Here is a 115,343-nt window from a genome sequence, read left to right as displayed (position 1 = left end):
AATGATGATTTGTACAATGACGAGTATTTCTGCACAGAAATCGAATGCTAAAGTTCAACCACCGCTGATTGATCGCGAATTGTTTTTTGGAGATCCTGAAATTTCAGGCTCACAACTTTCTCCTGATGGTAAGTACATGAGTTTTATTAAACCATTAAATGGAACGCGTAATATTTGGGTGAAAAAAACTGACGCAGCATTTGAAACAGCTAAACCACTAACGGCTGATGAGAAGCGACCGATCTCTTCGTATTTCTGGTCTAGAAATAGTAAGTATATTTTGTATGTACAAGATAAAGGGGGCGATGAAAATTTTCATGTGTATGCAGTAAGTCCTACCGAAAAACCGGAAGAGGGGAAGGAAGTTCCTACTTCACGTAACTTGACCAATAAAGAGCATACCCGAGCCTATATTTATTCAGTTCCTAAAACAAATCCGGATGTATTGTATGTAGGTTTGAATGATAGAGATCAGTCCTGGCATGATTTATACGAGCTAAAAATTTCAACGGGTGATTTAAAATTATTGCGCACGAATACAGACCGCATTACCGGATGGGTGTTTGATCGCAGAGACAAATTGCGTCTTGCTGAACGGACCAATCCGGATGGTTCAACAGATATCTTGCGGGTGGATCCAAAAGGATTTAACCTGATCTATTCCTGCGGACCATTGGAATCTGCTTATTGTGTAAATTTTCATGAAGACGGACAACGCGTTTACATGGTTACCAATAAAGGACCAAAACAAGATCTTACAAAACTGATTACGTTAAACGTTACTACAAAAGTTGAAGAAGTCATTGAATCAGATCCTAAGAAGCGTGTAGATTTTGGAAGTGTTTCTTTTTCTGATATTGACAATCGGATGATTGCAACGTATTATGAAGATGAGAAAACCAGAATTTATTGGAAGGATAAAAAGTTTGAAGCAGATTATAAAGAATTAAAAAAGGCATTTAACGGATTGGAGATTAGTTTCAATTCTGCAACAAAGGATGAAAAATTATATTTGATTGCGGTTTATAGTGATACGGATAATGGTTCGGTATATTCATTTGATCGGACTACTAAGAAAACAAAGTTTCAATACAGACCAAGACCCAAATTGACCAATACGGATTTGTCTCCAATGAAACCAATCAGTTACAAGTCGTCTGATGGTTTGGAAATTCCAGCATATTTGACACTGCCAAAAGGGCTCACACCAAAATTGCTCCCATTGATCGTAAATCCACATGGAGGTCCATGGGCACGTGACGGATGGGGCTATGATGCATACGCACAATTTTTAGCAAATCGCGGTTATGCTGTGTTGCAAATGAATTTCAGAGGCTCTACCGGTTACGGAAAGAAATTTTTAGATGCGGGTAATCGTCAGTGGGGTGATAAAATGCAGGACGACATTACCTGGGGTGTTAAGTATTTAATTTCAAAAGGAATCGTGGATCCACATCGGGTCGGAATTATGGGTGGATCATACGGAGGATATGCTACCCTTGCAGGGGTTACTTTTACTCCCGATTTATATGCATGTGCCATTTCAATTGTTGGACCATCCAGTTTATTAACCTTATTAAATTCAATTCCTCCTTATTGGGAAGCCGGTCGCAAGATTTTTCATTTGAGAATGGGCGATCCAACCAATCCAGAAGGGGAAGCTCAATTAAAAAGACAGTCCCCTTTATATTCAGTAGATAAAATTAAAACACCCTTGATGGTTGTTCAAGGAGCCAATGATCCACGTGTAAAAAAAGCGGAATCGGATCAGATTGTGTATGCAATGAATCAGGCTAAGATTCCTGTCCAGTATATCTGTGCACCAGACGAAGGGCATGGTTTTGCCAGGCCTGTAAACAATATGGCCTTCTTGGCTGCAGCCGAAAAGTTTTTGCAGATTACCTAAGCGGTCGCTATCAGGAGTCCATGGGCGAAGACATTGAAAAAAGATTGAAAGAAATCACAGTAGATCCAACGACTGTTTCACTACCTAAAAAGATAGAAATTAAAGAGGACGAACCTGTTATGGATTCAGCAGCTACCATCAGTTTGCATCCTGGCAAATACGTATTTGACGTAAAAATGGATATGATGGGACAAGAAATGGAATTTGATCAGGTAACCACAATCATTGATTCCGGTTCAGTTTGGAGAATAATAGAAGAAACCAAAATGCCAATGGGAGAAATGGTGGACAAAGTCAATTTAAATAAGGAAAACTTAAGTCCGATTACACGTCAAATTGATAATGGTCCAATCAATATCGAATTAAATTACAGCGATAAACGCATTGAGGGTCGGATGAACATGAGTGGAACCAAAACACCATTGCAAGTTACTACCACCGGTTTATGTAAAGCAGATGGCCCGGGCGCATTTTTTATCATTGCCACCATGCCGTTGGCAGATGGTTTTACAGCCCAGATTCGCAATCTGGATTTACAAACAATGGCAGAGAAATTTTATTTAGTCGAAGTTATAGGATCAGAAATAATCCAGGGCAAAGATTGCTATAAAGTAAAAATGAGTCCTGCTAATGGCGATGCCGGTGAAATAAATGTTTGGATATCAAAAGGAGCCCATGCCATGCCCATGCAATACGATGTATCCTTGCCTGAAATGAATGGCGCCACCATGAAAGCAACGCTGAAGAAAAGTTAATTACGGATTACAAATTACGAATTACGAATTATGGGAGCGTTGCGAACATCCCATATACTTTTGATACGAATTATAAATTGCCACATTTAAAATTCGTAATTCGTAATTTGTAATTCGTAATTGATTTAATCGTATTTTTGCGATAAATCATTTATATGCCTTTGAAGGTTTTATTTCTTTGCGTTCATAATTCAGCTCGCAGTCAAATGGCTGCAGCGTATTTAAAAAAATTTGGTGGAACAGATTACGAAGTATTTAGTGCTGGCCTCGAGCCTGGCCATCTCAACCCTTTGGCAATTGAAGCCATGATCAAAGATGGTATTGATATTTCGAAGAATTCTACCAAGGCCGTTTCAGATTATTTTGAGCAAGGGTTTCATTTTGATTATGTCATAACGGTCTGCGATGCTGCCAGTGCAGACAAATGCCCTTTATTTCCGGGAGTGCATCAAAAGATTGCCTGGGATTTTCCGGATCCTTCCCGGTTTGTTGGAACCCATTCCGAAAATGTAGCTCAAACCGTCCAAGTACGGGATCAAATTAAGCAAGCGGTGTTAGGATTTATTGATCACATCGAGTCTTTACGCCATGAAGGAGCTAAATAAAAATATGCTCATGTATCGCTGCTATTTGGCGGAGTGTTTAGGAACCTTCGCTTTGGTGTTTTGTGGAACAGGTGCCATCGTTATAAATGAACAAACCCATGGGCAAGTTACGCATGTTGGGATAGCAATGACCTTTGGTTTAATTGTATTGGCAATGATTTATACTTTTGGAAGCATTTCGGGCGCACATCTTAATCCTGCTGTCAGTATAGGCTTTCTGATATCCGGTCGGTTTAAACTGCAATTGCTTTTACCATACATTGTATTTCAGATTTTGGGTGCTTTGTTAGCAAGTTTACTACTTCAGTTTTTATTTCCTGAAAGTAGGAATCTAGGTGGAACGATACCCGCCGGTTCCCTGATGCAAAGTTTTGTTTTGGAAATGATTCTCAGCTTTCTATTAATGTTGGTCATAATAAAAGTCTCTCATGGATCTAAAGAAACAGGAATGCTTGCCGGCATCGCGATCGGCGCAACCGTAGGATTGGAAGCGCTTTTCGCAGGACCAATCAGTGGTGCTTCTATGAATCCTGCAAGAAGTCTGGCGCCTGCTATCATTTCTGGAAATTTAAACACCCTATGGATTTATCTGCTGGCACCACTAGTAGGAACGATAGGGGCAGCTTATATGTGTAAACTGTTTAAAGAATAAAGTTATAGGCGCAGAGAATGCCAGCATGCATAAAACGTTAATCATTTCTCAGAAAAACTCCCTCTAAATTTACCAGACCACTCATGCAATTTTAGAGGAGTAAGCTGGCAAAAATATCCATAAAAAGTAAATTATTATTTACCTTTGATTTTAAGAAACAGTGTGAAATGTTCGGAGCTTTATAGGATTCTATTAAAAGAGGGGTGGTATCCAATCTCTCAAAATGGATCTCATGTTAAGCTTAAACATGCTCATAAAGACAAAATAATTATTTTCCCAAATCATGGGAGTCAAGAAATTGGAAAGGGCTTATTGATAAAAATATTAAAAGATGCCGGAATTTCTAATTCAAAGTAAAGGGATGAAAAAGTCAACTAGAGAAATTAAATTTATTATAGAAAAAACAAATACGGGATTCTCTGCATTTGCCAAAAAATACCCAATATTTACTACAGGTTCTAGTATTCCGGAACTTATGAATAATATTCTGGATGCTTCGAATTTGTACTTTGAAGAACATGAAATTATAATTGTAGCTGAAAATTTGAAGTATGAAATTGATTTTAAGCAATTCTTTTTATTCTATAGAGTCTTAAATTCAAAATTTCTTGCTGAAAAGATCGGAATGAATCCTACCTTATTATCACAATATGTAAAAGGAAGAAAGAAGCCATCGCCTTCCCAAACAGAAAGAATCTTATCGGCCATACATGAAATAGGAAAAGAACTTTCGGAGATTAACCTAATTCATAGATAATATTAATATGGTATTTTAATTCTCAACCTAAAAAACGCAGTCTGAATTTCAAAAACTAAATTTATACATTGTACCATAGAAGTATTGCCGTATTGTGTAACATTGTACCATTATCCCATTGTAGCATTGCAAAATTGTAGCATTGCAACATTGAACTTGCGTTCAACTAAAATCAGTGACTTTACCAAGCAGTTCCATCCATTCAGATTGAAATAAATTCCAGGGTTCTATGAGATCAGGCAAACATTGGTATTCTTTCCGGATTCCTGTCTTGGTATCGTCAAATCCTAAAAAATAACTATAGAGTCCAATGTAGTTGTTTGGATCGATGCGCTTTGCTCCATACCATTCATCATTCCAAATAGGATGCCCTAAGCATGAAAGTTGAAATCGAATCTGATGAAACTTCCCGGTAAAAATTTGAATTTTTAATAAACTGTAATTGTCTTGTGTACTTATCAATTCGTAACGCAAGCGGGCCAGTTTAACACCGGGTGTATCCGGGGATGCGGTAACGGCCCTGAATTCTGAAGAGGACTTGACCAAATAATTTTCTAAAACTGCTTTGGGTTTTTTAGGAACACCTTCAACAACGGCCAGATAGTATTTACTGATTTTGCGTTTGAAGAATTTTTCATGCAGATCTTTTAGTATGCTTTGTTTTTTAGCACAAAACAGGAGTCCGCCGACTGGTTTATCCAGACGATTGGCCAGTTGACAAATTAATTGTTTCTTTTTAGGATAACTTTCATGAAGATAATCTTCCAATAATTTTCTGAGATTGACAGAACCTGCTGGATCTTCTTCCGACAATAATCCAAACGGCTTTTTTGCAATGATGTAATCTTCATTTTCAAAGAAAATAAGATCTTCTGGTTTTGGTTTGACGGGTGGGCTTGTCAACGGATTACATTCAAATCACCATAGAACTTTTGGATTTCTCCATTTTTCCATTCCAATTCTAAGAGATACACATACACTCCGGGAATTACCACAACGCCATCCACACGGGCCTTCCAACCATAACTGGGATCATTGGGTGGAAAATGAACTGCTTCATACAATCTGTTTCCCCAGCGGTCAAATATTTGCATGGATTTTATTTCATTATAAGAATCTTCTGTAACAACTGGATAAAAGCTGTCATTGATGTTGTCACCATTTGGACTAATCGCATTTGGAAACCAAATATTCCGTTTAACGACTTCCAATCGGATGCGGGCAGTTGCTGTGCAGCCATTCGTATTTGTTATCGTAAGAAGGTATTCAATTTCTTTGTCCAAATGAATTACTTTGGGGGATTCACAATTGGTACAACTTAAATAATCAGCAGGGCTCCATTCAAAACTTGCGATGGAATCCTTAGGAATTGAATACGTTGGTTGAATGGTATAATCTTCACCGGATTGTAATTTGACTAATGGAATCAGCTGCACATTTAATCCTGCTGGTTGAATGATGTTAAAGTTTGAAAGCAGTTCGCAACCATTTTTATCTAACACGCGGAGCTGATGATTACCGGAAACCGTACCGCTGTATCGACTGTTAAAAAATTCCTGGTTATCAAGAAAATAACGCAAAGGTTTTTCTCCGCCAGTAATTAAATTGAGATTTAAATTCCATCCATCACCAGGACATTTTGGTTGATCTACATTGAAATCAATTGCAGTAGGGACATTGGTGTTTTCAGTAACTACGACGGAGTCTAAACCCATACATCCATTTGTAGCATGTTGTGCCCGGAAATAATACACACCCGGTCGATCTACTTTGGCAGTCAATAGGGTATTGCTTCCAACAATGTTACCCTGATTGGTTGTCCAGTTAAAATTTTCTGTACCACTGCCATTTTGTACAGCGCCAATTAAAATTCCATCTTTAACTGTGCAGGTCAATTCAAACTGACCGGATGCACGCACTTGCAAATTATTTATCTGACTAACAATTAATGAATCGGTATTGACACAACCATTTGCTGGGTTGGTAACTTGCATGTAATACGTTCCCGGTTTGTTGATTTTAACTTGAAGTACATTCGTTGGACTAATAAAATTTCCTTGCGGACTATTCCATACGATCAATTCAGTTCCTTTTGGATTGACAATTTGTCCATTCAATGTCAAATCAAGTGTAGAACAATTCAATTGAGCATTTGCTCCCGCATCTATAAGGGGCTTTTGGATGTCTTCGAAAATCGTTCCTTGTGTTGAATCTTCGCAATGATTGAGGGTATCAATTACACGAAGTATATAAAGCCCTGCTTTATCCAGTTGGATGCTCAGTCCATTCGGAGGACCTACAATATTTCCATTGGCATGGGTCCATTGATAGTTGAATCGGTTCCCGGTGCTCGAGCCTTGTCCGTTAAGATTCACCAATCGCTTAATACATGTTAAAGTATCCCTGGTTGAAATCCTTGCAATGGGTTTCACAGTATCCGCACTGATGGTTAGTTGATCTACCGACTGACACCCATTTACAAGATCTGTGTTGCTGACAAAATAAGTGCCGGGCCTTCCTGCAACCGTAGCAGCACTGTTTGCCGGACCAATGAGCATGCCATCCACTGTAGACCAGTTGTATTGTAAAGAATGATTTGTAGTTGGGCTACTTGCTTGTAAATTGAATTGGGTGGTGCTGCAATTCCAAATTAGATCTTGTCCTGCATTTATCTGTGGAGGGATGGTATCAATGAGTACCGTTATTTTTACCAGGGTACTGCAACCATTGACCAAATCTTTTACTGATAAACTGTAATCTCCGGCTTGTGTAATGCCCGGATTTAAACTAGATGCATTTTGTATTGGTTGGCCCTGTTCTGGAATCCAATTGAATTGAATTTGATTCCCAACCGGTGAGTTTGCTGTTCCAATTAAATTAATGCTGTTTTTCTTGCAACTTAAGGTATCAGGAAATGCAATGCTTGCAATGGGAGCATTTAAATCTGGTTTTATATTTATTGTAGCGGTATCTGCGCAACCATTTACCGTGTCACGTACAATCAGTGAATAGTCACCTGCAGAACGTACAAAGAGTTTGTTGCTTCCTTGTCCGCTGCCTATGGTTCCATTAAATGTAAACCATTGATAGGTTAGTTGATTGCCAGCAGAAGAAAGTCCACCGTCGATTGCTATTAAAGTATCAGAGCAGGTAAAATTTAAACCGGGACCGAGTTGTGCATTGGGCACCACGTTATTCTCATCAATAAAAATAGAATCAAGATTACTGCAATGATTGGTTGTATCAATCACTTGAATGATATACCATCCGGGTGCATTTACAATGGGAGTTAGTGTATTGCTTCCCGATACAATATTTCCATTGGGTGTTGTCCAAAAATAATTGGTAGAATCTGTTTTTGTTCCATTGCCATTGAGTTGTAATTGCAGGGTAGTGCACGTTAAAGTGCCTCCTAATCCAGCTTCGACTGCAGGAAGCTTTCGGCTATCAATTATTAATATACTGTCAGCTGTAGAACATCCATTTATTTTATTGCTTGCGGTAAGAAGCACTTTACCGGCTTTAGTTTCTGTTTTAGTATTCAGCATAGATTCCGCTGGTAAAATGCCTGAAGGCAAATTCCAAAAATAATCAATAGACTGGTTTGGATTATTCCCATTTGCTTGAATCGTAACATTTGACTGAATGCAATCAAGGATTAAATCGGGTCCTAATTCTAAATCAGGAACAAGCGTATCTTTTTTTACTGCAATGGATTTATCGGTAAAACATTTATTCGTTTTGTCAGTAATCCGAAGTTGATAGTTGCCTTCAATGGAAGTAAACAAACTGTCTTCATTTCGAAGTTTGGAATTATCAGGCAGTAACCATTCATACGTATATTTTGAAGTATCAAAGGGCGTTCCTGTAAGCAGGGCATTGTTTCGAATGCAATTCAATAGGGTATCTCCAGAAAGCTTGAGATTTGGATGTAAGGTATCGGAAACAACCACATCTTGGATTTCTAATTCACAACCCGAATTGGCATCTATGATAACGACTTTGTAGATACCTGCTTCGGTAACATAAGCAATGGAATCATTTCTTCCCCGGTGAATTTTATTTGCGGGGATCCAATTAAAAGTAAATTGTCCACTGCCATTGAGCGGATTCGCTTTTAGAATGATGGTATCTGAATTGCAATTGGCAATGCCTTCCACTTCTAAAGTCCCTTCCAAATCATCAGAAGCAGTTACATCAATTTCAGCTTCCTTTTCACAAATGACATTGCCATTTTTATAAGTAACTTTAATGATATAGGTTCCGCTTCCTTGTCCGCGGGCGGTCAATCCATTTTGTGAAACGATTTTACCACCAACGGTACTCCATTCATAGGTAATGTTTGGACCTGCAGTTGACCCAATTGCATTCAAGTCAAAAATATCAGAGGCACATTTTGGGAGCTTAGGAACTTCGATACGTGCTTTAAGATCGACCACTTCAACCATTACTTCATCGTCATCCATGCATTTTTCATACATTTCAATATCATCAATGGCAAAGTCATTTCCAAAACCGACACCGGTTGTTTCACGGATACACATTTCGACCGTACCTGAAGTTGCTTTAAAACAAGCTTCTAATTCAATCCAGTCGCAGAGGGCTCCAGCAGTTACGGTTCCAATGGAAACGCCGTTGGCTTCTACGTTGAGAACAGGTGGGGATACCGGATACACACTGGTTACATAAAGCTTAAACAGGTATGTACTGCCATTGGTGACGCTTACATTCTGGCACCAGACTTTTGCATTTGTAGAAGTATGTCCATCAACAATCAACATATTTCCCGAACCGGAGGTATGATCCGGACAATGACTAAAACCACCATTGTAAGGAAAAGGATCGGGTCCAACACTGAGCCATCCGGGACCAAAGGTGCCGCCGGGACTTCCATAACTGTATTCGTGGGTAAAACCGGAATTGCCAGCTTCAAAATCACCGTTGCGAATTAAATTGGTCGTTCCGACTTGTTCGACCGTAAAGGTGTATTTGTATTTACCTACCGGAGCATTTACAATGGGATCAGTAGCATTGGGATCACTCAAATAGGTAGTAGGTGTCCATGAATATTTCATTGGGTTCCCGGAATAATTACCCATCAATTGAACCGGCATGGAAGGGTCACAAGTAAAAAGATCCGGGCCAGCATCAGCTGACAGTCCGGTGCACTGAGAATATCCTGCAATTGAATTAAATACTAAAAAAACAGCTATATATAAATAGTTCAAACGTAAGTTCATCTCCTTGGTGGTTTGTAAATACAAACACTAAGATACGGTTCTTAAGAAAATGAGACTGAATTACTATAATGACTCTTGTTAGCTAATTTAATCGGCTGTAAAGCCAATATTTACACAAGGTGCGATGAGGGCAGTGACTGAAGTAGCAGGGAAGAACGGGCAGCCATTTGTTCCACAGGGATCTTCATTAAATGATAAGATCTTGATATTTCCTTTGGTGATCGGAAAATTAAACACGTCTCCATTTGCATTGCGCACATTGAAAAATACATCAGCTACCAGGCTGACACCAAAATTGGTACCTGTAGCAATTTCAATAGGGCTTATACTGACAAAGGATTCAGTATTGACTTTTTTTGAAGCAATGTTTTGTTCGAGTAATAATGTATTCGAACTAAGATTATACAGACGGACTTTATAGGTACCTGTATCGGGAACCAAAATGCCAAGTTTTGATAACTTTCCATTGACAAGACTGGTAAATTTGAAACCATATTCCCAGGTGTTTGCTGCTTGAGTAACGGTATCAATTTTAATACCGGGACTTTGTAATAGACTAAAAATAGGAGATTCTAAAGGATTTGAATTTTCATCTGAGCATTGTGAGAAAAGGATTCCAAGCATCAAAATGAAATAATATTTAGGGATCATGGCATTAATATTATTGTAGTTTTAAATGGAGTTTTTAAGCAGCGTCTTCAGACAACGTATTTGAATTAAACCAATTATTAAAGTAGACCTAACGCATAATACATGAAACACTCACCACTGGAATAATATTTTCCAATTTACCGGCATCGTCAAACGATGCGCGCATGGCATAATTTAAAATGACATTTCGGCTAAATCGCCAGTCGCCGCCAAAGGATACAAATTTGCTTCCATCAAATACACCTTGATTGAAGTTAACCGGACTAAATATTTCTGTAAAGAAATTGTATCGGTAGTTTCCATAACGAAAATTGATGCCACAATCCAATTGATAATATTTTTCGTTGATCAAAATATTTTTGTCTCCGGTTAATCGGGCAACACCACTAAGTAAGATGTTTTTTCCAAAGCCTCGGCTGCCATTAATCCATAAGCCCCACAAGTTTCTTACCTTGTGTAAGTTTTTAAATTTTAGCAGACTGCTATCCCTACTGTCAAAATCATAGGCTTGTCCGAAAGCCAAATCGATGTAACTGGCATTCCATTTTTCTGCCTTATACAAATCAACGATCTTTTTCATGCGAATGATGTAAGCATCATCCAATCCGTTGAGTTCCATTTCGTAACTCTTAAGTTCTTCTTTGAGTTGCGATTTTTCTTCCATGTCCGAAGTTTGGGCAATGGCTTTTTTCTGCTGTATGATTTGATCCTTTAATGCTGCTTTTTTATCACTGTATTCTCGGATGACATTTTTAAAAATAAGTTTATCATCCAATGGTTCGTATTGCTTATACAAATTAATTTTCGCGGCATAGGAAAAGCTGCGAATTCTCCAATTGTTTTCTATGTTTACAATAGAATCATTGCCCTCAATATCTTTAAATGTAAGTGTTTTTGTTTCCAGTTCTGTATTCCCATCAACGGTCCCTGCGGAAAGATCCAAACTGGACATTCGTTTGAGAAAATTTGATTTTTTGTAATAATTCTTTAGTTTACTTGGTGTATTAAAATAAATCTCATTGATGGGTTGCGTTTGGATGGCCAGATTGGGTGTCAATCCGTAACTTTTGAAAGACCAGTCCACTTTAAAATTTCGAAGATTGGAAGGCTTTGGCACCAAACAAGGATTAACACCTAGTAAATCAAAAGCAGGGGAGACCGGTATAGAAAACTCAGGTGCGTAACTCAGGTAATTGGCAGTTTGCTCTTCAAGTTGGTTTTCAGCTTGTGCCATTGCTGAATGAGTATAAAGCAATAGGGTCATCAAGCTCAGTAAACTGTGCATCTTAGACCTTGATATAAAGCTTGGTGGCATGCGATTGGCTTTTTGTATCAATAAGTTATCAAAAATGAATTATCCTTTCTTTTGGGTTCCACCCGGCAAGGTCGTTTTAATATTTTTTGATTTATTCTTTGGAGGCAAAGCCGGCATCGGAATGCAATGATTTTTAAAATCACACACAAACTTTTTACATCCTAAGTTTAAACCTGGATTCGTACATTTGATACAAATCATGCTATCTGTGCTAACGGTATCGCAGGATTTGGTGAAGAGGTTTTGTTTGATTTGAGTTTGGCTGATTCCATTTAAATTACATAAAATTAAAAGTATACTACTGATGATTAATTTTATCATGGCTTAGCAATATTATTAAATGAATTTAATTAATTGGCTTTAGTATTGATGACAATTCCTTCAAATGGTGCAATATTGGTCATGCGGATTTTTCCTTTGCATTTAAGTATACAACGAACAGTTTTATCCCAAGCTCTAAGCCAGCATTCCTTTGAAACGTCATTTGGACATCCCGGTGGAAGATTAATTGGACATGCTTTATTGCATTTATTATCTAATGCTTCTTCAGGGCTTATGCCTGCTTTTCGTCCTATTGCTATTGGGTCCGCATTTGTGCTGACTGGAAAAATTACTAAATTTGAAGCTTCGTCAAATGCTAAGTATGTGTTGTATCTTGTATTTTGAAAATAGTAAATTGAATTACCAGAGAAAGCAATTTTTTTAATATCTTTTATAGCACTAAATTTATTTGTTTTGACAGCGTTAATCAATTGAGATTTTGTTATTGGTAATTTCGAGTAACTACCATCTGGTTTTAGGTAAAATTCTGCGCAGTTTTTTGATCCCTTTTGTTCTTCACAAAGGTTGAATATTTTAAAACCAGGAGTAATATTTTCATTGCTTTTTATAAACATTTTTTTGCCATCTACTGTTTGAATATTTTGCGAGCATATTGGATAGAGGCATATTAGAGAAAGCGTCATTATTAATATTGATTTCATAAAATTAATTTTGAAGTGAAATAGGTTTAACCAGAATGTTATTCAAAGCAATTTGAACCTTCTTAATATATTTATCTTTATCGCATATCCCATTGCAACCAAGATAACTTATGTAACATCCATCCAGGCAAGCATAGTCCTGAGCAATAAAGCAAGTTGTCCAACATGCATTTTGTGCATCTTTACAACTTTGAAGGCATTTTAATTTTTCAGGGGAGGATGCAGGTCTTTTAGAAATAGTTCCTTGATGGGTTGTGAATTCAACAATATTTAAATTTTTACCGTGCCCAAAGAAGTAAACCCTTGCATTGCTTTTGTCAATATAAGATAAACTAACTTTTTTGTTAACTTTCTCTGTGTTTACATTTTTCAAACCTGACAAGTTCTTGAATTTAGCTATACTATTTACTTCTGTGCTTGTAAGCGTTGTTTCTTGATAGTCACCGGCTCCAGATGCAAAGTAAGATTTGCAGTTTTTAATTAATTTGGCATCACTGCATGCGGTAATGTATGCTACATCTGATGTTAATTTAATTTTTACTTTTGTAAATAATTTGGTTTCATTAATCATTATTGGCATTTGACCTAAGGTATAATTTTCAATGATTGCAATAAAGAATAAAATGAGATTGAAATGATATAATGTATTCATAAGTTTAAACATATAATTAGTCAAATAATTTAACACCACTTGATCCTTTTGCTCCCTTAATAGAAATGCTTATTGTGGATTTTGGTACAAATTTGTTGCAAATCCTTGCACAAGCCAATCTGCTTTTTTTGCACTCTGACACGCAAAGGGTACTGTTCCCACAATTTCTGTCGCAAAGATTGCCGATGTTTATACAATCATTTATACAGCTTTTGTTTTCTGGAGAAGGTTGCGAAGGCCGAGCTGCAATCTTGGTTCCTTTTGGAACTGTGTACGCATCTAAACTTAAAGTAGTTTCGTTTCTGAATATATAGGTTCGGGTATCTCCCTCCTGAATGTAATAGTCTGTAAGTCCAACACCTGTAGCCTCCTTTTGGATACCTTTAATATTTTGGACCTTTGCTGATTGTATAAGTGATTTTAAAGTTAGGTTTCCTATTTTAAACTGGGCGCATTGTCCTGCATCATCACAGGTGTATGTTTTGCAATTCTTTTTTAATTCTTTGTCTTCACACAAAGTACATGATTGCATACCGGCAGAAACGCGTTCGCAAGATTTAATAAATAGACCGTTTTTTGCGACGGCTACCTGTGTTTTTTTCTGACCAAAAGCACTTATTGCAATAGCCAATAGCATTAAAATATTTAGAGAATGTTTCATGTTTTATTTTTTAGTTGTTGTGATCGGAGTAGTTGCTTTAATATCTTTTATTTTATTTTTTGGCGCTTTTTTAGTTACGTTTTTAATGCATACGCAATTATGAAATTCATCGCACAGCGCACAATCCAAACAAGATTTGCAGGGGCCATCAGGACCTAACATTTTAGTACATTCTTCGATGCCTTGGCATTTACAAGTATTGCCTTCACAGAACCCATTAATAGTCGATGAGCCTACTGTCTTGTAGGTAACACCATCAATAACTACTCCTGTTAAAGTGCCATTTGATGCCAGCGCAGTGACTTTTTTTCCATTGGATAGTTTAATGTCATTGCTGCTTTTTGTAAGCATACTTGCTGGAACAACGTTTACATTTACATTTCCGATCGTTTTTGTTGTGATAATGGTTGAGGGAGCTTTTTTTGCAGGAGCTTGACCAAAAGTGCTATTTTGGTTTCCAAGAAATGTGAATAATAGAATTACTAAAATAATTTGTTTTTTCATATTATATTTTTTGTTAGGGCAAAAGTGGTGGAATCTAAATTATCCTGCAATCCCACATTCGTATGAAATTCACATTGAAGTATACTTTTAGAAAGAATGGTTCCTTAAATGGAATCAGAAATATTTATCTATTATGAAACTTATTCAAAGCATCCGTCCTCGTATGTACATGAAGTTTTTCATAAATACTTCTGACTTGAGAGCGTACGGTGTGTTCGGATACAAATCGTTCGGCAGCGATTTCTTTATAGGCTAGGCCGCGTTCCAGTCGTGTAAGCACTTCCCATTCCTGAGGTGTTAGTTTTTCAAAATCTGGATGTTTCTTTTCGTTGGTTTTAAACGAACTGGCAACCATTCTTGAAATCTGACGGGACATCGGGGAGCCACCTTGGTGCATTTCACGAATGGCTTCTGCGAGTTTTTCTGGCGTGGTTCCTTTTAATACATAGCCATTGGCACCGGCAGCTAGCGCATCATACACTTCTCTGGAGTCCTGATGATCTGAGTAAACTAAATATTGTATAGATTCTTTTATTTGTGCGCTATCGCGAATGCAATCTATGCCTGATTTTCCAGGCAAACCGATGTCCATCAATACGATATCGGGATTGACGGTACTTAGGTTGTTTTCAAATTCTTCGGCACTGCCAAACGAACCAATGCATTCCAAATCAGGATAGATATTGATCAGGCTGGCTGTCAATTTACGGATTTCTGCATCGTCTTCAACGAGCGCTACCTTAATTATATCCTTCAATTGTTTCAAGCTGCAAGATTCAATAAAAAAATCAAAAATTAAAATACCACATTCGTATGAAAGGAATTGTTAGGCTGAATGGCCATTGCCAAATTGCAGTGGTCCAATGACCCGAATGGTAGTACCAGTTCCTAACTTGCTTGTTATTTTTAGAGTGGCTGAAATGGATTCAGTTCGTTGAATTAAGCTTCGCATTCCATTGCTACTTTTACCTGCAAGCTTAGGGTCAAATCCTTTTCCATCATCTTTTATTTCAAGTAAATAGCTTTTAGTGTCTAATTCTTCGAGTTGTATCCATACTTGGTGCGCATTGGCATGTTTTAATATGTTATTAAGAACTTCTTTAAATAGTAACAGCAATTGCCTTTTAATGTCAGGATGTATCAAGGTATGTGAATTACTTTTTGGCAAGTTAAAAAAGAGTTGGATTCCGGAATCTTCAAGATACAAGCGGGAATATTCTTGAAAATAGGCCTGCATATCATCAAAATGATCGAAATCGGGGTTAATGGAAAACACCAATTCACGTAACTGGGACGATGCAATTTTAGCATCTTTAGCAACATGTGTCAGCCTGTTTTTTAAATCCTCCTGTGATAAATTGGCAATTCGTGAAGCAACTTGTGCTGTTAAAGCAATTTTAGTAAGGCTGGATCCAACTTCATCATGAATGTCCTGGGCAATTTTATTCCGAAGTATTTCTTTGTCCCGTTCTTTTTCAATTTTTGAAATTTTCAATCTGTAATCATAAACTATAATAAACAGGAAGAAACCTGCAACCAAAATGGCCATTAACCCATAATATAGTGGCGACTTCCAAAAAGGCCTGTTTACTTTAAAATGTAAAATGGATGTGTCAAAGCATACATTTCCATTTTGACAGGTTCGAATGCTGAGATGATAAGATCCATACCCTATACCGACAAGACGAAGTGTAGATTTATCTCCAAAGAAGTTCCAATCTTTATTTTTATCAGAAATCTGGTAATAGTACTTTTCCATGTTTCCATCTAATAAATTAGCATGTGCAAATTCGATTTCCAGATTGTTTTGATCATAATCTAATTCCAGTTTTTTATTGTACTCAATTTCATTTCCATTTACTTTCAAGGTCCTTATAAAAAGGGAGGGTATTGGTTTCGGAATTTGAAAAGACTCTGGTTCTAAATAATAATTCCATCGAGGTCCTTTTAAATGTAGTTTGCAATTTTGTCCATTGACTCTGGAGACCGTAATTTCAGTACTGGGTATGCCATGGTTCTTGGTAAAAAAATATGTAGAAGAATTCATAGGGTCATATCTAAATAAATACGACAAATTACTTCCCCAAATCTTACCCAAACAATCAGTGGTTAATGAAGTGATAAAATTATCTTGCAATCCAATCTTTTGGGTGAAATTTTCAAAGTACATGCTGTCAGGATGAAAGCGATAGATTCCACCTCCTTCCGTGCCAATCCAGAGATATCCACTTTGATCCAAAATCATTTTTGAAATGGAAGGATAAAAATAAGTGCCTGGTTTATTGTCAGGAAGTATTAGTGAATAATGATCCGTTTTCCGCGTCCATTTTATCAGACCGTTCCCCAAGGCAGATGCAAACCAAATATTTCCAGAGCTATCCTCTTGAATCGTATTAAAGGTTAGAAAATGCGCCATGGAATCTATGGATTTAAGATCCTTATGAATTACATTTTTAGTTCTTGGGTTGTAGCGGAAGATTCCATTTCCATAGACGGTGCCAAACCAAAATTCATTCCTGGAATCGAGGAAAACGCTGGAAGTATGTTTTTCAAATGGGTAAACTTCATTTGTTGTTTTACTAATCAAGCTGGCTTTGTTTTTAAAAGGATCAAACTGAAAGCATTGATTTCCGCATACCAGCCAATTGTTGGAATCGAGGAGAAAAATTTTATGAATTTCAGTTTGACTATCGATTGGGGAGATGGGTTGATAAAAACTACAACTTTGACTGACTTTATTATACATGGATACTCCTGTATATAAATAACACTGAAAAAGTGCGCTATCATTTTCAAAAGTACTGGTCGGATAGATTGTCCAATTTTTAAAGATGCCGCTGCATTCATTAAAATTTAGCAAGGTATTGACAGGGGTTGTTATCATTAACCCACTGTCTGTGGCAGCGAAATAATAGTTTTCATGCTGTATCAATTGTCTAATAAATAGAGAAGGATTTAGGACGATTGATTCCAGTTTGCCACTGGTTGAATTATAAATTAAGTATTCGTCCCAATTATTAGTGGTGATGCCAATTTCATCATTCGAAACATTGCTGAGAAAAGGAACATGATCTCCATATTGAAAAGCTTTATGAAGAATTGCTGTTTGGTTATGATGAATTAAATCAAATTCTATAACTTCGGCTTGACCGCAATAAGAATCATATACAACCAATGCACTAAACTCATTGATTTGTTTAATCGATAAATAACGATTGTAGTCCTTAAATGGAATTGAATCAATTTCAATTATAGTATGTTGTTTTGGGTCAATTTCAAAAATAACGCATTGTTCATTTGCATTTTTTACTTGGGTTACAGGACCTATTACCCAAATTTTGTGATTTGGAAATTCTATGATTCGATTGGGTTGAAATGGGATTGCTTTTTGTTGCATCCAGAATGGGAAGGCGTAAGATTGGAGTATTTTTAATTCAGGAGAAAGTAAAAAAACATGAGTTGTAGTGACTACCCAAAAAGAGTAATCCTTTCTAATTTTAATATCCTGTATGCGATTGGTTGCTTTTGCCAGTGCTTTGTTAGCATTAAATTGAATATTATCAATTTCAAAGGTTTCCGTATTTATTTTACTGATTCCTTTATCGGTTCCAGCCAATATAAATTTACCATTGAGCTTAACTAAGAGTTGAACTTTGTTTCCTAGTATATTTTTTTACCAAGGCCATATGGTATTTTATAAAAAGTATTCCCATCATAAACCTGAAGTCCATTAGCGGAAGCAATCCATAGAAAATTATTAGTATCTACGCAAACAGAAGTTAAATTGATCGATGAAAGTCCATTGTCCATGTCTAGTAAACTATAATTTGCCAATGGAGACTGTGCATTGAGCATTTGGAGGAATATAGAAATTAATAAACTGAATAGGTATTTATTGTTCAAGATCAATAGGTATTAAATTTATACCCGCTAAGATAATTTATAGATCTTAAACAATTTACTTAAGACAAAGAATAGAATTCATACGTTCTTGTGAATTTCAAAATTATTTTAGGAGAGCCAATATTATTCTTCTATCAAATACAACAAATTATCCTCCACCAAATACATCAAAGGGGCTATGATGACATTGGGGTAACGTAAACGAAGTCGTTTGGTTTCGCTGATGATAAAATGTTTTTCATTGCCGATTTCATGGATGGGTTCGTAGTGATAAAAATGATCTTCTGCTTCCTCTCGGGTCCAACCGGCATTGGTGATTAGGCCTTGGATAAATAAATCCTTACGAGCCATGAGATTTACCATGCCGCAATTGTTGTGGCCTATTAAAACTAAATGCCTCACATTACCCACTGCAATGGCATAAGAAACTCTAAATTCACTGTACCTCAAATTGGCGCCTCCGGATCGGATGATGTATGCAAAATTATCCGGAATGGATAAATGCTTGCGGTTGTCCATGCACATCCCGATCAATAATTGCGCTTGTTGATATTGTTGATAGGTCTTTCCTAAATTGTGGTAAGCCAATAATTCTGCTATCGGAGTATCCTTATATTCATCAGGAATATGCTCAATACGGTCTATTTTTATTAAATCTGCGGACATAGCTTATTGACTACATAAAACGGGTTTGCAACACTAGTTTTTCAGCCCATTCTGGATAATATTTATGTTCCAGTTCCTGCACTTTCTTTGCAAGCTTTTCAGCATTGTCCCGACGATCCACCTTGCATTTGGCCTGAAAAATTATTTTACCACGGTCATACATTTCATTGACATAATGAATGGTAATTCCGCTTTCTAAATCGCCTTCATTTATTACAGATTGGTGTACGTGCAATCCATACATTCCTTTTCCACCATGCTTGGGCAATAAAGCAGGATGGATGTTGATCAATTTCCCATCAAATTGTTTTACCAAAAAGGGTGGGATCAATAATAAAAAGCCTGCCAAAACAATGAAATCAATATCGTATAAATTCAGCAGAGCCGTTGTATATCCATTGTTGGATAAAAGAGATTTGTTTACTACGGAAGAGGGAACATTGTGTTCTTTTGCAACTTTAAGAACACCTGCTTTACTTGAACTGGACAGAATCAAACCAACTTGAATGTCCGGATGGTTTTTAAAATGTTTAATTAGTTCGGCTGCATTGGTTCCATTGCCTGAAGCAAATATGGCTATTTTTCGTTTCTTCATGTATTATTAAATTAGCATCAAGATTTTATCATGGGTTCGTAACTACTTGTATTGGCTGGATCCATTTGGATCATGGCATCATACACTTTTTTCTTTTCTTGTGGATTTCCTTGTTTGAAGATTTCCAGGATTTCCTGATTCTTCATATAAGTAAACATTTTTATTAAATACGTATCCGGATAGGAGGAATTGCTCCGTCCGATGTCTTCTAATATGTTGGCTAAACTCGCACGGCTACCGCTTGGATCTTTGGCAAACTGATCCATGCATTGGCGATGGTATTCATAATACGCTCTGCGAAATCCTTTCATCCTTGGATTTAATAAATTCTCCACTAGAAAATACCTTGTATTTTTTTTGTCTTTGGTAGGCGACCAGGATGGATCCGCCCCTTTGATGGAAGCAGGCAATACATTCAACATATTATTTAGTAACTGTAAATGTGCTTCACCGCCTTCCAAGCTGAAACTGTCGTAATCCAATGCCAAAATAAGATAGGCATAATACGTCAATACCGCAGATAAATTATCGTAATAGGTTTCTTTAGAATTTTCCAGGTTTTTATAAGGATCAAATATTACAGGTATTTGTTTGTCAATAATGCTTAATAAAGCGGTTTCATAACTCGCATTAAACACCGGACGGGTGGCTTGAACCGCAATATCTAATAAAAGGTTGTTATCTCCTTTATCTGCACTGATCGTAATTTGAAAATTGCATTTTATTTTTTCATGGGGTTCAAAAACATCTTGAGTCCATTTCTGATTATTTAGAAAATCCTTTACATTTCGTTCAATTTGATTGACGATGGATTTATCACTTAATCCAAGATTAGGAGCATTTACCCGAACCGATGCATTGAGTTCCTGTGCGCTAAGTGAGGAACCAAACAGAATACAAATCAGGCAGGTCGTTAAGAATACTTTCATGTTATTTAATTTCAAGAATGGCATTTAATATATCGATCGCGACCTCTTTTTTGGACTTCAAATCAAAGGAACTTATTTTTCCTGACTTATCCAAAATGCTGACCTTGTTTGAATCCGAATAAAAAGCGGCACCGGGATCGTTTGGCGAATTCATAACGATCATATCCATATTTTTGTTTTTTAATTTAATGGCTGCATTTTTTTCAAGTTCGTCTGTTTCAAGGGCGAATCCACATAAAAACTGTTTGTCTGTCTTATGGCTTCCAATAAAATCAGCAATATCTGGAGTTGGAATTAATCGAATTGTTAAATCAGGATGCTTCGATTTTTTAATTTTATTGTCAGCTATGTGGTCGGGTTGGAAATCAGCAACTGCTGCAGCTAATATGAAGATATCCGTTTCATGGATCCGCTTTTCAACTTCCAATAAAAGATTCTGAGCACTTACAATTCGTGTAATTCGCAGATTTGGACTTTCAAAAATGGCTTCTTTGCTTGGCCCTATTATAAGTTCTACCTGTGCGCCCATACGAACCGCTTCCTCAGCCAATCGAATCCCCATTTTTCCAGAAGAATAATTTCCAATAAACCGCACTGGGTCAATCGCCTCATGCGTTGGTCCGGCTGTTACGAGTATTTTTTTACCAAGCAAGGCTTGATTCGGATTAAAAAAGTGTACAATTTCCCGAAAAATGGATTCTGGCTCGGCCAATCGTCCGGGACCAATCAATCCACTTGCTAATGGACCTTCCCCAACAGGAATCAAATGATTTCCATAGGATTTAAGTTGGGCAATATTTTTTTGAGTCGCGGGATGCTTCCACATATCCAAATCCATGGCAGGCGCCAGCATTACCGGACATTTAGCAGATAAATAAACGGCAGTCAGTAAATTGTCGGTAATGCCATTGGCTAATTTGGCAAGCGTGTTGGCACTGGCTGGAGCAATCACAAACAGTTCTGCCCATAGCCCTAAATCTACATGTTTGGCCCATTCTTGATCATTGCTTAATCCAGAAAGTACCGGTTTGTTTGATAAGGTTGAAAAACTAAGCGGGCCTACAAATTCTTTGGCTGCTTCAGTAAAAATAATTTGAACCTCTGCACCGGTTTTAACCAATAAACGAAGGAGTATAGCAGATTTGTAGGCTGAGATACTGCCTGTTATGCCGAGGATTATTTTACGCCCTTCCAATAAATTTTGCTGGACTGACACCTAAGATCGTTCTGAATTATTCGGAATCGGGTGTGGTATTTTTATAGTGAAATTCTATTTTTCCTTCGAGGTATTCTTCTGTTGCAATAATTGCAGGATTGGGTAATTTCTCATAAAATTTTGAAATTTCAATTTGCTCTTTGTTCTCATGTACTTCCTCAATCGTATCTGAATGAGATGCAAATTCTTCTAATTTGTCAACCAACTCTTCTTTAATATCATTAGTTAATTGATTCGCGCGTTTAGCCAGAACATTGATGGTTTCATAAATATTACCTGTAGCACTGGTAAAGTCTTTAATGTTACGAGCCTTAACATTAGGATTAATTCCTTGCACTTGTGTTTTGATATCTATCATAATCCGTTGATTTTAATTTAGCGTTTATTTTTTTATTGTAGTCCTTAATTTCACTGGTAGTCTTCCCGCTTGGATACCTTTGAATAAAATCTTCAATATATTGCCGGGCTTCCAAATAGCGTTCCTTTTGTTTTTCAAAAATACTGTGTTCAGCAAGCAAATAAGCTGATTTACAAATGAGAAATCGAATTTCCCGGGCATTTTTAGTTTCAGGAAAATCATTCAAAACATTTTTAAGACTCGTGACACAGGACTGATAATTATTCATATCATAATACAGCTTCCCGGCTTCAAAAGATTTAAACTCAATTTTAGCACGACACTCATCAATCAATTTATTGCATTCTTCAACACGCTTTGAATTTGGATAGGTATTTACAAACAATTGAAAACCATCAATGGCTTTCTCAGTATTGCTCTGATCCAATCGATAGCCTGGTGATGTTTTGTACAAAGAGTATACTGACATAAAATCGGCCTCTTCTTTTTTATCGCTATTGATAAAGGTATTTGCAAAAGTTTTAAAAAGATGGGATGATAAATCAAATTGATTTAAATAATAATGGGTGTAAGAATATTTAAAATAAATGATTTCAGCTTCTTTTTGCCCACGAAAGGAAGTCAAAATTTGCTCATACAAGGTTTGGGCTTTTATATAGGCTTTGTCATCGTAATACTTGTCAGCAGCTTTAAGAATCAAAGTCGGATCCGAACTGGTCCGAATTTTTTCAAAACTTGACCTGCAACTTATAAAAGCTACTAAAAACAGACAACCGGCGTAAAGTAATGATCTTCTCATGGAGGCGCAAATTTAATACAATAAACGGAATTTCAGGGGGATAAGTATTAAGAAAGCAATCAAAAGAGTGCGTTTATAGTCTGTAGTCTATAGTCTTTTTCTCCTACCTTAAAATGTCCTTTACCAGCACATCGGCCATTTTTCGGTCGTTGCTGAGCCTGTTAACCTTAAATTGTTCGCCTAATTTGCCGGCCTGTCGCATGTAATCGAGAAAACCATTTTTACGGATGGGACGGATCTTTAAAGTGTCCAGAAGATTCCCATCAATTAAGTCCTTATAATAACTGTTTAATTCACATAAATGCCCGTTAATGGTTTGAGCTATTTCATGGATATTTTTAGGGATTTCTGAAAATTCTATAAACCATTCATGATAAGCTGATCGGTTATCAGCCGGGCTTATCTGAGGTGCAACGGTAAATTCTACGACATCAAAACGGTGTTTCTTTTGTGCGTAACTGATCGCCTGGTCAATTTCACTAGAAATGACATGCTCGCCAAAAGCAGAAATAAATTGACTGATCCGACCACTGAATTTAATCCGGTGTGGATCTTTTGAAACAAAACGAACTAAATCACCGATCAAATAGGACCATAATCCTGCATTTGTACTTAAAATTATCGCATAGTCTTGATTGAGTTGAATTTCTGCAAGACTCAATCGTTCTGCATCCGGATCCTGGATCTTTTCTTTCTCTATAAATTCATAAAATATCCCATCGTGGACAACCAATTGCATGTTGTCTTCTTCACAATCCGTTTGATAGGCGATGAATCCCTCACTTGCCGGATAGGTTTCAATTAAATCGATGAATCCACCAATTAACTGTTGAATCTTTTGCTTGTATGGTGTATAATTTACGCCACCATGTATATAGAGACTTAAATTTGGAAACACATCCAATACACAGGATTTGCCGGTAAAATTGAGCAAGTGTTCACAAAACATTTGAATCCAAGGCGGTATACCACTAAAAACACGGATATCCCGAGTATGCATAGTGGAAACCAAGCGTTCTATTTTTTGCTCCCAAGGTTGAATTCGATTCGTTTTATCATCCGGTTGCTTATTGAATTTAAACCAATAAGGAACTTCGTGATTTACGATTCCAGACAATCTTCCAATCGCAATATTATTCGTATAACTTAATTCAGGTGAACCTGAAAGGAAAAACATGTCTCCATTGAAAATTTGCGTTTTAGGACGTTTTTCGGCGTAATGCAATAACAGATTTCTTGCCGAATTCAAATGATTTTTAATACTGTCTTTAGTTAATGGGATGTATTTAGTACCTGAAGTGGTCCCGGAAGTTTTGGCAAAATATTTTGGAAGTCCTTTCCATAATATATTTTGTTTGCCATCGCGAATCTGATCTATATAGGGAACAAAATCTTCATAATCCCTGACGGGGATATGCATTTTAAAATCATTGTAATTTTGAATGGATTTAAAATCATGATCAAGACCAAATTGTGTATTTCTTGCAGTGTGAATTAAGGTTTTAAATTGTCGGTCCTGATTGTCAGCTCCATTTAAGTACTTGCGATTCAATTTTTTACAACTTGTTGTAGCAATTAAATGGATGAGGCTGTCTTTTAAAAACATAGGCTCAAAGATATAATCCTTGTATGAATGTAGCGAATATTTGAGGTTTTCTGAGCTATTGAAGCAGGATTTTTCAGGGATGAATGTTGTTTGATTAAAAAGCCATTATAATCTTAATCTCGACTACTCGTCTCTAAGGTCTTCGATGTGAACGCCTTTCAGGGCATCTGTTTTAAGCTCAAATGCTGCATCATCTATCAATCTGGAAGCAACGGTCTTTGTAAACACTACGATGGTTTTAGCACCGTTTAGTTCCTGCCATTCAGCTTTTTCGATAAGATTTGTTTTTTCAGATATGTATAATGTTATTTTTGATATGGCTTCCGTTTTTGATTCTGGGATCAATTCAATGATGTGACTATTCTTGCCCTTGCTTTTATAAAGTTTAATGTATTTGGCTTGATGGGTACCCGCTTTGTGAATCGCTGCCAATTGTGCAGGTTGGTATTTGTTTTCAGATTCTTCCGGATTGGTGATTTGAACTTCTTTGTTTCGTTTTAAGTAGGTGTATTGTATTTTTGAATTATTATAAATTTCAAAATCTTTTAGAATCAGTCGATACTTATGATCCTTTGATAAAAGCTGCCCTTTATTCTGTCCAGTAGATTTTCCTTTTTCAACTTGTTCGTAATCAAAAAAGATTTCCATGCCGCCCATTTTCTTGTATTGATTTTGTGTTTTATCCAAAATCACAGTCGCTTTGGTATCTGGAATGAATAGAATTAGTAAATTACTGAAAAGACTGATTAAATTGAGCAACATGATGTGTTAGAATTTCAATTAAAACAGTTGAAAAGCTAAAATCATTATAATCGCTTTGTTAAGCATTCGTTAAGCTTAACTTGTCAATAGATATAACGGGCAAATAAGGGGTCTTGGATTTGGAAATTTAACTGTATTTTTAAAATTGAGAGCGAACGTAATTGATGTCTTCAAACTATTTTAATATGAAATGGATCTTTGGAATTTTAACATTGCTTCTTATAAATCTAACTTTCCTAATGGCCCAATCGGGTCAATTGGATCCTTCCTTTGGAAATGGGGGATGGGTGAATACCGATTTTGGGGGTAAAGATCAAAGTGGTTGTGTTGCGATTCAACCCGATGGAAAAATATTGGTTGGAGGTCGTTCCAATGGGTTTTCTGGCTCATTTGATTTTATAATTGCACGGTACCTTGAAAACGGTCAATTGGATGGAAGTTTTGGCGATCAAGGGAAAGTGGTTCTAGATTTTGGATCTACCCAGGAAAATGTGGAATTCATTCATTATTTACCTGAAAATAAAATTTTAATTGGTGGGTATTCCAATTTAAGTCCCAATACAACTTCTTTTGTTGTCAGGCTTGAGTTAGACGGAAGTGTCGATAAAACATTTGCAAATCAAGGCGTCCTAAGTTTTAAATATGGTCGTTCAACGGGCATTCTCAATATGGATTTGCAAGAGGATGGAAAATATGTCTTTGGATGCATCGGTGTGATAGACACTTTGGATGTTGATTTTTTAGTTACAAGATTTCTGCCGGATGGAACGCTGGATACCAGTTTCAATCATTCGGGTTGGACATATTATGATTTCAAGACCCGTGAAAATATTCCATTTGATATGCTTATTCAGAAAGACCATAAAATATTCTTAAGCGGTTGTTCCGGAGTATATCCAAAGGCAAATTTTGCCTTTGTTCGATACAATGAAGATGGAAGTTTAGATTCATCTTTTGGAAACATGGGCAGCATGCAAACTGATTTTGCCGGTAATCAAGATGTGGCTTATTCTTCAATTATTCAGGAGGATGGTTCCTTTTATGTGTCGGGTACTGTACGCGACAGTATTACAAATTATGATTTTGCATTGGCAAAATACAATTCAGATGGAAGTTTGGATCAGTCTTTTGGGAATGGTGGAAAATTAACTTATGATTTCAAAGGACCGGTTGATTTTGGTTTGTACATGAAACAACAAAAGGATGGTAAACTTTTAGTGTGTGGTGAAAATAATATTCTTACAAAAAACAGTTTCGTTGTGGCGCGTTTTAATAAAGATGGCAGCATTGATCCAAAATTTGGCAACAATGGAATGGCATCTCTGGATGTTGTAAATATATTGACAGATGATACACCCAGTTTTACCTTGCAACAGGATGAGAAAATTGTGATGGTTGGAAATTATAAGGATGGTACGAATATCAATTTCTTAATCATGCGATTTTTGAATGATGAAATTTCTTCTACCAATGAAGAAAATCATACACCCTTCCTGATAGCTCCAAATCCTGTTGAAGATCATTTAATTCTACATAATTCTAATATTGAATCTAAGTATACGATTTCAATTCTGCATCCCAATGGAAACATTTTACAACAAGAGGCTATTCAATTTGACAAATCAAGTAAAGAGATCGGATTGTCAAAGTCTGTTCTTTGGCTTCCGGGTGTTTATTTTTTAAAATGGAACCATGGAACAAAACATGGAGTAATCCCTTTTATAAAAAGCTAATCGATTCCTTTAAAATCCGGAAAATAAAATAGGATTACTTTGCTTTAACAGTCATTAATTTTTTAACGACATCTTTATCGATTTCCATACCCTTATTAATCGCAATTTGTGCATTTGCTTTATCACCCAATCTCGTGTAAGTAATGTATAGATTTGCCCATACAGAAGCAGATTTTGGATTTATTTGGGATGATTTTGAAAGGTATTCAAGTGATTTTAAAAGATATCCAAGTTCAGCTTCTGCACTTCCCAATAGCTCCAATGCCTGGTCATCGTTTGGATTTAATTTTAATGATTTGATCAAGACTTGTTTGGCATCTTGATTGTTATGTTCTTCATGAAATAAAAACCGGCCATATTCGCGCAATGCTTTTTGATAATTTTTCATGATAGACATATCCCCGGGAGCCATTGTTATATATTGTTCATACGTGGCTACCGCATCTTTGTGGTCTTTAATTATGTAATACGCATTCCCTAATAAAAACACACAATCCGTATATTTTGGATAAATTTCCAGTGCTTTTTTCAAATGAAATATAGCTTGATTTATCAAATACTTGTTTGCTTCTTTGTCATCTGATTTTCGATAGTTTTCCAACAAGGTAAATCCTAGGGAAGAATTTAGTTTAGCACTGTTAGAAGAATGCTGGTAGTCTGAATTAAATAAAGTGAAATTATTTTTCCAGGCAGTATTTCGCGCAATGGTTCGGGCTGAAAAAGCAAGTACGATAATCGGTAATAAATAAATACTCCAGGAATATCGGACTTGTAAAAAACGAAGCAGGAACGCAGCCGCCATCATGCAAATACCCAACGAGGAAACAAACACAAATCGTTCACCCATATAAGCTCCTATTGAAAAGAATAGGTTGGACGTTGGGATCAATGCAATGATAAATAAGAAGATAGACCACGAATAAAGGGGTTTGCTTTTGCTCCATTTAAATGCAAAGAAGATAGCAGCACCAGCCAAACCAAGCGCCAGGATCGGTAAAGGCGAAAATAAATTTACAGCTGCAATGCTTTTAGGTGCATAATCATGTGTCAAGGGGTAGGGTATGAAATTTAAATAAACGTACCGCAACAAACTGTAAAAAATGGTTCCATATTTCTCAGCAGGATTCATTTCGACAAGTCGTTCGCCGCGAAACTGAAGCCAGGGGTTTTCTAAAAAATTTCTGGAACTATTTATAAAACTAGCTCCCAATACCCATATACGAATTCCAATAAAAAGTGCTGAAGAAATAACCAATGGGGTATATACCACCCAGCTGCGTTTAATTTCTTTTGGAATAAATAAATAAATTGCAAGCGGAATCAATGCCAAAAATACAATTGCATTTTCTTTTGAAAATAAAGCCAGCATAAAAAAGATTCCGGATAAAATTCCATGAAGTATTTTTTTACTTTCAAGGGTCTTTAATAAAAAATATAAACTGGAAAATGAAAATAACAAAGACCAAATTTCATCCAGTCCTTTAATATTTGCAACAACTTCTGTATGAAGTGGATGGATGGCAAATAATACAGTCGCAATCCCTGCAAGTATTTTAGCTTGATCTGGATATCGATACGCTAGTAACTTAGCCAGCGTAATAAAGATCATGCAATTTAATAATCCATAAAAGAGTACATTAAAAAGATGGGCAATGAATGGATTGTTTCCGGAAACTTGATGTTGAACTGCAAAGAATGCCAGGGTCAAAGGTCTGTAGCGACCCCCTCCAACCGTACTTTTTCTGCCTGAATCTTTAAAATATCCGGCAAAGGTTTCGTTAGAGAAAATATTGCTTATCCCACTGAACCCATTTTGGACAAATTGGTTTTCTGTAAATACAACCCGATCGTCTAGTACAAAATCATGGAATAGGGTATTGGCATAAAGGGCAAAAGATATAATAAAAATCAAGTATATGCTCCAGGTGCTTTGAAACAGTTTATTTATGGAATCAATCATGTATGCAGTTAGCTAAGATGAAGGGCCAAAGATAAAGCTTTCAGGCTAATCTGGTTTCATTTAAAGGGACGCTGAGAGGGTAGCGGGATTCTATTTTATCCAAATACAAGAACGCCAGGCCGATAAGTGTTGACAAACCACCTACCAACCACCACAAGGTTTCAAAGCCAAAATGATCGGCTATAGCACTTCCTGAAAAGCTGCCACATATATGCGCTACACTGTATGCGATTGTATACAAGGATGCATATTGACCAATATTTGACGGATTGCTTCGCTTCATAAAAAAGACCAACATAAAGGGCATGGCCAATATTTCGCCAACGGATATGATTGCGGAGGATAAAATACCCAGGCGAAATGCATCCATAGTTACCACATTAAATATAACAAAGGATAGTCCCGTTATAAACGTCCCCAAAGCAATCAAGCGCAATCTCCTGACATTTTCAAGTGAATACACTGCAACCATCTCAAATGCTGCAATGAATAAACCATTTATACCCAATACCCATCCAATTTGACTTTCTGATAAGAATAATTCCGTTTTTAAATAAATTGGGAGTGTTGTAAATATTTGAAAAAAACAAAGTCCAAACAAACAGGTCAAAAGAATAAAATATAAATAAAACCGATCTTTAAATGCAGATTGATTAACAGGTTTATTCAACGCACTGTGTTCTCTTTTTGGTTTAATTTCCAATCGGGGTAGTTTATAAAATATCAAAATACCTGCTAAAATATTGGTGATTCCATCTACATAAAATAATAATTGATAATTATGCGATGCAATCCAGCCACCAATAGCTGCACCAAATGCCCATCCTAAATTAACTGACAATCTTACAAGTGATCCACTTCTGGTGAGTGTATCCGGATTGCTGTAGGCAGAAATTGCTGCCATACTTGCAGGTCGGAAACTTTCATTAATTACAGAAGCAATAAACGTTGCAAGACAGATCAAATAATAATTTTCAAAAAAGGAAATAAAAATATACGAACAACCACCGGCAATTAAAGAAAACAGCATTAAATTATAAAATCCAATACGATCCGTGAGCTTGCCTCCAAAATAGGCACCAACGATAGAGCCTAATCCAAAACAAGTCATTACCATACCTGCCTTTGTAATGCTCACTCCAATGTGTTGTGTCATATACATAGACATAAAAGGAACGACCATCGTGCCTGCACGGTTGACTAATTGTACCAATGCAAGCAACCAGGAATTGATATTCAATCCAGCAAATGAATCCCGATACAGATTGATGATTCGCATGGTCATTTGCAAATTAAGTAATTTTAATTCCGACGTTTTAATTTGAAAACAGGATTAACAACAAATTATCAACTTTGAATTTATTTAAGTTTCTTTGTTGATCAATTCATTTTATGCATTTTAGTTATTGGTTAAGTAGCATCTTGCTTTTGTATTTTGGAGTCTTGCTTTGGATTGCACGCGCAACCTCGAAAGACCAATCCAATGAAAGTTTTTTTATTGGCAAGCGCAATTCAAATTGGTTTGTTGTTGCATTTGGAATGATTGGTACTTCTTTATCTGGAGTGACATTTATTTCTGTGCCAGGGACCGTAGGTTCTCAGGGTTTTTATTATTTGCAAGTTGTTATGGGTTATTTTTTAGGTTATCTGGTGGTAGCCTTTGTATTGCTTCCTGTTTATTATCGGATGCAGGTGAGTTCGATTTACCATTTTCTGGATGAGCAGTTGGGTCGAATCGCTTATAAAACGGGTGCTTCCTTTTTTATTTTGTCCCGTACGGTTGGAGCAACCGCTAGGTTGTTTTTAGTTATCAATGTTTTGCAACTCTTTTTACTCAATGATTTGGGAATTTCATTTTACTGGACTGCATTTTTTATTCTTTTTATGATTTTGATTTATACCATGCAGGGTGGCGTTAAAACAATTGTATGGACCGATACCCTTCAAACCTTTTTATGTTGCTCGCCTTGGTTAGTTGCATTTTTATTATTCTCAATCAATTAGATATTAGCTTTCTACAGCAGTAATCCAAATGAATGAAGCCAATTACTTACGATGGTACAACGGAGATTTTATGGCTGGTTCAAATTTTTGGAAACACCTGATTGGAGGTGCTTTCATTACCATTAGCATGACAGGAATGGATCAGGAAATGATGCAAAAAAACATCAGTGTGCGAACTTTGAAAGACTCTCAGAAAAACATGTTGAGTTTTAGTGTGGTGTTGGTAATTGTTAACATCCTTTTTTTAATTTTAGGAGGACTGCTTTCATTGTATGCAAATCAAAATGTACCAGGTGTGGCTGGAGATGATTTATTTCCTTCAATTGCTTTTGGTAAAATGCCGGTTTTATTTTCACTTTTATTTGTCGTTGGTTTGATCTCTGCGTTGTTTCCAAGTGCGGATGGAGCAATAACTGCCTTGACTTCATCTTTTTGTGTAGACATTCTGGGCTTCAATCGAAATGCTAAACTCACTGAGCATCAAAAAATCCGGAAACGCAAGATGGTCCATTTTTTATTTGCACTTATTTTTCTACTCTTGGTATTTATTTTTAAATGGATTGATAATAAATCTATTATCGATTTAATTCTTAAAGTTGCAGGATATACGTATGGACCGCTGCTAGGCTTGTATGCATTTGCCCTGTTTTCCAAACGAGGCTTGCCAAATTCGATCATGGTATTCGTTCTTTGTTGTTTGGCACCCGTGATTGTTTTTGTAATCGATCGAAATTCAGCAAACTGGTTTCATGGATTTTCGTTGGGTTATTTAAACCTTCCATTAAACGGACTGGTTACCTACCTGAGTTTATTAGCCATTTCAAAACAGAAAACATGAATTTTATCCGTTTGACTGAAGAAGATTCCTTATACCATGACCTTGAACACAAAAGCAGCATCGAATTGTTGGAATGCATGAATGTTGAAGACCAGAAACCGGCTCAAGCTGTTAAACTCGTATTGCCTTTAGTTGCGACATTCATTGATCAAACCTTGCCTAAACTTTTGGAAGGAGGTCGGATATTTTATATCGGAGCCGGAACGAGCGGCCGTTTGGGAATACTGGATGCATCAGAATGTCCACCTACCTTTGGAGTAGCTCCGGATCTCTTTAATGGAATCATTGCTGGAGGCGATGGAGCGATCCGAAAAGCCGTAGAATTTGCAGAAGATAGTACGCAACAAGCCTGGCTTGATCTAAAATCCTTTTTTGTAAGTGAACTCGATACGGTCATTGGAATCACAGCAAGCGGGACCACGCCTTATGTAGTAAATGGCCTAAAATCTTGTCGGGAGCACCGGATTACTACTGCTGGAATTACCTCCAACCCCGGCAGTCCGGTAAGTAAAGAATCCGATTTTCCTTTTGAATTGCTATTGGGACCGGAATTTATTACCGGAAGCACCCGATTAAAAAGTGGAACCGCTCAAAAAATGCTCTTAAACATGATTTCAACCTGCCTCATGATTCAATTTGGGAGGGTAATCGACAATAAAATGGTGGACATGCAATTGGCCAATACGAAACTCATCGAACGAGCGGTCCGCATGATCCTCCAATTTAAATCGATCCGCGAAGAAAAAGCCAGAGAACTCCTCAAAGAATTTGGAAGCGTTCGTGGAGTCATTGAGTATTTACGGGTAAATCCTAGTTAATATTTTTGATAAGTCAGCCGAAATCCGCACATTAATTTTCTGAAATTTAGGCATCAAAAATTGTAAATTCCAAAAAATCATCAAAAAATCAGGGTAAACCCTGATAAAAAATCAGGGTTTACCCTGATGACATTCAGGCTTTTTTTGTAATATCTTGCAGTATGAAAAATGAGTTTCTTCAGGCAGCGAATCTCACTCTTGGAGTATCCCATTAATTAGATGATTTATTAACCCTAAATTCTTGTTTTATGAGATCGATTAAACCACAGGCACACACCGATTCTTGGGTGGATCAATTTGAATCCGATTTGAATCTAAAACCAGGCTGGCTTGAAAATTACAGAAAGCACCTGTCCTGGATTAAAACATCTAAATCGGATCAGGAAGATGAAATCTTAAAGGATTTGGCCACTGAACTGTAAACAATTTAAAATTGTTTGTCGTATGATTTACAGAGTTGATTTCTAACAGGGAGAATCAACTCTGTAGGTCTTCGAATAAACGATCTTGTGATTCAGATTCTGCTTTTCGTTCTGACAGCGTTTTCTTAAAGACATCCCGCTCAAAAAAAGTAATCCTTAGGATTTCGGTCTTGTCCCTGCCATTCATAAACTACTGCAACCTCATCGTGTTCTCTGAAATTTCTGAAAATAAAAGCGGTCCACAGGCCTGCAATTGCTCCAAACAAATGACTTTCCCAGGATATCCGTTCTTCAGTAGGGAAAAAACCCGCCAGGTATCCGCTATACATAATAACCATAATGGTCATTAATACAATCGATTTTACATTCCGTCTAAAGATACCTGAAAAAAAGATGAAGGAAATCAATCCATAGACCAGGCCACTGGCTCCGATGTGTGAATAATTTCGACCAAATAAAAAAACCATGAACCCGGTCAACAGCAAAATCAAAATAAATCCTGCCCAACCAATGCTCCGGTAAAAATAAAATAAGACCAAACTGCTTACAAAAAGGGGAGGAAGGTTAGAAAATAAATGGCCCCAGCTCGCATGTATAAACTGCCCGGTTAAAATACCATACCATTGATGAATATCTCTGGGATATACACTCCAATCATATTTTTGAATCGGGAACACTAAAAACAGCACATGTATTAAAACACAGGCCACCGAAAATAACAAAGCAACAAAAAGGGCGTAAATGAATTTTTCTTTTTCTTTGGCTAATTCAATCATTAAGAATATTTCCGTTTAATCAATTTTATAAACCACTGCGCCTTTTTAATTCGCTTCTCATCCATCCAGTCGTATTGAGGTATTAACTCTTCACTCAAATAATTCCGGGCATCTTCAAATCGATCCAGCGAATTTAATCGTTGCAAGGCATTATCAAATGAATTCTTATCCCCTCCAAAAAGTTCATTTTGTGTCAGAATTCTTTCATTGAGTCCCATGGCTTTTTGAATGCTGCTAATCGGTGTTGAATCCAATTGCTCGGATAAATCTTCCACTTTCTTAAACGTAAACAACTCCTTGTAGCGTTCAGTTTGAATGGGCTCTGATTTTATTTCTACGACTTCGCTAACAGGTTCGGGCTCTTGCTTTTCCATTTTAATTTTAGGAGCTGGACTTTCCTGAATATGCGATTCTTCATTGTCAGAAATGGCTTCATCTTCTACTTTGATCGAAAGTATGGATTCCCGGATTTTCTGATTGTAATCCAACAGCAGGTTTTTTTCCGATTGGGTAAAACTTTCTTCTTTAGAATAAATTTCCAGGATGGTATTCATTTTTTGCATCCATTTTCTGACATTGTTAAATTCCATAGCAAAATTTTGTTGGCTTAAAACGGTTTTTATGTTGTTATTATTTGCACAAAGGTATTCGATTTTAGCAGGAGGACATATTGAAATTTCATATATATATGGAATTATTAGATATTTGCAGCAAGAATGTTTCTAGAACCAGCCTATAAATCACAACGCTCCGGATGGATTGAAGTTATCTGTGGCTCCATGTTCAGTGGAAAAACTGAAGAATTGATTCGCCGTCTTAAAAGAGCCCGGATTGCAAACCAAAAAGTTGAAATATTCAAACCGAGTAAGGATACCCGATATGATGAACGAAAAGTAGTTTCTCACGATGAAAATGCACTGCTTTCCAAACCCATCTTAACATCCAAAGAATTATTGGCCATATTGGAAGATACCGAAGTCGTAGGCATTGATGAAGCACAATTTTTTGATGCCCAATTGCCTGATATTTGCCAGGAACTCGCCGTTAAAGGTAAACGGATAATCATAGCTGGATTGGATATGGACTTCAGAGGACAACCTTTTGGTCCGATGCCGGCTTTAATGGCTGTTGCAGAATACATTACCAAAGTCCATGCAATTTGTCCCCATTGCGGCAATCTGGCAACCCATTCATATCGATTAAGTGGAGAAAACGAAACCATTGTATTGGGCGAAAAGGACAAATACGAACCCCGTTGCAGACTTTGTTTTACTATGGGGGCCATCTTACAATTTAAATAAGCACATGAACGCTAAACGAATCCACTCGGCTTTAATTTCTGTTTATAATAAAGAGGGTCTTGATGAAATTGCTACCAGATTGCACGATTTGGGAATCGTAATTTATTCCACAGGTGGGACTCAAGCATATCTCGAAACTTTAGGAATTCCAGTTGTAGCCGTTGAAAACATTACAGAATACCCTTCTATTTTAGGAGGACGCGTAAAAACATTGCACCCAAAAGTTTTTGGGGGTATTTTGGCCATTCGAAATCCAGATCATTTATCTCAATTGGCACATTTTCAAATCCCTTTAATAGATTTGGTAATCGTTGATCTATACCCGTTTCAGGAAACCAGAAGGACCCGTACCGATCACCAGGAAATCATTGAAAAAATTGACATTGGTGGCATTTCACTCATTCGGGCAGGAGCAAAAAATTATGAAGACGTGGTCATCATTTCTTCTGCCATGCAATACCCAACAATAATTGAGATTTTAAAGAATAATGCGATATCGCAAATTGAAGAACGCAAGCAATTGGCCGGACAAGCATTTCAGCTGAGCAGTGCGTACGATGCAGCGATTGCAGATTATTTTGGAGCTTCTACCAATATTAAAATTTCACTTCGATATGGTGAAAATCCGCACCAACAAGCACATTTTTTAGGTGATCTGAATGCGTGTTTTGATATTCTGTCAGGAAAAGAATTGTCGTATAATAATATTCTGGATCTGGATGCGGCTTGCAATTTAATTGCAGATTTTTATAAGGGTCCGGCCTGTTTTGCAGTGATCAAACATACCAATGTATGTGGGATTGCCATTCGGGATACGTTATTACAAGCCTGGGAAGATGCTTTGGCAGGAGATCCTGTTTCAGCCTTTGGTGGGATTCTAATTTGTAACAAGCCACTAGATCTCCATACTGCAGAAAAAATCAATTCCTTGTTTTATGAAATACTCATAGCGCCTGCTTTTGAATCTGGGGTCATTGAACTGTTAAGTGCAAAGAAAAATCGCATACTCATTTTATTGAAACAGCTGCCTCTAAGCTCTTGGAGCAGTCGAACGGCTTTAAATGGAGTTTTAAATCAGGAAATGGATCTTCACCAACAAGAAGCCAATGGATTAAATCTCGTTACAAAAAGACAAGCAACGGAATTGGAAATTGTGGATCTTTTATTTGCTTCGCATTGCGCAAAGCATTTAAAATCAAATGCAATTACTCTTGTGAGAAACCAGCAATTAATCGGAATGGGATGTGGACAAACTTCAAGGGTTGATGCTTGCAAACAAGCCATTGAAAAGGCCAGAGCCATGGGCTTTGATCCTGCTGGAAGCGTGATGGCCTCTGAAGCATTTTTTCCATTTCCGGATTGTGTTGAACTGGCAGCACAGGCAGGAATTAAAGCAATCATACAACCCGGAGGATCCGTCAATGATATAAAGAGCATTCATAAAGCGGATGAATTGGGTCTGTCTATGGTGTTTACAGGTATCAGACATTTTAAGCATTGATTATGGACAAATTGTGCATTGACATTGGCAATAGCCGGATAAAACTGGCTTTAATGGAGGAAGGCAAAGTCAAGCGCTATGCCGTTCATTGGATCAAAGAAGAAACGGCCATTATCAAATGGTTGGAAGAAGTAGAATTTGAAAAAGGAATTTATTCCAGTGTATTGGCTCAGGATCCGGATTGGCTGCTGGCGTTTAAAGATAAAAGAAAATTAATACGCCTGAGTTCTAATACCAACCTGCCATTGAAAATACACTATAAAACGCCTGAGACGCTGGGTACTGACCGGATCGCTGCAATGGCAGGGGCTTTAGCGCTCTATAAAAAAGGAGCCTTGCTGGTCGTAAATGCAGGTACCTGCATCACCTACGATTTAGTAAACAATCACGGTGAATTTATTGGGGGAAATATTGCCCCCGGCCTGGAAATGCGCTGTAAAGCAATGCACGATTATACGGCCAGTTTGCCGCTCATTAAAGTTCATGATCCCGGAAATTCCTTTATAGGTTACGATACCGTAAGTGCCATGGAAAATGGTGCCCTTCAAGGCATTGTGCTTGAAATTGAGGGTTATTTTGTCAGACTTCGTAAAAACTATCCGGAGCTTCACGTCGTTTTAAGTGGTGGGAATGCTCCTTTTTTGGTAAATCACTTGAAAATAAGCATTTTTGCGGAACCTTACCTGGTTCTTAAAGGCCTCAATACCATTTTAGATTATCAATGATGTACATTAAATCGTTTTTTATATCCTCCGTTTTTCTCTTCTGTGTCATACAATTGCATGCTCAGAACAATGAAAATTCTCCTTTGTCCCGCTATGCATTAGGCGATTTGCGGATTGCAAGTACAGGTTGGATGGCTGGAATGGCCAATGCCGGAACTGGATTTATTTCCGAGCAACTTTACAATCCCTTAAATCCTGCAACGACCGCTTTTCTGAAACAAACCGATATGGAAATTGGAGTGTACGCCCGACGAAATAAATTGGAGGAGGCATCCGGCAACACCATTACGGACTGGTCTGGAAATATTAATAACATTCAATTGGCTGTGCCCTTGCGCAATGCAATCAATGAAATCCTGGATCGTAAAAAATACATACATTCTTATGCCATTCAAATTGGTTTATGCCCATATTCATCCGTTGGCTATCGTTCTGAGACCATCGATTCAACAGATAAAAACAATCAGCTGAGTCGATTTGTGCAAGGTGATGGACTCATTCAAAATTTTCAATTGGGCTTCTCGTACCGATACAAAGATCTTGCAGTCGGTTTGCGAATGAACTATCTTTTTGGGAATTTGAATTTCAACCAGAATTTATATTTTAATAGTTTACCAGCATCCTATGATTCTTATTTAAATGATAAAGTACACATCAGTGGATGGCAACCCGTGCTTGGATTTAGTTATCGTAAAATTTTAAATCAAGAGCAACTTACTAAAGACAATAGTTTACGACGCCAAATTTTTTCTGCAGGTTTGGTATTCGACATTCCAGTGAAATTTAATTCAAGTTATTCTGCTTTACATCAAACGCGTTTTGAAGATGCGTTGGGAGTAGTAGATACCGTTTTATATATTAACGAGTTGAATGAAAAAGGAACATTGCCATTTGGAGTACAAGCAGGATTGGCCTACTCACATAAAGATAAATATGGGTTTATGGGTTCATTTCAATGGGCGGATTGGAAAAATGCAGAACTTACAACCGGCTTGATCAATGGCACCAAATCTTCCAATCGAATTGCAATTGCAACATGGTATAAACCGGGCTTAAATAGTTTCGACAATGTCATTAAGAAGTCAACCTATCGATTTGGAGCTTATCTAGAAAATGACTATCGAACCATAGACAATACTGAAATCAAAGGAATGGGACTCAGCGTAGGATGGTCATACCCAATAATTTTCTTGAGACAAGATGCGATGTTTCATTTAAACGTTGATTTTGGTAAACGAAAATTGGAAGAACGATTAAAAGAAAATTACATCAACATTCATTTTGGAATCAGCATCAATGACAATGAATGGTTCTTAAAAAGAAAATACAATTAAGGGTGATTGAAAACTAATTAGCGGATAGGTGTAGGTGATAGTTGTTAAATGGAAGAAGCTATTAAGCTGATAAGCTTATACATTTCCCGGCTAGGTTCTTTTCCTCTTTTACTCATCACAACTTTGCTCATACAAGCTCACAATTTGTGTTACGAGTTCTTCAGCAATTCGTTGCTGAGCATCGAGGGTAGAAGCTCCAATATGTGGACTCACTGAAATTTTTGGGTGATTTAACAAAAGCGGATTTACTTCCGGTTCATTTTGAAAAACATCCAATCCTGCACCGGCTAATTGGTCTGAATCCAATGCATTTAGCAAAGCAACTTCATCCAGATTTTCACCACGGGAAGTATTAATGACACAAGCGTTTTTTTTCATGATTGCAAAGCGCGCTGGTGTGAGGATTTGATTTCCATCAAACGGAGAATGCATGCTGATGTAATCTGCTTCAGGAAGTCCTTCTTCTAAGCTTACCAAACTAACAGGAATTAAAATGGATTGTCCTTGCAATTCAAAATTCAAGGATAGCTGATTAATAAAAGGATCGTGTGCGAGGATTTGCATACCCGATCCTAGAGCCAATAAACCCAATTCCCTTCCAATTCTGCCCATGCCAATGATGAGCAGCGTTTTGCCTTTTAATTCAGTAGCTTTTGACAGACTCTTTTTAAGTTCGACAAAACTGCTTTTGTCCTTTAAATTGCGATTGCTGAGCTGGAGGTTTCGGCTTAAATTATAAATATGGGCCATGCTTAACTCGGCCACGGAACGGGAAGAAGATGCAGGTGTATTAATTACTTTAATGCCTTGTGCTCTGGCTGCATCAACATCGATGTTATCCATGCCTACGCCTGCACGGGCAATAAATTTCAGATTCGGACAACTTTTAATCAGATCCTGACGAATTTTCGTTGCACTTCTGACAATAATCCCTTGATAATGGATTAAATTATTTGGAAGCTCCGCTGCTTCTAGTTTTTTAAGGTCCACAGTAAACCCGTGAGATTTTAAGGCTGATATGCCTGATTCTTCGAGGCCATCTGTAACTAATATTTTCCAGCTCATTGGTCAAAAATAAAAAAGGAATCCAATGTGATTGGATTCCTTTTATAAAAGGGTTTAAATTTTTATTATTTCAGTCTTTTTGCTCTCTGAGCAGTAACTCGTTTCTCTGTTTCGATACTCAATAATTGGTGAGCAGCACTGTGACCGGCATCTTTGGCCAAATCTCGTGCACATTTCCCCATTTTATTTTCATTCATTGGATTGGCACCAGCGGTTAATAAGGTTTCAATGATTTCTGTATTGCCACCCATAGCAGCAAACATCAATGCATCTTGAAATTCTGTTTTTTGATTAACCTGAGCACCCCGGTTCAATAATAAATTGACCATTTCCGGATTTGCCTTTAGTGCTGCATAGGCTAAAGGAGTTAATTTTTGATCGTTGACAATGAGGATATTATTTACATCATGTCCCGATGCGATCCATTCTTTCACAAATCGGGAATCCGATTGTTCAATTGCGGATTGAAGGGTCTGCTGACTGTATACATTCAGGACCACGCTTGCTACAGCTAATAAACTAAGAAATGCTTTTTTCATGTTATTGCAAAAGATTTAATTCTACACCACTAAGATACCACAAGTCTGATAAATGCTGCTTTTTTAACGGTTTTTTCAAAATATTTAACTCAGAGCCCTAATTGATCCACATCCTATTGATTCTGAGATTAGGATATTATTGCAAGATTCTGGCCTGAAATTTCAGGATCCAACTGCTGTCTTAAGCGTGCGTTGACGGGATGTTTTAATTCCGGATCTCTCAGGAGGATCGCTTCTGCAAGTTTGCGAGCAGTAAGTAGAATCTGCTGATCTTCAACAATATCGGCTACTTTTAACGCGATCAAACCACTTTGTTGGGTTCCATCCAAATTGCCGGGGCCTCTGATTTTAAGATCTTCTTCTGCGATCTCAAAGCCATCATTGGTGCGGCACATAATCTGAATCCGGTTTTTCGCATCTGGACTGAGTCGATCGGCACTCATCAAAACGCAATACGATTGATCGGCCCCTCTGCCAACCCGCCCACGAAGTTGATGTAATTGTGCCAACCCAAATCGTTCGGCATTTTCAATAATCATGATGGAAGCATTTGGAACGTTTACGCCTACTTCAATAACCGTTGTGGCCACCATGATTTGGGCTCGTTGTTGAATAAATCGCTGCATTTCCAATTCTTTGTCTTTGGGCCGCAGGCGACCGTGCACCACAGCAATTTGGTATTTGGGCATTGGAAAGGATTCTAACAACTTTTCATAACCCAATTCAAGGTTCTCTATATCCAATTTTTCAGATTCTTCAATCAGTGGAAATACGATATAAATTTGACGGCCCAGTCGAATTTGATCTTTCATAAATTCAAACAGTTTGCCGCGAAGGATTTCTGTAAAATGCAAGGTTTTGATCGGCTTGCGATCTGGTGGGAGTTCGTCGATGATAGAAACATCTAAATCGCCATACAAACTCATGGCCAGGGTTCTGGGTATTGGAGTTGCCGTCATCACCAGAATGTGGGGTGGAAGTGATTTGGATTTTGACCAAAGTTTAGCGCGTTGTTCAACTCCAAACCGGTGTTGTTCATCTATAACGACCAAACCAAGATTCTGAAATTTAACCGGATCTTCTAAGACAGCATGAGTGCCAATTAAAATAGCAATGGTTCCTTCCTTTAGTTGACTTAGCAGTTTTTCCCGTTCTTTTCCTTTAACATTAGAACTTAATAAAGCACATGCAAATCCAGTGTCCTTTAATAATTGACCGATGCTTTGATAGTGCTGGTTTGCTAAAACTTCAGTGGGCGCCATGATGCAGGCTTGAAATCCATTTGAATTTGCAAGTACCATGACCAATAAGGCAACGATGGTTTTGCCACTTCCGACATCACCTTGAAGCAATCGGTTCATTTGTTTGCCTGTACTTAGATCAGCGGTTATTTCTTCTAAAACTTTTTGTTGCGCTTTTGTCAAATGAAAGGGGAGTTTCGTTTCAAAGAAATTCAGATAGCCATCCTTATTTAAGTCAAACTGAAAGCTAACGCTTTTGCTTTTTCGCAACATCATGGCACGAATCATGCGCAATTGCATAAAAAACAATTCTTCAAACTTGAGGCGTTGCCGCGCCTGATGCAATGCGTGGGCATTTGGAGGAAAGTGAATGTTTAATAAGCATTCATATCTTTCTGGTAATTGATATTTCTGTAGGATGTAATCTGGTAAATTTTCATGAATGGATAGGGGTTCAAGGTTTTGAAAAACATGAAATAAAATTCTTCGAAGTCCTTTGGTGTCAAGACCTTTGGAGATTAGTTTTTCATTGCTTGAATAGACCGGATCGAAACGCAGTTTGTTTTGAGGAATCGCTGGATTCAATTCTTCTAATTCAGGATGTGCCATTGATTTTTGCAATCCGGATAGATTTAATTTTCCATAAATAATAAACTCTTTTCCAGATTCAAGTTTTTGTCTAATCCATTGATAATTTTGAAACCAAATCAATTCAAGAAATCCACTCCCGTCTTGAAAAATTGCTGTTAATCGTTTTGTTTTGCCAAAGCCTTTTTCTTCCAGACTTTGAATTTTACCGAGTAATTGATAATAAGATCCTTCCTGATTGATTTCATCAATGCGATGCATGATGGTTTTGTCGACATAACGAAATGGAAAATATTCAATCAGGTCTCCAAGGGTTCGGATGTTTAACTGTTCCTTTAATGCAATTGCTTTTTGAGGGCCTACGCCTTTCAAAAATTCAATTGGACTGTCTGGAAATAGTTTAACTGAACTCATAAAGAAATGCTCCCGCAAAATAAGCGGGATTCTGATAAACATTCGATCCTTTTGATTCGTTTAGTTTTATTATGGATTCTATAAGGCAAAAACAGGTATCTGAGCTTCTTAGACGTCAATTTAGCTACGTGCTTGCTGCCGAGGGAGCCTACATCTATGGAAATAGCGTTTTGGTGACAATAACCAGTGTTTCAGTTAGTCCTGATTTTAGCTTGGCTAAAGTGTATTTGAGTATATTTAATACGGAAGATAAACAATCGGTCATCCTGCAAATGGAAGAACACTATGCGCGTTTAAAGCAAGCTTTACACCAACGGATTAAAAAACAAATCCGAACCATGCCTGAATTAAAGTTTTATATAGACGACATGATGGATGAAGTGTATAAAGTTGATGCACTGTTCAAGAAGTTTGAAAAGTAATTAGATTTTTTAGAAATCATTCCAATTATTTAGGAATCGGAGATCCATGTGGATCAGTTTCTGGATATCCCAATTGTTCGTCCAGTCGGTTTAAATCATCTTCAGATAAATGGTGCTCAATAAATTCTGCATCTTCATGGATCTGATCCGCATTCAGGCCTACTTCTTCTACTAAAAAGGTTTCCCACAATCGATGCGCACGCACAATTTGATTGGCACGGATTCTTCCTTGGTCCGTAAGTTGAAATCCATTTTCAAAAGAACGCATCAGTCCAAGTCGCTCCAACTTTTTCATCCATTTAATTAATTGAGATTCTGTTTGTCCGGTAATGCTTGAAAATTGATCAATGCTTACCGATTCATGGATTGGATTCTTGGATGCTCTTTTTAAGATATCCTCAATTAATATCCTTTGTTGAAGATTTTTGCGAGCTTGTAAACGGGGTATAAATCCGCGTTTAGGAGCGAATAAAGCGATGAGTGCATATATGAATGTAGTCATTACGGCCATGGAAGGCCCTACTGGAAAATCAAATGCAATGGACAGGATTAAACCCAATATTGCTGAAAGGGAGCCTAATAGACTGGCCCAAATCAATACCCTGTGAAGTCGATCTGCTATCAAAAGGGCTGCTGAAGCAGGGGTAATTAACATAGAAACCACCAAGATGACTCCGACGCTGCGAAGAGAAGCCACTACCACCAATGACAGCAATAACATCAACAGGTAATGCATGGCTCCCGAATTGATACCCATGGTCCCCGCAATAACCGGTTGGAATGTGGTTACAAACAGAGGTCTATAGAATACAATAATTATTAAGGTCACCAGCATCAGCATAATGATGCTCATATAGAGGTCTTCCTGTGAAACGGACAATAAATTTCCAAAAAGAAAATCCTTTAAATCCAAATGAACGCCTTGTTTGCCACTGATCCAGGAGATTCCAATGATGCCAATGGAAAACATAAACGTAAAGATGATTCCGATGGCCGCATCATTTTTAATCCGTACCTTTTGTTGCAACCAGGTGATTAAAAAGGCGGAGAGTAATCCCGCAAGAACAGATCCAACAAAAAAGCCGAGGGTAGAGTAGCCAGCTACAATAAATGCAAGGACAATGCCAGGTAAAATGGCATGGGATAGGGCGTCTCCAATTAAAGCCATGTTTCTTAACACAATGAAACAGCCTAGCATACCACACATGGCACCTACCAAAATGGAGATTATTAAAGTTCGCAACCCGAGATCCGAGCTAAAGAAGTCGTATAAATAACTAAGTATTTCTTGCATATTTAAAATAAAGTTCAAATATACCAAAAAATTAATTTAGACAAGGCTAAAATATTTAATCTATGCAATTAGTTCCTAGCAAATTTAGCATGAATTAGGACGCTAATTTCGTAGAAACAGGCTTGTTGCCAAAGGAAAACAATAGCTATGACGAATTAGGTAGCTCTGATAAAATAGGTATGAGCTCCATAATTAAGAAGCTCATTTGAAAGATTTTATTGGGAGTTGTTTTGGAGTTAGGAACTTATTTTTTACCCATGGTATCTTGGGTAGATTTGGCTTTCAGGAAATTGTTAAAAAAATCAACCCCTTCATTGCTGATTTGATTAGCAGAAACTGGTTTGTTGTCTTTATCCATAAAAACCAATGCATTGCAGCCATTTTGATAATAAAGATCCATTTCCTGAAAAACATCTCCATTTCTCTGGCAAACCAGATGCGCTTCAGGCAAACACATATTGGTAAGATTGGCTTTTTCCTCAGTAATAAATGATAAAATGATTGCTACAGCTTGCTGATTGTCAAAGCTCATGGATACGTTTACCTCCTTTTTTAAGGAAATAATATCAATGCTGGTGCATTCCTGTCGAAGTTTGGTCAGCAGATCAGCACTGATTCCATTATACTCAATCTTTTTACCTGAGCTAGCAGCTTTTGAATTGCTGTTTTTACCATCGTTTTTACAGGCTATAATAAGCTGTAGGAATATTATAATTAGGAGCGTTGTTCTCAAAATCCGCATAGAAAAAGACTTAATTGAATTTATAATTGAGGCCCAAAGATATAAAATAACTAATCATTTTGATTTCCCGATTGCCATCCGGATACTTATAAATAGGTAGTAAAGATCTGGTGTACCTTGCGGTTAAAGCCCAATTTTCAGTATAAAAATATTTTAGGCCTGCGAGCCAACTAAAATCAAACGGTTTGAAATCTTTATCGACCCCACTAAAACTAGAGCTAGATACCAATTTGCCGACTGAAAAGCCGCCAAAAAAATGCATACGGTAGTATTCCTGATCTGCTTCCAGATTAATCCAGTCCTTTACAACAAATAATACCGGGACATCCAGATAATTGAGGGTGAATTTTATATCGGTCAAATCATTTTTTGTGCTTCTGCTGCCTCTTTGATTAAAAGAAAATTGAATTTCCAGATCCGTAATTTTAGAAATCCGGGCAGTTCCATAAACTGCCAATTGATATCCGGGTTTATGGAATCCAAAGACCTTGTCTCCATCAATCTGAGACAAGCAGCCTGACGCCTGAAGACCCCCTCCAAAGATCTGACTTTCAAGTATATTTGTTGAAAACAGCACAAACACTAAAGCAGGAATCACTATTTTAATCATGGTTCAAATTTAAAGCTTTTGAAAAATGAAGCTCAAAATAGATTTCATTTTGTTTTTTCTATATACATTACCCCAATATTCTTAAGGTTTAACATATTTATTTTTTTTATATTGATTGAATTATTTATAGCTTTACCCTTCGGAATATTGTTTAGATACCATGAAATATACCCGTAACAATCTTAAAAAACTTGAAGACCTGTGTTCAGCCTTAACCTATAAGGTTCGATATGAACAAGGGCATTTCCAATCCGGATATTGTATTGTTTCCTCAAAAAATATCATCGTAATCAATAAATTCTTTGATATTGAAGGTCGTATGAACTGCTTGATGGAATTACTTCCCGAATTAAAAGCAGATCCCGATCAGTTGGAAGACGAATACAAGGATCTTTACAAAAAAGCCATTTCAATGCGTTCCGTTCAAGAACTTGAAATCTAATAAGCGTATCTTATCGTATCAATGTGATTGTTCCGGTTTTTTGAATTTCTGTTCCATCCAATCTTAGTGCTATGGCATGATAAACAAAAACGGCAGGGTTCATGTGTTGGCCATTCATTAGACCATTCCAGCCTGCTGCCAAATCGTTTACTTGAAAATGCTGATTTTCAAATACCAGGTTGCCCCAACGGTCAAATAACTGAAACAACTTAACTTCCTGAATGCTTTCCCCTCCAAAAACAGTGACCCAATCATTGATTTGATCTCCATTTGGTGTAAATACATTGGGTATATAAATATCGGTTTGGTTGTTTACTAAAATTTTTACTTGGCCTACGACTTCACAACCATAGGAATCGGTAAAACGTACTTCATATGTTGCATCATGCAATGCTTGTAAATTAGGTTCAATACAATCTGTACAACTCAATCCTGTCGCTGGCGTCCATTCAATTTTTATCGGATTAAAGTTGAGGAGTGGCTTTAAGGTAATTTTATCTCCAAGGGTAAGTTTAATTTCAACCGGAAGGTCTGCAGCTAATTTTTGTGGTTGAAATAATAGAATCGAATAGCTTTCTTCGCAGCCTATGGAATCTTTAATAAAAACAGTATAGGTTCCTGGTTTTAATTGATCATAGACTGTCCGATTGCTATAAGTAGCCGTGTCGTTTAATGCAAATAAAAATTCCCGAATTCCCTGATTTGCTTTGATTTCAATCTGCCCGTTGTCATCACCAAAACACAGAATGGAATCTATTGTAAGCAATGCACTGACCGTATCAATCAGTAAATTTGTAAAAATCAAACTATCACAGCCAAATTGATTGTTAAGGCTGTCAATATATTGGCCACTTTTAGTGTATACATTCGATCCAATTTGTACAAATTGTCCTTTGCATTTTAAGTAGTTGAATTGTTCCCGGTGAATAGGGTTTACTCGCAACTGCGTTTGGATAATGCTGTCGCAGCCTTTAACTGTTGTGAGGCTATCTATGTAGGTTCCGCTGTTAGTATACTGATGGCTCCCTACTTGTATGGATTCACCCGCACAAATCGTAAAATTCAGATTGTTATTTGAGGAAGGATTCACAGTGAGTTGGGTATAAATTATACTGTCACAAGAAAAAATGGATTGTAAAGTATCTAAATAAATTCCTGAGACTGAATAGCTTTTATTCCCAACTTGAATAAAATCACCACTGCAAATTGTATGAATATTTTGTTTTGAATAAATTGGATTAACCACTAAATTGGTTACCAAAATACTGTCGCAACAAAATGCATTTTTAAACACGTCTGTATAGCTTCCGCTTTTATCGTACCGTTTTGAACCTACCTGCACATATTCGCCTTCACATAATTTAAAAGATTGAGTGTCAACAGAATTTTGTGAGTGATCTTCGATATTAAAATACAAGGTATCGGAGCTGCAACCGAATTCATCTCTTGCAATCAGCTGATGCGGTCCTGGTGGAATTGAGTCAAATGCTCCGGAAGCTGTCCATGAATTTTGATCCAATGAATAATAGTAAAATGGAAATGATCCTCCGGCACTTACATGAATAAACGATCTTGGATTGCAACAATCAATTTCGAAATCCGCACTGTCTTGCTTTAAACTTAATTTATTAATGAACTTTACAATTTGCACAGTCCGTTGAACACTGCAAGTCGTCGAATCCCGAATATCAATGACATAATTTCCTGGCAACAAGCCATTAAAGCCTCCATCATTTTGCCAGCTGCCTCCATTGATTCGATATTGATAGGGTGGAATTCCTTCCAATCCGGTTATTACGATTCTTCCGGAATCTTTACAATTTAAACCCTGCACCCACAGCAGACTGTCTCGCAGTTTATGTTTGTATTCTCCGACTTCAATAATTTCAGGAATGATGCAATTTCCAATCTTTACATAAATGGTATAAAATCCTGCGTAGGGGAGTTCATAAAAAATTTGTTTCCAGAATCGGACCCCATCCATTGAATAAAGTGCAGCACTGTCTTCGGGTTTTTCCAAAATATGCAAGAATGCACCTGCAAATGAACCACAACTATCCAATAAGCGTAATTCATATTCCAGTTTTAATTTTTTGACATTCACAGTTAAAGAATCGCGATAATCAAATCCGCAAAAATCTTTATAGTGAATGAAATATTTAGTCGTACTGTCTGGATTGAAAATTGGATTTTGAATGTTTGCGTTGCTAATTCCATTAACTGGACTCCATTGATATTTATCAAATTTTGGACTGGCTGCAATTTGAATGGATTCTCCATCACAAATAGTATAATCCGGTAATTTGTTAATTCCTGTAATGTAATTCAAACAAATTTGTTGAACGTTAATCGCACCTCCGGTTGCAGCGGTAAATCCAAAATATACATTTGGATCGTTGTTAAAAATAGAACGTATGATATCTCCGGAATAGCGCAATCGTAAATTACAATCAATATAAACTTCAATGGTTTGATTGGAAGCACTCCATCGGATAAGTGCCTTGTGAAATTTACAATCTTCTGCATTTGCATTTCCTGGAAACATGCCTACCGGTCCTGAAAGATTATCCGATGCAGCATGATCCACATTTCCATTACGCATTAGGGATACATGATCATAAAACGGATCTGAAAAATTGGCATTTTGCCAGGTATCAAATTCAACTGCCAGACTTGGAATGACTCCCTGATATCCCAAACCACCTCCGGTTACACCGATCGATGTGGATATGGGTTGAAATACAAATGCAATTCCATCCGCTCCATTGGCATCAATACATCCTAAATTCAGATCAAAGTATATGTCAAAACTTTGGAACAGACTGACTTTGTCTTCATACCATATCGATCCCGTTTGATAATTTTTTTCTTCAGTCAATAAATAGCAATCATTCCCGAGTTGCCTTGCATCCCGGTTTGTGATAAATTTTTTGTTGTTGATTACTTTACAACTATCCGGAATGTCAATTTGCAAATTTGCCTGACAATTATGCGTGTCCACAACCGTCAAAACATAGGAACCACTTAAGAGCAGTTGAAAATAGGGGATGGTTTGTGATCCGCTCCGTTTATCTAATTTATAAATATAGGGCTTTGTACCTCCACTCGCATGTGCGGCTAAGGTTCCATCGCTGATGCAATGAGTTGGCGTGATGCTGTCTAATGCTAAACTGAGGATTGGATAGGTTTCAAAGTCAAGCGTAATGCTGTTATTTGATAAATAGAAATCAAGTTGATTGTCCGGATTACCAATGGTAATTATCAATGTATGTTTGCCAGGGTTTATTTTAATGCAGGGAATTTTAATTAAAGTGGACTCAGTAGGATTTAACATTCCTGTCCAATTAAAGCTTAATGGAGTGACTCCGTCTAAACTATAATTGATTTGTACCGAAGAGAATTTTTTAGATCCATCATTGCGTAATTTTAAACTTGCACACAGACTGTCAGCGCATAGATCGTTACTAAAACTGAGATTCAACGCAGCTGCATCGTAATCACCGGGTGGCAAGCATCCGTTTGATAGGATGAGGGATTTTCGAGTTGATTCCAAGGCAGCAATCATCCGAATTCGTTGACCATCGGTAAAATGTGCTGGACTGCAGGATGTATAATCCATATAATTGGTATTGTCAGCCGGTAAATCCGGTAAGTCATTGGTACAGGAATTTGTATTGCAGGGTGCAAAGGAAAACGAATTGTCTGGTGGGGTATCACAAACGCGGTCCCCATCCAATAAACAATTGGTATTGGTACAGCCCCCATTAAATGTATGATTTAGTGAAAAGTAATGACCCATTTCATGGGCAGTTACCACAGTGCCTCCAACAGAATTCCAGTATCTGCTTTCCTGGACAATGCCATCCACTGAACAAGGAGCCCCTGGAAAATAAGCGTAGCCTGCCAGACTGCATCCGAAATTGGTATTAAACAAATCGGTAACCAGCCAAATATTGATATACTTTGTACAATCCCAATTGTCCAACAGTTTAAGTGCTCCATCACTCCCGGCATCCGTTCCTGGATTACACGTAAGATCAGCAACCAGCGTACTGGCTGTGCGGGTGATCCCATTGGTTGGTTGTCCGTTGGGATCTCTGCGAGCCAAGCAAAACTGAATGCCACAATCCACTCCATTGGCAGCCATAAAAGGACCCGAGTTTGAAAAAGCCTGATTTAAGTAATCCAGTCCCTGTTCAACTTGGGCATCGGTAAGATTATTTCCCTGACCTATATTGGTGCCAGGAGGGACGATCAAATGAATGACAACCGGTAAGATATAATTGGCTTTGGAACGAGGGGTCACTTTTTTATGTTGAAGTGCCTGACTTTGAGTGTAAATCAAACGCTCCATGTCTTCCACCCGTTTTTTATATAAAGGATCTGTTTTCAATAAAGTCTGATGCATTTCATCAAATGCACAATATTGTGCATTCCCGGAAGGCATCCCAAGGATGAGAAAAAAAAGTAAAACTGAAAATGATTTAATCACGTGCATAGGGTATGTCTGATAACAAGATACAAATTAGGGATAATATGCTGTATGAGGGAAAGTATTTTTTATTTATTTTAATCTGTTTATTTAATAAGCAATTAAATTCAAACGAATTACAGAACTATAAAATTGTAACTTGGGTATTAGTATAAAACTAGTTGTTTTTAATTGGGTTCAAATAATTGTTTTGATTTGGTGGAAGAAGATAAAAATTTAATATCAATACGTATTTATAGAAATGTAACCAGGATATCTGAATAGCAGCGCCAAACGGACATCTTTTAAAATCAAATTATGTAATTTGTTTTTAATTGGTGTTGTTTATTATAATGAGTTTGAAATTAAAAACAAAGTATAGTAAAATGCATGTTGAAGACTTCGAGTTTAAAAAGAGCGCCTTCTTCCGTAGAATATTCCACAAATGTTTTTTTACGTGTCTGCAGACACGAATTAATACCAAATGAAAAAACAGATTTTAAGTCATTGATTAGAATTATTACTTAGTCGTTTTACTACCCATTTGAATTCCTATTTTTTCATATTCCTCATCATTTGCTTCCCACAATTCAATTTTATTTCCTTCAGGATCCATGATGTGAATAAATTTACCATAGTCATAGGATTCAAGGGTATCTGTTATCGTGACGCCTTCTTTTTTTAATTCTTCAACAAGTGCAACTAAATTGTCAACCCGGTAGTTGATCATAAACTCCTTGGCGGAAGGTGCAAAATAGCTGGTCGTTTCTTTAAACGGACTCCATTGTGAAAATCCTTTTTTACTGGAGTCCACTCCCTGACGCCATTCAAACACAGCGCCATATTGGTTGGTTTGGAGGCCAAGATGTGTTTGATACCAGGCTCTTATAGTTTTAGGGTCTTTGCATTTAAAAAAAATGCCACCAATTCCGGTGACTCTTTTAAGTTCATTGGCTGCGGGCGTCTGCTGTACTAAAATGGTTTTAAATGCAAAACCAAAGCAGAAGGAAGTAGCGATTGTTAAGGTTAATAGAATTATTTTTTTCATGTTTGTTTAGTTTGTTTGTATTGCCAGGGTAGGTTTTTATTAAACAGGTGAAGGTATTCTTATTTATAGTATTTTGCAATACAACATAAGCATTTATATAACCTTTGTTCTGGAGTAATTCTTGTATTTGAGATTCAAATGCAGCTGCTATTGAAAAAATCACGATCTTAGTCTTGTAATTAATTAAAATCCTTATGAAAGCGATCCTGGTATGCTGCATTTTTTTAATAGGTAGTATGAATCAAGGCATATGCCAAAATTTTAAATCCGGTGTTTATGATCGCATCGATTCAATTACCGTCACTGATCTTGAAACGGGGCTAACCGAAAGTAAGGTCGTTAAAGTTATTGATATTTATTTAGATGCAGTCAATTGTGAATCTTTGCCAGCAAAATTTATTGCTCAAGATTGTAGCGCAGATGAAGTCTTGATCAAACAATTAACTGAAATCGAATTTCGCTGCAATGGAATGTTCCAAAGGAATTGGGAAGGGGAATGGAATATTTTATCATTTAATCTTGTGGTATATAAAGACAAGCATCCCCCCATGACTGTATTTAACCAGGGTTCAGAATTTTCTGATAAGACGATGAGACTATTATCCACAATGAAATCAGGGGAGCATTTGAAATTTGCTCGAATTATTTTAGATCATCCACAAAAGGGTCGCGTAATTGCAGGATTTTCATTGCTTGTAAATTGATAATAGGATTTAAATAAATGCAATAATCTATTTTGATTCTGTTATTCCATTATAAAATTGCAGCATTGTAGATTTGATTAACAAGCCTCCAGGCGTCTTCTTGGCCTCCAGAATCGCATTTTAACAGGCTGCCAACCTAAACCGCCAGTCCAATAAAAAAATCGTGTGGTGACAAAATTTGATAGAATACTTGTGGTGCGTTAAATTAGGCTTTTATTTTCTAGGCAATTTTCGGATGGATAGACTAAGCATACTAAAGTCTCCATAACTATATCCTAACTATATCCATTCTTTATCCATTCTTTATCTATTCTCCATCCATTCTCCATCTATTCTTTATCTATTTTAAAAAGTCAACGAAAAAAATGAAAACCATTCACCTTTCAGTCTATCAACGATCCACTAACAACTTTCAACTATAAATTTTTCACGCAGAGCCGCAAAGGCGCAAAGGCGCAAAGAAGCATAATAACAACTCTCAACTTTCTTCCAGCCACTAGCCTTTAGACTTCATTCCCATTGCAGCATAGAACCCCGCCCGATCCGGTTGAGGATTCATTTCAATTTTTAGGACAATATTTGGATCAGTCGATCGGGCATAGCAAGATTACAACATTTTTTAGCCTCTAGCCTCTAGCCTCTAGTCTCTAGTCTCTAGTCTCTAGCCTCTGGACGTCCTCAAATAACTGGACACAAAGTTAAGTCTCTAGTCATAAAACATTATTTTTATGATTATGAAAACTCGAAGAAAATACGACAGGCAATTTAAACTTGAAGTTGTAAATAGGAGCCTGGAATGCAATAACATTGATAAATTAGGTGAAGAACTATCAATTCACCCTGATATGATTAGTAGATGGCGTCGTGAATTCCTCAAATCAGGTGAAAAACTAAGTTTTCCTGGAAATGGAAAAGAGGCATTGAGTCAAGAGGAACAAGAACTTAGGAGATTGCGTAAGGAATTGGCGGATTCTCGATTAGAGACCCAAATTTTAAAAAAGGCTATCCACATCTTTTCCTTGGGAGACACAACCTCTATCAAATGATTCGAGATAATAAATGGGGAGTTAGTGTTGAAAAGATGTGCAATATATTTGGAATGGGTAGATCTTCCTACTATGCTTGGCTTAAACGAGTACCTGATTCAGGTTCGGAATTAGAAAGCAAGATTAGGACTATATTTTACAAAAGCAAATCTTCCTACGGAAGCCCACGAATCGTTGAGGAATTAAGAGATCAACATATTAAAACATCTAAATCCACAGTGGCACGGATCATGAACAAACTTAGATTGGTAGCAAAGCCTAAGAAAAAGTTTGTAGTAACAACGGATTCTAATCACGACAACCCAATCAGTGAAAATATCCTCAATCGAGAATTTTATGCAAGTAGGGTTAATCACAAATGGGTTAGTGACATCACCTATATTGCTACCAGACAAGGATGGTGTTATTTAACAGCCATCCTGGATTTGGCTGATCGAATGGTAGTTTCTTGGCATCTAAGCAACACATTAAATGCCGAACATACCATTGTAATAGCTATGAACAAAGCACTGGAAAAAAATAGAATAAGGCAAAAGCTGATTTTTCACTCCGATCGTGGAATTCAATATAGTTGCTTGGTTTTTAGGCACCTTTTAAATAAAAATAAAAACATACAACAAAGCATGAGCAGAAAGGCAAACTGCTGGGACAATGCAGTAGCTGAAAGTTTTTTTAAAACTATTAAATCAGAATGCATTAAAAATCAGATATTTGAAGATATTTATGAAGCTAAAAAGCACATATTTGATTATATCGAAAGATGGTATAATACTCATAGAAAACACAGTTCAATTGGTTTTATGAGTCCTTTACAGAAAAATAAATTATTAACTAACAGACTAGATGTTTAGCTTTTTGTGTCCGGTTTTTTGAGCAATTCCACCTCTAGCCTCTAGCCTCTAGTCTCTAGCCTCTAGCCTCTATTCCACCACCATAATCCGCTCTGTCCAAACCCGTTCTGTCGTATTCATTTTTATTAAATACGTACCATTTGGGATGTTATCCGGGATTGTGAATTTTAAGCTGTGCTGGCCTTGTAAATACGTTTGTTTGCTTTGTAAATTGCTGATTTGTTTGCCATCTTGCGTACACAAATTAAAAGCAACATCCTGGTCTTTATTTAAAACAAAACCAACCAGGATCGTTTGAGTGTTTACTGGATTTGGATAAATTGGATAGAGTTTGCTTTCGATATTTTCGATTCCTGTTTCGTTTAAATCTGGTTTCGATGAATTTAAAACAAGGCTTTCATCTCCGGGTTGGTAAATAACATAGGTTAAAGGCAAATAATACATTTCATCTGAAGTGCCTTCTCCCCAGGTAATGGATTTGGGTGGATCGTTTGGATTGACCGGATTATTTGTGGTGTTATCATATGTAGCAAAGGCATGGATTTCGGAACCGACAGGCAACACGATTAATTTATTGAAATAATAGCCTCCTTGCCAATTAAAATCCCAATCTTCAATTTTGATTAATGGGATTTGTGATCCATCCGGAAGTTTGGCGTAGGCTTCCCATTTCTTTCCAAGTTTATGGCAATGAGGCCAGATTCCCAGTAAACTTACTTTGAATGGAATCTTGTAAACACCATGAAATTCTTTTACCTGATTTGCTGGTATAATAAAAGGCCCATTTACTAAGTCATAGGGCAACATAATTTTATTTTGAACTTTACGGGGCGCCGGTTTTTTTGCAAAAAATAAATTGACTGTCGAACTATCAGGTTCATCAATGCTGCTTGGGGCATAATGCATTTGTAAAACCAGGTCGGATCCTTTTTTAACAGTTTGGGACATGCCGCTGGTAAATACATTGGGCTTTTGTCCAGGTACATATCCTGGCAGTTGGTTGTCTAAGGAAACAGAAGAACCTCCTCCGGTATATCCGTATTCCGGTGACTTAGCATCTTCTGCTCGTGCCTTCCCTGTTTCATCAGCCCAAAATAACGTATGATGTACAATCTTACTATTTCCAGGTCGCATTTCCAATGCGATCAATTCTTTGTCTTCAGTTAAATTGGTGGGCAATACAAAATAGCGGTATTCATCATTGTCATTTCCTTTGTGAACATAGGATTGAGAAAATGAAATCGCTAAATCTGGTGTCCCGATTTGAGATCCTTTAGGATAATTTGGAAATGCAGGTTCCTTTGCAGGATCTCCCTGGGGCATTCCTTTTAATACCCAATTTCCAATTGTTGCTATCTCATCATCGCTGAGATAATTCTCCAATTGGTATTGTTGATATTTTGGATCCGGTTTCCAGGGTGGCATGTATTTTATTTCAGTAACGTGTTTAATCGTGGATGCCCAACTGGCCACTTCATTGTAATTGGTCAATGCAAAGGGTGCAATTTCACCCGGACGATGGCAATTGCTGCAGTGTTTGTAGATGAGTGGAGCAATATCTTCTGAATAATTCTGGGCGGATACGCTAAAAAGTGAACAAAAAAAACAGAGTGCGAGAATGTATTTCATGATTGCATTTAAAAGTAAGAATAATAAAAGTACAAAGTTTCTTGAAATTAAGCTATTAATTATCCCAATGACTTAAAAAACAACCAATTGCAGCTGTTTTTCGATAGGGGAGTTGCTGGCCACTTACAATGCCTTTAAGCACTTCTTTTAAATCGAATGTTGTTGCTTTTTTTCTGCGTTTGCCAATGGCTACAAATAAATTATCAATGCGTCCCTGATAAAGTTTTTGATGTTGCGTTTCATTGATGACGACCACTTCGGGCAAAACGGAAATTTGATATTGGTCTGCGACCATGCGCTGCACATCTTGTTTACATAGCATGGGCAATTTGTATCTTTTATTAAAAGTTAGTACGCTTTGTTCGGTTGAAGTAGCATTTGGAAATAGCGCTACAAAACGGATAGAGTCATTGGCAAATTCTTTTTCAATACGCTTGATTTCAGAAATATAGGCCTGGCTAATTTTGCAATCTTCTAATAAAAAGAAATAAACTTTGTATTGCGACTGACTTATCAGGAGGTTGATCGGAACAATTCCAATAAAAAACAAAAGAACGAAATGCTTCATCAACGAATTCATCCTGCTTTGACTAAGGCTTTGATTAAAAGTTTAATGGACAAGCAAGACTTTATTCAATTTTGTAAATTCCTGGGTTTTGAACTGGATGTAATACAAACCGGCATTCAAAGCAATTCCAGAAAATGTTATGGATTGTGGTCCAGGCTTTGAATAGCCTTCATATAATTTGCAAAGCAATTCTCCGTGAGCATTTACTAATAAAATCTGTGTGTAGTTTGATGAAATGGAGTACCAGGAATAACTAAATTCATTTGAAAATGGATTCGGATAAATTGAAATTGAAGGGTTTTGATTTATATCGCTAACCCGTGTAACCGCCTGTTTTAAAAACCAAGGAATGCAGGTGCTGTCTAAAGAAAAAAATTGCAGCAACAGATTGGCCACTTTAAGTCGACCCGAATTGGATGGATGGGTGCCATCTGCTGCAAAATCTGTAGGCAACCAAAGCAATCCGTCAGTTCTGGCAGTATTTCCTTTAGCCCATAAATAAGGACCCCAGGACAACCAAGGTGATTTTATATTAGCACCTTGATAAGATAAACTGCTGTCTCCGTTTATCTGTTCTTCTATCAGCCATTTAATTGAAAAACCGGATTCATAAGCAAAGGGCTCCGGATTTAATGTCGTATTTGCATAGCCACCATAAATTCGGCTGGATAAATACAGCAGTTTGAGGTTCGGATATTTTTGTTTCAGAATTTGTACGATGAGTTTGATGTCATTCTTTAAATCGTCTGCATGTTTAGGAAAAGCAGCTGTTGGATTTGCATTGGCTTCCTTTATCCAAACGGCTTGAACTTGTTTGCCACTTACTTTTTGTTGAAACAATCGTTGATTTACAACGGTCCAAAAATTGGCATTAGGATTTTTAATAACGGATGCGGTTTGTCCGCCTTGGGCGCCATCAACTATTAAAAGTTTAGGATTTTTATTCCGAAACGTATCAGCTAAAAGTTTAAATGCTGAAAATTCTTGTGTTGCATTGGACATTCCAATCGATAATAAAACAATTTTTCCATTACTGGGATCTGCAATTCCAAAACTATCCAAGGGAATCAAGGTTTTTGAAATTGCTTGCCCGTCTTTCTCGTGGGTTTGAGGCCTTGTATTTAATCCGTTTGGATACAATCCACCGGGTGCTGTTTTCCATAAGTTGTTACCTAATTCATTCAGCGGAATGGTATCCGGCAAATAAACTGTTTTGGATTCTAGCTTGATTTTAGGAGCATCAAATAGAGTAGCGGAGGAAAAAATGCAAGCAAATGCAATCAATAAAGCCGGCATAATTAGTTTGTTCATAGCCATGTATTTTGAATTCAATGAATCAATTCGAGAGTAATTTACATCATTATAAATAGGATACGATCAAATGTATGTGAAAGGAGGAATAACAATTAAAAATTAATAATTAATAATTATGGGAGCGTAGCGGACATCCCGCGTACTGGAAGGAAGAACAAAAATTAAGAGTTAAAATTATACGCGATTGTGAAGAATAAGTTTCGGGTAAAATTGAATGAACGGTCTGTATTTTAGAAAGGGAAATGCTAGTCAAACGATTGATTGGCCGAAGAAGCCAAATTGACCATTTCCTGATATTCCTTTGGGCTCAGGTCATCCATGCAAAAATGTACCGGGTTGATAGGTTTGCCATTTTTTCGAATTTCATAATGGCAGTGTGGGGCCGTTGAGGTTCCCGTACTTCCGATATAACCTATGAGTTGTCCTTTTTTAACTTTTGCTCCGGCCTTGATTTTAATCTCCTTCATGTGAGCATACAAGGTTTGGTATCCATTTCCATGATCGATCATAACATAACGACCGTAGCCTGATGATTTTGATTCTGCTTTTACGACCCGACCATTACCGGTAGCTTGAATGGCAGTTCCGGCAGGTGCAGCAAAATCAATCCCTTCATGCATCTTATTGATTTTATGAATGGGGTGCAGTCTAATGCCAAATCCTGACAATTGCGCCATGTCACGGTTGAGTTTATCGATACGAACCGGTTTTATAGATGGAATGCTTTGTAATAGTTCTTCTTTGGCTTTAGTTGCCTGCTCCAGGGTATCCAGTGATTTGGACTGAAGGTAGATTTGACGTTCTAATTTATCAATATAAGATTTGGTTTCCCGGATGGTTGCCCCTGCATATTTCAAGCCTTGTAATCCCGCATTGGGATCATGACCACCCACACCGCCTTCCCAGAGATCCCGGTCAATTGGATCCATTCCAAATAAAACCCGGTGAACTTTCGCGTCCCGATCCTGAATATTGTCCAGAACTTTATCCATAATCTGAACCTGGTCTTTCATCATAAGCATTTGATACTCAATCTGACTCAGTTCCTTTTTAAGTGCTTTTTCACGTGGAGACGGAAAAAATTCAGAAGTCATAAAATAGAAAAAAAAGGTCGTTAATACAACAGCTGATATGAAGCCAACAATCCTAAATACATAGGACTTATGGGTCAACTTAAGTTTCTCAAACTGAAGGGTTTGAGGGTTGTAAACGTATTTTTCAGATCTCTTCAAATACTAAGAGTTAAAAAATATTAAATTTGCGATCCGATGTACGCTCGCTTTGTTTGAATATTACAAAAGTAAGGAAATTTCTTTAAAACCCGTTTTTTCAATTGAATAAAAATAATATATAGGAGATATTATTTTGTATTTAGTTATATTACAAATATATAAACATTAATTATTATTATAATTTATAATGAATTCAAAGACCATCCGACAGACTTTTCTCAGCTTTTTTGAAAACCAGCAGCATAAAATTGTTCCTTCAGCCCCCATTGTTGTAAAGAATGATCCGACCCTGATGTTTACAAATGCCGGGATGAATCCTTTTAAAGATTATTTTCTTGGAAATCAGGTCGCTACCATTCCGCGAATTGCAGATACCCAAAAATGCCTTCGGGTAAGTGGTAAACACAATGACCTGGAAGAAGTGGGTACCGATGGCTATCATCATACGATGTTTGAAATGCTGGGAAACTGGTCCTTTGGCGATTATTTTAAAAAGGAAGCTATAGAATTTGCCTGGAAATTATTAACCGAAGAATTTAAAATCCCAAAAGAGAATTTATACGTTTCTGTTTTTGGCGGGGATGAAAAGGAGGGTTTGGAAAAGGACCTGGAAGCTGTTTCTTACTGGAAACAATGGATTGCAGAGGATCGGATTTTGTTTTTTGGAAAAAAAGACAATTTTTGGGAAATGGGCGACACCGGCCCTTGCGGTCCATGCTCTGAAATCCATGTGGATCTTAGATCCGAAGCGAAGAAAAAAATTCAGGATGGTGCGGTATTGGTGAATGCGGGTTCTCCGGAACTCATGGAAATTTGGAACCTGGTTTTTATACAATACAACCGAAAAGCAGACGGATCCTTGGAAGAGCTCCCTGCAAAACACATCGATACGGGAATGGGATTTGAACGGATCAGCATGGTCCTTCAAAATAAAAAATCCAGTTATGATACAGACATCTTTAAGCCATTAATTGATTTCATTTCTCAGCATACAAAAATTGCATACGGTGCTTCGTATGATCCCAATGCAAAATCAGATTTAGCCATGCGGGTTATGGCCGACCACATTCGGGCGGTTTCTTTTGCAATTGCTGACGGCGCGATTCCATCCAATACCGGACCGGGTTATGTAATTCGAAGGATTTTAAGACGGGCAGTTCGTTATGCATATTCGTTCTTAAATTTAAAAGAACCTTTTTTATATCGCTTGCTTCCTGTGCTGTCAGAAAACATGGCATCTGTTTTTCCTGAATTGGATTTACAAAAGGATTTTATTAGTAAAGTGATCCGTGAAGAAGAGTCTTCGTTTTTAAAAACGCTGGAAGATGGTTTGCGGAAATTGGATTTACTGGATCCAAACCTTAAACAATTGGATGGAAAACTTGCATTTGAATTATACGATACGTATGGATTTCCATTTGATCTAACACAATTAATTGCGCGTGAAAATAACTGGATGGTTGATGAAGCGGGATTTCATGCCGCCATGTTATTACAAAAAGAGCGTTCGCGTTCGGATGCTAAAAAAGAATATTCAGATTGGAATGTAGTGGCTGATGGACAGATTCAATTTTTAGGATACGATACCCTTGAAACTGAACACGGGAAATTATTGCGTTGGCGAAAACTGATGGCAAAATCACAAGCGTATTTTCAATTGGTTTTTGACCAAACGCCCTTTTATCCGGAAGGAGGCGGACAAGTAGGCGATACGGGCATCGCTTATTTTGATGAATTTCCAATTGAAATTATTGATACGGTTAAGGAAAATGATTTGATTATTCATGTAGCCGAAGTATTGCCCCAAAATCTTTCAGCTAAGGTTCGCTTGCAAGTGAATGGGTATCGCCGAAAACTCATTGAAAACAATCACAGTGCTACGCATTTATTGCATGCAGCACTTCGCAAGGTTTTAGGCTCGCATGTACAACAAAAGGGATCGTTGGTAAAAGAAGATTCTTTGAGATTTGATTTTAGCCATTTTCAAAAAATGGAAGCAGATCAAATCCTGAAAGTGGAGCAATTAGTAAATGAAAAAATACGGGAGAACATCGTTCGCGAAGAAAAACGCAAACTACCGATTGACGAAGCTAAGAAATCGGGTGCAATGATGTTGTTTGGAGAAAAATATGGTGATCAGGTGCGGATGATAACATTTGATCCTGCTTATTCTATAGAACTTTGCGGTGGTTGCCACGTGGAAACCACAGGCCAGATTGGTTATTTTAAAATCACTTCAGAATCAGCCATTGCAGCCGGAATTCGGCGTATTGAAGCCGTTACCGCATTAAAAGCAGAACAACTTATTGAGCAACAATTTGAAACGGTTGATAAAATCCGTCATCTGCTTAAAAATCCAATAGATATTACACAAAGTGTGCAACAACTTTTGGATGAAAACAAACAACTTGAAAAAGTGATTCTGGAACTAAAAGAAGCACATGCAAATTCCTTGAAAGCAAATCTATTGGCATCTTTTCAAATGAATAACGGAATCCATTATCTGGTTCATCAAATCGAACTGGATGATTCTAAATTAATTAAAAACCTGGTATACCAATTGGCTCAAGAAAAAAATCCTGCGATCCTGTTTTTTGGATTTATTGAAAAAGATAAACCTCAACTCATGTGCTATGTGAGTGAATCCATTACAAAATCATTCAATGCATCTCAATTAATAAAAGATGCAGCAAAATTCATTGAAGGGGGTGGTGGTGGACAAGCATTTTTTGCGACTGCCGGTGGAAAATATAAAGAGGGACTGTCAAATGCATTAAAACATGCATTGCAATCCATTCTACAATCAAATTAATCAAAACCATTCTAATTAATACACATGCTATGGCTTTTGTATATGCAATTCTGATATTTTTGGTATTTATATTGTTTAATGTATACATCCGTGTTAAAACCTTTGGGATGTATAAGCAATTGGTTCAAAATAGAATTCAGTTCAATTTTATGGACCTGTTCAATCAACAAAAATGGGATCAGGCAAAAAGCCATTATCCGGATTCAGTTGAATTGATGGATCGCTTCAGAACACACATACGTTTAACAGGGCTGCTTTTTATCGCAGTCATCGTCATTGTTTTAGGACTTTTATTTTTAATTAGAATGCAAGCTTAAACTTTTTTAATGGCCAGATTAAAAATTGGATTAGCCGGAACAGGGCATTTGGGAAAAATTCACCTGAAATGCATTCTTGAAAATCCGGATCTCGAACTCATAGGCTTTTATGATCTTTCAGCCGAAACACGTCAGAAAATTGCTGAAGAATTTGGGATAAAAGCCTTTGAAAGTTATGACGAACTCATTTCCAATTGCGGAGCCATTGATATTGTTAGTTCGACCAGTTCGCATTTTGAATTAGCGCAATATGCTATTAAACAAGACAAACATTGTTTTATAGAAAAACCAGTAACAAGCAGTCTGGAAGAAGCCACATTTTTAAAAAGTTTACTAAAAGAGCATCCGGTTAAAATACAAATTGGGCATGTCGAACGTTTTAATCCTAGTTTTGCAGCGATCAGGCCTTTTATAAAAGAGCCCAAATTTATCGAAGCACATCGATTATCTAGTTTTAATCCAAGAGGACGGGATGTTTCAGTTGTTCATGATATTATGATTCATGACCTGGATTTGATTTGCCTCATGGCTAAAAGCGAAGTAAAGGATATCAGAGCCAATGGGGTTTCCTTGGTGAGTCCTTTGCCGGATATTTGTAATGCCAGAATTGAATTTGAAAATGGCTTGGTTTGCAATGTTACTGCAAGCAGGATATCTATGAAGCAAATGCGAAAAATTCGAATATTTCAGGAAGATGCCTATATAAGTTGTGATTTATTGGAGAAAGAAGCCCAGGTCATTCGTTTACTCGATGAATATCAAGACAATACATTAGAAATTGAAACACACAAAGGAAATAAATACATTTCCTTAGTCAACCCAGAAATAAAAACGGTGAATGCAATTGCAGAGGAATTAAAATCTTTTTACAAAAGCATCGTTACAGATGATATGCCTGAAGTCAATCTGGATGAAGGAATCCAGGCTTTGGCTTTGGTGCAGGCTATTACGAAGCAAATCGAAACGAACCAATGACTCTCAAACAAGGCAAGCTCATCTTCTTGCTCCTATGGACTTTTTGTGCCTGTGACCGGGATGATGAAAAAATTCCATCCTATCTCTATATAGAACCCTTTGATTTTAGTGTTAAGATTGGAGAAGGATCAGGCAGTCAAAATTTATCCGATGTATGGATTTATGTAAACGATCACTACTACGGAGCTTATGAACTTCCATGTTGGATCCCGGTTTTGGAATCGGGGACCAGTGAGGTATTATTAATTCCTGGATATCGACAGGATGGTAGAATCACCAATGCGTTTCGCTATCAACTTTTAAATCCATATAAAATCACCATTCAACTGGATCCACAAATCACCGACACCATTCAGCCAAATACATCATACCAATCGGGATTGCAGTTTTCAGTGATTGAAGACTTTGAAGGCATTCATTTTTTTAATACAGATCGCGACAAAGATCCTGAAACAAAAATTTTACTGACCGATCTATCAGAAGCATTTGAAGGATCTCATTCCGGATCCATATCTTTAACAAAGGAGCATCCTTCCATTTCAGCAGAATACATACTCAATGATCCAATACTACAAAGCGGAGACCCAATTATTTTTGAACTGAATTTCAAGGCAGACATTCCATTTTCAATTGGTTTTATTGGTTATAAAAATATACTGGGAGAAGAAAATCTAATTAAAGCAGGTGTGCTTCCTAAAAAGAATTGGACTAAGGTCTATTTTGATTTTAGAGAAATCATAAACAGCTCCAATTCAGATTATTATCACCTTGCTATTGCTGCAGATTTTCAAAAAGACAGTTCGAAGACGGTTCAACAAATATTTATTGATAACATTAAAGTGATCCATCGATAAGTATATGTTTAGACGCAAGGAAAATATCATTTACGTTGTTATCGATTTTATTTTGGCTTTAGTAGCCTGGTATCTATTTATTCAATATTTGCGCTCGCATCATTTCTTTATTGGAAACGAGTCAGAAATATTTGAACACATTTACCGGGGAGGTATGCTAATTGTTCCTTTTAGCTGGTTTTTGCTTTATCTGATGGCTGAACAATATAAAGATGTTTACCGCTTATCCAGATGGTCCGTTTTTTCAAGAACCCTTTTGCTTACTGTATTGGGTAGCTTGATGGTTTTTTTTGTATTGCTTTCGAATGAAGAAATAAATTTTGAAAATCGCTATTTTAAAGCACTGTCCATTTATTTTATTTATCATTTCAGTTTAATCATTGTATTTAAAATGGTATTCTTAACCTACGTTAGCAATCGATTGAAACAAGGCATTGTAGGTTTTAATACCCTGATCATAGGGGGTGACCAAAAAGCAGTAAAACTTTATAAAGACATCTCATCTTTAAACTATAGTCTCGGCCACAAATTTGTTGGCTTCATTCACTCCAATGGGGGAAGAGGAAATGAATTGATTCAATACTTACCTCAAATGGGAGGCCTGGCTGATATTCGAAGAACTTTGGATGAAAATAAAATTGAGGAAGTAATCATAGCAATTGAATCTACGGAACATCAAAAATTAAAATCCATCGTTGATGTACTTTTTGAATACGGTGACCGATTAATTGTCCGCACGATTCCGGATACCTATGATATTTTACTGGGGACCGTTAGATTAAATCACGTATATGGTGCCGTATTAATTGAAATCAAACAGGAAATGATGCCTAAATGGCAAATCGTTGTCAAGAGAATGATTGATATGATTGTCAGCGTGGTGGCTTTGATTTTATTATCACCGGTAATCTTGTATGTATATGTGCGGACGAAAATTTCCAGTCCGGGTCCGGCTATTTATTTACAGGAACGCATTGGCTTAAACGGCAAACCCTTTTTTATTTATAAGTTTCGGTCCATGAATATTTTAGCAGAAGACAATGGCCCCATGTTGTCCTATGATGGCGATCCGCGAATTACAAGCTGGGGTGCAACCATTCGAAAATGGAGGTTAGATGAATTGCCACAATTTATCAATGTCTTGAAAGGAGATATGTCCTTGGTAGGACCACGTCCCGAGCGAAAGTATTTTATTGATCAGATCATGGAGAAAGCACCGCACTATAAGCACCTTCTTAAAGTGCGACCTGGAATTACGTCCTGGGGACAAGTAAAATTTGGATATGCTTCCAGTATTGAAGAAATGCTTCAAAGGCTTGAATACGATATTTTATACATAGAAAACAGATCACTGGGCCTAGATTTTAAAATCTTGTTTTATACCCTGTCTGTTTTAATTCAAGGAAAAGGAAAGTAATTACATTCGCTCAATAATCACAGCAGTTCCACCGCCGCCACCATTGCAAATTGTAGCCAAACCATATTGTGCTTGCTGCTGTCGCAAAATTTGACTTAAAGTACAAACAATACGGGCACCTGAGGATCCAATAGGATGACCCAATGAAATTGCTCCGCCATGTATGTTTATTTTTTGGAGATCTAAATCAAGTATTTTACTAAATGCAAGGGGTACAACAGCAAAAGCTTCATTGATTTCAAAATAACTTATTTGATCTTTTTGTAAACCGGCTCGTTTTAAAGCCAATGGAGTAACAATGCATGGGGTTGTTGTAAACCATTCTGGTGCTTGTTCGGCATCCGCATAAGAAACAATCCGTGCAATCGGTGTTAAATTATATTCCTTTAATTTTGCAGCATTCATTAATAACAAAGCAGAAGCTCCATCATTGAGTGTTGATGAGTTGGCTGCTGTAGCAGTGCCATCTGAAGTAAAACTTGGTTTTAAAGAAGGTATTTTAGAAAAATCAACTTTTGTAAATTCTTCATCTTTGTTAACCAATAAAGGATCTCCTTTCTTTTGTGCAATGGATACCGGTACAATTTCAGTTGTGAATCCTCCATCTGCAGTAGTTTGTGCGGATTTTTGATAGGAGCTGATTGCATACGCATCTTGCTCTTCACGACTAATGGAATATTTCTTGGCAGTTTGATCTGAAAAAACACCCATAGCCAATTTATCATAAATATTCATCAAGCCATCTTTGTGCAATCCATCAATGAGTTCTGAATTACCGTATTTCATTCCCCATCGGGCATTCGGCACGTAATAAGGAATATTGGACATGCTTTCCATGCCACCGGCAATTACAATTTCAGATACGCCTAATTGAATCGATTGAGCAGCCATTGAAATGGCTTTCATGCCAGATGCACAGACTTTATTGACAGTTGTGCAAACGGTATTCGCAGCAAGTCCCCCATTGAGTGCTGCTTGTCTTGCAGGTGCTTGACCCAAATTGGCAGAACAAACATTGCCCATGATAACTTCCTGCACAGCAGTTGATGGAATACCAGCTCGCTTTACTACGGCGTCAACCACAAGGGCTCCTAATTGGATTGTTGAAAGTGAAGACAACACACCACCAAAACTACCAACGGGTGTGCGTGCTACAGATACGATGAAAACTTCTTGCATGATTCTGAATTTCGAGGCGCAAATATAGAAGTATTTGCTATGGAAAAAACGCAATTTTAAGAATAACAGCTAGCCTTTCTAATTGTTGCTACAAGTGAAAGCTGAGGCTAAATAATAAAAAAATAATATCTGTGAAATAAATCAAATGTGCCTGTTGTGATTTGATATAATTATACAAATTAGAATAATAAACTGAAAGTAAGGAAATATTCAAAAGAAACCCTAAAAGTGAAATATTCCCATAAAAAGTTAATACGCATATGATACCAACGATACTCAAACATAAATACCGGATTATTTGAAATAAATTTTTTGAATCGGAGTTGCTTGCAAAAGTATGGTGATTGTATGGTTTGTCTTTTTTAATATCAATATAATCAAATAGGATGCTTTGAATAAATACAAGTAATAAGAAACAGAATGCAGTTAACCAAAAACCTAAGTTACGGAATTGCTCTATATTAAAACTCAGCAGACAAATGCCTGTCCAACTTAAACTGATGATTATGTTTTTCAACAGAATAAGTTTTCTGAATAAAAAATATCGGGTGTGATTGTGATATGAGATCCCAATGATGGAAAAGAAACAAATTAAAAGTTGAGTGTCAAAATCCAGTTGTGTAAAAGTCAAACAACTGCTGCTTGCAAAAAGAATTAAAATAAATTTCTGATACGGGCGTAATGACTTAATAACAGCATGATGAATAACTGGTGCAATTTCTTTTTGATAAAAATAAAATGACACGATAGCGGTAAAAACAAAAAGGGCCTCATTTATGGATACGTGTAGCCCATGAAATAGCAAATAAAATGAATCTGTTATACCTAAAGAAAGAAATCCGTAGAAGACAGAAATATAGAAAGTTAAATACTGCTGTTTAAAAATATTTATATGATTTTTTTGGATCAATAGCTAATAGAACTTCATAAATTAGTTTGATGACATGTTCAATGTCCTCAATATGGGCGGATTCTACCGTAGTATGCATATATCTTAATGGCACAGAAATTAATACAGAAGGTACGCCTCCATTGGAATAAGCAAATGCATCGGTATCTGTTCCGGTTGTTCGAGAAGATGCATTTCGTTGGATTGGAATTTTATTCTTTTCGGCTGTTTTAACAACCATTGATTGCAGAATATTATGGACTGGAGGGGCATAACATAAAACGGGACCCAATCCGCATTTAATCGAACCCTGTTCTTTTGTTTTTAACATGGGTGTATGGGTATCGTGGGTTACGTCCGTAACAATTGCAAGATTTGGTTTTATAGTCTGTGCGATCATTTCGGCTCCCCTTAAGCCTACCTCTTCCTGCACAGCATTTACAATGTATAAGGAATAGGGTAGTTTGATTTTATTTTTATGCAATAGCCTCGCAACTTCTGCAATACAAAATCCACCCAATCGATTATCTAAAGCACGACCCACATAAAATCGATCATTCAATTTCATAAGGCCATCTTCATAGGTAATACAGCATCCAACATGAATTCCCATTTTTTCTACCTCTTCACGATCTTTTGCACCAACATCAATAAATATATTTTCAAGGGTTGCTAAAAGATTGGTGTCATTTCCTTTTCGGGTATGGATTGCAGGCCATCCAAATACACCCTGGACAATGCCATTGGGTGTATGGATCTGAACTCTTTTTGATGGGGCTATAGACTGATCGATGCCTCCGTTTCGTATCACATAAATAAAGCCATCATCCGTAACGTAATTAACCATCCATGAAATTTCATCAGAATGGCCTTCGATTACGACGCGAAACGCTTTTCCTGGATTGACCACTCCATAGAGTGTCCCATAATTATCCAGACTCCATTCATTGATATAGCTTTTAATGTACTCCAGCCAAATTTTCTGACCAGCAGCCTCATATCCTGTTGGAGAAGGATTATTCAGGTATTGATAGAGAAATTCCTCTGATTTCTTATTGATAATTTTCATAAATTGGTTCTAAGACTGAAATTGGGAAGCCCAGGTTTGTGGATCCTTATTCCAGTTGGATAGGTTTTCAAATTCCGTTTTGTCAATATAATTCCGAAGCAAAGCTTGTTCCAAAAGCATTGAAAAGTTAGTCAAACTTTCAAAATCCACGTTTTTTTCATGAAATTTGGCATTAGCAGCACTAAAACCATATTGAAAAATACTCATCAAGCCTTTAACCGGATGCCCCAAGGATTCTAAAACCTCCACAACTTCTAAAGAGCTTCCCCCAGTAGAGACCAAATCTTCAATAACCAGCACGGAGGCACCTGGATTCAATGCACCTTCCAACCGATTTTGCAAACCGTGTTCTTTTGGTTTGGATCTTACATACACAAAGGGTTTATCAAGCCGGTCTGCCAAATAGGCCCCCCAGGGAATTCCAGCGGTGGCTACCCCGGCAATGGCATCAAAAGCCTGGAAGTTTCCGGATTTTAGGACAAAACCATCAATGATTTCTTTTCGGATTGCAGGAAATGACAATGCTTTGCGGTTGTCACAATATATGGGCGAACGCAATCCAGAAGCCCAGGTAAATGGGTTTTTGGGATTTAATTTTACCGCCTTTATTTCCAAAAGACGATCTGCTATCTTGTGGGCTAAATCCATGTATGACGAACAAGCAGCAAACTTACGAAATTCAAATGGACGAGCGTTCCTTAATTCTGGCAGAGGAATCACTCATTCCAAAACTGCAAGCGGATGCCCGACAATTAATTCTGCCTTACAGTGGCAATAAGAAGTCTTTATTTCAATATTTGGATACACTCGAAAAATCAGACCGATTCCAATCCATCGTAATTTTCTCAAAAGATTTACAAGGGCTTTTTCAGGATTTAAAAAGCTTGTTGTTATGGATTCCTGCTGCGGGTGGAATCATTAAAAATAAGGAAGACCAAATATTGGCAATTTACAGACGGGCCTATTGGGACTTGCCAAAAGGAAAATTGGATGCCAATGAAAAATTTAAAATAGCTGCCTTGCGGGAATGTGAAGAAGAAACAGGATTAAAAGCCTTGGTTTTAGGAGATAAATTGGCGGAGACCTATCACATTTACCGTGAAAAAAATAATGCAAGAGCATTAAAAAAAACGAAGTGGTATGTTTTACATTATTTTGGAAGCGAGGCAGCGATTCCTCAAAGTTCAGAAGGGATAGAACAAACAGAATGGCTGCTGCCACAGGATGCATTGCTAAAAAAACCAATACACCGCAATATTTACAAGCTCATTGAAAAATACATACAGTTGCAGACATTAAAAACTAAAGGGGATTTATAAAATCCCCTTTAGTCAAGCTTTGAAATTAATCTTAATAATTTATAATCAATAGGTATTGCTGATTTATAAATGCCATTTGATTCCTAAATAAGGTTTTATACCTGAAACAGGAGCAAAAATTTCTGTTGCATTAAAATAAGTTCCAAAAGGATTTTCCGGATCTATAATTGCCTCGTGTTGTGTATAGTTGAGTATATTTTCAACGCCGGCGTAAAATTCAAAGGCTTTGTGAGTATAATTTATTTGTGATTGCATTAATACGTAATCAGTAGATTGATCCTGGTGTTCATGAATTAAATGAACCGGAATATTGGTTTTTTCGGCCAACCTCATTTTGCCTATATAACTGGTAGTTAAATTGCACAGCCACTTTCTGTTTTCAGATTCGAAATCAATGGATACCAATCCACGGTATTTTGGAATCAATAAATTTTCTAAAATGCCTTTTTTAAATTTTGTTTTGGACTCAGTAAATTTTCCACCAATTTTTAACTGGATACGATCAGCGATTGGATAGCTTAAAGTAATTATAGATTGTAAGGCATAAGATTTACCATCCAATCCATAGATATAAATTCTGGAATCGGATTCATCTTGATCTACAACCAATTGATTTTGAAACCAGGTATAGTATAAATCAAAATTTATTACCAACTCACGTCCCAGCCAATAGGGTTTTCCAACCAGATTTAAACCGGTGTTCCAGGATGTTTCAATTTCTGGTGTACTTTCTAAATTCCAAAGTTTTGCGCTTGCAAATAATCCGGATTGGTTTGAAAAAATTCGGGGAAATCGATACCCTCTACCTACAGATGCTCTTGCAGTCCAGTCGTTTGCAAAAAGTAATCGAAAATTTGCTCGTGGGATATACAATAATTGATCTGAATTTAACCATTCAAGACGTTGACTTGTGGTAATGGTTAAGGAATTGTTTAACTCAATATTGTTTCTATAAGTATAATCAGCAACTGCGGCCGTCGTTGTCTCTTTGTAGGTTAATTTATTTTGATCCCATGTTTCATGGGCTCGATTCAAATGAAAAACCGGTCCAAAGATTAACATGTGTTTGCCTTCCTTAAAAGGATGCATATAAAAAAATTGAGCTGACACTCTTGTTTCATCAGCTTTGAATGAACGGTTACCAAATTTTGAATCAATTTGTGAATAAGAAACATCATAAAGTGAACCAAGACTTTGCAGTTCTTTGTTGAATTTGACATAGCCTAAATTTCCGAATGCATTGTAATGTTGAATATCCTGTTTTATTGTATAAGGAGATTCGACATTCAATTGCCCTGAAGTTCGACGTTCATTAAGTACTTGGGCATTCAGTTGACCTTCAAATGATTCACTATAAAACGTGTTGCGAATTAAGCCATTTACTTTATTAACTTTTGGTTCATCCTGGAAGGAATCCTCGTTGTGATCTCGTGAAGAGGCATTGGTTGTTGCGTTGAGATAAAGTCCACTGGCTTTTCGATCATTCCATTTTTTATTCAAATGGAGATTTGATTCCAGGCGACCATGTAAATCTCCAAAAAGATTCAAATACACAGGATGGTCTGTATCAGGTTTTTTAAGCTGTACATTGATTGCACCAGCCATACTTTGAGAACCATGCAGTGCAGATGAAGCACCTTTTAATATGTTAACCTGATCCAGCCAAGTTCCTGGAATGAGATCATATCCCATCGTAGATAAAATCCCATCAAATGCAGTGCGGTTTTCAATAAGGAATTGGGTGTATAATCCGCGCAATCCTAAAAATTGAATTTCCTTGGTGCCGGTTACTGCATTGGAATAGCTCACATCAACCGCATTACTTGTTTGAAAACTTTCTGACAAACTGCAACAAGCAGCTTTTTTAAATTCCTTTTTCTCCAGAGATTCAATATTCAAAGGCTCTAATCTTGAAAAACTATTTGAATTTCGTTCGGCTTGAATGTTGACTGTTTGAAGCATGAGTCCTTCTTGAAGTCTAATAATAATATAAAGTTCGTTTGGAGCAACTTCTGTTGTATCTGGTTGATATCCTGTAAAATTTGTAATAAGAAATTGGTGCTCTGGTTTTCGTTCCAAACGAAAAAATCCATTATCTGAAGTTGAAGTTCCATCAGATGAAAACATCCAATAAAGGGTTGCACCTTGAATTGCATTGTTTTTTGAATCGACCACATTGCCGGTTAATATTTGACCTTGAATGCCAATTAGGGTAAATGACAAAATAGCCACTAAATAAAATCGCATATTATAATTTATTAAAATAAAGAATTGTTTCAAAAATTAGTGGAATCTCTTAAAACTCTTGAGGGCTGCTCGTTCAATTTTTTTAACGCTGCGTTTAAAATGAATAAGCTGTTTAAAAAATTGGGTATCGCTTTAAAGGTTTATTTGAGTTTCCTTAATGTCGAACAACGCTTTCTAACAAATCCAACTGCAATACAAGATTCGAAGAGATAGTCCGGATTTAAAAGGGTAGGGATCATCATTAGGAATGATCTGCTCTTTTAAAAGGATTTCGACGAGGTTGGTAAATAAGGGGATTGACGGTATCTGGAAGGATTGTACCTGCAATTGCTTATTAACAGGCTTTTCCGCAAGGGTCTCTAAGGATTTATGTCCAATTACATTATTGCTGCAGGGAGCTTTTTGGATGCTCACTTTTTTTGTAATGTTTGATCCATTACAGCAACCACGATTTACAGAAAGACGCTTGCAATGGTCGTCTTTTGGAATGAAACTAAAAGCCTCAGATTTAGCGCAACAGCAATAATTTAAAAATATGTTAAATCCCAATTGGGACAACAACAAGCTGGTTGTAATCAATCCAATTAGAATTTTAACGTGTATGCGCATTTAAGTTAAACAGGGTTGGTCTGGAATTGTTTTTGCTGTTCGTTTAAATGATCTGTAGGATTTTATTTTAACACTTCCCTTGAAATTACCAATTTTTGGATTTCAGATGTACCCTCCCCAATAGTACATAATTTAGAGTCCCGGTAAAATTTTTCAACCGGATAATCTTTGGTATAGCCGTAACCACCAAATACCTGAACAGCATCCGTAGAAACTTGGACAGCCACTTCTGAAGCATAGTATTTTGCCATTGCTGCCTCTTTGGTCATTTTAAGATTCTGGTCTTTCATTTTACCAGCCTGGCGTGTCAATAACTCTGCAGCTTCAATTTTCACCAACATATCGGTTAATTTAAATGCAATGCCTTGAAAATGAGCTATTGGTTTACCAAACTGTTCCCGCTCTTTTGAATACTGGACAGCAGCCTGATAAGCACCTTTTGCAATACCGATGGCCAAAGCAGCGATACTGATTCTTCCTCCATCCAACACTTTCATTGCTTGTTTGAAACCATCTCCTATTTCACCCAATACATTCGATTGATGAACTTTGCAATTATCGAAAATCATTTCAGTCGTTTCAGAAGCTCGCATGCCGAGTTTATTTTCTTTTTTACCTGCAGTCATTCCAGGATTACCACGTTCTACGATAAACGCCGTCATGCCATTGCTATCCAACAAATCACCCGTACGGGCAATCACAACCGCAACATCGCTTGATTTTCCATGTGTGATCCAATTTTTAGTACCATTGAGTATCCAGGAATCACCTTCCTGGTGGGCAACACATTTCATGCGGATCGCGTCACTGCCTGTGTTGGCCTCTGTTAACCCCCAGGCTCCAACCCATGCTCCAGTGGCTAGTTTTGGCAAATAAGCGTTTTTTTGTTCTTCATTTCCAAAATACATGATGTGACCCGTGCACAAAGAATTATGAGCAGCCACCGACAATCCAATCGATCCACAAACTTTGGCAATTTCTTCAATGATGGTAATATATTCCTGATATCCAAGACCTGCGCCACCATATTGTTGAGGAACTAAAACCCCTAAGAATCCTTGTTGCCCCATCTGATGCATTAGATCCTTAGGAAAATGCTGGGTTTCATCCCATTCCATAACATGAGGTCTGATAAATTGATCGGCAAAATTTTGAGCCGATTCCCGCACCATTTTTAGATGGTCTGTTTCAATTGGCGACATAGAGCAATTTTGATTTGCAAAGGTAACATGCGGGGACTAAACTAATAGTTGTACTTATTTTTCCATCGGACAGCTAAAAAGCTTCGATTTTTAAGTTCATTCGGATTATCAGCAGGAATATAAAAGGGATTGCCTGTCAAAGATTCAGGTAAATATTCCTGATCGATAAATTGGTTTTCATGCAAATGAACGTATTCATATTCTTTGCCATAATTTAAATCTGTCATCAGTTTGGTAACAGCATTTCGAAGATGGAGTGGGACAGCTAAAGATTTTGAATTACGAACTGTATTCAAAGTTTTATCAATTGCGAGGTAAGCTGAATTTGATTTTGGTGAACAAGCCAGATAAATTGCGGTCTCAGAAAGTATGATTCTTGATTCTGGCCATCCAACCATTTGGACTGCCTGGTGGCATGCATTTACCAATAACAATGCATTTGGATTGGCTAGACCGATGTCTTCAGCTGCAGAAATATACATTCGGCGGACAATAAAACGGGGATCTTCGCCTCCTTCAATCATCCGGGCCATCCAATATAAAGCAGCATTCGGGTCAGAACCTCTGATGGATTTAATGAATGCAGAAGCGAGGTCGTAATGCATTTCGCCGTCCTTATCATAAATCGCTGGATTTTCCTGGACCAATTTTGTAACTAATGCGTCATTGACCTTAATGTTTGTTTCATTCAAACATCCGATCATTTCTAAAATATTGCACAGTTTGCGGGCGTCCCCGTTGGATAAAAGCAGGATGGCAGCCGTTTCCTCAAAATCAATCTGTTTGTCTTTAAACAAAAAATCTCTGTGTATGATTAAATCAATCAGTTTTAATAAATCCGCGTCTTCCAAAGACTTCAATAGATACACCTGACATCTGGATAAAAGGGCCGCATTGATTTCGAAAGAAGGATTTTCTGTAGTTGCGCCTATGAGTATGATGGTTCCATTTTCAACCGCAGCTAATAATGCGTCTTGCTGACCTTTATTAAATCGATGGATTTCATCTATAAAAAGAATGGGTGCAGCTTGATCAAAAAAACGTTGATTTCTTGCTTTTTCTAATACCTCTCGGATCTCCTTGACCCCAGATTGCACTGCGCTTAAGATGTGAAAAGGCCTTTTTAACTCATTGGCTACTATTTTTGCGAGACTGGTCTTGCCAACTCCTGGCGGCCCCCAAAGGATCATTGAAGGCAAATGTCCCGACTCAATTGCCAGACGTAATACCTGATTTGTACCGGTTAAGTGTTCTTGCCCAATCAATTCATCCAGTTTAACCGGTCTCATACGTTCTGCCAATGGAGCCATAATTTCTTAATTTGAAGTAAAATTAGCCCTTCGGGAAATCTTTTTGATTCATTTTAACGTACTGATACAATAATATACTTTAATTATTAGGGATTCCTTTCTACTTTTGAATTAAGATATGAGAAAATACTTTAATTTTTTATTGATCTGCTTTTTTGCACTATTCTCTTTAAAATCCTTTGCTACCCACATTATCGGGGGTGAAATTTATTACGAATGTCTTGGATATGGCAACAATGGTCTGGACACAACTAAAAGAAAGTACTTAATCACAATTAAATTGTACAGAGACTGTGGATCTCAAACAAGTTTTGATGCGACATTGGGATTTACAATTTACAGACAAAGTGGAACAAATTATATAAATACTAAAACTGGAAATGGCGCAGCTGCTGAATATCGGATCCCTTTTACAATTCCAGTTCAGAACATAGATCCTCCAGAATATCCCTGCCTTCAGCTTCCTGCCAATATTTGTGGAGAGGCGGGTACCTATGAAATGGTTGTGGAGCTGCCAATTATCAATGAAAATTATTTAATTGTTTGGCAACGCTGCTGCAGAAATAGTACTATAACAAATATTTTTGACCCTTTAAGCATTGGGGCAACCTATACTATTGAAATCCATCCAGAAGCACAACGCACCTGTAATAGTTCTCCGCGGTTTATCAATTTTCCTCCAACCGTTCTTTGTGTGAATGCACCGTTTCAATTTGATCATTCTGCTTTTGATAAAGATGGAGACCTGCTGATTTATGAATTTTGTGAACCATTAGAAGGGGGTGGACGTGGAAATGGAGGAAATAATACCTGCGATACACCCACACCAACACCCGATTGCAAGCCACCTTATACACCGGTAACCTATAAATTTCCATATACCGCATTATCACCTTTAGGTGGGAATCCGCCGGTTACCATTAATTCCATCAATGGAATTATTAATGGCAAACCAGACGTCATTGGACAATTTGTCGTCAGTGTGTGTGTTTATGAATATAGAAATGGCATTCTATTATCTGTACTAAAAAGGGATTTCCAATTTAACGTGGCCTCTTGTGAAGGAATGGTAGAAGCAAGATTGGTAGATGCAAATCGATTGACACCAGATTATTTTGAGATTACCGTTTGTGGAAAAAGCGAATACCAAATCTTGAACTCCAGTGTAGATCAACGATTTATTAATCAGATAGAATGGACTTACGAAAATGGTGGAAAGATTGATACATTTTATGGTTGGGCTCCTTACATTAAATTTAAAGAAGGTGGTGTGCATAATGGAAAGTTTATTTTGAATCCTGGAACAAATTGTGGAGATACCGGATATTTTAAAATTACAGTGGTTCCCGATTTGAATCCAAATTTTACTGCAATTTACGACAGTTGCAAAGCAGGGCCTGTGCAATTTATGGATCAATCAAGTTCAACGTATAGCAATATAACCAATTGGAATTGGAGCGCCGGGGATGGCATCACAGCATTTATTCAAAACCCAAGTGTAAGTTACATCCGTCCAGGTACCTATCCGGTTTTACTGAGAATTAAAGATAATTTTGGATGTGAAAATGTACTCTTTAAAGAATTAAAATATTATCCAGCACCAGATGTAATTGTTTTTAGACCCAATCTCAGTGAAGGCTGTGTGCCTTTAACGGTTGATTTTAATAATGTCTCGTTTCCTACAGACAATTCCTATAAATTTTTATGGAAGTTTAGTGATGGTGGAATTGATTCTGGATTTTCAATTTCTCATGTGTTTACAGATACAGGGGTGTTTGGATTGAAACTCGAAGTTACTTCTCCTTTAGGTTGTTATAATGAAGGAGTTTTTAACCAAGTCATTTATGTTTACAATCCTCCAACAGCGGATTGGACGGTTGATAAATACAGATTAAATATAAAAGATCCTGTTGTTCAATTGGAAGATGTTTCAAAAACCACGATAGGCAGAACCTGGATTATTGATGGAAAGGAATATTTTTTTGATAAAGAGTTGACCTATGCATTTAGAGATACTGGTTTGCATCACATCAGAATGATTGCAACCGATCGATTTTTATGCACAGATACTTTGGATACGGAGGTATTTATATTTAGAGATTTTAGTTTGTATATGCCGAATGCATTTTCTCCAAATGGAGATGGGAAAAACGAATCCTTTTTACCAATAGGTGAAATTCATTCTTTGGAATCCTACGATTTAAAAATATACGATCGTTGGGGAGGCAAACTATTCGAATCTTCAAATCCAAATACTGGTTGGAATGGAAAATTTGAAAATGCAGGTAAAGATTTGCCACCCGGAGTATATGTATTTGATCTTTATTACAAGGCCAACCGAAAGGCAACAGTGCATGAACGGGGAACACTGAGTCTAATTAAATAAAAGATAGAATTTGCAGAGCTTAATTAAAGAACTTAGGCATGCATTTGAGGCACATGCGGATAGCAATCGAGCACAAGGCATGAAAGCCTATATGCGCAATCAGTTTGATTATTTGGGAATTCCATCTCCCACACGCAAAGAAATTCTAAAACCATTTATTAGAAATTATTCTTGGAAAGGAGAAGAAGATTTTATTGACTTGCTCAGGTTCTTATGGACATTGCCACAACGAGAGTTTAAATACATTGCACTTGATTTTAGTTTTCGATTTGAAAAAAAATTTAATCCAACTTCCATTCCCTTTTTTGAAAGTCTGATAGCAAAGGAATCCTGGTGGGATACGGTAGACGGAATTGCTCCTCATGTTATAGGCAACATTGTAAAGAGGAATATTAATCTTCGGGAACAGTTATGTGATAAATGGATTAATTCGGAGAATTTCTGGTATCAAAGGTCTGCGATTATTTTGCAATTAAAATTTAGAAGTCAAACAGATTTTGATTTGTTAAAAGCATTGATATTAAGACGGGCAGACAGCAAAGAATTTTTTGTACAAAAGGCTTCCGGATGGGCGCTCCGGCAATATTCAAGGATAAATCCAAATGCTGTAAAGCAATTTATTGATGAAAACAAAATACCCTCCCTGGCTGCCAGAGAGGGTATGCGATTAATTCTTAAATCCGAATAAAATTAATGATCGAAGACTTTAAAGTCTTTTGGATTCGTTACTTTTAAAATATATGAACGGGTACATTGCTCATGTACATATTGATCATAGCCTTCTACAATTCCTGTAACAATAAAGCGTTTATTAATTGGATTTTTAATATCACCGTATAACTCAATCGGAACACTTTCTCCAAACTCAATTTTGACCGTGTAATCATAATTGTCAGGATCTCTGGCAAAAATGGTATTTCCAGATGTCATGATATTATTATTAGCCAATTGCATCTCAAGAGTTAAAACCTTGCCTTCACATTCCATGGTCTTGTGACAGGGTCCTTTGCAATCAGAACGTTTAACGATTCCTTTAATTCCTTTTGCCGCAGATCCTCCTGGGGAACAAGCAATGCCAATTAATATATAAAAGAAAAAAAGGAATACTGCAAAATATTTCATAATCAGAAATTAATATAAAATGCTTATTTGTTTAATGCCTTATTACATCCCACCCAATTCATTTACAATCCGGTCTGCTTTGTAAATATATTTTAATGCTGCAAGGATTCCGCCTGCATGCACTGAAACGGTGCGGTTTGATACTTCGTCATAAATAAAATTGCCAGGCAAGGATTCAATGTTTCCATCAAAGATAAGTCCTACAGCTTCTTTATTTTTATTAATCATAGGACTTCCGGAGTTTCCCCCAATAATATCATTTGTAGAAACATAACACATAGGAGCTTGTAGCAATTCCATTGGAGGGTTTAGCCATTTTTCTGGCAATGCCCAAGGAAACTTTTTATCATTGGAATAATAACGATCGTAAAGACCATAGAAACTTGTTTTATAAGGTGCAGTAGTGCCATTATAGTCATAGCCTTTTACAACGCCATCTGCCAGTCTGAGTGTGAATGTTGCATCTGGGGGTAAATTTGAACCTTTAACATTGAATACCGCATTCGCAATTTTAGCTTCAAGTGCACGGCGTTTTGGAGTAGAACTTTGGAATGCTGCAATGGCTTCATTGTATTTTGGGGAAAGAATTCTGGCAGCATCTAATAAGGGGTCACTAAATTTTTTGAATTTTTCAGCATCCTTCATAAAGATCTTTTCCAGTTTTTCACTATCAGTAAAATCAGTTTTATCGATCATTTTTTGTGCCCTTTTTTCAGCAGTCTTCCCATCTAAGATCTGATCAATGTATTGATTTTCAGGATGTTCAAACTTCTTCAATTCGGCTAGATAAATGCTTAAATAGTCTAATTCCTGTTCTGTATTTAATTTGGTACTCAGTCCTTTAATCTCTTCACGGATTTTAGTGAGATTTCCAGCCTGATCAGGCATACCTAATGCTTTTTCATATTTAGCTAGTGTAAAAATTAGATTAACAGCATCCCCTTTAATGGGTGAGGGTCCCAATAAAGTAACAGATGCCCCGTATTTTCGCAAAGCTTGCACCGCTTTTTCTAATTCTGCCCAGGGATCTTCTCCTTTTAATTTGGTTTTACTTCTGATTTCATCTTCCATCATTTTTTTACGGCCAATGAGATTTGGATTATTTAATCCTTTTAGAATCCCGGTAAATGCTTTCGTACTATTTGATAACCCAAAAATGTTATTCAATAAATCGATATTTGGATTTTTATTGTATTCTTTTTGAAGGATCGCTATTCTGTTTTTCAACATTTCTAATTGAACTGGAAATCGAATGTCACGATCGTATTCTAATTGTTTAAATGTACGATAACGCTCGGTGTTGCCAGGATTTCCTACCACAAATACGGGCTCGTTTTCAGTTGCGCCGCTGGCTTTAAATTTAAAATAATTTGCTGAACTGTTAACGGGTTTTCCATTTTCATAGGCTCTCCAAAACGTACAATCCAATGAATATCGTGGATAAGTAAAATTATCAGGGTCTCCACCAAAATAGCCTAGATTCATTTCAGGAATCAAGACTAAACGGATATCATCAAATTTTTTATATCCATATAAACTGAATTTTCCTCCACTGTAAAAGCTCACAGATTGGATTCTTAAATTCTTCCAATTGTCCCGGCTTTGGTAATCCCGGATAATTTGGGCCAAAGCTGAATCCTGAAATGTTTTTCTTTCAATATCCGTTTTAGCTTTTTTCATTTGATCGAGTATACGTTCTGAAACATCTTCTGCCTGAATCATTTGTTCAACAAACAGCCCTTCAGCTTTTCGTTCATCTTCTAGATTTGGGGCATAAAATCCATTTTTTTCAAAATCTTCTCCACTTTTTTGAAGGGGTGTGACTACATCTCTTGAACAATGATGATTGGTCATAATTAAACCATCTGGCGAAACAAAAGATGCGGAGCACCAGGTAGCAAAACGAAGTGATGACTTCCGAACATCGTTAAACCAATTGTCGTCTGGACTGAAGTTATAAGCTTCTTTAAACCACTCTTTAGGTGGATTCTCAAAAGTCCACATTTTACCAAAATCAAATCGTTGAGGTTGGTTAGCCTCCTGAGCAATTAGCTGTTGTTGTAAAAACAACAAAACAAAAAAGTATCCTATGTTACGTATCATTAGATGGGTTTTTTATGAAAAATCAGGCAAAGATAACAAATACGAATTTCTTCGTATTAATTTTTTGGCTGTACTATTTTCTCTATGGAGACCAGCGAAATGGGATGATAGTGAGAATTAGCTTTATAGAAAATCCTTAAAGCGTCCGGCTCCATTTGATGGTCCATGAGCGCCGTATAAATTGGTTTCAAATATTTGCGTCGTCCATAATTTATAAGGAATTTTTCAATTTCGGGAAGCAATTGCTTCCCATAGCCATTTTTAATTGCATATTCAAACCAAGCGCATTGGATTTCACAATTACGACCATCTGAAAGGTGATATGCTTTGTCTAATTGGTTACACATAACAGTACCACTATCTTTTGGCAATAACCTGATAAAATACAACCATTCATGAGTTGACCACGCGGATGTTTTTAACATGGCAGTATCTTGGTTGGCAAAATAATTAGTTGCCTGGACCTCTAGATCTAAAAATTTCTTATCATCATAAGAGGCTTTGTAAGCAAGCCAACCTGGATTATATATCCATTGATTTGCTGTATCTAATACGCCGGAGTTATTTTTAAATAGATTCGTTTTAGCAAATTCTAAAAAACCTTCTGAAGTATTTGATTGGAATTTGAAATGGTCAAAATAAGCAATTAAAAAACGATCAAAAGCCTCCCTGCCGAAACGCTCTTCTAAATAGCGCATAAAGGATTTTCCTTTTTCATATGCGATATCAGATACACCGTCTTCAGGATCCAAGCCTTTTAAATTCAACTTTAACTTGGTAAGTGGATTGTCCGTTCCAAATTCTGCGATACTTTTTTCAAGATCCTGCAAGCCCAATAAACTAAGCATATCTGCATAGGGTTTGCCATAAAGCGACTCCATGATCCGACTTTCAAAATAGGTCGTAATGCCTTCATTCAGCCAGAAATCATTCCAGGTAGAATTTGTAACCAAATTTCCAGACCAGGAATGTGCCAATTCATGAGCAAGTAGAGAAGTTAAACTTTGATCTCCCGCAATAACACTCGGCGTTAAAAAGGTCATTCGTGGATTTTCCATGCCTCCAAAGGGAAAGCTTCCCGGTAAAACAATCACATCATACCTTCCCCAGGGATATGGTCCATATAATTTTTCCGCTGCTTCCAACATTTTTTCTAAATCTGAAAATTCAGCAGCGGCTTTATTTAATAAGCTTGGTTCGGCATAGACTCCGGTTCGTTGACCAATAGGTTTAAAATCAAAATCACCAACAGCCAAGGCCATTAAATAAGCCGGCACAGGCAATTCCATATCAAATTCATAGATCCCTTCTTGATTCCTGACAATGCCATTGGTAGCGCTCATCACAGCCATCATCCCAGGAGGTACATGTACTTTAGCATGATATGTAAATCGCATTCCTGGTCCATCCGGACATGGGATCCAGGAACGTGAATAGATCGATTGACTTTGTGTAAATAAAAAGGGATATTTTTTACTTAAAGTTTGTTCCTTGGGTAACCACTGAAGTGCTCTTGCTCCAGGTGAACTTTTATAAGTTATTTGTACGGATTCAGTAGTTGCATTTAATGGAATCACCAAGGCAGAACCCAGAACAGGATCTTTTGGTAATTGATAAAAATTAGCTTTTAAATAGGAAGTGCCCTGTATTAATTGTACTTCCAGGATTTCCAAATCCATATTATCTAAAACAAGAGTATCCCCATGCCCTGGTGCTAAATGCAATTTAACAATACCCTGAATTTGATTTGAATCAAAATTTAAATTTAAGTCTAAATCAAGATGCAGCACCTTGCTTTGTTCTGGATTTGAAAAACTGTGTGGATCGTCTTCAGGAATTAAAAGCTTGTGATTTGAATGCTGCTTACAGCTTAAATTCACGAGAATGAACAATAAAAAATAAGAAATTCCAGCGCTAATTCGCATGTGCAATTAAATTTTAAGAATCTAAAGAAACGCTTATTTTGCTTATTTGTTGTAGATAATAGATTGCCTCAGGTCCTTGATGAAAGATCAAGTCTAAAATACTTAAATTTGAAATAAATCCTGTTTTCACAGTAAAAACTTGGTAATAGGAGGGCAATGAAATCGGTTCACTCGACAGAAATTGAATTTGATTTCTAAGGTCCAAACTGGCATGATCGGATTGGACTATATAGTTTTTACTACTTTGAAGATTTAGATTTATAGGGATTAATCCAGCGATTAATTGAAGGCTATTCCAATTTAAATCGAACAAGAACTCTTCTTTTTTTAATAACAATTCGAAAATTAAATCTTTGTAATAGATAAAATAGGCAGATTTACCATAGCTGGATTGAATTGCCCTCAGGTGTTGCAATGGCCAATTGCATCCATAACTAATTTTTACATCTTTAATGTTTTGTTGTTGATTCTTGCCTTTAAGTAGGGGAATTGACAAATCCAGGGGTCCTTGAGTTGATCCGATTCGATACCGATTTCTATAAGACCTTTTTTGATAATGTTCATGTGCTTCGATGCAGACATTCGGATATTGGAGGAAGTATGCTATCGCCCGTATTGGAGGAAAGATTTGAGTTTCAATTAAGATGTTTGGGTAATTTTGCAATTAGAACAATTCGAATTCAAGAATAGAATTGCAAAGTTACTTTCAAAAACACGCACTTTATCCACCTTTAGTTCAGAAATTGCCACCGGCAGATTTGGACTTAATAGTAGTAATTCCTGCTTTTAATGAACCAGAATTGGTACATGCAGTTCAATCCATTTTATCTTGTCAACGAAATGATATCTGTATAGAAATTATAGTTGTTTTTAATTATCCTGATTCCCAACCTAATCTTCAATCCTTTCACGAATTCCAACGAAAGGAATTATTGGGATTGAATGTTGACAATGCAAATGAAATTTTAGACCTTCCTGTTTTTAGTTTGCCGGTTAAAGATGCCGGTGTAGGATTGGCACGCAAAATAGGAATGGATGAAGCATGCTATCGGTTTGAATCCATCAATAAAAATGGAATTATACTGTGTTTTGATGCAGATTGTAGTTGCCATCCGGATTATTTAAAATTGGTAGTAGATGGATTTAAGAACATGCCAAACCAAAATGCATTAACCATTGGATTCAAACATCGTCTGCAGGACTTAACTGAATCCAATCTGGAAGCAATCATCCAATATGAGTTGCATCTACGGACTTACATAGGCTGGCAAAAATTTTATAAATACCCAATGGCATTTCAGACTTTAGGTTCTTGCATGGCCGTCCGCTCTAAAGCATATCAACAGCAAGGAGGCATGAACAAGCGGAAGGCTGGGGAAGACTTTTACTTTTTGCATAAGTATAGCGTGTTGAGTCAATTGGCAGAACTGAGGCCTTTATTGGTCTATCCATCTTCAAGAATTTCGGATCGAGTGCCTTTTGGTACGGGTAAAGCAGTTCGCGACATCATAAATTCAAAGAGTCAACATATGAGCTATAATCCAAAAGGAATTGCAAGCTATTGTGATTTTTATAATTTGTTATGTGATTCCTGGCCTTTAATTGAAGGTGGAAGATCTTGGAAATCACTTACAAATTCAATTGCATTGACTAGCTACTTGATGCAAGTGAACTTTGAAGAAGCCTTAATAGAAAACATTAAGAATAGTACTACAGCAAAAGTTTTTGCCAGTCGAATGGGCCGTTTTTTAAATCCATTCAGACTTATGAAATTTTTACATGCTGCATCCGAAACAGAATTTCCTGAAATCCCTGTACTAGATTCTGCCAAACAACTTTTAATTGCAAACCATGGCAAGCCATTGAAGCAACCATCAAGTTTAATTGAGCTTTTAGAAAACATGCAGGTATAATATAAAGTTCCTAGGCTACTGCAAATGGTTTTAGCTTTGTGCCAGAAAGGAATTTAAATACATGAATCAATTTGGTCAATTTTTCAGAATAACTATTTATGGCGAATCACATGGAGATGCCATTGGAATTCTAATTGATGGATTTCCAGCAGGAATACCTATTGATGTAAATGATTTTTCAGAAGACATACTAAGAAGAAAGCCGGGCCAAATGGGTACAACCAATCGGAGTGAAGCAGATATTCCATTATTACTATCAGGAATTTTTAATGGTAAAAGTACAGGGGCACCCATTCATATCCAGTTTCAAAATACGAACACACGTTCAATTGATTATGATCAGCAACAATACATTCCACGGCCAGGACATGCAGACTTTGTTGCATTTAAAAAGTATAACGCGTTTAACGATCATAGGGGTGGGGGACATTTTAGTGGTCGATTGACTTTGGCATTAGTAGCAGCAGGTGTACTAGCAAAGAAGTTAATTGAACCGATTTCAATCCAGGCAAAGCTCATTGAAGTTGGTGGTTCAAAAGACATTGAGTTCCAAATTGAACAAGCACTAAAGAATCAAGACAGTATCGGAGGACTCATTGAATGCCGTGTTCAAAAGGTACCAATTGGATTGGGTGAGCCTTTTTTTGATTCCTTTGAATCGAAACTTAGTCACCTTGTTTTTTCAATACCAGCGATAAAAGGAATTGAGTTTGGTAGTGGTTTTCAAGCAGCTTCAATGCATGGATCTGAACACAATGATCAAATTTTGACAATGGATGGGGAAACAGCAACGAATCATGCTGGAGGAATCAATGGTGGAATAAGTAATGGCAATGAAATCCTATTTAGAGTAGCAGTAAAACCAACAAGTAGCATTGGATCTGTTCAAGAATCAATCAATCTGAAAGAGGAACAAGTCGTTCAATTTCAAATCAAAGGAAGGCATGATGCATGCATTGCACTTCGGGTGCCGGTGGTAATTGAGGCATGTACAGCAATCGTGATCGCTGATTTTAGTCTACAAAACAAAGCGATCTATTAATATTGGGCAAAAAAAAACTCCGCTTGAAAACAAACGGAGTCTTGTAAGATTTAAGAATGCCTATTAAGACATCATCATCTCTCCACCCATTGGTGCCATTGGTGCTGGTGCAGCAGCGGCTTTCTTTCTGGGTCTAGATGCTTTCTTAGCTGGTTTTTTAGCGGTAGCTTTTTTAGCACCACCTTTTTTAGCGGTAGCTTTTTTAGCACCACCTTTTTTAGCGGTAGCTTTTTTAGCACCACCTTTTTTAGCAGTTGCTTTTTTAGCACCACCTTTTTTAGCAGTTGCTTTTTTAGCTCCGCCTTTTTTAGCTGCTTTCTTAGGAGCTGCTTTTTTAGCGGTAGCTTTTTTAGCACCACCTTTTTTAGCTGCTTTCTTAGGAGCTGCTTTTTTAGCGGTAGCTTTTTTAGCACCACCTTTTTTAGCTGCTTTTTTTGGAGCAGCTTTTTTAGCAGTTGCTTTTTTAGCACCACCTTTTTTAGCTGCTTTTTTTGGAGCAGCTTTTTTAGCTGCCCCTTTCTTAGCGGTAGCTTTTTTAGCGCCTGCTTTTTTAGCAGGTTTTTTAGCAGTTGAACGTGCTTTTGCCATGTTTAGTTTTTTAACGTTAACGAATAAAAAATTTCAATATATTGATTCTTGAATTGACATTACATTCCAAAAACCATATCAAAGGTATAATATTTTTTAAATATGCAAATTTTTTTTAATATTTTTTTAGAAATACAGCGAATTAATGTGCAAAAAATCATAGCTACAGCTTCCAAAATAACGTGATTTTGGTCAGTATTTCTGTCTGGGTTATAGAATTTTCGTTTAGTTGACTGCTGATCTGAATTCAAGAATTTAAAATTTGAATTGTACTTGAATTTTCACATCCTGCGTTTTAGAAATTCCATTTTCTTTATCTTGTAATTGCTTAAACTGCCCGCTCCATCGGCATTCTAGCATAATCGGGCCTGTAATTCGCCATCGAACATTTAGGTAAATCGAATAGCCTTTTCCAGAGTATCTAAATTATAGACACCGGAAACATCATTTTGAAATGAATAGATTCGATTTGCATATGCTGGAATGTTGTAAACTGCATAGCGGATGTTTCCGGATATTTTGGATTCAATATTTTTATATAAAAAGTCTGTGCTAATCAAAAATCCGGTACCAGATTCCATGTTAATTTCACTTTTTCGAAGTTCAATCCGACTTCGCCAGCTGAGATCGGTGCTTGTTTTCATCTCAATGTTAACACGCATTTGAAAGTTATTGAGCCCGGTCAGTTCATCTTGCTTGTTACTTGAATGAATGCTATTTTGTTCTTGAAATCCTGATTGGAGAAGTACATATGCACTCCATTTTTTTCGCTCACTGCATGAAATCCGAAGGACGTACTGGCTTTGATTCGTGCGATGGCTTTCCTGGTATCGAAGCCATGGATATGCTGTAAAATGGGCATTTCCTGTTATATTCCATCGAACATTAAGTCTAATTGACCAGCTGATTTGTAATGATTTTTCATTGAAGCTCATGCCGCTGCTGCTATTGGTGTTGCTATAATATTGAAAGTTGCCTCGATCAAAGTGGTGATAATGAATTCGAACTTCCATGTTCTTTGATGGACTGATTACCATGGACTCCATCCATGCTTTTTGATTGTGTTGATCCATCACGATCTCACCATATAGACTCATGTTTTTGAACAAATAGCTGTGATCGATAGATGCTTGCAAGTTCTGATTCCTTGTACTAAGAAAGCTGCGGTCCAATCGCTTTTGATCATCCCATAGGTATTGCTGATTGCTAATAAGCCCATTAAAACCAATCTTGAAGGACTTGATTTTTGAAATTAGGCTCATTCCCTTTAATTCAAATTGAGCGCTGTTTTTGGATTCCAATTCATTCGAATCTCTATGATAGGACGTGGTTAGAATTGAACTGATTAGATAATTGGTGTCGTTCTTGGTTGGATCCATCCTAATTGAAAGCTTTGCATCCTGCCTCACAGAGGAATAATATAATAGCGCATAGGTATTGAGATTTATTTGCATATTCATCCCGATTCCCCTTAACATATCAGATTCTCGGATCGATTGATACGGTTTCAATAATCCGGTACGCTTGATCCCTGAAGCCAATGCATCGCCACTTTCTATACTGAAGCTATTATCTACTAAAAGGCCTTGTCCAATACAAATCTGATAATCTCCAAGGATAATTTTTTTTAATCGCGGAGTCAGCTGCTCAATTTCAATATATGCAGAAGTGTAATCAAACCCTTTAGTTCCTCTTTTTTGAATCCAGACTTCGCCCGCATCTTTTTCGAAAGTGAGCGCCATAGCATATCGACCCGGGACTGCAGATTTATATCTGCAGTAAAATTTATCCGGACTTCCCAGATATGCAGCATTGTTTGTTGAATCAGTTGCATCAAAGCTGCGTCCCCACCTGAATATCAGTTTATGAGTATCTTTTCTGCCAATTATTTTTAGTAATTTTTTAGGTTTTAATGAATCCCTTAGAATAAGATAAGGCAAACTATTTTTAAGAATGTTCAAGGGCAATCCATCAATCGTTTGCAATTCATATACAGATTTTAGAGGTCTGTGGACTTTTAAATACGCTATGATTAATTCCGCATGATATTTTTCAAAAAGAGGAAACGAAAGGATGCTTTCGAAATTGGTATGATTTAAATCAAGGGGATGTTTTAGATACGCTTCTATGTTTTTTTCAAAAGACCGGTCGTTTAGTTTCTCAATTTGTTCGGTTTGGCTGCCTTCAAATACTTCGAAAGCTTCGGTTTCTAAGCTTTGTGAAAAACAAATCGAATGCATGAGCATACTGAAATACAAATTCCAGAGAAATAGGATGTTCTTCATAGGATGTACAATTTTTTAGGTCATCATAGTTAGTTAATTTATAATTAATAGGCTTAATATTTGGAATTGTATTTATCGAATGCCGGTAAAATTTGATTGAAGACCGGGATATGTTTAACTTTGCGCTTTGGCCCTGTAGTTCAACGGATAGAATAGAAGATTCCGGTTCTTCAGGTTGAGGTTCGATTCCTCACAGGGTCACAAAGAGTGTTTATTTGATTATTAGGCCTGAAACTATGCAATCAGAGTCCATTTAATAATATTCATGAGGCCTCCAGCTTGAAGCCACGTATTATTTAATTAGCTACTTCACAGTATACTGTTTAAAAAATTTAATTCCTTGAGGTCAAAACTTAGATCAATATTTAATTTAACCTGTCCTGCATGTAGGAAAGGGATGCTGTTTCCAAACAAAAGTTATTTTTTGGATTATAGCTTTAAAATGCATGAAAAATGTCCTGTTTGCAAAGAGTCTTTTAACAGAGAGCCCGGATTTTATTACGGAGCCATGTTTATTTCATATATCTTCTCTGGCTTTTTTAGTTTGCTTTTTGCAGGGATGCTCATCCTTGTTTTCAAATTGGATTGGCAGCTAAGCTTGTTTATACTTTGTTTAGTGCTGATTGGCAGCTTTGTATTCTGGTTTAAGTTCTCTCGTTCTATCTGGATTCATTTTTTTGTGGATTATAAAGGGAGTCCAGAATCAAATGACGAACCGCTTAGATAAATTGATAACGGATAATTGGTTTGTTTTGAAAATCATTTAGCATAACAAGAAGCATAACTCAATCCTGTGCCAGAATTCATTACCAACTGCTGCCACCTCCACCTCCAAATCCACCTCCTGAAAATGAACCTCCTCCTCCTGAGGAAGATCCACTGGATGATGGTTGACTGGACATAACGGATCGCATTTCACTTAATGATGAAGACATCGTTTCAGAAAAATTCGACATATTCCAAACACCGGATGAATTGTAGAAGGGCACATTTGAGGAATACCAGGTCGGGGCTTGCATTTGGATTCCATTAAATTTGTCACACCATTCATCAACACAATTAAATGCAATGGCATAAGGGAGGGTTTTATCAAAATACGATGGGTCTTCTTTTATTAAAAATTCAAGTTTGGATTTTTCAGCCAGCTTTATAAATTTTTTAAAACCTTTGATTTCCTTAAATTCTTCATCTCCTTTTTGGGATCGCTTTAACAGGATAAAGGCTATAAGTATCAGTACTAAGGCTAGTAGTATAGTAAATCCAAGAAAAACAAACCGTCCCGCAAAAAAACAGAATACAGCATTCAAAATTGCGGCGAGGATTATTGACCATATGGCAGTCCAATAAATACTCACAGATTTTCGTGTGAAATAATCAGAATTTAATACGGAGTCCTTAATGGACTGAAGTGTATTTTGAAGGGTAACGTAAAAACTGTCTTTTAGGCTTTCTAATGTAACACGATCCCTGCTTGCAAAGAGTCCTTCAAAAAACATTCTCTGGTGTGGAGCTGCATTTGCAGGAAGTGGTTTTAATTTTATAAATGTAATCTGATCTTCTTCAAAGAATCCTTTCTTTTTTAGGTGTTCAATCTTTAAATAACCCAAGGATCCAAAATACGGAATCAAGGACAGTGCATCTCGTTTATCAGAACGGATATCAATGGCATATCCAGCCAATGCAGAATCCATATCTTTTGGTGGCATATAAGCTACCATATCAGCTAATTTGGTATCTCGTCCATGTTTCCACCAGGCATAGAAAAAACTAACCAACATCATCAAGGGTAGCAATACGTATTTAAAATGGTAGAACCACAAACTTGTTTTGGAATAGGTTTGAATGATTCCTTCCGGCATACGGATTGCAACTGTCATTGCTTTTCCGTTGCCTAGTGTTTCAGTGCTATACCCTTCAAAGACTCCATTATTGTAATTAATAACTCCGGCTTGCTCCCTGGCACCATAGGTTCCTGTTCTGATTTCGTAATCAGATGAAGTCAAATTTATTCCTTTAGGAATTTCAATTTTAAAATCAAGCTTTCTGATATCGGTATTCCAATGATCCCCGATCAGATTCCAATACAGCTCCGTTTTTCCATTGCCATGCAATAAACCATTCCAGATTTTATAGTGAATCTTGTAAATTTGTTCGCCTTCTACATATTTATCTGCATCTCCAATTTTAATACGGATTCCGGTTCCCATCCGTTGAACTTCAAAATTGTGTTGTTCTACGCGAATGTTTTCAATAAATAATTCATGTGGAAATAATTGATCCAGCCATTCACCGGAAGTCCTGGTATCAACTTTGTACTTTAAAGGTTTGTCTACTAAAAGGCCATGCCGGGGTTCAGTAAATTGGGCCTGAATGGTTTCAGTAATATCCAGGCTGCCGTCTTTTAAAACCTTTATTTCAACCCGATAGTTTGGGATGTAATAGAATTCCTGAGCATATGCATTTACAAAAGATAATAATACAATTAATACATATAAGGGGATATAACGCATGAATACTAGAGCTGATTAAAATTGAACATTCACATTTTGACGACTTTGTTCATCTGATTCGAAGAAGTCAAATGTATGAAAGCCAAAACTACTCGCAAACAATACCCCTGGAAAACCCTCCACTTTATTATTGTTTTCACGTACAGTGGCATTGTAATAGCGGCGTGCATTTTCAAGATTCGATTCAATTTCATTCAATTTATCCTGTAACTGTAAAAAGTTGGTGTTGGCTTTTAAGTCTGGATAATTTTCTGCTAATGCAAAAACCTGCCGCAGACTTGCGGTTAATGTATGGTCCGCTGCAATTTGTCCATTGATATCTCCTTTAGGGACATTCATTGCGGCATTACGTGCTGCAATCACTTTTTCAAGCGTCCCAGATTCATGGGCCGCGTATCCTTTTACGGTATTCACCAAATTAGGAATTAAGTCAAAACGTCTTTTTAATGCAACATCAATATTGCTCCAGGAGTCCATGACGGCATTTTTTGCGCTTACCAATCCGTTATAGATAAAAACGGCAAGAAGTGCTATGGCAACTACGATAATTAAATAAATCATTGATTAGTTTTTTATTTATTTTAAATATAAATGGAATTAGCTCTTTAAAAGTTCCAAATATCAACTAATTCTGAAATTAAAAATTCATTTTAAGGTTAAAATTTAAGCTAATGCCCTCTTCATCAGCAAAATAACGAAGGCGATTGAGGTAATCCCTGTATGAAGTATTCAACAAGTTTTCAACCAAAAACTGCAATTTGAAATTCTTTGAAAATGCTTTGAACTCAGTTTCAATTGCAGGATTTAAAAGAAAGTAAGCATTTGGAGGTGCTAAAAGTTCTTGATTGTTTTCGGAGGCATTTGATTTAAATACTTGCTTAGCCCTTAAGGAGATTTTGACATTCTTGCATTTCCACAAAGTATTCATTTGGTAACTTAACGAAGCGCTTAAACTATTAGGTGGCATAGAAACTAAGTGATTGTTTTGATTTAAATCTCTGCCTTTCAAAATGGCTGCCTGAGCAATCAATTGCCAGTTTGTAGCAAATTCGTATCGTGTTAAAAAATCCATTCCGGAAATTAGGGCATCAGTTTGTTTATAAATAAATAATGGGAATGCACCCCGAATGGTCAATCGGAGTTCCTTTTGAGGCTCCAGAAATATAAAGTCATTTATATATTGAAAATAACTGCTCCATTCTAAATTGAAATGCTCTGTAATATTTATGGATTGAGTTAAAATTCCTTTGAATGCGTTTTCAGATCTTAAATTTCTGTTGCCTTCTTCAATGCCAGCAACAGCCTGATGCAATCCAAAGCTAAATCGTTCATTGATTTCTGGGGACCGTTTTGTATATCCGGCATTAAAACGTATTTCCCAAGCGTCAACGATAGTTCGGCGAATTCCAATAGCAGATGACACATTGTGAAAGGAAGCGGATTCTTTTAGGAGGGTCCTTGGTAAACTTAACGAATAAGGATGGACTTGTTGATGAATTAAATCATATCGTGCACCCAGTTCAACAATGTTATTTGCCCACGGATGTTTCCAATTCATAAAAACTGCACCATTGTATAACTGATAATCTGGGATTAATGGCAAAATTCCAGTTCCTGCTTGATTTTGGTTTGTGTTGAATTTTGTTTGTAAACCATAATAAAGGACATCATGTTCTAATTGTAATCGTTGTTTGATGTCCAAAGTATAAGATTGCAATACAAGATCCAATGCAGGGATATCGGATCTTGATCCGCGTCTTACATCATATTCCCTTCTATGATTGATTTGGCTTGCGGCTTGTATTTCAAGAAGTTTATTTGAATCATTGTGCTGATAATTCCATTTTAATAAGTGATGTTCAATTTTTTGTCTTGGTGATTCGAGTGAATAACTGAAATGGTCCTTGGTAAAGAAGGGAGTATCAGCATGAATAGCAGATTCAAGATCGGTTAAATTTCCGATGTGAGATCCTCTTAAAATTCCTGGTGCTGAATAAAAGAAACTGTAGTAAAGTTTATGCTGTTTATACGATTGTATTTTCCTGATCCACTCCAGCGAACTGCCTACTTCCCGATTTCCGGTATTGCTTAGGAAGTAATTTGGGCTTGAATGATCCCCATTAATTTTTAATGACCCGGTGTATCTCCAGTCAAAATGTTTTCGGGCTTGATCAATTCGAATCCCACTGTACATTCCGCGTCCATTCGATTGATAATGCACCAATGCAGTACCATGCACATGTGGATCTTGATCCACCGGTCCGCTTTCGGTAAGTATAATTCCCCCTAAACTATTTCCTCCATACGGTATGGCATCTACACCTTTTATAACTGTGATTTGCTGTGCACTCAGCGGATCAATTTCAGGAGCATGATCGGCACCCCATTGCTGACCAGCCTGTAAAACACCATTATTTAATATGCTCACGCGATTTCCAGTTAATCCATGAATAACCGGCTTTGCAATTCCAGAACCATTTTTTATAGAATATACTCCTGAAATATTTTCAAGCATACTGGATAAGGGCTTGCCACTGTCTTTTAATAACTCATTTGTTTTTAAAGTATTCTGGGTTGTCGACTCATTTCTGTTTCTGTGGTCTTGAATGGTGATGCTTTGCAAATAATAGGCATGATGTTCCATTTCAATGTTTAAAACCTTTGATTCATTCAATTCGACAAACATGGATTTTGTTTCACAACCTATATGGCGAATGGTCAGATGGTATTCACCTGGACAAAGTTTTAGGATTTCATATGCACCAACTGAATCGGTTTCACCATATTGTCCCGTTTCTTCTATGTAAACGGAAGCAAATTCCAAACTTGAGTTATGATGTGGGTCAATAATTTTACCAGACAGACGAAGCGTGCATTCCTGTGTATGACCAAAATCAGAAATCATCCAACTCAATAATAGACTTAGAATAAGTCTCATTCTACAACGATATCAAATGTTAGTTCAATATCAGTTTCTCCACCGGAGTTTGTGATGTCGCCATTTTGAACTCCACTTGCTTTTTTATCTGGTAAATGTTTCAAGTTAATTTTCAAAATACCTGTACCAGGGTTTCCAGTAGCCATGTTTGTTTTTGTACCCACAGGATAGGTGTTCGTATCAAAATCAAGATATGTAAATTGTAAATTTGCCTGACCAGTGGGTGTGTAAAAAAACTGATGTTCAGTGCCTTCTGAAATAATTTCTTCTGTAATGTTTACAATGGGAGCACTGGATTCGTTCAATAATTTCAAGCTTGTCAGATAATTGGTATTGGATTTTAATTTTGGTGAAATAATGACAGGTGGATTTCCGCCATCTCCATCTAAATCTTTAAAACTAAATACGATTGAATCAGAACCATTTTGTGTTTTTAATACGAATTCCAACGTGGTAATGAGTTCTGATTCATTTACCAAAGGGGTGTCTTCTGAACAAGAAACAATGCAAAAGAATATAGTAAAAAGGCAAATGCCTAAAAGATAGTTTAATTGAAGTTTCATATTATTAAATTTTAAATAGTAATTCTGGTAAAACCAGAATCGAATAAATTAAAAAAGGGATAAAGCAATAATGAGGCTAGCTGAATAGGGAAGGAGGCGCTTTGTTCTTTAATCCTATTAAACTGATTAGAGGAAAGGAATCTAATTGGTATGGTTTAATATCAAAGTAGGAGTCAATAGAAAGATATAGAGCTGTTGAAACGATTGAAACATCAAAATGAAGCAGCAAGTCACATAATAAACAATGTGGTTTGGTATTTGAAATGTGTTCTGAGTGTTTGCAGCCATTCAACAAATCGTGATGATTAAGACGAAGATGACAAGGATCCACAATTGTAGAATGATGATCTAAATTGCAATTCCCTGAATTGGGATCATGGCTGTGACTTGATTCAAGAACCAAGACTACAATACTTAGTAAATAGGCGAAAAGCATACTTTTTGCCAGAATTGGCCGTAATGTTCCTTTTATGTGAGTATAGCGTTGCATTAGATCCTGTAGGTAAAATTACTGCTTTTTCTGAATACGATGCAATCCTTATCCAATCACAAGGGCAATTTAACACGTTAAAAACAAGATGGATTCAAAATTGCAATTAAAAAATTAGAAAAAAAAGATTACATATTACAAATATTTATATATTTGTGCTCGATTCTACACACCGCACTTCCCAATTCAGTCTAGATTAGAATTTAAATAATTCAAAATATGAAAGCTACCTGTTTGTGGCTAAGTGCTTGCATTTGGCTGATTGGCAATGGCGTGTTGTACGCAAAATCCAATTTTAATTTTTATTTGGAATGTCCTCCTTCTGTTACTGTCTATTGTTACGATGATGTTAGTAATTTGGATAAGTGGGGAATTGCTTATGTCTGGGAGAATTACAAAAAAAAACCGGCACCTCCTCCAACGAAAGTGGTTTATAATACCAATGCTTGTGGAATTGGAACCATTATTCGTTATTGGGAAGTAGAAGATCCACATTGGGTCATTCAGAAATGCTCTCAAACAATCACAGTTATTGGGGGTACAAATTTCACCTCTGCAGATATTAGCTGGCCCCCGGCTTACACAATTGATGGTTGCAATCCGAGCACCGATCCACGTGTCTTACCATACCCTTACAATTATCCAACCTTTAATAAACTGAAATGTGCGCAACCCATGTATTCTTATAAAGATACCAAGTATACCGTATCCGATGGTTGTATGAAAATACTCAGAGATTGGAAAGTTATAGACTGGTGTCAATATAAACCGAATACCTATCCGACAGTAGGTCAATGGACTTATACACAAGTCATTAAATTAATTGTGAGTGATTCAACTGCAAAACTAATTTGTCCTTTGGACACCATCATTCAATCTACGATGAATTGTAAAGGTGCTTATGTAAAATTAGATTCCGCAAAAGCCATATCAAAATGTGGATTTTTGCTCAGCATAAAAAACAATTCACCGTATTCAAAAAGCAAAGGCCCTGATGCCAGTGGTGATTATCCGCTAGGTACCACGGAATTTTATTATACTGCTGAATATGGTTGCGGTAAAGAGATTAAATGTAAAGTAAGGGTTACTGTTAAGAATAAAATCGGACCTGTCCCATATTGTTTGAATGGATTGATTGTAGCATTAATGCCAGTTGATACCAACAAAGATGGTACGCCGGATGATGGAATGATCGCAGTTTGGGCTAAAGATTTTAATTTAGGATCGTATCATCCGTGCGGATATAAAAAACTCACATTTTCATTTTCAGCAGATACTAGCTTTAAATCCAGAATATTTACGTGTGCAGATTTAGGAAAGAATGAAGTTCAGATGTGGGTTACGGACTCTTTGGGAAATCAATCCTATTGTAAAACCTATTTGGAAGTTCAAAACAACAGTGCGCAAATACCGGATTGTAAACGAAAAGACAGCATCACAACAACGATCACTGTTTCTGGTTTGGTGACAGATGATCAAAATCAGAATCTAAGCGATGTAAAAACCGTTCTAAAAATGAAGTCTGGTTATAAAATTATACCAAGCTTGATTCCTGTTATTAAAACCTGGTATGATACCATTGTTCGTCCAAGCGGATTGAAATTATACATCCGACATACAGACACTACTTATATTACGAAGTATGATACCATTAGCAGTCAATGGTCTAAAGAATTATTTTCGGCTTCAAATGGAACCTATAAATTTGGAGATTTAATAAAGGGCCAGGATTATTATTTAAGCCTTAACAAAAGAGAATTCGCGTATAAAGGTATTGACATCAATGACCTGATTGTACTGTTAAAGCATATTTCAGGTTCACAGCCTATAGTAAATACGTACAAATTAGTAGCTGCGGATATCAATAGCGACGGTGCAATCAATCAAATAGATTTCGACCTTTTGTATGATGTGGTATCAGGAGCAGTACCGTATGAAAGTTTACCATTTCATTGGCGTTTTGTGAGAAAGGCATTTGTATTTACAAATCCATTAAATCCATTTTTAAATAATTTTGATCAGGCTTTTGAAATTCCGGCAATTGCAAAGTCATTGCTTAATGTCGATTACATGGCGATCCGGGTAGGGGAGTTGGATGGTATAACAAAAGGAGTTATTAATATTCAATTACAAGATAGAAATGCTAGGCCAGAAAATAGTTTAAATGCATTTCAAGTGGTAAACCTATTTCCAAATCCGTTCCAGGATCAACCGGTTAATTTTCAATTAGAATTGATGCGACCTGCAACTTTAACTGTAAGTTGGTATAATGTGGCAGGAAAATTGATAGTACAAAATGTCTGCTCTTTCGACAAAGGCCTCCAGTTTTGGGAGCAAGATTTAAAAATTGCCCATGCATCAGGAATTTTAATTTATAAAATAACTGATGGCCAACAAGTAAAATATGGAAAGCTCAGTCATTCAGAATAAGAAGACAAAGTATTTAAACTACGTTCACACGGTCGGATCTTACAAGGCAGGATCCGACCTTTTTTTTTAAAATTTTGTATTCGGATTATAAGCCAACAATTTAAGAAGTTGAAAGGAGCTTATATCTGAATAGTATAAACGTTTCGTCGTTAAATGACATTATTAGCCTAAATAAGAAATAATTTTTTCATTACTTGAATAAATTAAAGAGAATGAATAAAGTACTTGGCATTATAGCGTTTATTCTGTGATAGCTCTCGTGCTTTACGTTAAATTAGAGTTTAAGCATTCTAGCTGAGTGATGGATAGTCAAAACATCAATTTCAATTGTTGAAAATATCTTATAGATGATCCTATAGTTTACCATAATTAATTCTCTTATTGAAGGGGCATTATATTCGGGAAAAGTCTTCCAATGTAAATGGGGTCTTTAATAATTCTTGCTTTGTTGCGAATTCGTTTTACTTGAATTTTAGCATATTTAACTGAATCTTCTGAAATGAATTCTGCGATGGAGTCTAAGTCGTTAAGGGACCTGGGAGTCCAATTTAAACGAACCATTTTGGAAGGTGTTTTTCCAATTCTTCATCTGGGACTACATTTCTTGATTCAGACTATCTTAAGCCTTCTTCAATTTTATCCATTAGCATTATGTGGTCTAATATTTCATCTAAAGAAATATCATCAGGAAGGACTTGAAAGGTTTCAATCAGTTTTTGTCTTTTTATTGTCATCCCATTCTTTTTTGCTAAGGTAATAATAACCATGAATTTACAAATGTTTTGAATGTGAGCAATCAAGTCGATTGTCTGATCATTTTAAGATTCATCTTGTCCCCATGTAATCAGCAATTAATCTATTTCATAGAGATTATTTTTAATTCAACGCGTTGATTTTTAAGTCGGCCTGCAGCTGTTTCATTGCTCGCAATAGGTACCCGCTTTCCATATCCTTTAAATTGAACTTGTTCGACTAAAATGCCTTTTTCTCGCAAGTATTCAGCAACATTTTGTGCTCGTGCAGTACTAAGGCGATCACAATATTCATGCGGCGGAATGCTGTTGGTATGACCACCAATTTCTACCACTACATCATTGTTTTTAGATAAGAATTCATAAATTTCATCCAGTACCGCATAAGATTCCGGATTGATTACGGAAGAGTCAGCGGTGAAGAATAATTGATTGATTTGTAATGTTTGGCCTACTGATATTTTTTTACGATCTAAATCTGCGATCACTTTAGGTTGGTCTATCACAATGCTTCCTATGATAACGCAATTGTTTTGGTCGATAACTTTTATGGTGTTCTTTCCTGCTGGCAAATTTGAATTGCTCAAGGTTGTCTTTCCATTAGACCAAAGCACTTTGTAAGGTGCGGTGCCTCCGGTAATTTGAATGCTAGCTTTTCCATCCTTTCGATTCAATTCACTAACCCCGGATTTACTCAACGTAGAAATTTGAATGGCTTCCGGTTCTTTTATTTGAATATTGGCAACATATTCTTCTCCTTCCGCATCATTAACTGTGATTTGATAATTTCCAGCACCAAGACTATCATTTTTAGAACCTTTAAGTTCTGGTATATTCCAATTATACGAATAAGGAGATTTGCCTCCTTTGGCTATTACAATAATCTCAGCAGTTTTAGCTCCTTGGCATTTAATTTCACCTTTACTATAAGCAATGACATTGAATTTTTCTTCTTCTCCGTCCAGCATATCGATTCGAAACAATCCGCGATCTGCCGTACCAACCCATAAATCATCGTTTTTATCACAAGCCAATGAAAGCGTTTGTGATGAAACAAAACCATAATCTTCATCAATTTGCAAAGCGATTTCTTTATATGGATCAAACTGAACCAATATCTCAGAAGCCACATAAATTCTCCCTTTACTGTCAGATACCAATGCTCGCACGGGTCCTTTACTTAATCCTCTTTTTACGGCTCCATCTTGCCAACGCTCTCTTCCATCTTCAGTATAGACCAACCACATTTTATCTTCAGAGAGTAACCAAACACCTTCTGTGGTTGAAATGGCGCCCGTAAAGTGGTGTTGTTTTTCATAGACATCCCAATCTTTGTTTTCAATCTTTGCAATTCCTGCATCCGTGCCAATCCACAATCGATTGTAAGGGTCTGCGTACATGCTATTTATTGTATTGTTTGGAAGCTTGGAATTTTTAATCGTGTAGTGATTTAAAACTTTATCTTGATCGTCTGAAATTTTGAAGACCCCTTGTTCGGTGCCTACCCAAAGATCGCCTTTATAATAAGCCATACATCGAATTTCAGCTTTGCTTTGTTCTAAAATGATATTTTGAAGATGATCGGTCGTTTGTACTTGTTGTGAGCGATTTCCAAACCATATTTTAGCTCTTTTGTCTTCTGCCAGTCCGGTAATAGAGTCTTTTTCAATTAGTTCAGGATCTAAATCCATAGAAATCATTTTATAAAGTCCTTTATCAGTCCCGAGCCACTTGTAATTTTGTTTATCAATAAGGATGCATCGCACAGCCTCATCATGATTCAATTTTTGGTAATTTTCTACCAAGGCTTTTGGATCTGACTGAGCAAATAGCTTGGTTCCTAAAAAAAGTATTAGAAATAAATAAATGATTTGTTTCATTGGTGCAAGATATTGAAATTAGGCCGATTGGTTTATAAACGAACTGCTTGCACTTTTTAGTTTAAGCCTGGCTATCGACTCATTTGGTTTTAAGCGGTATTGAAAAACAATCAATTCTATCTTTTATGGGCGTTTTTGATTTTTTACTTAAAGAAGATCCATTCATTAATCACTTGTAAACCAGTACTTTTGAACAATTTGATTTTGAAAAATGGTCAAATTCCCCGCAAAGTATAAATATGTATTATTTTTAGCCAAAATATTCAACAAAATGAACAATCTCTTTAAGCTAAAACCAATTAATGATTTAATCAAGGAGGCTGAGGATCCGTCAAAAGGACTCAAGCGAACCCTTACTTCGACCAATTTAATCAGTCTGGGTATTGGGGCCATCATAGGCACTGGTATATTTGTTCTTACTGGTACTGCAGCGGCAACCCATGCAGGTCCTGCATTGGTATTAGCTTTTATTTTGTCAGGAGTTGGGTGTGCATTTGCTGGACTTTGTTATGCAGAATACGCGGCAATGATTCCAATTTCCGGAAGTGCTTATACCTATTCATATGCTACACTGGGGGAATTCATAGCCTGGATTATTGGTTGGGATTTGATATTAGAATATCTTTTTGGTGCTTCAACCGTTGCTGTTGGTTGGTCAGGTTATTTTCAAAGTATTCTGAAGGATTTTGGAATTTATCTCCCTCCGGAAATAACGGCATCCACAGGGACTAAATTGATTAATGTACCAAATGAAGGTTGGCAAAACTGGACAACTACTTTGACCGAACGCATGGCAGCGGCAAATGTAGATATCAATACCTTGCAATCAACAACGGCTCTTTTTAATTTCCCAGCAGTTCTTATTATAGGAATCTTAACTACTTTATTGGTAATTGGTATCCGTGAATCAGCAAATTTTAATAACATCATTGTACTGGTAAAGCTTGTTGTTATTGTTTTGTTTATTGTTTTCGGATTTCAATACATATCTACAGATAATTGGGTTCCATTTATTCCTGAACGAGTTATAGACGCCAGTGGACATGGACATTTTGGATGGTTTGGAATTGTGAGTGCTGCTGGAGTAATCTTTTTTGCTTACATCGGTTTTGATGCAGTTTCTACCTTGGCTCAAGAAGCAAAAAATCCGCAAAAAGATATGCCTAAAGGGATTCTAGGCTCTTTGGTAGTTTGTACAATCTTATACATTCTAGTTGCGCTGGTCATGACAGGAATTGTAAATTATAAGGAATTAAATGTACCTGCTCCGATTGCATTAGCTATTGATAAAACAGGGGACGCACTAAGTTGGTTAAGATTTCCTGTTAAGTTAGGAGCAATTGCAGGATTGAGTTCAGTAATACTTGTCATGTTAATGGGCCAGCCCAGAGTATTTTTTAGTATGGCAAAAGACGGTTTGCTTCCAGCAAGTTTTGCAAAGGTGCATCCGAAATTTAAAACACCTTATATCACAACGATACTTACCGGAGTTGTTGCTGCTTTTTTTGCAGGAATATTGCCAATAAATATTTTGGGTGAGTTGGTTTCAATTGGAACCTTATTTGCATTTGTCATTGTTTGCATTGGTATTATTGTATTGCGCAAATCAAGACCGGATATTCCTAGGCCTTTCAAAACACCCTGGGTTCCTCTTGTGCCTATTTTAGGTGCGGCTATCTGTTTTTTACAAATGCTTGGACTCCCTATGGACACGTGGTTGCGACTCATCGTATGGATGGCAATCGGATTGGCTATTTATTTCTTATACGGAATAAAGCACAGTAAAATTCAAAATACAAAATAACTTTTCATTAGAACAATTCGCTTCATGCGAATTGTTCTATATTTTTTGAACACGAATTCTTTAACGAGCTGATTTGCCTTATTGAAGATTTTAATAATTCCATTTAGTGAATCAGACTACAAATTATATCGCATCAATAAATCTGTTTGCGGATCAGTTCCCATTAGAAATGGATGGGAGCTAAATAGTTTAAATCCAAATCGTTCATAAAAACGGATGGCTGATTTGTTTTGATCCCAAACGCCTAACCATATATATCGTATGGTTGGATTTTGAAGAGCCTGATTGCAAATATGGTTTAACATCAGGAGGCCATATTGTTTATTTTGATGTTCTTTGCAAACGTAAATGCGTTCGATTTCAATTGAATTTGGATCGTTAATATCTGTTTGCTTTGGACTTAAATTGGTTTTATAATATGCGATTGGTTCATTTCTATGTAATAGGAACACAAATTCAGATTGAGAGAGTTCTAATTCATATTTAAGTTGCATGGGCGAAAAAGCCCTTTCCATATACTGCGTTATATCTACAGGATTATTTAGATCATAAAAAGCATCTCGAAATGTTTGTACGGATATCGTACACAACATTTCAAGATCATCTACATGAGCTTTTTTAAATTCCAAAACCGTTAAATTTGATAAAGCAAGAATGTTTATTCCTATTAAATAGTTTTAGCTGTTTTACTCCAATAAAAATAAACTGGGATTCCTAAGGCAACAATGATTAATCCAGGAAATGAATACATTGGTTTTTCAATTAATAAATTTATACAAAACAAACCAGCCAGAATAATGTACAAAGCAGGTACAAAGGGATACCCCCAAGCTTTATAAGGCCGATTCAATTCAGGACGTTCCTTCCGTAGTTTAAATAAGCCAACGATCGCAATAATGGCAAAAAACATCACAGCAAACATTACATAATCTAACAGGTTGCCATATTTTCCTGAGAGGCATAATACAGATGCCCATGCAAATTGGATCCATAATGCATTGCCAGGAACGCCATATTTATTATTGTTTCTCATTTTCTTGAAAAACAGTCCATCCAGAGCCATCGCTTGGTAAACACGTGCACTTGAAAAAATGATGCTGTTGTTGCAACCAAAGGTTGAAACCATAATTAAAATTGCCATAATAATGGTAGCGGTTTGGCCAAACATAAGGGATGCAGCGGCAGTACCAACGCGGTTGTCTGCAGCGAATTGAATCCCTCTTGAATACGCATCTGTGCCATCTGGGCTTCCATAAAATGGTAATAAAAACAAATAGGCTAAATTTGCAAATACATAAAGCGTGACCACAATCAATACACCCCAAAACAAACTTTTTGGTAGATTTTTTTCTGGAGATTCCATCTCGCCGGCTATAAATGTCACATTATTCCAAGCATCACAAGAAAACAAAGAACCTACCAAGGCAACACCAATAGCTGAAACCAAAGTCATTCCTCCTAAACTGGTGAGGGTATAATTGCCATCTGTCATTACATAGGATGGATTTAATGACCAAAATTGATCCCAATTTGATTGCCAAACTTCCCAATTTCCAAAAACAAAAATTCCAAGCATAATTAATCCAAATAAGGCAAGAAGTTTAGCGAATGTAAACAAGCGTAAAATGAATTTTCCGTATTCTAGTCCTCGGCTATTTAGAAATGTAAGCAATCCAATCACTGCAATTCCCAGGACTTGGGTAGACTTAATGCTGAAGAAATTTAAATCAAGAATTACATGATCCTCATTAAAAATGGGAACTAATTCACCAAAATAGGATGCAAATGCAACGGCGACTGCAGCAATGGTTCCGCATTGCACAACAAGAAAAACAGTCCAGCCGTATAGAAAACCGGTCAAGGGATTAAAGGCTTCTTTTAGAAATACATATGGTCCGCCAGCTTTTGGAAACATAGAAGCCAACTCACCCAAGCTCAAGGCTCCAAGAATCGTAATGATTCCTGCCAGGATCCAAATCATAAGCAACCAACCAGGTCCGCCAACGGTACGTGCCATGTCTGCACTCACCCTAAATATCCCGGACCCTATCATTGATCCGCTCACGATGAGGATGGCATCCAATAAGCTCAGCTTATATTTCATTGCATTTAATTTGGCTTAAATATAAAGGATTCTTTGATCTATTAGACCTATCCCAAAAGACTCGTTGTAATACTGGTTAAACTTATGAAACAGTTCATGTAAAAAAATGTGTGAAGTTCGTGAAGTAACGATAATGTCCTTTCCAGAAATAATTTGGATGCCAATCTTATGGAACACATTATTTCAAAATTATATATAAAAAACGTACATTTGTGCCCGAACTTGAGGAAAAACGATAATATATTTAATTTTTATACGATTCTTAAGGGTTTTTACGATTAATAAGATAAGACAGTAAGTTATGTTTCTAACAAGTATTATGATGGTGGCAAAAGCCGCTGAAACCGGCGCTGAAACAATTGCCAAACAGAGTATAATTGACATTATTTTATCAAGCGGTCCGTTGGGGGTAGGAATTATTTCAATCCAGGTCTTGCTTTCTTTTATTGCGATGTATGTTTTTGTAGAGCGCTACCTAACATTTAAATCCCTGGCCCGAGAAGACGAACGGGTAATGCAAAACTTAAGAGGCAATATTGGAAGTGGTAATATTCAAACCATACAAACAATTTGTGCCAATAGCGAGACTCCTTTAGCCAGAATGGTTGAAAAAGGGCTTTCCCGTTTAGGGCGTCCCATGCCAGAAATTGAATCAGCAATTGAAAATGTGGGTCGCGTTGAAACATTCAGACTTGAGAAAAAAGTAACCTACCTTTCATTAATAGCTCGTATTGCACCAATGTTTGGGTTCTTAGGTACCATTATGGGGGTAATCAAAATATTTAATGATATTTCTCTAACAGACAATCTTTCCATAGTATGTATTTCAGGTGGTTTATATCAAAAGATGTTGACATCTGCAGGTGGATTGTTGGTAGGTATCATCGCTTTTCTAGGATATTATTTTTTGACCATGATGTTGGATGAGTTAGTAAATAAACTTGAAAAACGGTCCATTGAATTTATGGATATTCTACATGCTCCAGTTAAATAATATAAATCCCAATAAGGTATGAATATTCGTGGAAGAAGGAGGGAAACAGCAGAGTTGAGTGTGGAGTCTTTGAATGACATCATGTTTTTCTTGTTGTTATTTTTCTTGATTGTCTCAACCCTGGCAAATCCAAATGTCATAAAATTGATGCTGCCTTCTTCAAAGGCTACAGAGCAAACGACTACAAAACCTGTCTCCATTTCAGTTACGCCGGATAAACGATATTATATTGAAAACAAGGAGATTGCATACAATCAAATTCAATCTACCCTCAAAACATATATGGCAAAAGCACCGGACCTTACCTGCGTAATCCGAATTGATCAAGGCATGCCTGTTCAAGATCTAGTCGATGTTTTGCAAATAGGAGTAAACCTAAAATTGAAAATGGTTCTTGCTTTAAATAAGACTGATAATTAAAGCATATTTCAATTTACAAGTCTTTGTCTTCGGATTTTTTTGTAAGCCATCATTTCTTAATCCTTCGTAGACTATTCTTTAATAGTTAACTGGTTTCAAGCTCTAATTCGTTGAAAGAATTATCAAGAACCCCAATCACATTGGGTTTCTAACTGACAATTCCTTGCAAATTTTTAAAACCTGATTTTACTGGTGTAAATGAAGTTTTAAAAAATTTGTATAACGAAGTATAAGGGGTTTTTAGGACTTGCTTTAGTCCCGATGAAAGCGGGAGAACCCCTGACCCTGGCGCTTTTGGCGCCATGCACTAGCCAACTTTATAATAAAATAAATAATGGAATTTTTAAAATGTAGGGTGGAGATAAGGGGAGTCCATGTCCCGATGAAAGCGGGAGAACCCTGACCCTGGCGCTTTTGGCGCCATGCACTAGCCAACTTTATAATAAAATAAATAATGGAATTTTTAAAATGTAGGGTGGAGATAAGGGGAGTCCATGTCCCGATGAAAGCGGGAGAACCCCTGACCCTGGCGCTTTTGGCGCCATGCACTAGCCAACTTTATAATAAAATAAATAATGGAATTTTTAAAATGTAGGGTGGAGATAAGGGGACTCGAACCCCTGACCCCTTGCATGCCATGCAAGTGCTCTAGCCAACTGAGCTACATCCCCAATTCGAGTTGCAAATATAACTTTCCTGCAATTTATTCACTGTTTTGGGAACCTTATAGGGCTTATTTTTATTGTATTTATTGATTGTCTATAATTTTTTAACTATAAATCAATTTTAATATGAGTTTACAAGACAAATACCGCGAAGTTTTAAACCTCGGTGAGGAATTAGGAATCCAGAGCGGTAATGTAGTAGAAGAAGCAGGAGTGCTTAAAGTATGGGGTACAGCCCAAACACAGTACGAAAAAGATCAACTTTGGGATAAAATAAAGGAAATTGGAGGCACCAATCCAAGTGATATTATTGCAGATGTCAGCGTTGCCAATACCGAATACTATACCAAGCATACTGTTAAATCAGGCGAATCTCTGAGTAAAATAGCCAAGCATTATTATAAAGATGCGAGTGCTTATAATAAAATCTTTAGAGCCAATACGGATCAATTGAAAAATCCAGACTTAATTCAGCCTGGACAAGTGCTTGTTATTCCGAACCCATAGTCAACTAATACAGCTAAATTATTAAGGCTGCCCAAAAGGCGGCCTTTTTTTGTGGCACAAATTGTAATAATAAATTTTAAATCACTTTTTATTATTTACCAATGGGTTTCATTTGTGGAAACAATAAAACCTCCTGGATTGCTTCCTGTCCTGTTAAAAGCATGGTTAATCGGTCAATGCCTATTCCCAATCCAGAAGTTGGCGGCATTCCATACTCAAGGGATAGTAAAAAATCTTCGTCCATTAGCATGGCTTCATCATCACCCCGTGCTGCTAGTTTAAGCTGATCTTCAAATCGCTGACGCTGATCAATGGGATCATTTAATTCAGTATAGGCATTTGCAATTTCTTTGGAATTTACATAGAGCTCGAATCGTTCTACCAAGCCAGCTTTGCTTCGATGCTTCTTTGCCAAGGGGGTCATTTCTATCGGGTAATCCGTTATATAAGTTGGTTGGATCAAATGCTTTTCAACCAAGCCTCCAAAAATTTCATCTATTAATTTACCAACCCCCATACTGGCATCAATCTCAATATTTTTAGATCTGCAAAAGGCCTTTAATTCATCTTCTGATTTACCTTCTACATCAAAATTTGTATATTCTTTAATTGCATCAAACATGCTTAATCTGCGAAATGGTTTAGTGAAATTAATTTCATTCAAACCTACCTGAACTTTCGGTCCTCCGTTAATTTTAGTGATAACGCGTTCCAACATGGTTTCAACCATTTCCATCATCCAGATGTAATCCTTATAGGCTACATAAATTTCCATAGAAGTGAATTCAGGATTGTGGGTACGATCCATGCCTTCGTTTCGAAACATTTTCCCAAATTCATAAACACCATCAAATCCACCTACGATGAGTCTTTTTAAATACAACTCATTTGCAATTCGCAAAAACAAAGGAATGTCCAGGGCATTGTGATGGGTTTTAAAAGGTCTTGCAGCTGCTCCGCCATGCATTCCTTGCAGAACAGGTGTTTCTACTTCAAGCCAGTTTTGTTCATTGAAATACATCCGCATTTCATGAATTAACTGACTTCGTTTGACAAATATTTCCCGGTGTTGTGGATTTACAATTAAATCTACATAACGATGTCTGTAACGTTGTTCTGGATCAGTAAATGCATCATGTGTTTGACCATCTGCATCGGTTTTTACGACTGGCAGGGGATGCAATGATTTACTGAGCATTTGTAAATGAGAAACATGGATACTGATTTCTCCCATCTTGGTTTTAAAGACATAGCCTTTTAACCCAATGATGTCTCCGATATCCATATATTTTTTGAAAACTAAATCATAAAGCGTTTTGTCTTCACCAGGACAAATCTCATCGCGCTTTACATAAATTTGAATTTTTCCTTTACTATCCTGGATTTCTGCAAAACAAGCTTTACCCATATCCCGAACCATCATCAAACGGCCGGCAAGGCTTACATCTTTATAGGCTTCTGGATTGTTTTCAAAATGAGCTTTAATATCAGTAGAATAGACATTTACTTCAAAAGCTTCTGGTGGGTATGGATTGATACCCATTTCTTCTAAGGCTGATAATGAATTTCTTCGGATAATTTCCTGTTCGCTTAATGGCTGCATGACTTGAATTGAAAAGGTAAAGATACATTGCAATTTTAGCTAATATAAAGCAGTGGCAAGGCTTTTTGACTTCAATCCCTTCAATATCATGGTGTTTTGATAAAAATTAACAAGCAAATGGCCAAATTACTGTAGTATTTTCTTTTGAAATCCTCTTGATTCCTGTTGAATCCAAATTCAATATTGTGCTGCTGGTTCTAAATTATTTTTCTAAGGCTATTGACTGCTCATGAATTCTATTCTTTGAACAAGGCTTTCACTCATAAAATCTTAGTAAATAGCTGTCTCTACACCTATCTTTGTAGCCTACAACAATGAATAAAGCCAGTCTGAGATTACACGGTGTGCTGCTTGCTATGCTTTGCAGTTTGGCTGTTAATGCCCAATGTCCCGATATCACTGAAACGAAAACCACTCCAAATTGCATTCCTTCCTGCGAATTGTGCTCTGGTGGTAAACTCAACATAACTCTTAAAGGGAATGACCTGCCCCACAATGGTAAAATTGATTACTATGCGGATGTAAATGCTGGATTTAATCCATATGCCGGACAAGGAGTTAAAATTGGAAGTGTGAACATTACAACTTCAAATCCCAAGTGTAGGCAATGCCCTGTTTTATTGGGTTTTATGATTGATGCCTGTGGAACAGAAGCCAAGAATGAATTTTTAGTAATGTGGACCGGTAGTGGATTTAATACCGGTGATTTTAATTTTGATTTTGCCACTCAAAATAATTCAGGAGGTGCTCAAAATGCAGATATCGGTCCGGGAGGCTGTGGAATCGTCAATGGGAATCCTTCGTTGGTAAGTGGTTGCTCTGCCACCGCGGTAGGCGGAAATTTTGATTTACCCCCAAATTCCATTTGGATTGTATTTACCAGTGCCAATGCATCTACGATATATGATTGTACATCTGCTTGTGGATTGGCATGCAAAATATTTGTATCAGCCAGTAATTGTGACCGTACCATTGGAGCATTTTCAAACTTTGATGCGTCTGTTGGGAATCGTACTCAGGTAATGACCATAACAGGATGTGCCTGTTCAACCAATGCAATGTATGATGTGCCCGGTTCATTAACTGGAAATGGAGATTTTTGGGCAGAAGGAAGCATTTCAAACAATGGATGTGCCACGCCATCCTTAAGTCAACCAAATTACATTCCCGCAGTAAGCACAGTAAGTCCATTTGATTTTACCATTCCTGCATCCTGGTGTGATAAAGTATATGAAATTGTCGGAATACTAAATCCAAAACCAGATCCAATTTGTTGCATGGAAGAATTTACAGAGCGAATCAGTATCAATATAAAATGTCCTAAAGCAAATTCTGCAAGTCTGGAAGCATGTGAAACATCTGGTGGTCAGGCACTATTCAATTTGGAAGATGCAGATACAGATGTTTTAGGAGGTTCAAACGGTGTAGTGCAATATTTTAAAGATATGGCAGGAACCATGCGTATCAATTCACCGTACTTATCTGGAAATGCTACAATTTATGCTAAAATAATTGATGGAAGCTGTAGCTCAATTTAGTTCCAATCACATTAAAAGTGATTGTTTTGCCAATAGCACGAGCTACCTCAGATCAACAATGCGATGATGGCAGTGGTTTTGCAACTTTTGACTTAACATTGCTTGAGAAATTTATAAAAAATGGGAATGTCTCATCTAAGGTTTCTTTTTTTGAAGACATTGGTTTAAACATACCCATTTCCAGTCCTTATACCTCTTCAAATGCTGTAATTTATGCAGTGATTTCTGATGGCAAATGCACATCAAAGCCGGTTGCGATTACACTTACTGTAGTTCCAAAACCAACAGCCGATTCCAGTAATTTAAGTGCCTGTCCGGGAGCTGATGGAAAAGCAGACTTTGATTTGAATTTAACACTTGCTAAAATTATTAATGGTCAAACTGGTGTAACCGTTAAATTTTATGCAGATTCTGCGCTAACCATATTAGTTAACTCACCATTTCATTCTGGATCGGATACTTTATACGCTGTGGTTTCCAGTGCGGCATGTTCTTCTGATCTTGCCCCTGTATTTTTAAGAATTAGTTCGATTAACGTACAAGGAATTGTTACAGAAAAAATGTGTGATGATGGTAATGGCAATGCGTTATTTGATTTAATACAACTTTCTAAACTATTAACGCAATCTGATACCAGTATCAAAATTAAGTGGTTTGACGATAGTTTAAAACAAGTTTCTATTACACCACCTGTTCTGGTAACAGGCAATGATACAATATATGCTTTTTTGTATAAGGATTCCTGTAGCTCTTTTCCAATAAGCGTATATTTGAATACAGTAAAAAGACCGGTTTCAACTACTGTTAAATTAGAGCTGTGCGCTGATCAAAGCAATCGGGCTTTATTTGATCTGAATGCATTAAAAAATTTAATCAACGGTGCTAGCAATTTGCCGGTTAATTTTGCAGAGGACAGTTTATTTACTAAGCCAATCACATCACCTTATTATAGTTTTAGCGACACCATTTATGCACAAAGCATGGATGGAAATTGCTCCAGTTTTCCAGTACCCATTTTTTTAAAAGCAAATCCTTCACCTTTTTTAAGCATATGAACGATACCATAGTTTGCAATCAATTTGTTTTGCAAAACTTTACAGGCATCAATTTATCTGCCAATGCATCGTATTATTCAAATGCAAACAAACAAGGAGTAAAACTAAATCCAGGCGATACCATTTACAATTCATCCTGGATTTATCTGTATGATGAACTTAATGTCTGCTTAGCTCAGGATAGTTTTCGTATCGATGTAATCAAAGGATTGACCGCCGGAAGCCCTAATGCTATTTCAATTTGTGAAGGGAGTATCGTTGATTTAACACAATATTTGGTGCAGGCAGACCCTGGAGGAATCTTTGTTGATATCGACAATTCAGGTACGTTGAATCTATCTCTATTTAACTCTTCGGGATTAAATGGGCAAACGTTCCGGTTCAAATATTCTGTACCCGGCAATGCATTTTGTCCTGCCGATTCATCTATAATAACAGTCCATGTAGTTCAAAAAGTGAATGCCGGATTGGATACAACGATCCTGATTTGTGAAAATGAGTTGTATGATTTAAATTCTGCATTAAGAAATGCAGATGCTGGTGGTTTATTTAAAGATTTTAATGGCACAGGCGCATTGCAAAACGCTGTTTGGGATGCAAGCAAATCGGGCCCTGGTAATTTTCGGATAGATTATGAAATTGGAGACGGCATCAGTTGTCCAAAAGATATTAGCCAAATCAATCTGCAAGTGCAGAATGGAATTTCAATTTCCAAACCTTCTGACGTTACGGTGTGTGACCTCTTTGTTTTGCCAATTATTTCTGGAAAAAATATTTCGAGCAATGCAGCCTATTTTACAAATTCTCATGGATTGGGAATTCAATACAATCCAGGCGATACCATTTACCGTAGCATAAGGCTATTTGTTTTTGATTCCATCGCATCTTACTGTCCTGATGAGACCAGTTTTACGATTACTATAAAATATGCATCCTACAATCCATTTGGTGACATAACAATTTGCAGAGGCGACAGTGTTAAAATTAACAATACATTTTACGGCACAACTAAATTATCTGGAACAGAATACTTTCCGGGAGCTGCCGCAAATGGTTGTGATAGTACTGTGAAAGTAGTTGTTCTATTTTATCCCAAAACGGATACCATCCTAAAACCTTTGATGTGTGCAAATGATTTTTTAACTGTTAATGGGAATCGGTACGATATCAATCGACCTACAGGAACAGAAATATTAAAAGGGGCAAGTAAAATAAGTGGTTGCGACAGTACTATTACAGTAGCTTTACAATTCCATCAATTAGCTCAATCCTTTTATTCGACTAATTTATGCGCAGGGGAGTCTATAACCATTCATGGTAAATTATATACAGAATCAAATCCAAATGGAGTCGATACATTAAAAGGAGCTTCAGTTAGTGGTTGTGACAGCCTGGTTAGGATTCAGCTAAATTATTTCCAGGCAAGCCGGTTTACTTATAAAAATCAAGTTTGCAATAGCGATACGATTCGAATCGGAAATCTGGTGTTTGATAAAAACAATCCAATTTTAATTGATACGATTAAAGCTTCAGCATTCAATGGTTGTGACAGCATTCGTGATATTCAAATCCGGTTTTATCCAGAAGCAAAATCTAATTTCGCAGCAAGTTTGTGCGAGAACCAGGAACTAAGCATAAATGGAACCGTTTATAATGTATTAAATCCAAGTGGAACTGAAGTTCTTAAGAATGCATCATTTCAAGGTTGTGATAGTATTGTGGAGGTTGCTTTGAGCTTTAAGAAATCTGTAAATTCAAATTTTAATGCTACCATTTGTGAGAATGATAAGATCACCATCAATGGAAAAGTATACGATCGGTTTAATTTAAGTGGCAAGGATACTTTGGTCGGAATGGCAAGCGGTGCTTGTGACAGTATCGTGACGATTCAGTTGCAAATTAAAAAAATTGCAAATGGAAATTTCAATCAAGCAATTTGTGAAGATGCTTCCCTAACTATTAATGGTACGAATTACGATAAAAATCGTTTGACTGGAATCGATACCTTACTAGGCGGTGCAAGCAGTGGATGTGACAGCATTGTAAACATTCAATTGACTTTAATTCCGAGTGTAAAGACACAAATAAAGGATACATTGTGCCCGGAAGAATCATTGAGTCTTAATGGAATTATTTATAACAAGAGCAATCCTTTTGGCGAACAACGCTTTGTTTCACAAACTGGCTGTGACTCTTTGCTTACTGTAAATCTTAGCTTTTTAGATCTCCAGGTTAGTTATAACCCAAGTATCTTTATTAGTCCTGGTCAACAGGCACAAATAAATCTGCTTCCTAATTTTACACCGACTGTTATAAAATGGATTCCATCCACCGGATTAAGTTGTTCTGATTGTTTGAATCCTCAAATCGTATTATCTGCTGATCAAGATTATGAGATTGAACTTACCGATGCAAATGGCTGTCAGATTGTTATAAGATTGCTAGTGAAGGTACAGCTTGATGATAGGGTGTGGGTGCCAAACAGCTTTTCACCCAATGGAGACAACATCAACGATTTTTTTAAAGTCATAAGTGTTGATCCCAATTGGAATATTTCAGATTTTGCAATTTACGATCGTTGGGGCAATCAATTGTATTATGAACAAAATACCACCATCATAGATCATAAAGGGTGGGATGGAACGGCAAATTCACAAAAATTGAATCCGGGAGTATTTGTTTATTATATCAAACTTACAAATGGAAATTCTGATAAGACCTTATTTGGGGACGTCAGTTTAATACGATAATTATTTTCGATAGGATTTAATATGTGCAGGATAAAATTTCCTAAAACCAACTTTCCTGGTTGAAAATTATCTCAACAACGTTATGTTACCGCTTGCCTTAAAATGTTTTCCGGTTTTATCACTGAATAAGAAAAGATAAACATACACTCCAGGGAGTGCTTTTTGTCCATTAACTTCTCCATTCCATGCACCATCAATCCCATTCGGTTTAAAATTCCTTGATTTGTATACTAAGTCACCCCATCGATCAAATATCTGTAGCAATTCAATGTTTTCTATGCTCCTATCGGTAAAAATATTAAAGTAATCATTGATGTTGTCACCGTTAGGAGAAAAGACATTGGGTACATTATAAATCTGTTTACTGCTGATCCAGATACTTTCTTCATAGATGCATCCATTCACATCCGTTATTTTTACACGAAACCAACCGCCCGAAGTATTGATAAAAACGGAAGTTTTTAAACATGTTTTGCAACTAATTAAACCCGGACCAGACCATTCAATACGTGCAATGGAATCGATATCCAATGTGTGTAATTCCAAATAAACAGAATCCCCTAATATAACCGACAATGAATCTGGATTGAGATCCACCAGACCGATTATAGGTGGATCAATGGTAAAATTGTATAGGAGTCTACAACCATTGGAATCCTGTAATTCAAGGATATGATTTCCGATAAGAATTTGTTCGTAATTATCTTTAAACAATTTGATTTGTCTATCAACCGATAATTGATAGGGTGGAGTACCACCGCTTAGTTTTGTAATAAACAAATTGCCGTATTCTGTTTCAAGGCAGGTAGCATCTTTGCCGATGTAATCCAATTCAAGAACTGGTGGCGTTTCTATTTCTACAGATTCTGTAATTTGACATCCGGCATTATCCGTAACGGTTAAATTATAAATTCCTGACTTTAATTGTGTGCGATTGGGCTGATTGTTAATATCAGACCAAGAATAGGTATAAGGGTCATGATTTCCTGATGCTGAAACATTTATTTGGCCATTTGCATCTCCATAGCATTTGACAGGAGTTTTATCAATCATTAGAACTGCTGGTGTAGTTAGATGGATGCTAACTTTTAAAATGCTGTCACAACCACTTGTTGCAGTCAATATATTTTCAAAACTGGTATCTCTATTTATAAGATGTGAATTAATTTGAATGCTGGAATTAAAGCAAATGGTCGTGTCTATTTGATGTATATTTTGATTGAGTATGTTTAATTGGATGGAATAACTGCTGTCACAACCTGCAGCTGTTTTATAGTTAAACTGGTAATTGCCGCTTTGGGTTAATATTTTTTGATCAAAGTTGAAACTAGAGCCAAAACACAGAGCCGTATCAATTTTATTTGCATAGCTTGGACGTTCTGTCAAGTGTATGTGGATGATGCTATCGCATTGATTGTTATTAAAATAATTTTGAATGAAATCACCAGGCTGATTGTAGTCGGATTTTCCAATTCGAATTAAACTGTTTTGGCAAAAGAAGGTATCTATGTAACTATCTGCTTTCGTCCGAACTGATAAGTTTAATTGGAAGCTGCTATCACATCCAAATTGATTTGTAAATCGTTTTTCATAAAAACCAGTTTTGTTATAGGCCTGTCCTTGAAACACA

At 36.9% G+C, this 115,343-nt stretch carries 97 protein-coding genes, 2 tRNA genes and 2 pseudogenes (2 of these 101 cut by a window edge); 38 read left to right on the top strand and 63 right to left on the bottom strand.

Annotation, left to right across the window (positions count from 1 at the left end):
- From IPK91_04290 to IPK91_04270, 5 genes and pseudogenes are all read left to right on the top strand, one after another.
- Positions 1 to 2,661 (top strand): annotated as a pseudogene (locus IPK91_04290) (S9 family peptidase) (it extends 20 nt beyond the left edge of the window).
- A gap of 155 nt (positions 2,662 to 2,816) precedes the next feature.
- Entirely contained in the window at positions 2,817 to 3,266 is a 450-nt protein-coding gene (locus tag IPK91_04285; protein MBK8296495.1) for an arsenate reductase ArsC, read from the top strand.
- A 10-nt stretch (positions 3,267 to 3,276) separates the two neighbouring features.
- The gene (locus IPK91_04280) at positions 3,277 to 3,918 is read left to right on the top strand and encodes an aquaporin (GenBank protein MBK8296494.1); all 642 of its coding nucleotides are present in this window, start codon (positions 3,277 to 3,279) and stop codon (positions 3,916 to 3,918) included.
- Between the two features lie 162 nt (positions 3,919 to 4,080).
- Positions 4,081 to 4,275, top strand: coding sequence for a type II toxin-antitoxin system HicA family toxin (locus tag IPK91_04275; GenBank protein ID MBK8296493.1), 195 nt, complete (start codon positions 4,081 to 4,083; stop codon positions 4,273 to 4,275).
- Between the two features lie 4 nt (positions 4,276 to 4,279).
- Positions 4,280 to 4,675, top strand: a complete 396-nt coding sequence (locus tag IPK91_04270) for a helix-turn-helix transcriptional regulator (protein MBK8296492.1) — start codon at positions 4,280 to 4,282, stop codon at positions 4,673 to 4,675.
- A gap of 162 nt (positions 4,676 to 4,837) precedes the next feature.
- Here IPK91_04270 and IPK91_04265 read toward each other — a convergent pair whose 3' ends face one another.
- The 20 genes from IPK91_04265 to IPK91_04170 form a co-directional block, all read right to left on the bottom strand.
- Positions 4,838 to 5,578: an RNA pseudouridine synthase gene (locus IPK91_04265; protein ID MBK8296491.1), complete on the bottom strand. Its 741-nt coding sequence runs from the start codon at positions 5,576 to 5,578 to the stop codon at positions 4,838 to 4,840.
- Positions 5,575 to 9,915, bottom strand: coding sequence for a gliding motility-associated C-terminal domain-containing protein (locus IPK91_04260; GenBank protein ID MBK8296490.1), 4,341 nt, complete (start codon positions 9,913 to 9,915; stop codon positions 5,575 to 5,577). The genes IPK91_04265 and IPK91_04260 overlap by 4 nt, the downstream gene beginning before the upstream one ends.
- Positions 9,916 to 10,002: 87 nt before the next feature.
- Positions 10,003 to 10,566, bottom strand: coding sequence for a DUF4082 domain-containing protein (locus tag IPK91_04255; GenBank protein MBK8296489.1), 564 nt, complete (start codon positions 10,564 to 10,566; stop codon positions 10,003 to 10,005).
- Between the two features lie 88 nt (positions 10,567 to 10,654).
- On the bottom strand, positions 10,655 to 11,881 hold the full coding sequence (locus IPK91_04250; GenBank protein MBK8296488.1) for a hypothetical protein: 1,227 nt from the start codon (positions 11,879 to 11,881) through the stop codon (positions 10,655 to 10,657).
- A gap of 39 nt (positions 11,882 to 11,920) precedes the next feature.
- Positions 11,921 to 12,202 carry a hypothetical protein gene (locus IPK91_04245; protein MBK8296487.1) on the bottom strand — a complete coding sequence of 94 codons (282 nt, stop codon included), beginning with the start codon at positions 12,200 to 12,202 and terminating at the stop codon, positions 11,921 to 11,923.
- 29 nt (positions 12,203 to 12,231) lie between these two features.
- The gene (locus IPK91_04240) at positions 12,232 to 12,864 is read right to left on the bottom strand and encodes a hypothetical protein (GenBank protein MBK8296486.1); all 633 of its coding nucleotides are present in this window, start codon (positions 12,862 to 12,864) and stop codon (positions 12,232 to 12,234) included.
- Positions 12,865 to 12,868: 4 nt separating this feature from the next.
- Positions 12,869 to 13,516, bottom strand: coding sequence for a hypothetical protein (locus IPK91_04235; GenBank protein ID MBK8296485.1), 648 nt, complete (start codon positions 13,514 to 13,516; stop codon positions 12,869 to 12,871).
- Positions 13,517 to 13,532: 16 nt separating this feature from the next.
- The gene (locus IPK91_04230; protein ID MBK8296484.1) at positions 13,533 to 14,177 is read right to left on the bottom strand and encodes a hypothetical protein; all 645 of its coding nucleotides are present in this window, start codon (positions 14,175 to 14,177) and stop codon (positions 13,533 to 13,535) included.
- 3 nt (positions 14,178 to 14,180) lie between these two features.
- On the bottom strand, positions 14,181 to 14,681 hold the full coding sequence (locus IPK91_04225; protein ID MBK8296483.1) for a hypothetical protein: 501 nt from the start codon (positions 14,679 to 14,681) through the stop codon (positions 14,181 to 14,183).
- Between the two features lie 124 nt (positions 14,682 to 14,805).
- Positions 14,806 to 15,447 (bottom strand): response regulator transcription factor, encoded by a 642-nt coding sequence (locus tag IPK91_04220; protein MBK8296482.1) that lies wholly within the window; start codon positions 15,445 to 15,447, stop codon positions 14,806 to 14,808.
- Positions 15,448 to 15,507: 60 nt separating this feature from the next.
- Complete coding sequence (locus IPK91_04215; protein ID MBK8296481.1) at positions 15,508 to 18,297, bottom strand: hypothetical protein; 2,790 nt, start codon at positions 18,295 to 18,297, stop codon at positions 15,508 to 15,510.
- 44 nt (positions 18,298 to 18,341) lie between these two features.
- Entirely contained in the window at positions 18,342 to 18,584 is a 243-nt protein-coding gene (locus IPK91_04210) for a hypothetical protein (protein MBK8296480.1), read from the bottom strand.
- A gap of 123 nt (positions 18,585 to 18,707) precedes the next feature.
- Positions 18,708 to 19,250 carry a carbonic anhydrase gene (locus IPK91_04205; protein MBK8296479.1) on the bottom strand — a complete coding sequence of 181 codons (543 nt, stop codon included), beginning with the start codon at positions 19,248 to 19,250 and terminating at the stop codon, positions 18,708 to 18,710.
- Positions 19,251 to 19,260: 10 nt separating this feature from the next.
- Positions 19,261 to 19,845, bottom strand: coding sequence for a phosphoribosylglycinamide formyltransferase (locus tag IPK91_04200; GenBank protein MBK8296478.1), 585 nt, complete (start codon positions 19,843 to 19,845; stop codon positions 19,261 to 19,263).
- Between the two features lie 17 nt (positions 19,846 to 19,862).
- On the bottom strand, positions 19,863 to 20,774 hold the full coding sequence (locus IPK91_04195) for a DUF4835 family protein (protein MBK8296477.1): 912 nt from the start codon (positions 20,772 to 20,774) through the stop codon (positions 19,863 to 19,865).
- Between the two features lies 1 nt (position 20,775).
- A complete protein-coding gene (gene coaBC, locus IPK91_04190) occupies positions 20,776 to 21,969 on the bottom strand; it encodes a bifunctional phosphopantothenoylcysteine decarboxylase/phosphopantothenate--cysteine ligase CoaBC (GenBank protein ID MBK8296476.1) in 1,194 nt (397 codons plus the stop codon).
- A 37-nt stretch (positions 21,970 to 22,006) separates the two neighbouring features.
- Positions 22,007 to 22,348 carry a DNA-directed RNA polymerase subunit omega gene (locus IPK91_04185; protein ID MBK8296475.1) on the bottom strand — a complete coding sequence of 114 codons (342 nt, stop codon included), beginning with the start codon at positions 22,346 to 22,348 and terminating at the stop codon, positions 22,007 to 22,009.
- Complete coding sequence (gene bamD / locus IPK91_04180; protein ID MBK8296474.1) at positions 22,314 to 23,147, bottom strand: outer membrane protein assembly factor BamD; 834 nt, start codon at positions 23,145 to 23,147, stop codon at positions 22,314 to 22,316. Before bamD ends, IPK91_04185 begins: the two co-directional genes overlap by 35 nt.
- Positions 23,148 to 23,250: 103 nt before the next feature.
- On the bottom strand, positions 23,251 to 24,753 hold the full coding sequence (locus IPK91_04175; GenBank protein ID MBK8296473.1) for a GH3 auxin-responsive promoter family protein: 1,503 nt from the start codon (positions 24,751 to 24,753) through the stop codon (positions 23,251 to 23,253).
- A gap of 123 nt (positions 24,754 to 24,876) precedes the next feature.
- Complete coding sequence (locus IPK91_04170) at positions 24,877 to 25,515, bottom strand: outer membrane lipoprotein carrier protein LolA (protein MBK8296472.1); 639 nt, start codon at positions 25,513 to 25,515, stop codon at positions 24,877 to 24,879.
- Positions 25,516 to 25,700: 185 nt separating this feature from the next.
- Here IPK91_04170 and IPK91_04165 point away from each other — a divergent pair, with 185 nt between their 5' ends.
- Positions 25,701 to 27,248 (top strand): hypothetical protein, encoded by a 1,548-nt coding sequence (locus IPK91_04165; protein ID MBK8296471.1) that lies wholly within the window; start codon positions 25,701 to 25,703, stop codon positions 27,246 to 27,248.
- 34 nt (positions 27,249 to 27,282) lie between these two features.
- Here IPK91_04165 and IPK91_04160 read toward each other — a convergent pair whose 3' ends face one another.
- Together IPK91_04160 and IPK91_04155 are read right to left on the bottom strand one after the other, a co-directional pair.
- A complete protein-coding gene (locus tag IPK91_04160; protein MBK8296470.1) occupies positions 27,283 to 29,208 on the bottom strand; it encodes a glycosyltransferase family 39 protein in 1,926 nt (641 codons plus the stop codon).
- Between the two features lie 40 nt (positions 29,209 to 29,248).
- Positions 29,249 to 30,487: an MFS transporter gene (locus IPK91_04155; protein ID MBK8296469.1), complete on the bottom strand. Its 1,239-nt coding sequence runs from the start codon at positions 30,485 to 30,487 to the stop codon at positions 29,249 to 29,251.
- 113 nt (positions 30,488 to 30,600) lie between these two features.
- Between IPK91_04155 and IPK91_04150 the strand changes: the two are divergent.
- The 3 genes and pseudogenes from IPK91_04150 to IPK91_04140 all read left to right on the top strand — a co-directional run bounded on the left by IPK91_04150 (position 30,601) and on the right by IPK91_04140 (position 33,290).
- Positions 30,601 to 32,050 (top strand): annotated as a pseudogene (locus IPK91_04150) (sodium:solute symporter).
- Positions 32,047 to 32,868, top strand: coding sequence for an N-acetylmuramic acid 6-phosphate etherase (locus IPK91_04145; protein ID MBK8296468.1), 822 nt, complete (start codon positions 32,047 to 32,049; stop codon positions 32,866 to 32,868). Before IPK91_04150 ends, IPK91_04145 begins: the two are co-directional and overlap by 4 nt.
- 248 nt (positions 32,869 to 33,116) lie before the next feature.
- On the top strand, positions 33,117 to 33,290 hold the full coding sequence (locus IPK91_04140; protein ID MBK8296467.1) for a hypothetical protein: 174 nt from the start codon (positions 33,117 to 33,119) through the stop codon (positions 33,288 to 33,290).
- A 140-nt stretch (positions 33,291 to 33,430) separates the two neighbouring features.
- Here the strand turns inward: IPK91_04140 and IPK91_04135 are convergent, their stop codons facing one another.
- On the bottom strand, positions 33,431 to 34,066 hold the full coding sequence (locus tag IPK91_04135; protein ID MBK8296466.1) for a rhomboid family intramembrane serine protease: 636 nt from the start codon (positions 34,064 to 34,066) through the stop codon (positions 33,431 to 33,433).
- Positions 34,066 to 34,656 carry a hypothetical protein gene (locus IPK91_04130; GenBank protein ID MBK8296465.1) on the bottom strand — a complete coding sequence of 197 codons (591 nt, stop codon included), beginning with the start codon at positions 34,654 to 34,656 and terminating at the stop codon, positions 34,066 to 34,068. Before IPK91_04130 ends, IPK91_04135 begins: the two co-directional genes overlap by 1 nt.
- A gap of 126 nt (positions 34,657 to 34,782) precedes the next feature.
- On the opposite strand from IPK91_04130, the gene IPK91_04125 reads away from it, so the two are divergent.
- Genes IPK91_04125 through IPK91_04110 form a run of 4 tightly spaced genes read left to right on the top strand, consistent with a single transcriptional unit; the run spans position 34,783 to position 38,927 of the window.
- Complete coding sequence (locus IPK91_04125; protein MBK8296464.1) at positions 34,783 to 35,367, top strand: thymidine kinase; 585 nt, start codon at positions 34,783 to 34,785, stop codon at positions 35,365 to 35,367.
- 4 nt (positions 35,368 to 35,371) lie between these two features.
- Positions 35,372 to 36,868, top strand: a complete 1,497-nt coding sequence (purH, locus tag IPK91_04120; GenBank protein ID MBK8296463.1) for a bifunctional phosphoribosylaminoimidazolecarboxamide formyltransferase/IMP cyclohydrolase — start codon at positions 35,372 to 35,374, stop codon at positions 36,866 to 36,868.
- Between the two features lie 2 nt (positions 36,869 to 36,870).
- Positions 36,871 to 37,593, top strand: a complete 723-nt coding sequence (locus IPK91_04115; protein MBK8296462.1) for a type III pantothenate kinase — start codon at positions 36,871 to 36,873, stop codon at positions 37,591 to 37,593.
- Entirely contained in the window at positions 37,590 to 38,927 is a 1,338-nt protein-coding gene (locus IPK91_04110; protein MBK8296461.1) for a hypothetical protein, read from the top strand. Before IPK91_04115 ends, IPK91_04110 begins: the two co-directional genes overlap by 4 nt.
- A gap of 108 nt (positions 38,928 to 39,035) precedes the next feature.
- Here IPK91_04110 and IPK91_04105 read toward each other — a convergent pair whose 3' ends face one another.
- The 3 genes from IPK91_04105 to recG form a co-directional block, all read right to left on the bottom strand.
- Positions 39,036 to 39,992 (bottom strand): 3-phosphoglycerate dehydrogenase, encoded by a 957-nt coding sequence (locus tag IPK91_04105; protein ID MBK8296460.1) that lies wholly within the window; start codon positions 39,990 to 39,992, stop codon positions 39,036 to 39,038.
- A 65-nt stretch (positions 39,993 to 40,057) separates the two neighbouring features.
- Complete coding sequence (locus tag IPK91_04100) at positions 40,058 to 40,531, bottom strand: ankyrin repeat domain-containing protein (GenBank protein ID MBK8296459.1); 474 nt, start codon at positions 40,529 to 40,531, stop codon at positions 40,058 to 40,060.
- Positions 40,532 to 40,659: 128 nt separating this feature from the next.
- A complete protein-coding gene (recG, locus tag IPK91_04095; protein ID MBK8296458.1) occupies positions 40,660 to 42,774 on the bottom strand; it encodes an ATP-dependent DNA helicase RecG in 2,115 nt (704 codons plus the stop codon).
- A 71-nt stretch (positions 42,775 to 42,845) separates the two neighbouring features.
- Here recG and IPK91_04090 point away from each other — a divergent pair, with 71 nt between their 5' ends.
- Entirely contained in the window at positions 42,846 to 43,196 is a 351-nt protein-coding gene (locus IPK91_04090; protein ID MBK8296457.1) for a ribosome-binding factor A, read from the top strand.
- Between the two features lie 25 nt (positions 43,197 to 43,221).
- On the opposite strand, the gene IPK91_04085 is transcribed toward IPK91_04090, so the two are convergent.
- From IPK91_04085 to IPK91_04075, 3 genes are all read right to left on the bottom strand, one after another.
- A complete protein-coding gene (locus IPK91_04085) occupies positions 43,222 to 44,490 on the bottom strand; it encodes a metal ABC transporter permease (protein MBK8296456.1) in 1,269 nt (422 codons plus the stop codon).
- Between the two features lie 244 nt (positions 44,491 to 44,734).
- On the bottom strand, positions 44,735 to 45,232 hold the full coding sequence (locus IPK91_04080) for a hypothetical protein (GenBank protein MBK8296455.1): 498 nt from the start codon (positions 45,230 to 45,232) through the stop codon (positions 44,735 to 44,737).
- A gap of 10 nt (positions 45,233 to 45,242) precedes the next feature.
- Entirely contained in the window at positions 45,243 to 45,842 is a 600-nt protein-coding gene (locus tag IPK91_04075; protein MBK8296454.1) for a PorT family protein, read from the bottom strand.
- Positions 45,843 to 46,002: 160 nt separating this feature from the next.
- On the opposite strand from IPK91_04075, the gene IPK91_04070 reads away from it, so the two are divergent.
- The gene (locus IPK91_04070) at positions 46,003 to 46,284 is read left to right on the top strand and encodes a hypothetical protein (protein ID MBK8296453.1); all 282 of its coding nucleotides are present in this window, start codon (positions 46,003 to 46,005) and stop codon (positions 46,282 to 46,284) included.
- A gap of 10 nt (positions 46,285 to 46,294) precedes the next feature.
- Here the strand turns inward: IPK91_04070 and IPK91_04065 are convergent, their stop codons facing one another.
- Positions 46,295 to 50,782 (bottom strand): gliding motility-associated C-terminal domain-containing protein, encoded by a 4,488-nt coding sequence (locus IPK91_04065; GenBank protein MBK8296452.1) that lies wholly within the window; start codon positions 50,780 to 50,782, stop codon positions 46,295 to 46,297.
- Between the two features lie 493 nt (positions 50,783 to 51,275).
- Positions 51,276 to 51,734, bottom strand: a complete 459-nt coding sequence (locus tag IPK91_04060; GenBank protein MBK8296451.1) for a VOC family protein — start codon at positions 51,732 to 51,734, stop codon at positions 51,276 to 51,278.
- 305 nt (positions 51,735 to 52,039) lie between these two features.
- Here IPK91_04060 and IPK91_04055 point away from each other — a divergent pair, with 305 nt between their 5' ends.
- From IPK91_04055 to IPK91_04045, 3 genes are all read left to right on the top strand, one after another.
- On the top strand, positions 52,040 to 52,507 hold the full coding sequence (locus tag IPK91_04055; GenBank protein MBK8296450.1) for a hypothetical protein: 468 nt from the start codon (positions 52,040 to 52,042) through the stop codon (positions 52,505 to 52,507).
- 734 nt (positions 52,508 to 53,241) lie between these two features.
- Positions 53,242 to 53,553 carry a transposase gene (locus tag IPK91_04050; protein ID MBK8296449.1) on the top strand — a complete coding sequence of 104 codons (312 nt, stop codon included), beginning with the start codon at positions 53,242 to 53,244 and terminating at the stop codon, positions 53,551 to 53,553.
- Positions 53,550 to 54,404, top strand: coding sequence for an IS3 family transposase (locus tag IPK91_04045; protein ID MBK8296448.1), 855 nt, complete (start codon positions 53,550 to 53,552; stop codon positions 54,402 to 54,404). The genes IPK91_04050 and IPK91_04045 overlap by 4 nt, the downstream gene beginning before the upstream one ends.
- Before the next feature lie 69 nt (positions 54,405 to 54,473).
- Here the strand turns inward: IPK91_04045 and IPK91_04040 are convergent, their stop codons facing one another.
- From IPK91_04040 to IPK91_04025, 4 genes are all read right to left on the bottom strand, one after another.
- Positions 54,474 to 56,033 carry a T9SS type A sorting domain-containing protein gene (locus IPK91_04040; protein ID MBK8296447.1) on the bottom strand — a complete coding sequence of 520 codons (1,560 nt, stop codon included), beginning with the start codon at positions 56,031 to 56,033 and terminating at the stop codon, positions 54,474 to 54,476.
- A gap of 55 nt (positions 56,034 to 56,088) precedes the next feature.
- Complete coding sequence (locus tag IPK91_04035; GenBank protein MBK8296446.1) at positions 56,089 to 56,601, bottom strand: hypothetical protein; 513 nt, start codon at positions 56,599 to 56,601, stop codon at positions 56,089 to 56,091.
- A 42-nt stretch (positions 56,602 to 56,643) separates the two neighbouring features.
- Complete coding sequence (locus tag IPK91_04030) at positions 56,644 to 57,912, bottom strand: T9SS type A sorting domain-containing protein (GenBank protein MBK8296445.1); 1,269 nt, start codon at positions 57,910 to 57,912, stop codon at positions 56,644 to 56,646.
- Positions 57,913 to 58,160: 248 nt separating this feature from the next.
- Complete coding sequence (locus IPK91_04025) at positions 58,161 to 59,147, bottom strand: peptidoglycan DD-metalloendopeptidase family protein (GenBank protein ID MBK8296444.1); 987 nt, start codon at positions 59,145 to 59,147, stop codon at positions 58,161 to 58,163.
- A gap of 187 nt (positions 59,148 to 59,334) precedes the next feature.
- Between IPK91_04025 and alaS the strand changes: the two genes are divergently transcribed.
- The 5 genes from alaS to IPK91_04000 are packed head-to-tail and all read left to right on the top strand — an operon-like array spanning position 59,335 to position 65,522.
- On the top strand, positions 59,335 to 61,959 hold the full coding sequence (gene alaS, locus IPK91_04020) for an alanine--tRNA ligase (GenBank protein MBK8296443.1): 2,625 nt from the start codon (positions 59,335 to 59,337) through the stop codon (positions 61,957 to 61,959).
- 29 nt (positions 61,960 to 61,988) lie between these two features.
- The gene (locus IPK91_04015; GenBank protein MBK8296442.1) at positions 61,989 to 62,276 is read left to right on the top strand and encodes a hypothetical protein; all 288 of its coding nucleotides are present in this window, start codon (positions 61,989 to 61,991) and stop codon (positions 62,274 to 62,276) included.
- 9 nt (positions 62,277 to 62,285) lie between these two features.
- On the top strand, positions 62,286 to 63,251 hold the full coding sequence (locus IPK91_04010) for a Gfo/Idh/MocA family oxidoreductase (protein ID MBK8296441.1): 966 nt from the start codon (positions 62,286 to 62,288) through the stop codon (positions 63,249 to 63,251).
- Positions 63,248 to 64,105: a hypothetical protein gene (locus IPK91_04005; GenBank protein MBK8296440.1), complete on the top strand. Its 858-nt coding sequence runs from the start codon at positions 63,248 to 63,250 to the stop codon at positions 64,103 to 64,105. The genes IPK91_04010 and IPK91_04005 overlap by 4 nt, the downstream gene beginning before the upstream one ends.
- 4 nt (positions 64,106 to 64,109) lie before the next feature.
- Entirely contained in the window at positions 64,110 to 65,522 is a 1,413-nt protein-coding gene (locus IPK91_04000) for a sugar transferase (protein ID MBK8296439.1), read from the top strand.
- Here IPK91_04000 and IPK91_03995 read toward each other — a convergent pair whose 3' ends face one another.
- The 4 genes from IPK91_03995 to IPK91_03980 form a co-directional block, all read right to left on the bottom strand.
- Positions 65,523 to 66,701: an acetyl-CoA C-acyltransferase gene (locus tag IPK91_03995; GenBank protein ID MBK8296438.1), complete on the bottom strand. Its 1,179-nt coding sequence runs from the start codon at positions 66,699 to 66,701 to the stop codon at positions 65,523 to 65,525.
- An 88-nt stretch (positions 66,702 to 66,789) separates the two neighbouring features.
- On the bottom strand, positions 66,790 to 67,446 hold the full coding sequence (locus IPK91_03990; GenBank protein ID MBK8296437.1) for a hypothetical protein: 657 nt from the start codon (positions 67,444 to 67,446) through the stop codon (positions 66,790 to 66,792).
- A gap of 133 nt (positions 67,447 to 67,579) precedes the next feature.
- Positions 67,580 to 68,659 carry a M42 family metallopeptidase gene (locus tag IPK91_03985; GenBank protein MBK8296436.1) on the bottom strand — a complete coding sequence of 360 codons (1,080 nt, stop codon included), beginning with the start codon at positions 68,657 to 68,659 and terminating at the stop codon, positions 67,580 to 67,582.
- A 9-nt stretch (positions 68,660 to 68,668) separates the two neighbouring features.
- Positions 68,669 to 69,307 (bottom strand): orotate phosphoribosyltransferase, encoded by a 639-nt coding sequence (locus tag IPK91_03980; protein ID MBK8296435.1) that lies wholly within the window; start codon positions 69,305 to 69,307, stop codon positions 68,669 to 68,671.
- A 2-nt stretch (positions 69,308 to 69,309) separates the two neighbouring features.
- On the opposite strand from IPK91_03980, the gene IPK91_03975 reads away from it, so the two are divergent.
- Positions 69,310 to 69,978: an NUDIX domain-containing protein gene (locus tag IPK91_03975; protein MBK8296434.1), complete on the top strand. Its 669-nt coding sequence runs from the start codon at positions 69,310 to 69,312 to the stop codon at positions 69,976 to 69,978.
- A 63-nt stretch (positions 69,979 to 70,041) separates the two neighbouring features.
- Here IPK91_03975 and IPK91_03970 read toward each other — a convergent pair whose 3' ends face one another.
- The 4 genes from IPK91_03970 to IPK91_03955 all read right to left on the bottom strand — a co-directional run bounded on the left by IPK91_03970 (position 70,042) and on the right by IPK91_03955 (position 75,346).
- Positions 70,042 to 72,225, bottom strand: coding sequence for a TonB-dependent receptor (locus IPK91_03970; GenBank protein MBK8296433.1), 2,184 nt, complete (start codon positions 72,223 to 72,225; stop codon positions 70,042 to 70,044).
- 174 nt (positions 72,226 to 72,399) lie between these two features.
- Positions 72,400 to 72,834, bottom strand: coding sequence for a hypothetical protein (locus IPK91_03965; GenBank protein MBK8296432.1), 435 nt, complete (start codon positions 72,832 to 72,834; stop codon positions 72,400 to 72,402).
- 62 nt (positions 72,835 to 72,896) lie between these two features.
- Positions 72,897 to 74,036, bottom strand: coding sequence for an acyl-CoA dehydrogenase family protein (locus IPK91_03960; GenBank protein ID MBK8296431.1), 1,140 nt, complete (start codon positions 74,034 to 74,036; stop codon positions 72,897 to 72,899).
- 41 nt (positions 74,037 to 74,077) lie between these two features.
- Entirely contained in the window at positions 74,078 to 75,346 is a 1,269-nt protein-coding gene (locus tag IPK91_03955) for a replication-associated recombination protein A (protein MBK8296430.1), read from the bottom strand.
- Between the two features lie 118 nt (positions 75,347 to 75,464).
- Between IPK91_03955 and IPK91_03950 the strand changes: the two genes are divergently transcribed.
- Both IPK91_03950 and IPK91_03945 read left to right on the top strand, forming a co-directional pair.
- Positions 75,465 to 77,732 carry a gliding motility-associated C-terminal domain-containing protein gene (locus IPK91_03950; GenBank protein ID MBK8296429.1) on the top strand — a complete coding sequence of 756 codons (2,268 nt, stop codon included), beginning with the start codon at positions 75,465 to 75,467 and terminating at the stop codon, positions 77,730 to 77,732.
- A 10-nt stretch (positions 77,733 to 77,742) separates the two neighbouring features.
- Entirely contained in the window at positions 77,743 to 78,420 is a 678-nt protein-coding gene (locus tag IPK91_03945; protein ID MBK8296428.1) for a DNA alkylation repair protein, read from the top strand.
- Positions 78,421 to 78,422: 2 nt separating this feature from the next.
- Here IPK91_03945 and IPK91_03940 read toward each other — a convergent pair whose 3' ends face one another.
- Genes IPK91_03940 through IPK91_03925 form a run of 4 tightly spaced genes read right to left on the bottom strand, consistent with a single transcriptional unit; the run spans position 78,423 to position 83,546 of the window.
- Positions 78,423 to 78,854: a hypothetical protein gene (locus IPK91_03940; GenBank protein ID MBK8296427.1), complete on the bottom strand. Its 432-nt coding sequence runs from the start codon at positions 78,852 to 78,854 to the stop codon at positions 78,423 to 78,425.
- Between the two features lie 42 nt (positions 78,855 to 78,896).
- Positions 78,897 to 80,957 carry a S46 family peptidase gene (locus IPK91_03935; GenBank protein MBK8296426.1) on the bottom strand — a complete coding sequence of 687 codons (2,061 nt, stop codon included), beginning with the start codon at positions 80,955 to 80,957 and terminating at the stop codon, positions 78,897 to 78,899.
- 56 nt (positions 80,958 to 81,013) lie between these two features.
- Positions 81,014 to 82,837, bottom strand: coding sequence for a M1 family metallopeptidase (locus IPK91_03930; protein MBK8296425.1), 1,824 nt, complete (start codon positions 82,835 to 82,837; stop codon positions 81,014 to 81,016).
- Between the two features lie 58 nt (positions 82,838 to 82,895).
- Positions 82,896 to 83,546, bottom strand: a complete 651-nt coding sequence (locus IPK91_03925; protein ID MBK8296424.1) for a WbqC family protein — start codon at positions 83,544 to 83,546, stop codon at positions 82,896 to 82,898.
- Between the two features lie 28 nt (positions 83,547 to 83,574).
- Here IPK91_03925 and IPK91_03920 point away from each other — a divergent pair, with 28 nt between their 5' ends.
- Positions 83,575 to 84,795, top strand: coding sequence for a glycosyltransferase (locus tag IPK91_03920; protein MBK8296423.1), 1,221 nt, complete (start codon positions 83,575 to 83,577; stop codon positions 84,793 to 84,795).
- Between the two features lie 61 nt (positions 84,796 to 84,856).
- A complete protein-coding gene (locus IPK91_03915; GenBank protein MBK8296422.1) occupies positions 84,857 to 85,837 on the top strand; it encodes a chorismate synthase in 981 nt (326 codons plus the stop codon).
- Positions 85,838 to 85,900: 63 nt separating this feature from the next.
- Here the strand turns inward: IPK91_03915 and IPK91_03910 are convergent, their stop codons facing one another.
- Positions 85,901 to 86,425, bottom strand: a complete 525-nt coding sequence (locus IPK91_03910) for a histone H1-like repetitive region-containing protein (protein ID MBK8296421.1) — start codon at positions 86,423 to 86,425, stop codon at positions 85,901 to 85,903.
- A gap of 389 nt (positions 86,426 to 86,814) precedes the next feature.
- Positions 86,815 to 88,710 (bottom strand): hypothetical protein, encoded by a 1,896-nt coding sequence (locus tag IPK91_03905; protein MBK8296420.1) that lies wholly within the window; start codon positions 88,708 to 88,710, stop codon positions 86,815 to 86,817.
- Positions 88,711 to 88,839: 129 nt separating this feature from the next.
- On the opposite strand from IPK91_03905, the gene IPK91_03900 reads away from it, so the two are divergent.
- Together IPK91_03900 and IPK91_03895 are read left to right on the top strand one after the other, a co-directional pair.
- Positions 88,840 to 88,911, top strand: a tRNA-Arg gene (locus IPK91_03900).
- Positions 88,912 to 89,134: 223 nt separating this feature from the next.
- The gene (locus tag IPK91_03895) at positions 89,135 to 89,437 is read left to right on the top strand and encodes a DUF983 domain-containing protein (GenBank protein ID MBK8296419.1); all 303 of its coding nucleotides are present in this window, start codon (positions 89,135 to 89,137) and stop codon (positions 89,435 to 89,437) included.
- 79 nt (positions 89,438 to 89,516) lie between these two features.
- On the opposite strand, the gene IPK91_03890 is transcribed toward IPK91_03895, so the two are convergent.
- From IPK91_03890 to IPK91_03870, 5 genes are all read right to left on the bottom strand, one after another.
- Entirely contained in the window at positions 89,517 to 91,220 is a 1,704-nt protein-coding gene (locus IPK91_03890) for a DUF2207 domain-containing protein (GenBank protein ID MBK8296418.1), read from the bottom strand.
- A gap of 15 nt (positions 91,221 to 91,235) precedes the next feature.
- Complete coding sequence (locus tag IPK91_03885; GenBank protein ID MBK8296417.1) at positions 91,236 to 91,781, bottom strand: LemA family protein; 546 nt, start codon at positions 91,779 to 91,781, stop codon at positions 91,236 to 91,238.
- A gap of 76 nt (positions 91,782 to 91,857) precedes the next feature.
- Complete coding sequence (locus IPK91_03880; GenBank protein ID MBK8296416.1) at positions 91,858 to 94,158, bottom strand: TonB-dependent receptor; 2,301 nt, start codon at positions 94,156 to 94,158, stop codon at positions 91,858 to 91,860.
- Positions 94,155 to 94,721, bottom strand: coding sequence for a type 1 periplasmic binding fold superfamily protein (locus IPK91_03875; protein MBK8296415.1), 567 nt, complete (start codon positions 94,719 to 94,721; stop codon positions 94,155 to 94,157). Before IPK91_03875 ends, IPK91_03880 begins: the two co-directional genes overlap by 4 nt.
- 76 nt (positions 94,722 to 94,797) lie before the next feature.
- Positions 94,798 to 95,157 carry a hypothetical protein gene (locus tag IPK91_03870; GenBank protein MBK8296414.1) on the bottom strand — a complete coding sequence of 120 codons (360 nt, stop codon included), beginning with the start codon at positions 95,155 to 95,157 and terminating at the stop codon, positions 94,798 to 94,800.
- Positions 95,158 to 95,430: 273 nt separating this feature from the next.
- On the opposite strand from IPK91_03870, the gene IPK91_03865 reads away from it, so the two are divergent.
- A complete protein-coding gene (locus IPK91_03865) occupies positions 95,431 to 97,641 on the top strand; it encodes a T9SS type A sorting domain-containing protein (GenBank protein ID MBK8296413.1) in 2,211 nt (736 codons plus the stop codon).
- A 378-nt stretch (positions 97,642 to 98,019) separates the two neighbouring features.
- On the opposite strand, the gene IPK91_03860 is transcribed toward IPK91_03865, so the two are convergent.
- The 3 genes from IPK91_03860 to IPK91_03850 all read right to left on the bottom strand — a co-directional run bounded on the left by IPK91_03860 (position 98,020) and on the right by IPK91_03850 (position 100,273).
- Complete coding sequence (locus tag IPK91_03860; GenBank protein ID MBK8296412.1) at positions 98,020 to 98,202, bottom strand: type II toxin-antitoxin system RelE/ParE family toxin; 183 nt, start codon at positions 98,200 to 98,202, stop codon at positions 98,020 to 98,022.
- Between the two features lie 53 nt (positions 98,203 to 98,255).
- The gene (locus IPK91_03855; GenBank protein MBK8296411.1) at positions 98,256 to 98,408 is read right to left on the bottom strand and encodes a hypothetical protein; all 153 of its coding nucleotides are present in this window, start codon (positions 98,406 to 98,408) and stop codon (positions 98,256 to 98,258) included.
- Positions 98,409 to 98,497: 89 nt separating this feature from the next.
- Positions 98,498 to 100,273, bottom strand: coding sequence for an OmpA family protein (locus IPK91_03850; GenBank protein MBK8296410.1), 1,776 nt, complete (start codon positions 100,271 to 100,273; stop codon positions 98,498 to 98,500).
- A gap of 271 nt (positions 100,274 to 100,544) precedes the next feature.
- Here IPK91_03850 and IPK91_03845 point away from each other — a divergent pair, with 271 nt between their 5' ends.
- The gene (locus IPK91_03845) at positions 100,545 to 102,077 is read left to right on the top strand and encodes an amino acid permease (GenBank protein ID MBK8296409.1); all 1,533 of its coding nucleotides are present in this window, start codon (positions 100,545 to 100,547) and stop codon (positions 102,075 to 102,077) included.
- A gap of 116 nt (positions 102,078 to 102,193) precedes the next feature.
- On the opposite strand, the gene IPK91_03840 is transcribed toward IPK91_03845, so the two are convergent.
- Both IPK91_03840 and IPK91_03835 read right to left on the bottom strand, forming a co-directional pair.
- Positions 102,194 to 102,706 (bottom strand): GNAT family N-acetyltransferase, encoded by a 513-nt coding sequence (locus IPK91_03840; protein ID MBK8296408.1) that lies wholly within the window; start codon positions 102,704 to 102,706, stop codon positions 102,194 to 102,196.
- Between the two features lie 38 nt (positions 102,707 to 102,744).
- A complete protein-coding gene (locus IPK91_03835) occupies positions 102,745 to 104,181 on the bottom strand; it encodes an amino acid permease (GenBank protein ID MBK8296407.1) in 1,437 nt (478 codons plus the stop codon).
- A 301-nt stretch (positions 104,182 to 104,482) separates the two neighbouring features.
- On the opposite strand from IPK91_03835, the gene IPK91_03830 reads away from it, so the two are divergent.
- The gene (locus IPK91_03830; GenBank protein MBK8296406.1) at positions 104,483 to 105,175 is read left to right on the top strand and encodes a MotA/TolQ/ExbB proton channel family protein; all 693 of its coding nucleotides are present in this window, start codon (positions 104,483 to 104,485) and stop codon (positions 105,173 to 105,175) included.
- Between the two features lie 18 nt (positions 105,176 to 105,193).
- Positions 105,194 to 105,595 carry a biopolymer transporter ExbD gene (locus IPK91_03825; GenBank protein MBK8296405.1) on the top strand — a complete coding sequence of 134 codons (402 nt, stop codon included), beginning with the start codon at positions 105,194 to 105,196 and terminating at the stop codon, positions 105,593 to 105,595.
- Between the two features lie 597 nt (positions 105,596 to 106,192).
- On the opposite strand, the gene IPK91_03820 is transcribed toward IPK91_03825, so the two are convergent.
- A tRNA-Ala gene (locus tag IPK91_03820) sits at positions 106,193 to 106,266 on the bottom strand.
- A gap of 120 nt (positions 106,267 to 106,386) precedes the next feature.
- Here IPK91_03820 and IPK91_03815 point away from each other — a divergent pair.
- Complete coding sequence (locus tag IPK91_03815; protein ID MBK8296404.1) at positions 106,387 to 106,767, top strand: LysM peptidoglycan-binding domain-containing protein; 381 nt, start codon at positions 106,387 to 106,389, stop codon at positions 106,765 to 106,767.
- 91 nt (positions 106,768 to 106,858) lie between these two features.
- Here IPK91_03815 and lysS read toward each other — a convergent pair whose 3' ends face one another.
- The gene (lysS, locus tag IPK91_03810; protein ID MBK8296403.1) at positions 106,859 to 108,370 is read right to left on the bottom strand and encodes a lysine--tRNA ligase; all 1,512 of its coding nucleotides are present in this window, start codon (positions 108,368 to 108,370) and stop codon (positions 106,859 to 106,861) included.
- 314 nt (positions 108,371 to 108,684) lie between these two features.
- Here lysS and IPK91_03805 point away from each other — a divergent pair, with 314 nt between their 5' ends.
- Genes IPK91_03805 through IPK91_03795 form a run of 3 tightly spaced genes read left to right on the top strand, consistent with a single transcriptional unit; the run spans position 108,685 to position 113,713 of the window.
- Positions 108,685 to 109,908, top strand: a complete 1,224-nt coding sequence (locus IPK91_03805; protein MBK8296402.1) for a hypothetical protein — start codon at positions 108,685 to 108,687, stop codon at positions 109,906 to 109,908.
- A 26-nt stretch (positions 109,909 to 109,934) separates the two neighbouring features.
- Positions 109,935 to 110,963 (top strand): hypothetical protein, encoded by a 1,029-nt coding sequence (locus tag IPK91_03800; GenBank protein MBK8296401.1) that lies wholly within the window; start codon positions 109,935 to 109,937, stop codon positions 110,961 to 110,963.
- Positions 110,960 to 113,713 (top strand): gliding motility-associated C-terminal domain-containing protein, encoded by a 2,754-nt coding sequence (locus tag IPK91_03795; GenBank protein ID MBK8296400.1) that lies wholly within the window; start codon positions 110,960 to 110,962, stop codon positions 113,711 to 113,713. Before IPK91_03800 ends, IPK91_03795 begins: the two co-directional genes overlap by 4 nt.
- Before the next feature lie 66 nt (positions 113,714 to 113,779).
- On the opposite strand, the gene IPK91_03790 is transcribed toward IPK91_03795, so the two are convergent.
- Positions 113,780 to 115,343 carry the 3' end of a gliding motility-associated C-terminal domain-containing protein gene (locus IPK91_03790; protein MBK8296399.1) on the bottom strand. It continues 1,820 nt past the right edge of the window, so the window shows 1,564 of its 3,384 coding nt (coding positions 1,821-3,384); its start codon lies off the right edge, out of view; it ends in the stop codon at positions 113,780 to 113,782.

Source organism: Saprospiraceae bacterium (assembly GCA_016712145.1).
Lineage (GTDB): Bacteria > Bacteroidota > Bacteroidia > Chitinophagales > Saprospiraceae > Vicinibacter.
Note: the sequence above shows the minus strand (reverse complement) of the source record. Positions and strands in the feature narration are given on the sequence as shown.

What these genes read in the sequence shown, in the direction of transcription:
- IPK91_04250 (MBK8296488.1), bottom strand. Translation starts at nt 11,881, where the DNA reads ATGCCACCAAGCTTTATATCAAGGTCTAAGATGCACAGTTTACTGAGC.
- IPK91_04080 (MBK8296455.1), bottom strand. Translation starts at nt 45,232, where the DNA reads ATGCGGATTTTGAGAACAACGCTCCTAATTATAATATTCCTACAGCTT.
- IPK91_03910 (MBK8296421.1), bottom strand. Translation starts at nt 86,425, where the DNA reads ATGGCAAAAGCACGTTCAACTGCTAAAAAACCTGCTAAAAAAGCAGGC.
- IPK91_04130 (MBK8296465.1), bottom strand. Translation starts at nt 34,656, where the DNA reads ATGGAATTTAACAATGTCAGAAAATGGATGCAAAAAATGAATACCATC.
- IPK91_04145 (MBK8296468.1), top strand. Translation starts at nt 32,047, where the DNA reads ATGAATTTTATCCGTTTGACTGAAGAAGATTCCTTATACCATGACCTT.
- IPK91_03980 (MBK8296435.1), bottom strand. Translation starts at nt 69,307, where the DNA reads ATGGATTTAGCCCACAAGATAGCAGATCGTCTTTTGGAAATAAAGGCG.
- IPK91_03795 (MBK8296400.1), top strand. Translation starts at nt 110,960, where the DNA reads ATGAACGATACCATAGTTTGCAATCAATTTGTTTTGCAAAACTTTACA.
- IPK91_04270 (MBK8296492.1), top strand. Translation starts at nt 4,280, where the DNA reads ATGAAAAAGTCAACTAGAGAAATTAAATTTATTATAGAAAAAACAAAT.
- IPK91_04050 (MBK8296449.1), top strand. Translation starts at nt 53,242, where the DNA reads ATGAAAACTCGAAGAAAATACGACAGGCAATTTAAACTTGAAGTTGTA.
- IPK91_04155 (MBK8296469.1), bottom strand. Translation starts at nt 30,487, where the DNA reads ATGCGAATCATCAATCTGTATCGGGATTCATTTGCTGGATTGAATATC.
- IPK91_04015 (MBK8296442.1), top strand. Translation starts at nt 61,989, where the DNA reads ATGGCTTTTGTATATGCAATTCTGATATTTTTGGTATTTATATTGTTT.
- lysS (MBK8296403.1), bottom strand. Translation starts at nt 108,370, where the DNA reads ATGCAGCCATTAAGCGAACAGGAAATTATCCGAAGAAATTCATTATCA.
- purH (MBK8296463.1), top strand. Translation starts at nt 35,372, where the DNA reads ATGAACGCTAAACGAATCCACTCGGCTTTAATTTCTGTTTATAATAAA.
- IPK91_04005 (MBK8296440.1), top strand. Translation starts at nt 63,248, where the DNA reads ATGACTCTCAAACAAGGCAAGCTCATCTTCTTGCTCCTATGGACTTTT.
- IPK91_04030 (MBK8296445.1), bottom strand. Translation starts at nt 57,912, where the DNA reads ATGAACAAACTAATTATGCCGGCTTTATTGATTGCATTTGCTTGCATT.
- IPK91_04055 (MBK8296450.1), top strand. Translation starts at nt 52,040, where the DNA reads ATGAATCAAGGCATATGCCAAAATTTTAAATCCGGTGTTTATGATCGC.
- IPK91_03825 (MBK8296405.1), top strand. Translation starts at nt 105,194, where the DNA reads ATGAATATTCGTGGAAGAAGGAGGGAAACAGCAGAGTTGAGTGTGGAG.
- IPK91_03975 (MBK8296434.1), top strand. Translation starts at nt 69,310, where the DNA reads ATGACGAACAAGCAGCAAACTTACGAAATTCAAATGGACGAGCGTTCC.
- IPK91_03845 (MBK8296409.1), top strand. Translation starts at nt 100,545, where the DNA reads ATGAACAATCTCTTTAAGCTAAAACCAATTAATGATTTAATCAAGGAG.
- IPK91_04200 (MBK8296478.1), bottom strand. Translation starts at nt 19,845, where the DNA reads ATGAAGAAACGAAAAATAGCCATATTTGCTTCAGGCAATGGAACCAAT.
- IPK91_04195 (MBK8296477.1), bottom strand. Translation starts at nt 20,774, where the DNA reads ATGAAAGTATTCTTAACGACCTGCCTGATTTGTATTCTGTTTGGTTCC.
- IPK91_04260 (MBK8296490.1), bottom strand. Translation starts at nt 9,915, where the DNA reads ATGAACTTACGTTTGAACTATTTATATATAGCTGTTTTTTTAGTATTT.
- IPK91_03965 (MBK8296432.1), bottom strand. Translation starts at nt 72,834, where the DNA reads ATGCGCATACACGTTAAAATTCTAATTGGATTGATTACAACCAGCTTG.
- IPK91_04225 (MBK8296483.1), bottom strand. Translation starts at nt 14,681, where the DNA reads ATGAAAAAACAAATTATTTTAGTAATTCTATTATTCACATTTCTTGGA.
- IPK91_04090 (MBK8296457.1), top strand. Translation starts at nt 42,846, where the DNA reads ATGGATTCTATAAGGCAAAAACAGGTATCTGAGCTTCTTAGACGTCAA.
- IPK91_04110 (MBK8296461.1), top strand. Translation starts at nt 37,590, where the DNA reads ATGATGTACATTAAATCGTTTTTTATATCCTCCGTTTTTCTCTTCTGT.
- IPK91_04105 (MBK8296460.1), bottom strand. Translation starts at nt 39,992, where the DNA reads ATGAGCTGGAAAATATTAGTTACAGATGGCCTCGAAGAATCAGGCATA.
- IPK91_04125 (MBK8296464.1), top strand. Translation starts at nt 34,783, where the DNA reads ATGTTTCTAGAACCAGCCTATAAATCACAACGCTCCGGATGGATTGAA.
- IPK91_03970 (MBK8296433.1), bottom strand. Translation starts at nt 72,225, where the DNA reads ATGCGATTTTATTTAGTGGCTATTTTGTCATTTACCCTAATTGGCATT.
- IPK91_04045 (MBK8296448.1), top strand. Translation starts at nt 53,550, where the DNA reads ATGATTCGAGATAATAAATGGGGAGTTAGTGTTGAAAAGATGTGCAAT.
- IPK91_04075 (MBK8296454.1), bottom strand. Translation starts at nt 45,842, where the DNA reads ATGATTAAAATAGTGATTCCTGCTTTAGTGTTTGTGCTGTTTTCAACA.
- IPK91_04115 (MBK8296462.1), top strand. Translation starts at nt 36,871, where the DNA reads ATGGACAAATTGTGCATTGACATTGGCAATAGCCGGATAAAACTGGCT.
- IPK91_04175 (MBK8296473.1), bottom strand. Translation starts at nt 24,753, where the DNA reads ATGTTTTTAAAAGACAGCCTCATCCATTTAATTGCTACAACAAGTTGT.
- IPK91_03850 (MBK8296410.1), bottom strand. Translation starts at nt 100,273, where the DNA reads ATGAAACAAATCATTTATTTATTTCTAATACTTTTTTTAGGAACCAAG.
- IPK91_04280 (MBK8296494.1), top strand. Translation starts at nt 3,277, where the DNA reads ATGTATCGCTGCTATTTGGCGGAGTGTTTAGGAACCTTCGCTTTGGTG.
- IPK91_03885 (MBK8296417.1), bottom strand. Translation starts at nt 91,781, where the DNA reads ATGATTTATTTAATTATCGTAGTTGCCATAGCACTTCTTGCCGTTTTT.
- IPK91_03865 (MBK8296413.1), top strand. Translation starts at nt 95,431, where the DNA reads ATGAAAGCTACCTGTTTGTGGCTAAGTGCTTGCATTTGGCTGATTGGC.
- IPK91_03870 (MBK8296414.1), bottom strand. Translation starts at nt 95,157, where the DNA reads ATGCTTTTCGCCTATTTACTAAGTATTGTAGTCTTGGTTCTTGAATCA.
- IPK91_04240 (MBK8296486.1), bottom strand. Translation starts at nt 12,864, where the DNA reads ATGAAATCAATATTAATAATGACGCTTTCTCTAATATGCCTCTATCCA.
- IPK91_04235 (MBK8296485.1), bottom strand. Translation starts at nt 13,516, where the DNA reads ATGAATACATTATATCATTTCAATCTCATTTTATTCTTTATTGCAATC.
- IPK91_03815 (MBK8296404.1), top strand. Translation starts at nt 106,387, where the DNA reads ATGAGTTTACAAGACAAATACCGCGAAGTTTTAAACCTCGGTGAGGAA.
- IPK91_04000 (MBK8296439.1), top strand. Translation starts at nt 64,110, where the DNA reads ATGTTTAGACGCAAGGAAAATATCATTTACGTTGTTATCGATTTTATT.
- IPK91_03955 (MBK8296430.1), bottom strand. Translation starts at nt 75,346, where the DNA reads ATGGCTCCATTGGCAGAACGTATGAGACCGGTTAAACTGGATGAATTG.
- IPK91_04140 (MBK8296467.1), top strand. Translation starts at nt 33,117, where the DNA reads ATGAGATCGATTAAACCACAGGCACACACCGATTCTTGGGTGGATCAA.
- IPK91_04160 (MBK8296470.1), bottom strand. Translation starts at nt 29,208, where the DNA reads ATGATTGATTCCATAAATAAACTGTTTCAAAGCACCTGGAGCATATAC.
- IPK91_04040 (MBK8296447.1), bottom strand. Translation starts at nt 56,033, where the DNA reads ATGAAATACATTCTCGCACTCTGTTTTTTTTGTTCACTTTTTAGCGTA.
- IPK91_04170 (MBK8296472.1), bottom strand. Translation starts at nt 25,515, where the DNA reads ATGTTGCTCAATTTAATCAGTCTTTTCAGTAATTTACTAATTCTATTC.
- IPK91_04085 (MBK8296456.1), bottom strand. Translation starts at nt 44,490, where the DNA reads ATGCAAGAAATACTTAGTTATTTATACGACTTCTTTAGCTCGGATCTC.
- IPK91_04100 (MBK8296459.1), bottom strand. Translation starts at nt 40,531, where the DNA reads ATGAAAAAAGCATTTCTTAGTTTATTAGCTGTAGCAAGCGTGGTCCTG.
- IPK91_03835 (MBK8296407.1), bottom strand. Translation starts at nt 104,181, where the DNA reads ATGAAATATAAGCTGAGCTTATTGGATGCCATCCTCATCGTGAGCGGA.
- IPK91_03880 (MBK8296416.1), bottom strand. Translation starts at nt 94,158, where the DNA reads ATGAGACTTATTCTAAGTCTATTATTGAGTTGGATGATTTCTGATTTT.
- IPK91_03915 (MBK8296422.1), top strand. Translation starts at nt 84,857, where the DNA reads ATGAATCAATTTGGTCAATTTTTCAGAATAACTATTTATGGCGAATCA.
- IPK91_04035 (MBK8296446.1), bottom strand. Translation starts at nt 56,601, where the DNA reads ATGAAGCATTTCGTTCTTTTGTTTTTTATTGGAATTGTTCCGATCAAC.
- IPK91_04255 (MBK8296489.1), bottom strand. Translation starts at nt 10,566, where the DNA reads ATGATCCCTAAATATTATTTCATTTTGATGCTTGGAATCCTTTTCTCA.
- IPK91_03855 (MBK8296411.1), bottom strand. Translation starts at nt 98,408, where the DNA reads ATGGTTATTATTACCTTAGCAAAAAAGAATGGGATGACAATAAAAAGA.
- alaS (MBK8296443.1), top strand. Translation starts at nt 59,335, where the DNA reads ATGAATTCAAAGACCATCCGACAGACTTTTCTCAGCTTTTTTGAAAAC.
- IPK91_03940 (MBK8296427.1), bottom strand. Translation starts at nt 78,854, where the DNA reads ATGAAATATTTTGCAGTATTCCTTTTTTTCTTTTATATATTAATTGGC.
- recG (MBK8296458.1), bottom strand. Translation starts at nt 42,774, where the DNA reads ATGAGTTCAGTTAAACTATTTCCAGACAGTCCAATTGAATTTTTGAAA.
- IPK91_04135 (MBK8296466.1), bottom strand. Translation starts at nt 34,066, where the DNA reads ATGATTGAATTAGCCAAAGAAAAAGAAAAATTCATTTACGCCCTTTTT.
- IPK91_03960 (MBK8296431.1), bottom strand. Translation starts at nt 74,036, where the DNA reads ATGTCGCCAATTGAAACAGACCATCTAAAAATGGTGCGGGAATCGGCT.
- IPK91_03860 (MBK8296412.1), bottom strand. Translation starts at nt 98,202, where the DNA reads ATGGTTCGTTTAAATTGGACTCCCAGGTCCCTTAACGACTTAGACTCC.
- IPK91_03875 (MBK8296415.1), bottom strand. Translation starts at nt 94,721, where the DNA reads ATGAAACTTCAATTAAACTATCTTTTAGGCATTTGCCTTTTTACTATA.
- bamD (MBK8296474.1), bottom strand. Translation starts at nt 23,147, where the DNA reads ATGAGAAGATCATTACTTTACGCCGGTTGTCTGTTTTTAGTAGCTTTT.
- IPK91_04245 (MBK8296487.1), bottom strand. Translation starts at nt 12,202, where the DNA reads ATGATAAAATTAATCATCAGTAGTATACTTTTAATTTTATGTAATTTA.
- IPK91_04205 (MBK8296479.1), bottom strand. Translation starts at nt 19,250, where the DNA reads ATGTCCGCAGATTTAATAAAAATAGACCGTATTGAGCATATTCCTGAT.
- IPK91_03805 (MBK8296402.1), top strand. Translation starts at nt 108,685, where the DNA reads ATGAATAAAGCCAGTCTGAGATTACACGGTGTGCTGCTTGCTATGCTT.
- IPK91_03890 (MBK8296418.1), bottom strand. Translation starts at nt 91,220, where the DNA reads ATGCGTTATATCCCCTTATATGTATTAATTGTATTATTATCTTTTGTA.
- IPK91_04285 (MBK8296495.1), top strand. Translation starts at nt 2,817, where the DNA reads ATGCCTTTGAAGGTTTTATTTCTTTGCGTTCATAATTCAGCTCGCAGT.
- IPK91_03995 (MBK8296438.1), bottom strand. Translation starts at nt 66,701, where the DNA reads ATGCAAGAAGTTTTCATCGTATCTGTAGCACGCACACCCGTTGGTAGT.
- IPK91_04070 (MBK8296453.1), top strand. Translation starts at nt 46,003, where the DNA reads ATGAAATATACCCGTAACAATCTTAAAAAACTTGAAGACCTGTGTTCA.
- IPK91_04230 (MBK8296484.1), bottom strand. Translation starts at nt 14,177, where the DNA reads ATGAAACATTCTCTAAATATTTTAATGCTATTGGCTATTGCAATAAGT.
- IPK91_04165 (MBK8296471.1), top strand. Translation starts at nt 25,701, where the DNA reads ATGAAATGGATCTTTGGAATTTTAACATTGCTTCTTATAAATCTAACT.
- IPK91_04010 (MBK8296441.1), top strand. Translation starts at nt 62,286, where the DNA reads ATGGCCAGATTAAAAATTGGATTAGCCGGAACAGGGCATTTGGGAAAA.
- IPK91_03985 (MBK8296436.1), bottom strand. Translation starts at nt 68,659, where the DNA reads ATGAAAATTATCAATAAGAAATCAGAGGAATTTCTCTATCAATACCTG.
- IPK91_03905 (MBK8296420.1), bottom strand. Translation starts at nt 88,710, where the DNA reads ATGAAGAACATCCTATTTCTCTGGAATTTGTATTTCAGTATGCTCATG.
- IPK91_04185 (MBK8296475.1), bottom strand. Translation starts at nt 22,348, where the DNA reads ATGATAGATATCAAAACACAAGTGCAAGGAATTAATCCTAATGTTAAG.
- IPK91_03830 (MBK8296406.1), top strand. Translation starts at nt 104,483, where the DNA reads ATGTTTCTAACAAGTATTATGATGGTGGCAAAAGCCGCTGAAACCGGC.
- IPK91_04065 (MBK8296452.1), bottom strand. Translation starts at nt 50,782, where the DNA reads ATGCACGTGATTAAATCATTTTCAGTTTTACTTTTTTTTCTCATCCTT.
- IPK91_03935 (MBK8296426.1), bottom strand. Translation starts at nt 80,957, where the DNA reads ATGATACGTAACATAGGATACTTTTTTGTTTTGTTGTTTTTACAACAA.
- IPK91_03950 (MBK8296429.1), top strand. Translation starts at nt 75,465, where the DNA reads ATGAGAAAATACTTTAATTTTTTATTGATCTGCTTTTTTGCACTATTC.